Annotated in this window: 109 protein-coding genes (2 of these 109 cut by a window edge); 52 read left to right on the top strand and 57 right to left on the bottom strand. The window is 58.5% G+C overall.

Annotation, left to right across the window (positions count from 1 at the left end; translation table 11 throughout):
* From E7738_RS19975 to E7738_RS19960, 4 genes are all read left to right on the top strand, one after another.
* Positions 1 to 621, top strand: the 3' portion of a protein-coding gene (locus E7738_RS19975) for an ABC transporter substrate-binding protein (RefSeq protein WP_141495874.1). The gene continues 408 nt to the left of window position 1, outside the view; only the last 621 of its 1029 coding nucleotides appear in the window; the start codon falls outside the window, past its left edge; its stop codon occupies positions 619 to 621.
* Positions 622 to 710: 89 nt separating this feature from the next.
* Positions 711 to 2933 (top strand): ABC transporter permease, encoded by a 2223-nt coding sequence (locus E7738_RS19970; protein WP_058770306.1) that lies wholly within the window; start codon positions 711 to 713, stop codon positions 2931 to 2933.
* Entirely contained in the window at positions 2930 to 3991 is a 1062-nt protein-coding gene (locus E7738_RS19965; protein WP_021508950.1) for an ABC transporter ATP-binding protein, read from the top strand. Before E7738_RS19970 ends, E7738_RS19965 begins: the two co-directional genes overlap by 4 nt.
* Before the next feature lie 13 nt (positions 3992 to 4004).
* Positions 4005 to 4805 (top strand): inositol monophosphatase family protein, encoded by an 801-nt coding sequence (locus E7738_RS19960; protein ID WP_325968199.1) that lies wholly within the window; start codon positions 4005 to 4007, stop codon positions 4803 to 4805.
* A 113-nt stretch (positions 4806 to 4918) separates the two neighbouring features.
* Here E7738_RS19960 and E7738_RS19955 read toward each other — a convergent pair whose 3' ends face one another.
* A complete protein-coding gene (locus tag E7738_RS19955; protein WP_150058915.1) occupies positions 4919 to 5557 on the bottom strand; it encodes a LysE family translocator in 639 nt (212 codons plus the stop codon).
* 279 nt (positions 5558 to 5836) lie between these two features.
* On the opposite strand from E7738_RS19955, the gene E7738_RS19950 reads away from it, so the two are divergent.
* A complete protein-coding gene (locus E7738_RS19950) occupies positions 5837 to 7039 on the top strand; it encodes a lactonase family protein (protein WP_394516546.1) in 1203 nt (400 codons plus the stop codon).
* An 8-nt stretch (positions 7040 to 7047) separates the two neighbouring features.
* On the opposite strand, the gene E7738_RS19945 is transcribed toward E7738_RS19950, so the two are convergent.
* Positions 7048 to 7935, bottom strand: a complete 888-nt coding sequence (locus tag E7738_RS19945) for an alpha/beta hydrolase (RefSeq protein ID WP_190286087.1) — start codon at positions 7933 to 7935, stop codon at positions 7048 to 7050.
* 184 nt (positions 7936 to 8119) lie between these two features.
* On the opposite strand from E7738_RS19945, the gene E7738_RS19940 reads away from it, so the two are divergent.
* From E7738_RS19940 to E7738_RS19910, 7 genes are all read left to right on the top strand, one after another.
* The gene (locus tag E7738_RS19940; RefSeq protein ID WP_394516545.1) at positions 8120 to 9544 is read left to right on the top strand and encodes a hypothetical protein; all 1425 of its coding nucleotides are present in this window, start codon (positions 8120 to 8122) and stop codon (positions 9542 to 9544) included.
* A 324-nt stretch (positions 9545 to 9868) separates the two neighbouring features.
* Positions 9869 to 11074 (top strand): SfnB family sulfur acquisition oxidoreductase, encoded by a 1206-nt coding sequence (locus E7738_RS19935; RefSeq protein WP_058759041.1) that lies wholly within the window; start codon positions 9869 to 9871, stop codon positions 11072 to 11074.
* 9 nt (positions 11075 to 11083) lie between these two features.
* Positions 11084 to 12286 (top strand): SfnB family sulfur acquisition oxidoreductase, encoded by a 1203-nt coding sequence (locus tag E7738_RS19930; RefSeq protein ID WP_141495881.1) that lies wholly within the window; start codon positions 11084 to 11086, stop codon positions 12284 to 12286.
* Entirely contained in the window at positions 12283 to 13644 is a 1362-nt protein-coding gene (locus tag E7738_RS19925; RefSeq protein ID WP_394516544.1) for an LLM class flavin-dependent oxidoreductase, read from the top strand. Before E7738_RS19930 ends, E7738_RS19925 begins: the two co-directional genes overlap by 4 nt.
* Positions 13645 to 13664: 20 nt before the next feature.
* Positions 13665 to 14465, top strand: a complete 801-nt coding sequence (locus E7738_RS19920; protein WP_394516543.1) for a MetQ/NlpA family ABC transporter substrate-binding protein — start codon at positions 13665 to 13667, stop codon at positions 14463 to 14465.
* 2 nt (positions 14466 to 14467) lie between these two features.
* On the top strand, positions 14468 to 15565 hold the full coding sequence (locus tag E7738_RS19915; protein WP_394516542.1) for a methionine ABC transporter ATP-binding protein: 1098 nt from the start codon (positions 14468 to 14470) through the stop codon (positions 15563 to 15565).
* Entirely contained in the window at positions 15549 to 16199 is a 651-nt protein-coding gene (locus E7738_RS19910; protein ID WP_021508962.1) for a methionine ABC transporter permease, read from the top strand. The genes E7738_RS19915 and E7738_RS19910 overlap by 17 nt, the downstream gene beginning before the upstream one ends.
* A 7-nt stretch (positions 16200 to 16206) precedes the next feature.
* On the opposite strand, the gene E7738_RS19905 is transcribed toward E7738_RS19910, so the two are convergent.
* Entirely contained in the window at positions 16207 to 17109 is a 903-nt protein-coding gene (locus E7738_RS19905; protein WP_394516541.1) for a LysR family transcriptional regulator, read from the bottom strand.
* A 100-nt stretch (positions 17110 to 17209) separates the two neighbouring features.
* Between E7738_RS19905 and E7738_RS19900 the strand changes: the two genes are divergently transcribed.
* Positions 17210 to 18274: an SDR family oxidoreductase gene (locus E7738_RS19900; protein WP_058759046.1), complete on the top strand. Its 1065-nt coding sequence runs from the start codon at positions 17210 to 17212 to the stop codon at positions 18272 to 18274.
* A 21-nt stretch (positions 18275 to 18295) separates the two neighbouring features.
* On the opposite strand, the gene E7738_RS19895 is transcribed toward E7738_RS19900, so the two are convergent.
* From E7738_RS19895 to E7738_RS19880, 4 genes are read right to left on the bottom strand one after another with little or no spacing between them, the layout of a single operon-like run.
* The gene (locus tag E7738_RS19895; RefSeq protein WP_260640959.1) at positions 18296 to 18925 is read right to left on the bottom strand and encodes a DUF1109 domain-containing protein; all 630 of its coding nucleotides are present in this window, start codon (positions 18923 to 18925) and stop codon (positions 18296 to 18298) included.
* Positions 18918 to 19469, bottom strand: coding sequence for a sigma-70 family RNA polymerase sigma factor (locus E7738_RS19890; RefSeq protein ID WP_394516540.1), 552 nt, complete (start codon positions 19467 to 19469; stop codon positions 18918 to 18920). The genes E7738_RS19895 and E7738_RS19890 overlap by 8 nt, the downstream gene beginning before the upstream one ends.
* Positions 19470 to 19486: 17 nt before the next feature.
* Positions 19487 to 20716, bottom strand: a complete 1230-nt coding sequence (locus E7738_RS19885) for a protein-disulfide reductase DsbD family protein (RefSeq protein WP_058776050.1) — start codon at positions 20714 to 20716, stop codon at positions 19487 to 19489.
* 14 nt (positions 20717 to 20730) lie between these two features.
* Positions 20731 to 21297 (bottom strand): peroxiredoxin, encoded by a 567-nt coding sequence (locus E7738_RS19880; protein ID WP_394516539.1) that lies wholly within the window; start codon positions 21295 to 21297, stop codon positions 20731 to 20733.
* Positions 21298 to 21481: 184 nt separating this feature from the next.
* Here E7738_RS19880 and E7738_RS19875 point away from each other — a divergent pair, with 184 nt between their 5' ends.
* Positions 21482 to 21637, top strand: a complete 156-nt coding sequence (locus E7738_RS19875; RefSeq protein WP_264251833.1) for a hypothetical protein — start codon at positions 21482 to 21484, stop codon at positions 21635 to 21637.
* A 1-nt stretch (position 21638) separates the two neighbouring features.
* Here the strand turns inward: E7738_RS19875 and E7738_RS19870 are convergent, their stop codons facing one another.
* The gene (locus tag E7738_RS19870; protein ID WP_058770292.1) at positions 21639 to 22301 is read right to left on the bottom strand and encodes a TetR/AcrR family transcriptional regulator; all 663 of its coding nucleotides are present in this window, start codon (positions 22299 to 22301) and stop codon (positions 21639 to 21641) included.
* Positions 22302 to 22379: 78 nt separating this feature from the next.
* Here E7738_RS19870 and E7738_RS19865 point away from each other — a divergent pair, with 78 nt between their 5' ends.
* From E7738_RS19865 to E7738_RS19845, 5 genes are all read left to right on the top strand, one after another.
* Entirely contained in the window at positions 22380 to 23894 is a 1515-nt protein-coding gene (locus E7738_RS19865; protein WP_394516538.1) for an MDR family MFS transporter, read from the top strand.
* 262 nt (positions 23895 to 24156) lie between these two features.
* Positions 24157 to 24708 (top strand): C40 family peptidase, encoded by a 552-nt coding sequence (locus tag E7738_RS19860; protein ID WP_021508972.1) that lies wholly within the window; start codon positions 24157 to 24159, stop codon positions 24706 to 24708.
* Positions 24709 to 25028: 320 nt separating this feature from the next.
* Positions 25029 to 25244, top strand: coding sequence for a YdgH/BhsA/McbA-like domain containing protein (locus E7738_RS19855; RefSeq protein WP_021508973.1), 216 nt, complete (start codon positions 25029 to 25031; stop codon positions 25242 to 25244).
* Positions 25245 to 25385: 141 nt separating this feature from the next.
* Positions 25386 to 25544, top strand: coding sequence for a hypothetical protein (locus E7738_RS19850; protein ID WP_164861079.1), 159 nt, complete (start codon positions 25386 to 25388; stop codon positions 25542 to 25544).
* A 114-nt stretch (positions 25545 to 25658) separates the two neighbouring features.
* A complete protein-coding gene (locus E7738_RS19845; protein WP_394516537.1) occupies positions 25659 to 25874 on the top strand; it encodes a YdgH/BhsA/McbA-like domain containing protein in 216 nt (71 codons plus the stop codon).
* 351 nt (positions 25875 to 26225) lie between these two features.
* Here E7738_RS19845 and E7738_RS19840 read toward each other — a convergent pair whose 3' ends face one another.
* The 4 genes from E7738_RS19840 to E7738_RS19825 all read right to left on the bottom strand — a co-directional run bounded on the left by E7738_RS19840 (position 26226) and on the right by E7738_RS19825 (position 31646).
* A complete protein-coding gene (locus E7738_RS19840; protein WP_058770289.1) occupies positions 26226 to 26504 on the bottom strand; it encodes a hypothetical protein in 279 nt (92 codons plus the stop codon).
* A 176-nt stretch (positions 26505 to 26680) separates the two neighbouring features.
* A complete protein-coding gene (locus E7738_RS19835; protein WP_058776045.1) occupies positions 26681 to 28618 on the bottom strand; it encodes a MacB family efflux pump subunit in 1938 nt (645 codons plus the stop codon).
* The gene (locus E7738_RS19830; protein WP_058781100.1) at positions 28615 to 29790 is read right to left on the bottom strand and encodes an efflux RND transporter periplasmic adaptor subunit; all 1176 of its coding nucleotides are present in this window, start codon (positions 29788 to 29790) and stop codon (positions 28615 to 28617) included. The genes E7738_RS19835 and E7738_RS19830 overlap by 4 nt, the downstream gene beginning before the upstream one ends.
* A 143-nt stretch (positions 29791 to 29933) precedes the next feature.
* A complete protein-coding gene (locus E7738_RS19825; RefSeq protein ID WP_394516536.1) occupies positions 29934 to 31646 on the bottom strand; it encodes an ABC-F family ATP-binding cassette domain-containing protein in 1713 nt (570 codons plus the stop codon).
* A 331-nt stretch (positions 31647 to 31977) separates the two neighbouring features.
* Between E7738_RS19825 and E7738_RS19820 the strand changes: the two genes are divergently transcribed.
* Positions 31978 to 32196 (top strand): DUF7661 family protein, encoded by a 219-nt coding sequence (locus tag E7738_RS19820; RefSeq protein ID WP_058781102.1) that lies wholly within the window; start codon positions 31978 to 31980, stop codon positions 32194 to 32196.
* Positions 32197 to 32291: 95 nt separating this feature from the next.
* Here E7738_RS19820 and E7738_RS19815 read toward each other — a convergent pair whose 3' ends face one another.
* The 3 genes from E7738_RS19815 to E7738_RS19805 all read right to left on the bottom strand — a co-directional run bounded on the left by E7738_RS19815 (position 32292) and on the right by E7738_RS19805 (position 34273).
* Complete coding sequence (locus E7738_RS19815; protein ID WP_394516576.1) at positions 32292 to 32837, bottom strand: GNAT family N-acetyltransferase; 546 nt, start codon at positions 32835 to 32837, stop codon at positions 32292 to 32294.
* A 111-nt stretch (positions 32838 to 32948) separates the two neighbouring features.
* Entirely contained in the window at positions 32949 to 33479 is a 531-nt protein-coding gene (blc, locus tag E7738_RS19810) for an outer membrane lipoprotein Blc (RefSeq protein WP_394516535.1), read from the bottom strand.
* A 98-nt stretch (positions 33480 to 33577) separates the two neighbouring features.
* Positions 33578 to 34273, bottom strand: a complete 696-nt coding sequence (locus E7738_RS19805; protein WP_136547308.1) for a RipA family octameric membrane protein — start codon at positions 34271 to 34273, stop codon at positions 33578 to 33580.
* A gap of 234 nt (positions 34274 to 34507) precedes the next feature.
* Here E7738_RS19805 and E7738_RS19800 point away from each other — a divergent pair, with 234 nt between their 5' ends.
* Positions 34508 to 35371 carry a substrate-binding domain-containing protein gene (locus tag E7738_RS19800; RefSeq protein WP_394516534.1) on the top strand — a complete coding sequence of 288 codons (864 nt, stop codon included), beginning with the start codon at positions 34508 to 34510 and terminating at the stop codon, positions 35369 to 35371.
* A gap of 172 nt (positions 35372 to 35543) precedes the next feature.
* Complete coding sequence (locus tag E7738_RS19795) at positions 35544 to 36971, top strand: alpha,alpha-trehalose-phosphate synthase (UDP-forming) (RefSeq protein ID WP_394516533.1); 1428 nt, start codon at positions 35544 to 35546, stop codon at positions 36969 to 36971.
* A gap of 24 nt (positions 36972 to 36995) precedes the next feature.
* Here the strand turns inward: E7738_RS19795 and E7738_RS19790 are convergent, their stop codons facing one another.
* Complete coding sequence (locus E7738_RS19790) at positions 36996 to 37286, bottom strand: hypothetical protein (protein ID WP_021508990.1); 291 nt, start codon at positions 37284 to 37286, stop codon at positions 36996 to 36998.
* A 305-nt stretch (positions 37287 to 37591) separates the two neighbouring features.
* Here E7738_RS19790 and E7738_RS19785 point away from each other — a divergent pair, with 305 nt between their 5' ends.
* A complete protein-coding gene (locus tag E7738_RS19785) occupies positions 37592 to 37975 on the top strand; it encodes a type II toxin-antitoxin system RelE/ParE family toxin (RefSeq protein ID WP_021508991.1) in 384 nt (127 codons plus the stop codon).
* Entirely contained in the window at positions 37968 to 38294 is a 327-nt protein-coding gene (locus tag E7738_RS19780; protein WP_021508992.1) for a helix-turn-helix domain-containing protein, read from the top strand. Before E7738_RS19785 ends, E7738_RS19780 begins: the two co-directional genes overlap by 8 nt.
* Positions 38295 to 38458: 164 nt before the next feature.
* Here E7738_RS19780 and E7738_RS19775 read toward each other — a convergent pair whose 3' ends face one another.
* A complete protein-coding gene (locus tag E7738_RS19775) occupies positions 38459 to 39358 on the bottom strand; it encodes a LysR family transcriptional regulator (RefSeq protein ID WP_141495895.1) in 900 nt (299 codons plus the stop codon).
* A 168-nt stretch (positions 39359 to 39526) separates the two neighbouring features.
* Here E7738_RS19775 and mgrA point away from each other — a divergent pair, with 168 nt between their 5' ends.
* The gene (gene mgrA, locus E7738_RS19770) at positions 39527 to 40561 is read left to right on the top strand and encodes an L-glyceraldehyde 3-phosphate reductase (protein ID WP_211726864.1); all 1035 of its coding nucleotides are present in this window, start codon (positions 39527 to 39529) and stop codon (positions 40559 to 40561) included.
* 27 nt (positions 40562 to 40588) lie between these two features.
* On the opposite strand, the gene E7738_RS19765 is transcribed toward mgrA, so the two are convergent.
* Positions 40589 to 41431 (bottom strand): AraC family transcriptional regulator, encoded by an 843-nt coding sequence (locus E7738_RS19765; RefSeq protein ID WP_394516575.1) that lies wholly within the window; start codon positions 41429 to 41431, stop codon positions 40589 to 40591.
* Positions 41432 to 41629: 198 nt separating this feature from the next.
* Between E7738_RS19765 and E7738_RS19760 the strand changes: the two genes are divergently transcribed.
* The 3 genes from E7738_RS19760 (at position 41630) to E7738_RS19750 (ending at position 45495) form a co-directional block, all read left to right on the top strand.
* Positions 41630 to 42664 (top strand): SDR family oxidoreductase, encoded by a 1035-nt coding sequence (locus tag E7738_RS19760; RefSeq protein WP_394516532.1) that lies wholly within the window; start codon positions 41630 to 41632, stop codon positions 42662 to 42664.
* 90 nt (positions 42665 to 42754) lie between these two features.
* Positions 42755 to 43954: an FAD-dependent oxidoreductase gene (locus E7738_RS19755; protein WP_394516531.1), complete on the top strand. Its 1200-nt coding sequence runs from the start codon at positions 42755 to 42757 to the stop codon at positions 43952 to 43954.
* 344 nt (positions 43955 to 44298) lie between these two features.
* Entirely contained in the window at positions 44299 to 45495 is a 1197-nt protein-coding gene (locus tag E7738_RS19750) for a cupin domain-containing protein (RefSeq protein WP_222952400.1), read from the top strand.
* A gap of 131 nt (positions 45496 to 45626) precedes the next feature.
* Here the strand turns inward: E7738_RS19750 and E7738_RS19745 are convergent, their stop codons facing one another.
* From E7738_RS19745 to E7738_RS19730, 4 genes are all read right to left on the bottom strand, one after another.
* Positions 45627 to 48707 (bottom strand): efflux RND transporter permease subunit, encoded by a 3081-nt coding sequence (locus E7738_RS19745; RefSeq protein WP_394516530.1) that lies wholly within the window; start codon positions 48705 to 48707, stop codon positions 45627 to 45629.
* Positions 48691 to 49860 carry an efflux RND transporter periplasmic adaptor subunit gene (locus E7738_RS19740; RefSeq protein WP_394516529.1) on the bottom strand — a complete coding sequence of 390 codons (1170 nt, stop codon included), beginning with the start codon at positions 49858 to 49860 and terminating at the stop codon, positions 48691 to 48693. The genes E7738_RS19745 and E7738_RS19740 overlap by 17 nt, the downstream gene beginning before the upstream one ends.
* Positions 49861 to 49957: 97 nt before the next feature.
* The gene (locus E7738_RS19735; RefSeq protein WP_238562107.1) at positions 49958 to 51130 is read right to left on the bottom strand and encodes a sensor histidine kinase; all 1173 of its coding nucleotides are present in this window, start codon (positions 51128 to 51130) and stop codon (positions 49958 to 49960) included.
* The gene (locus E7738_RS19730; protein ID WP_058781553.1) at positions 51127 to 51822 is read right to left on the bottom strand and encodes a response regulator transcription factor; all 696 of its coding nucleotides are present in this window, start codon (positions 51820 to 51822) and stop codon (positions 51127 to 51129) included. The genes E7738_RS19735 and E7738_RS19730 overlap by 4 nt, the downstream gene beginning before the upstream one ends.
* Positions 51823 to 51947: 125 nt before the next feature.
* On the opposite strand from E7738_RS19730, the gene E7738_RS19725 reads away from it, so the two are divergent.
* On the top strand, positions 51948 to 52727 hold the full coding sequence (locus tag E7738_RS19725; RefSeq protein ID WP_058775957.1) for a MipA/OmpV family protein: 780 nt from the start codon (positions 51948 to 51950) through the stop codon (positions 52725 to 52727).
* Positions 52728 to 52785: 58 nt separating this feature from the next.
* Here E7738_RS19725 and E7738_RS19720 read toward each other — a convergent pair whose 3' ends face one another.
* A complete protein-coding gene (locus tag E7738_RS19720) occupies positions 52786 to 53514 on the bottom strand; it encodes an SDR family NAD(P)-dependent oxidoreductase (RefSeq protein WP_058775974.1) in 729 nt (242 codons plus the stop codon).
* Positions 53515 to 53615: 101 nt separating this feature from the next.
* Between E7738_RS19720 and E7738_RS19715 the strand changes: the two genes are divergently transcribed.
* The 3 genes from E7738_RS19715 to E7738_RS19705 all read left to right on the top strand — a co-directional run bounded on the left by E7738_RS19715 (position 53616) and on the right by E7738_RS19705 (position 56338).
* Positions 53616 to 53993, top strand: a complete 378-nt coding sequence (locus E7738_RS19715; RefSeq protein WP_394516528.1) for a winged helix-turn-helix transcriptional regulator — start codon at positions 53616 to 53618, stop codon at positions 53991 to 53993.
* Between the two features lie 281 nt (positions 53994 to 54274).
* Positions 54275 to 54853: a YceI family protein gene (locus E7738_RS19710; RefSeq protein ID WP_058759072.1), complete on the top strand. Its 579-nt coding sequence runs from the start codon at positions 54275 to 54277 to the stop codon at positions 54851 to 54853.
* 417 nt (positions 54854 to 55270) lie between these two features.
* Entirely contained in the window at positions 55271 to 56338 is a 1068-nt protein-coding gene (locus tag E7738_RS19705) for a mechanosensitive ion channel family protein (protein ID WP_104187471.1), read from the top strand.
* Positions 56339 to 56645: 307 nt separating this feature from the next.
* On the opposite strand, the gene E7738_RS19700 is transcribed toward E7738_RS19705, so the two are convergent.
* Both E7738_RS19700 and E7738_RS19695 read right to left on the bottom strand, forming a co-directional pair.
* The gene (locus tag E7738_RS19700) at positions 56646 to 58322 is read right to left on the bottom strand and encodes a DUF4041 domain-containing protein (protein ID WP_104187470.1); all 1677 of its coding nucleotides are present in this window, start codon (positions 58320 to 58322) and stop codon (positions 56646 to 56648) included.
* Positions 58323 to 58878: 556 nt separating this feature from the next.
* Positions 58879 to 59520 (bottom strand): HD domain-containing protein, encoded by a 642-nt coding sequence (locus tag E7738_RS19695; protein ID WP_088517339.1) that lies wholly within the window; start codon positions 59518 to 59520, stop codon positions 58879 to 58881.
* 112 nt (positions 59521 to 59632) lie between these two features.
* Between E7738_RS19695 and E7738_RS19690 the strand changes: the two genes are divergently transcribed.
* Entirely contained in the window at positions 59633 to 60601 is a 969-nt protein-coding gene (locus E7738_RS19690; RefSeq protein WP_394516527.1) for a GlxA family transcriptional regulator, read from the top strand.
* A 47-nt stretch (positions 60602 to 60648) separates the two neighbouring features.
* Here the strand turns inward: E7738_RS19690 and yddG are convergent, their stop codons facing one another.
* Positions 60649 to 61557: an aromatic amino acid DMT transporter YddG gene (gene yddG, locus E7738_RS19685; protein ID WP_394516526.1), complete on the bottom strand. Its 909-nt coding sequence runs from the start codon at positions 61555 to 61557 to the stop codon at positions 60649 to 60651.
* A gap of 342 nt (positions 61558 to 61899) precedes the next feature.
* Here yddG and E7738_RS19680 point away from each other — a divergent pair, with 342 nt between their 5' ends.
* A complete protein-coding gene (locus E7738_RS19680) occupies positions 61900 to 62880 on the top strand; it encodes an alpha/beta hydrolase (RefSeq protein ID WP_369974302.1) in 981 nt (326 codons plus the stop codon).
* Positions 62881 to 62928: 48 nt separating this feature from the next.
* Here E7738_RS19680 and E7738_RS19675 read toward each other — a convergent pair whose 3' ends face one another.
* Positions 62929 to 63783, bottom strand: coding sequence for a Vmh family MBL fold metallo-hydrolase (locus E7738_RS19675; RefSeq protein ID WP_394516525.1), 855 nt, complete (start codon positions 63781 to 63783; stop codon positions 62929 to 62931).
* Between the two features lie 123 nt (positions 63784 to 63906).
* Here E7738_RS19675 and E7738_RS19670 point away from each other — a divergent pair, with 123 nt between their 5' ends.
* Positions 63907 to 64788, top strand: coding sequence for a LysR family transcriptional regulator (locus E7738_RS19670; protein WP_127834954.1), 882 nt, complete (start codon positions 63907 to 63909; stop codon positions 64786 to 64788).
* 31 nt (positions 64789 to 64819) lie between these two features.
* Here the strand turns inward: E7738_RS19670 and E7738_RS19665 are convergent, their stop codons facing one another.
* A complete protein-coding gene (locus E7738_RS19665; protein ID WP_260467644.1) occupies positions 64820 to 64951 on the bottom strand; it encodes a hypothetical protein in 132 nt (43 codons plus the stop codon).
* Positions 64952 to 64989: 38 nt separating this feature from the next.
* Here E7738_RS19665 and leuE point away from each other — a divergent pair, with 38 nt between their 5' ends.
* From leuE to E7738_RS19645, 4 genes are all read left to right on the top strand, one after another.
* Positions 64990 to 65628 (top strand): leucine efflux protein LeuE, encoded by a 639-nt coding sequence (leuE, locus tag E7738_RS19660; protein ID WP_058770263.1) that lies wholly within the window; start codon positions 64990 to 64992, stop codon positions 65626 to 65628.
* Between the two features lie 253 nt (positions 65629 to 65881).
* Positions 65882 to 67330 (top strand): amidase, encoded by a 1449-nt coding sequence (locus E7738_RS19655; RefSeq protein ID WP_211724594.1) that lies wholly within the window; start codon positions 65882 to 65884, stop codon positions 67328 to 67330.
* A complete protein-coding gene (locus E7738_RS19650) occupies positions 67323 to 68633 on the top strand; it encodes a purine-cytosine permease family protein (RefSeq protein WP_394516524.1) in 1311 nt (436 codons plus the stop codon). Before E7738_RS19655 ends, E7738_RS19650 begins: the two co-directional genes overlap by 8 nt.
* Complete coding sequence (locus E7738_RS19645) at positions 68626 to 69333, top strand: biuret amidohydrolase (protein ID WP_127834952.1); 708 nt, start codon at positions 68626 to 68628, stop codon at positions 69331 to 69333. Before E7738_RS19650 ends, E7738_RS19645 begins: the two co-directional genes overlap by 8 nt.
* Positions 69334 to 69458: 125 nt before the next feature.
* Here the strand turns inward: E7738_RS19645 and E7738_RS19640 are convergent, their stop codons facing one another.
* The 9 genes from E7738_RS19640 to E7738_RS19600 all read right to left on the bottom strand — a co-directional run bounded on the left by E7738_RS19640 (position 69459) and on the right by E7738_RS19600 (position 76813).
* The gene (locus E7738_RS19640) at positions 69459 to 70253 is read right to left on the bottom strand and encodes a hypothetical protein (RefSeq protein WP_058770261.1); all 795 of its coding nucleotides are present in this window, start codon (positions 70251 to 70253) and stop codon (positions 69459 to 69461) included.
* Between the two features lie 34 nt (positions 70254 to 70287).
* Positions 70288 to 71442 (bottom strand): MFS transporter, encoded by a 1155-nt coding sequence (locus E7738_RS19635; RefSeq protein WP_104093351.1) that lies wholly within the window; start codon positions 71440 to 71442, stop codon positions 70288 to 70290.
* Positions 71443 to 71941: 499 nt separating this feature from the next.
* Entirely contained in the window at positions 71942 to 72325 is a 384-nt protein-coding gene (locus tag E7738_RS19630) for a VOC family protein (protein WP_104093350.1), read from the bottom strand.
* Positions 72326 to 72397: 72 nt separating this feature from the next.
* On the bottom strand, positions 72398 to 72739 hold the full coding sequence (locus E7738_RS19625; protein WP_127834950.1) for a type II toxin-antitoxin system RelE/ParE family toxin: 342 nt from the start codon (positions 72737 to 72739) through the stop codon (positions 72398 to 72400).
* On the bottom strand, positions 72702 to 72944 hold the full coding sequence (locus E7738_RS19620) for a ParD-like family protein (RefSeq protein ID WP_071813632.1): 243 nt from the start codon (positions 72942 to 72944) through the stop codon (positions 72702 to 72704). The genes E7738_RS19625 and E7738_RS19620 overlap by 38 nt, the downstream gene beginning before the upstream one ends.
* A gap of 117 nt (positions 72945 to 73061) precedes the next feature.
* On the bottom strand, positions 73062 to 73766 hold the full coding sequence (locus E7738_RS19615) for a helix-turn-helix transcriptional regulator (RefSeq protein ID WP_394516523.1): 705 nt from the start codon (positions 73764 to 73766) through the stop codon (positions 73062 to 73064).
* A 40-nt stretch (positions 73767 to 73806) separates the two neighbouring features.
* Positions 73807 to 75123 (bottom strand): MmgE/PrpD family protein, encoded by a 1317-nt coding sequence (locus tag E7738_RS19610; protein WP_394516522.1) that lies wholly within the window; start codon positions 75121 to 75123, stop codon positions 73807 to 73809.
* Positions 75120 to 76271, bottom strand: coding sequence for an amidohydrolase (locus tag E7738_RS19605; RefSeq protein WP_394516521.1), 1152 nt, complete (start codon positions 76269 to 76271; stop codon positions 75120 to 75122). Before E7738_RS19605 ends, E7738_RS19610 begins: the two co-directional genes overlap by 4 nt.
* Positions 76268 to 76813, bottom strand: a complete 546-nt coding sequence (locus tag E7738_RS19600) for a GNAT family N-acetyltransferase (RefSeq protein WP_215481259.1) — start codon at positions 76811 to 76813, stop codon at positions 76268 to 76270. The genes E7738_RS19605 and E7738_RS19600 overlap by 4 nt, the downstream gene beginning before the upstream one ends.
* Before the next feature lie 252 nt (positions 76814 to 77065).
* Between E7738_RS19600 and E7738_RS19595 the strand changes: the two genes are divergently transcribed.
* Genes E7738_RS19595 through E7738_RS19585 form a run of 3 tightly spaced genes read left to right on the top strand, consistent with a single transcriptional unit; the run spans position 77066 to position 80685 of the window.
* On the top strand, positions 77066 to 78136 hold the full coding sequence (locus E7738_RS19595) for an iron-containing alcohol dehydrogenase family protein (protein ID WP_394516520.1): 1071 nt from the start codon (positions 77066 to 77068) through the stop codon (positions 78134 to 78136).
* A 34-nt stretch (positions 78137 to 78170) separates the two neighbouring features.
* On the top strand, positions 78171 to 79469 hold the full coding sequence (locus E7738_RS19590) for an LLM class flavin-dependent oxidoreductase (RefSeq protein WP_058770255.1): 1299 nt from the start codon (positions 78171 to 78173) through the stop codon (positions 79467 to 79469).
* A gap of 16 nt (positions 79470 to 79485) precedes the next feature.
* A complete protein-coding gene (locus E7738_RS19585; RefSeq protein WP_394516519.1) occupies positions 79486 to 80685 on the top strand; it encodes an aminotransferase class I/II-fold pyridoxal phosphate-dependent enzyme in 1200 nt (399 codons plus the stop codon).
* A 169-nt stretch (positions 80686 to 80854) separates the two neighbouring features.
* On the opposite strand, the gene E7738_RS19580 is transcribed toward E7738_RS19585, so the two are convergent.
* Positions 80855 to 81256 carry an H-NS family histone-like protein gene (locus tag E7738_RS19580; protein ID WP_021509031.1) on the bottom strand — a complete coding sequence of 134 codons (402 nt, stop codon included), beginning with the start codon at positions 81254 to 81256 and terminating at the stop codon, positions 80855 to 80857.
* 712 nt (positions 81257 to 81968) lie between these two features.
* On the opposite strand from E7738_RS19580, the gene fhuE reads away from it, so the two are divergent.
* The gene (gene fhuE, locus E7738_RS19575; RefSeq protein WP_394516518.1) at positions 81969 to 84167 is read left to right on the top strand and encodes a ferric-rhodotorulic acid/ferric-coprogen receptor FhuE; all 2199 of its coding nucleotides are present in this window, start codon (positions 81969 to 81971) and stop codon (positions 84165 to 84167) included.
* Positions 84168 to 84301: 134 nt separating this feature from the next.
* Here the strand turns inward: fhuE and E7738_RS19570 are convergent, their stop codons facing one another.
* Positions 84302 to 85237 carry a nickel/cobalt transporter gene (locus E7738_RS19570; protein ID WP_394516517.1) on the bottom strand — a complete coding sequence of 312 codons (936 nt, stop codon included), beginning with the start codon at positions 85235 to 85237 and terminating at the stop codon, positions 84302 to 84304.
* A 124-nt stretch (positions 85238 to 85361) separates the two neighbouring features.
* Between E7738_RS19570 and fetA the strand changes: the two genes are divergently transcribed.
* Together fetA and fetB are read left to right on the top strand one after the other, a co-directional pair.
* Positions 85362 to 86030: an iron efflux ABC transporter ATP-binding subunit FetA gene (gene fetA / locus E7738_RS19565; protein WP_058775937.1), complete on the top strand. Its 669-nt coding sequence runs from the start codon at positions 85362 to 85364 to the stop codon at positions 86028 to 86030.
* Positions 86017 to 86778, top strand: a complete 762-nt coding sequence (fetB, locus tag E7738_RS19560) for an iron efflux ABC transporter permease subunit FetB (protein ID WP_394516516.1) — start codon at positions 86017 to 86019, stop codon at positions 86776 to 86778. Before fetA ends, fetB begins: the two co-directional genes overlap by 14 nt.
* Before the next feature lie 83 nt (positions 86779 to 86861).
* Here the strand turns inward: fetB and E7738_RS19555 are convergent, their stop codons facing one another.
* Genes E7738_RS19555 through E7738_RS19510 form a run of 10 tightly spaced genes read right to left on the bottom strand, consistent with a single transcriptional unit; the run spans position 86862 to position 96889 of the window.
* The gene (locus tag E7738_RS19555; RefSeq protein ID WP_394516515.1) at positions 86862 to 87161 is read right to left on the bottom strand and encodes a YicS family protein; all 300 of its coding nucleotides are present in this window, start codon (positions 87159 to 87161) and stop codon (positions 86862 to 86864) included.
* The gene (locus E7738_RS19550; protein WP_394516514.1) at positions 87158 to 88180 is read right to left on the bottom strand and encodes an HAD family hydrolase; all 1023 of its coding nucleotides are present in this window, start codon (positions 88178 to 88180) and stop codon (positions 87158 to 87160) included. Before E7738_RS19550 ends, E7738_RS19555 begins: the two co-directional genes overlap by 4 nt.
* Positions 88177 to 89193, bottom strand: coding sequence for an oxygen tolerance domain protein (locus tag E7738_RS19545; RefSeq protein ID WP_394516513.1), 1017 nt, complete (start codon positions 89191 to 89193; stop codon positions 88177 to 88179). Before E7738_RS19545 ends, E7738_RS19550 begins: the two co-directional genes overlap by 4 nt.
* Positions 89190 to 90692 carry a VWA domain-containing protein gene (locus E7738_RS19540; protein ID WP_394516512.1) on the bottom strand — a complete coding sequence of 501 codons (1503 nt, stop codon included), beginning with the start codon at positions 90690 to 90692 and terminating at the stop codon, positions 89190 to 89192. Before E7738_RS19540 ends, E7738_RS19545 begins: the two co-directional genes overlap by 4 nt.
* Positions 90689 to 91666: a VWA domain-containing protein gene (locus E7738_RS19535; RefSeq protein WP_394516511.1), complete on the bottom strand. Its 978-nt coding sequence runs from the start codon at positions 91664 to 91666 to the stop codon at positions 90689 to 90691. Before E7738_RS19535 ends, E7738_RS19540 begins: the two co-directional genes overlap by 4 nt.
* Positions 91659 to 92096 (bottom strand): DUF4381 family protein, encoded by a 438-nt coding sequence (locus E7738_RS19530; RefSeq protein ID WP_394516510.1) that lies wholly within the window; start codon positions 92094 to 92096, stop codon positions 91659 to 91661. Before E7738_RS19530 ends, E7738_RS19535 begins: the two co-directional genes overlap by 8 nt.
* Positions 92077 to 93006, bottom strand: a complete 930-nt coding sequence (locus E7738_RS19525; RefSeq protein ID WP_021509042.1) for a DUF58 domain-containing protein — start codon at positions 93004 to 93006, stop codon at positions 92077 to 92079. The genes E7738_RS19530 and E7738_RS19525 overlap by 20 nt, the downstream gene beginning before the upstream one ends.
* Positions 93003 to 94004, bottom strand: coding sequence for an AAA family ATPase (locus tag E7738_RS19520; protein ID WP_159377679.1), 1002 nt, complete (start codon positions 94002 to 94004; stop codon positions 93003 to 93005). The genes E7738_RS19525 and E7738_RS19520 overlap by 4 nt, the downstream gene beginning before the upstream one ends.
* Positions 94001 to 95296: an anaerobic sulfatase maturase gene (locus tag E7738_RS19515; RefSeq protein WP_394516509.1), complete on the bottom strand. Its 1296-nt coding sequence runs from the start codon at positions 95294 to 95296 to the stop codon at positions 94001 to 94003. Before E7738_RS19515 ends, E7738_RS19520 begins: the two co-directional genes overlap by 4 nt.
* A gap of 48 nt (positions 95297 to 95344) precedes the next feature.
* Complete coding sequence (locus tag E7738_RS19510) at positions 95345 to 96889, bottom strand: arylsulfatase (protein WP_394516574.1); 1545 nt, start codon at positions 96887 to 96889, stop codon at positions 95345 to 95347.
* A 660-nt stretch (positions 96890 to 97549) separates the two neighbouring features.
* On the opposite strand from E7738_RS19510, the gene E7738_RS19505 reads away from it, so the two are divergent.
* Positions 97550 to 97816 (top strand): YdgH/BhsA/McbA-like domain containing protein, encoded by a 267-nt coding sequence (locus E7738_RS19505; RefSeq protein ID WP_058770242.1) that lies wholly within the window; start codon positions 97550 to 97552, stop codon positions 97814 to 97816.
* A 154-nt stretch (positions 97817 to 97970) separates the two neighbouring features.
* On the opposite strand, the gene E7738_RS19500 is transcribed toward E7738_RS19505, so the two are convergent.
* The 8 genes from E7738_RS19500 to E7738_RS19465 are packed head-to-tail and all read right to left on the bottom strand — an operon-like array spanning position 97971 to position 106378.
* A complete protein-coding gene (locus E7738_RS19500; protein WP_394516508.1) occupies positions 97971 to 98819 on the bottom strand; it encodes a VOC family protein in 849 nt (282 codons plus the stop codon).
* Between the two features lie 23 nt (positions 98820 to 98842).
* Positions 98843 to 99220 (bottom strand): peptidase dimerization domain-containing protein, encoded by a 378-nt coding sequence (locus E7738_RS19495; RefSeq protein ID WP_031280000.1) that lies wholly within the window; start codon positions 99218 to 99220, stop codon positions 98843 to 98845.
* 2 nt (positions 99221 to 99222) lie between these two features.
* Complete coding sequence (locus tag E7738_RS19490; protein ID WP_260640924.1) at positions 99223 to 100326, bottom strand: alkylhydroperoxidase domain protein; 1104 nt, start codon at positions 100324 to 100326, stop codon at positions 99223 to 99225.
* 12 nt (positions 100327 to 100338) lie between these two features.
* Positions 100339 to 101343, bottom strand: a complete 1005-nt coding sequence (locus E7738_RS19485) for a putative FMN-dependent luciferase-like monooxygenase (protein ID WP_059012114.1) — start codon at positions 101341 to 101343, stop codon at positions 100339 to 100341.
* A complete protein-coding gene (locus E7738_RS19480; RefSeq protein ID WP_394516507.1) occupies positions 101340 to 102950 on the bottom strand; it encodes a dipeptide ABC transporter ATP-binding protein in 1611 nt (536 codons plus the stop codon). The genes E7738_RS19485 and E7738_RS19480 overlap by 4 nt, the downstream gene beginning before the upstream one ends.
* A complete protein-coding gene (locus tag E7738_RS19475; protein ID WP_058770236.1) occupies positions 102947 to 103804 on the bottom strand; it encodes an ABC transporter permease in 858 nt (285 codons plus the stop codon). Before E7738_RS19475 ends, E7738_RS19480 begins: the two co-directional genes overlap by 4 nt.
* Positions 103801 to 104745: an ABC transporter permease gene (locus E7738_RS19470; RefSeq protein ID WP_176428151.1), complete on the bottom strand. Its 945-nt coding sequence runs from the start codon at positions 104743 to 104745 to the stop codon at positions 103801 to 103803. The genes E7738_RS19475 and E7738_RS19470 overlap by 4 nt, the downstream gene beginning before the upstream one ends.
* A 10-nt stretch (positions 104746 to 104755) precedes the next feature.
* Positions 104756 to 106378, bottom strand: a complete 1623-nt coding sequence (locus E7738_RS19465) for a TIGR04028 family ABC transporter substrate-binding protein (RefSeq protein WP_394516506.1) — start codon at positions 106376 to 106378, stop codon at positions 104756 to 104758.
* A 419-nt stretch (positions 106379 to 106797) separates the two neighbouring features.
* Between E7738_RS19465 and E7738_RS19460 the strand changes: the two genes are divergently transcribed.
* The 6 genes from E7738_RS19460 to E7738_RS19435 all read left to right on the top strand — a co-directional run.
* A complete protein-coding gene (locus tag E7738_RS19460; RefSeq protein WP_394516505.1) occupies positions 106798 to 107793 on the top strand; it encodes an MsnO8 family LLM class oxidoreductase in 996 nt (331 codons plus the stop codon).
* Between the two features lie 12 nt (positions 107794 to 107805).
* Complete coding sequence (locus E7738_RS19455) at positions 107806 to 108942, top strand: amidohydrolase (RefSeq protein WP_394516504.1); 1137 nt, start codon at positions 107806 to 107808, stop codon at positions 108940 to 108942.
* Between the two features lie 79 nt (positions 108943 to 109021).
* Positions 109022 to 110335, top strand: a complete 1314-nt coding sequence (locus tag E7738_RS19450) for an LLM class flavin-dependent oxidoreductase (RefSeq protein WP_104187426.1) — start codon at positions 109022 to 109024, stop codon at positions 110333 to 110335.
* 17 nt (positions 110336 to 110352) lie between these two features.
* Positions 110353 to 111285: an ABC transporter substrate-binding protein gene (locus tag E7738_RS19445; RefSeq protein WP_058759106.1), complete on the top strand. Its 933-nt coding sequence runs from the start codon at positions 110353 to 110355 to the stop codon at positions 111283 to 111285.
* Positions 111286 to 111294: 9 nt separating this feature from the next.
* Positions 111295 to 111807 carry a GNAT family N-acetyltransferase gene (locus E7738_RS19440; RefSeq protein ID WP_021509059.1) on the top strand — a complete coding sequence of 171 codons (513 nt, stop codon included), beginning with the start codon at positions 111295 to 111297 and terminating at the stop codon, positions 111805 to 111807.
* 11 nt (positions 111808 to 111818) lie between these two features.
* Positions 111819 to 112217 carry the beginning of an amino acid ABC transporter permease gene (locus E7738_RS19435; protein ID WP_021509060.1) on the top strand. The gene runs 528 nt beyond the window's last position, so only the first 399 of its 927 coding nucleotides appear in the window; its start codon is at positions 111819 to 111821; the stop codon falls past the right edge of the window.

Raw genomic sequence — 112217 nt, 5'->3', positions numbered from 1 at the left:
ACCAAATTGTTGGCGGATAAAAAGCTTAAAGCGCCAGCCTGCTGGGCTGATTTGCTCGATCCGGCCTTCAAAGGCGAAATTCAGATTGCCAATCCGAACTCGTCCGGCACCGCCTATAACACCCTGGCGACGCTGGTACAGATCATGGGCGAGGACAAAGCGTTTGATTACCTGAAAAAGCTCAACGCCAACATTTCCCAGTACACCAAATCCGGCTCGGCGCCGGTGAAGGCGGCGGCGCGCGGCGAAACCACCGTGGGCATCGTGTTTATGCACGACGCGGTGGCGATGGAAGTCGACGGCTTCCCGATCAAAACCGTGGCGCCCTGTGAAGGTACCGGCTATGAGATTGGCTCAATGTCGATCGTCAAAGGGGCACGCAATCTGGCCAATGCCAAAGTGTGGTACGACTGGGCGCTTAGCGCCGAAGCGCAGTCGCACATGAAAGAGGCCAAATCCTTCCAGCTGCCGTCAAACCGCAGTGCAGAGATCTCCGAATACGCGCCGCGCTTCGAGAACATCAAGCTGATCGATTATGACTTCAAAACCTACGGCGATTCCGCCAAACGTAAAGCGCTGCTGAGCCGCTGGGATAAAGAGATCGGCGCCAGCGCGCAGTAATGCCGCATCGCCGGACGCTGCCGCTGACGGCGGCTTGCCGGTTCCGACAGCGCTAAGGATGGCGCGATGATCCCGCATTGAGGTAACACATGAACGCAAATAATCGCCGTCTGACAGGCGCGCTGTTGCTGGGCGCCGTCGCGCTGTTGCTGCTGCCGTGGTACAGCCTGGAAGCAGGCTTTTTCGATAGCGGCTGGCTGCTTAACCTGTGGCGTGATGAAGCCAGCGCGCCGGCATTGTGGCAGATCGGCAGCCATCCATGGCTGGCGCTCGCCGTGGCGCTGCTGGCGCTGTGCGCCGCCTGCGGTTTACTGCCCGGCAGCGCACGCAGCCGGTTGCTGCTGCTGTTCAGCGCGCTGGGCGTGATCTTCCTGATTGTGGAAGGGCACGCGATTGGTTACAGCGGCTGGAGCTGGCTGTGGCTGGAAAATCGCTACGGCGCGCTGCCGCAGGGACAGCCAGCGATGGGCGCTGGCGCGCTCCTGCTGCTGACCGTGTTTTTGCTGCTGTTCTCGTTTGCGCTGGCCGAACGCGGCGTGCTGAAAGGCGATGCCTTTGTGGTGGCGTCGCTGGTGCTGCTGACTGCGCTGGTCAGCATCTTCGTACTCTATCCGGTGCTCAGCATGTTTGTGGTGTCGGTGCAGGACGTTGACGGCAGTTTCAAACCGGACGGTTTGATCAGCAATTTACAGGATCCGTCGATCTGGAGCCTTGCCTGTCTGAAAGGCGGCACCTGCGGCACCGCGTGGCGCACGCTGTGGCTGGCGCTGATGACTGCCAGCGGTTCGACGCTGCTGGGTCTGGCCTTTGCCCTGGCGGCAACGCGCACGCCGCTGCCCTGCAAGAAAGCGCTGCGCATGCTGACCATTCTGCCAATCATCACGCCACCGTTCGTGATTGGTCTGGCGCTGATTTTGCTGTTCGGTCGCTCGGGCGTAGTGACGGAGCATCTGGCGGCGCTGTTTGGCATCGAGCCCGGCCGCTGGCTGTATGGCCTGACCGGTATCTGGATTGCTCAGGTGCTGTCGTTCACGCCGATTGCCTTTCTGGTGCTGATTGGCGTGGTGGAGGGCGTCAGTCCGTCGCTGGAAGAGGCGTCGCAAACGCTGCGCGCCAACCGCTGGCGCACCTTCAGCCGCGTTTCGCTGCCGCTGATGGCGCCGGGTCTGGCTAATGCCTTTTTGATCAGCTTCATTGAAAGCATGGCCGATTTTGGTAATCCGATGGTACTGGGCGGCAGTCACGGCGTGCTCTCTACCGAAATTTTCTTCTCGGTGGTAGGCGCGCAAAACGATCCGAGTCGCGCCGCGGTGCTGGCGATGATCCTGCTGTGCTTCACGCTGGCCGCCTTTGTGCTGCAGCGGCTGTGGCTGGGTGGCAAAAACTTCGCCACGGTGACCGGCAAGGGCGACGGCGGCAAACATGGTCAACTGCCGCGTCTGCTGCGCTACGGCGTATACGGCATGGTGATTCCATGGGGTCTGTTTACCCTGGTGATCTACGGCATGATTGTGGTGGGCGGCTTTGTGCAGTCGTGGGGCCTGAACGATGCGCTGACCATCGAACACTACGTGCGCGCTTTCCGCGTCAGCGTCAGTGACGGTCATCTGCTGTGGAGCGGCGTGGCGTGGAACTCGTTCTGGACCACGCTGGAAATAGCCCTGATTGCCGCACCGCTCACCGCCGTGGTGGGCCTGCTGACCGCCTGGCTTATCGTGCGGCAGAAATTTGCCGGTCGCCAGACGTTTGAGTTTCTGCTGATGCTGAGCTTTGCCATTCCCGGCACGGTGATCGGCGTCAGTTATGTGATGGCCTATAACCTGCCGCCGCTGGAGATTACCGGCACGGCAATGATCCTGATTGCCTGCTTTGTGTTCCGCAATATGCCAGTCGGCGTGCGCGGCGGTATCGCGGCGATGAGCCAGCTGGATAAAAGCCTTGATGAAGCGTCACTGACGCTGGGCGCCAGCAGTTTCCGCACGCTGCGCAAAGTGGTGCTGCCACTGCTGAAACCGGCGATCAGCGCGGCGCTGGTGTATGCCTTTGTCCGTGCCATTACCTCGATCAGCGCGGTGATCTTCCTTGTCAGCGCCCAGTACAACATGGCGACGTCCTACATCGTCGGGCTGGTTGAGAATGGCGAATACGGCGTCGCCATTGCTTATTCGACAGTACTGATTGTGGTGATGCTGCTGATCATTGGCGTGTTCCAGTGGCTGGTGGGCGAACGTCGCCTGCGCCGCGTGGCGCGCCCGGTGGACGTCGCCGCGCCACCTGCTTCCCCTTCGTTAACTCAGGAGAGTGCCGTATGACCGCGATTACTGCTGGTTCCGTGGTGTTTGAACACGTCGAAAAACGCTTTGCCGGTTTTACCGCGCTGCCGGATTTATCGCTGACGGTGGAGCCGGGTACGCTGGTGACGCTACTGGGGCCTTCCGGCTGCGGCAAAACCACCACGCTGCGCCTGCTGGCCGGCCTGGAGCATCCGACTTCGGGGCGCATTTTGATTGGTGGTAAAGACGTGACGCATCTGCCAGCCAACGAGCGCGACGTGGCGATGGTGTTTCAATCCTACGCGCTGTTTCCGCACATGAGTGCGCTCGACAACATCATGTACGGCCTGCAATCGTCCGGCATGAGCAAAAAGGAAGCGCAGGATCGTGCGCGCGAAGGGCTGAAACTGGTCGGGCTGGAGAGTCAGGGGCAGCGGCTGCCGTCCGAACTCTCCGGCGGGCAGCAGCAGCGCATTGCGGTGGCGCGCGCGCTGGTGCTGGAGCCGCAGGTACTGCTGCTGGATGAGCCGCTCTCCAATCTCGACGAGCGCCTGCGCCGCCGGGTGCGCACGGATATTCGTGATTTGCAGCAGCGGCTGGGCTTCACGGCGGTGTATGTCACGCACGACCAGGAAGAGGCGCTGGCGGTGTCGGATAAAATTATTGTCATGAAAGAGGGCGATATTGCTCAGCAGGGCGCGCCGGAAAGCCTGTATCACGCGCCCAATTCGGTATTCATCGCTGACTTTATGGGCGAAGCAAACATTCTGCCGTGCGAAGTGGAACAGGTAGAAGGCAGCGAAGCGCTGGTGCGACTGGGCAGGCAGCGCTATCGCGTGCGCGGTAACGGCGTTGCGACCGGTTCCGCGCAGCTGTCGGTCAGACCGCAGTTTATTACCCTGCACAGTGGTGCTGAAGGCGCGCTGCGCGGCGAGGTAACGCACGCCACCTGGCTGGGCGATCACATTGAATATGAGGTCAACACCGAACTGGGCTCGCTGTTTATCGTCGATGCGCAGATGGAGCAGCAGCTGCCGCTGGCCGCACGGGTGGCGATTGATTTTAAACCTCAGGGTCTGGCCCTGATTGCCGGTTAATTAAGGATAACGCATGAGTGATACGAAAAATGACGCGCTGCAGTCGCGTCTGCTGCTTGCCGAGCGCGTCGCACGGGCGGGCGGTGAAAAGGCGCTGGCCTACTTCAATCAGCGTGACACGCTGGTGGTGGAGACCAAACACGACCTGCAGGATGTGGTCTCACGCGCTGATCGCGAAGTGGAACAGATGATCGACCAGCAAATTCGCGCCAGCTTTGCCGATGACGGTTTTCTTGGTGAAGAATACGGCCTGCAGCCGGGTACGTCGGGCTATACGTGGGTGGTCGACCCGATTGATGGCACCAGCCCGTTCCTCAACGGTATGCCAAACTGGTGTGTTTCTGTTGCGGTACTGCATGATGGCGTGCCGGTGATTGGCGTGATTTATGCGCCAACTTACCAGGAGTGCTACGTCGCCGCGCTCGGCCAGGGCGCAACGCTGAATGGCCGCCGTTTACAGGTCGATCCCTCACGTACGCTGCAAAATCACGTGACCGGCTTTGGTGCCAATAGCTACGTCAGCCCGGAAGAGGTGGGCCGGCTGCTGGCGTCGCTGCTGGCAGCGGGGGGCAACTTTATTCGTATCGGATCTGGTGCGCTGATGCTGGCGTGGGTGGCGGCCGGACGCGTGGTGGGCTATTTCGAACCTTATATGCACGCGTGGGATTGCCTGGCCGGTTACTGTCTGGTGAAAGAGGCCGGCGGCTGGTATCACCCGTTTAATACTGAGGGCGACCGGCTATTGAAAGGCGCGCAGGTGCTGGCGGTGGCGCCGGGTGCGCAGGCAGAGCTGAGGCGGATTGCCGGCGTTTAAGTGGTGCATTTCACGGCCGCGCGGCGTTTTCCGGGTCGCCATCCATGGCGACCTTACAACGCTTGCGCTGTCGTTACTGGATAATCGCTGATTTTTAACGATTACGTGGTGACTTAAACCGCCACGAACTCGCGGTATCCCGACCAAATCACATACACCGCGAAATAACAGAAAATCAGCGCTGAGGCGAGATACGAATACTTCAGCAGGCGCTCGCCTAACAGCTTTCCGCCCATGCTGCCGATCAGGCAGATCACACAGGTCCACACCACCCCGGCGAGGAAAAATCCGCTGAGAAACCATGAGGTTGCACCGGCATCGCTGTGGCCGATGCGGGCTATCAGCGCGCCGCCCACGCTGGCGAACCACAGAATCGCCGTCGGTGACGACATCGCCAGCACAATGCCGCGCCGAAATTCGCGCAGCAGTGAACGATAAGGCTGGGTTTCAGCCGCGGGAATGTCGATTTTTTTGGCCAGCGCGGCGTAAAGCATTTTAGCGGCAAACCACAGCAGCAAGATGCCGCCGCCAATCCATAGCAACCAGCGCACCGGCGTAAACTGCAGTATCACCGCCATGCCAGCCATCGCCAGCAAGGCGTAAATTAAATCGCCCACGCAGGTGCCCATGCCCAGCCAGAAACCGTGCAGATAACCGCGCTGCATCGCCAGCGTCAGCATGGCGATGTTGGCGAGTCCGATATCCAGACACAGCGATAAACTCAATAAAAAACCATTAGAAAACGGCAGCATAACGTCGTGACCATCCCTGAGTTCGGTAAAGGAAAGATTAAAGCACGCGTGCCGGGGCTTTTTACACTGCTTCCTGCCAGCCATAACCAAACGCTATGACCCATTAGCAAAGGCACAATTAAATAAACCGATTTGTGAAGCCGATCGGCCTGCGCAGCTTTGCGCGCAGGGAATGCCACTATAGTCGTTAACGAGACGTTAACAACGTCCGTTTCAATACAAAAAATCAACCTGGTTTGGGCGCAGGCCCGTGAAAATTCCGATTATGGTGGAAAGACAATGAGTGGATACCCAAAACCGGCAACTGGCGGTTTAGCAACAAACTTAACCGTGGCAATATCACTGGCTCTATTGACGCTGGCGGGGAGTGCTATGGCGCAGAACACGGAACATCATCAAACAGCATTAGTCGGCACCTGGACCAGTATTCCGGATGCCCCTGCGGTACAAAAGCCGGATCGACCCAGTGAAGGTTTGTATCGCATGCAGGTCAACAGCGACGGGACGCTCAAGCCGCTGGAGGTGATCAGGATGAAAAGCCCGTCGTGGATCGTTAAATCACGCGACGGGCGGTTTGCTTATACCACCAATGAGGAAAATGCCGGTGCCGTTACCGCGCTGGCGATCGATAAACAGGGCGCAGTGCGGGTGCTGAATCAGGTCGACAGCCACGGCGAGCAGCCGACGCACGCCACTCTCAGCCCGGACGGCAAATTCCTGTTTGTCGCCAACTATTCGGTGGCGAAAGGCGGAGCAGGGGTGACGGTGTTCCCGATTGCGTCGGACGGCAAGCTGGGCGAACAGGTCCAGCATTTCGCGTTCAGCGAAGGCAGCGGCGTGGTAAAAGATCGGCAGGATGGCGGCCATGCGCACTCCACTACCTTTACCCATGATGGCCGCTATCTGTATGCGGCCGATCTCGGTGACGACAAACTGCACGCCTATCGCTACCACGCGGATCGGCGAGAGCCGCTGCAGGCGGATACCAGCCGTGATGTAAGCTTTGCGCCAGGTGCGGGTCCGCGCCACATGGTGTTCTCCGCCGACGGTAAACACGCTTATGTGATTACTGAAATGGCGGGCGAAATCGTGGTGTTCCGCGTCACTGATGACCGGCTGGAACGGCAGGCACAGGTGGCGCTGAATACGCAAAACAGCAGCGCCGCCTATAAAAGCGGTGGCGGCATCATTCTCAGCCCGCAGGGTAAATTCCTGCTTGCCGCTAACCGCGGATCTGACAATCATCTGCTGGTGTTTAAGATTGCCGCCGATGGCAGCCTGACAGATCCACAGCGCTATGCCGCCGACGGTATTGAGCCGCGCGCGCTGGCGTTTGATAACAGCGGTAAACACCTCTATGTCACCAACGTGTTTACCAACACCATTACGCTGTTTGATTTTGATGCGCACAGCGGCAAGCTGAGCGCGCGCGGTGTGGCGGCGAAGCTGGCAACGCCAACCGACATCAAATTCTTTAACTAACTGCCCTTTCACTCATCCGGTGCGCGTGACGGCGCACCGTCTTCCGCCATGGCCGACAGCGCGCTTTCCAGCGAAGCCGGAAACATCTGGCCGTGACTGAGCCCGGGAAACAGCTGGAAGCGAGCCGCCAGGCCGTTCTCCTGCATGCCGTCGAGGGTGGTGCGAATCCGGCTCAGCACATCGCTGACGCCAGAACGGGATTCGCCGTTGCCTTCCATCAGCACCAGCTGCTTCTGCTTGAACGATGCGGGCGTCACCGCCGCCATCTGCTGCAACAGCGTTGCGTCGCCGCGCAGGGAAGGACTGGCGGCAAAATAGCGCTGGAAAAATCCGGAGGTTAAATAGCTGTCCAGCACAAACAGCCCGCCATAAGAGTGGCCCCACAGCGCACGCTGCTGCGCATTGATCGACAGATTCCGTTCGGCACGCGGCGCGATAGTCTGTTCCAGCAGCTGGCGGAATGCGGCGCTGCCGCCGGCTGGCCGGCCGCGACGATCCTGCACCTGCTGCGGCGGGGTGTAATCCAGCGTGCGCGCAGCGAGATCAAACGGCAGCGGGGTCTGATAGCCTACCGCCACCAGCACCGACGGGTTGCCTGCCGCCAGCTTCTGCAACAGTGCTTCGCTAAGATGGTTCATCACGGCGTTGCCATCCAGCATATACAGCACCGCGTAACCGTTGGCCGGTGCGGGTTTACGTGGCACCGCCGTCCACACCTTGTAGTGGCGCTGGCCGTCAGCGGAATCAAACGTGTTAACAGTGAAGCGATACCAGGCAGAGCCTTTGTCGGCAATATTGGGTCCGAGCGGCGTCATATCAGGCCGGGCGAAACCGACAGCGGGGCTGAGCAGCAGGCTCAGCAGGGTGAACAGCGGAATGATAAAGCGATAAATCATGGCGCTTCCTTACTAGCTGGCGAGTCAATTACTTCCGTGTCACAGCGAAAGCGCCAGACAGATTAGTGATAATGATTATTAATTTCAACAACCATTTTGCACCGTCATGCGCCGCGCGGAAGTGTAAAGATTTCGTCAGGATCGCCGATAACGTAGCGGTATAATACCAGCGAGGATAGTCAGGATGATTAACGGTATCGGACCGGGTAGTTTCTCACCGCTCCATCTCAGCAGCGCCAGCGCACGCGTGACCAACAGCACGGCAAGCAATGCGACCCGGCAAAATAGTCTGACGGCAGACGCCTCAGCGAAAGTCACCTTTAGCGAAGCCACCGACGCCATCTCTGCGGTGTACCAGATGACGCCGGCGCGCGTCACCGCCAGCACGCCTCTTTCGCCTGATATGCAGACGCAGGCGATGGGTGCGCTGCGCAGCTCGGGCGTCAGCATGAACGGCATTGGCAGCGCGTTGCTGAGCGCACTGACGCAGCAGCGTGACGATGTCACCATCAGCGTACCGGCCAGCGGCGGCGCGCAAACTGACTCGCAGAGCGCGGTGGCGCTGGAGATTACCACTCAGTCCGGCGTGAGCCTGACTCTGCAGATGACGCGGCAGCAGGATGGCGTAGCGGTGGCACTGAAAACCACTCACGGTAAGCTGAGCGATGACGAAGCTGCGGCAATCGCCAAACTTTCCGGCGCGCTGGAGAAAACCCTGAGCGGGCTGGATAACGGCAACGGTAAACTGGATGTCGGTGACCTGCTCAGTTTTGACAGTAACCAGCTGGCCAGCATTGATCTGAAAACCGACCTGCGTCGCAGCGGCGAAGTGATGCAGTCGCTGAATCTGCATGCCGACCCGGGCTCACGCTGGCTGGGTTTCCATAATGCTGACGCCAGTTTCAAACTGACGACGGACATGCGCAGCCTGGCGCAGGCCAGCAACGCCGGTCAGCAGCAGAGCGCCCTGGCGCAGTGGAGCGCGAAATTTGATCAGGCCGCTTCGCGCGGTCACGGCGATCGCGCGGCGCTGGCACTGTTTAAGCAGGGTTTCGAGACCTTAAACAGCACCAGCGCGGCGGCCGGCGTGGCGATGCGCACCCCGCAGGCGATCACCGTAGGCGAGCATGCGGCGCAGGCCGGTGCCATCAGCGGCCTGGCGGATTTCTCGGCCAGCTATCACCAGACGGCGCGCTCCAGCAATCCGCTGAAGCCGGAAGAAGAAGATACTTTCGCTCTGGATGTGGCGCAGCGCAGCAGCCAGCAGAAGAACGGCGATACGCAGCGCATGACGCAGGAAACCCTGTTTAAGCTGAACGCCAGTTTTCATACCGCGCTAAGCGCCAGTTCGCCGCTGGCGCTCAATGAAACCAAAGAATCACAAAACTATCACTACCACCAGATTCACGATGAAACGCGCAGCACTACTGAGGTGACGCAGGATGCGCAGGGCAATCTCACCGCCCGTTTCGCCCAGCAGCTGACGCAGCAGGAAACGGTGAAGACCTATCAGCTGGCGAAGCTGATCGACAGTACCAGCACACCGCACAGTGAGAAGAGTGAATCGACGCGCCATTATTCCCCGGCGATGTATCTGGCGCAGGCGTAATGCCCACTTTATTGCGCCAGCCCATGGCGCAATAAAGCAATAATGTCATTTATCACTATCGATAGCGGAATTAATACTTAAGATAATTCACCCGTATCACTCAGCGTGATAACCCTGCATCTCCGCGCCCGCTAACGCCTTCTTATCCCTGAAAAATTCTTTATTCTCTTTCTGCATGCCGTTTGCCGGATATAGCATAACCGCGCTCTTTACCGCTGTTATTCCCGCTGATTATCATCGCGCTCAATCTGTTATTAAATTACGGCTCTCTGCCCTGGCAGAATGAGCCTGTGAATCACAGCAAAATAAAAAGTGAATCCAGCGATGACGCAAATCAGGGCTCAACAACTTCAGCGCGCGGCGGTGATCACGTCTGACGCGGCGGCAATCGACGCCGCCCGCCACCTGGCGGAACAGGCGAAAGCCGGGGCAGCCGAACGCGACCAACAGCGTATCTATCCGCGTGAACTGCTCGATCAGTTCACCCAGCTGGGGCTGGGCAGTATCAGCGTACCGCGCCAGTTTGGCGGCGGCGGTTTGTCGTTTGGTACTGTGGCGGAGGTGTTCCGCCTGATCTCCGCCAGCGATCCGTCGCTTGGCCAGGTTCCGCAAAACCACTTCGGGCTGATTCAGTTCATCCTGGGTGAAGGCAGCGCGCAACAGCAGCAGCGCCTGCTCAGCGCGGTGGTACAGGGCCAGCGGCTGGGCAACGGTGGTCCGGAAAAGAACAGCAAGCACACGCGTGATGTGCAGGCGCAGCTGGTGTCAGGCCCGGAGGGGTTACGGCTCAGCGGTGAAAAGTTTTATTCAACCGGTGCACTGTTTGCCGACATTCTGGTGACCACCGCGCAGCAGGAGGGCCAGCCGGTGATGGCGTTCATTCCGCTGCCGGCGGCAGGGGTGGAGATTATCGATGACTGGTCGGGTATCGGTCAGCGCACCACCGCCAGCGGCACGGTGAAGCTCCAGCAGGTGGCGGTCGATGCCGGTTTGACCATCGCGCTACCGTCCCCCGATAAGCCAACGCTGCGCGGTGCCGTATCGCAGCTGATCCAGGCCGCGATTGACGCCGGGATCGCCCAGGGCGCGCTGGATGAGGCGCTGGCGTTTATTCACAGCAGCTCGCGTCCGTGGGTGGACGCGGGCGTGAGCCGCAACGCAGACGATCCTTACATTCTCGCCGATGTCGGGCGTATCAGCACCGAACTGAGCGCCGCCAACGCGCTGCTGGTGCGGGCGGCGCGCGTACTGGACAGCATTGACCCGCACGCGCTTACCGCTGCGCACTGCGCGCGCGCCTCCATCGCGGTTGCAGAAGCCAAAGTGCTGACCACCGAAATTGCGCTGAAAGCCAGCGAAAAGCTGCTGGAGTGGAGCGGCAGCCGCGGCACATTGCTGAAGCATGGGCTGGATCGCCACTGGCGCAACGCGCGCACCCATACGCTGCACGATCCGGTGCGCTGGAAAACGCACGCCATCGGCAACTATTACCTCAATGATGTTCTGCCCGCGCGTCATGCGTGGATTTAAGGAGCGATAATGACGCAGGTTTTCGCTAAAAAGCCGGCAGCACGCATCCGCAGTGCGCAGCAGGCCCTGCAGGTGGCAGAAGAGCTGGCTGAACGCTTTCGCAGCGGCGCAGCGCAGCGCGATCGGCAGCGCGAGCTGCCACATGCTGAACTTCAGCACTATTTCCAGTCTGGCCTGGGCGCCATTACCGTGCCGCGTGCGTGGGGCGGTATTGAGATTTCCAGCGCAGAACTGGCGCAGATTTTTGTCATGCTCAGCGCTGCCGATGCATCGATCGGTCAGGTGCCACAAAACCACTTCTACGCGCTGGAAGTGCTGCGCGTTAACGGCAGCGATGCCCAGCAACAGCGGCTGTACAACGAAGTGCTGGCGGGCGTTCACTATGGCAACGCGCTGGCGGAGTTCGGCTCTGCGGCGGCCCATCAGCGCACCACCGCCTTCAGCCAGACCGCCAGCGGGCTGCGCCTCAACGGCGACAAATTTTACTGCACCGGGGCGCTGTTTGCCGACCGCATCCCGACGCTGGCCATCGCCGATGACGGCAAAGAACAGCTGGTGTTTGTGCCGCGCCATCAGCCGGGCGTGACGGTGATTGATGACTGGAGCGGTTTCGGCCAGCGCACCACCGGCAGCGGCAGCGTGCAGTTTCGTGATGTGGCGATCGCGCCGGACGATGTGGTGCCGTTTCACAGCGCGTTTGAGCGGCCGACCACCGTCGGACCGTTTGCCCAGATTATGCATGCGGCCATCGACCAGGGCATTGCCCGCGCGGCCTTCAACGACATGCTGGCCTTTGTGCAGCAGCGCGCGCGGCCGTGGCCGGACAGCGGCGTTGAGCGAGCCTGTGACGATCCGCTGACGCTGGATCGCACCGGGCGGCTCGCCGCACGACTCAGCGCCGGTGATGCGTTGCTGGATGTCGCCGGGGAGGCGGTCGATGTCGCCCAACGCAACCCGAGTGCTGAGCACGTCGCGCTGGCATCGGTTGAAGTGGCGAAAGCGCGTGCCTGGACCACTGAGGTGGCGCTGGAAGCCGGCAACCTGCTGTTTGAGCTGGGCGGATCGCGCGCCAGCCTGCGCGAGCACAACCTCGATCGCCACTGGCGCAACGCGCGTACCCACACGCTGCATGACCCGGTACGCTGGAAATATCCGGTCATCGGCAACTATTTGCTTAACGGCGTGCTGCCGCCGCGACGGGGAACGCTATGAGCCGCAAACAGATTCTGCTCAATGCTTTTAACATGAACTGCGTGGGGCATATTCACCATGGCATGTGGACCCATCCGCAGGACCGCTCGGTAGAGTTCAATTCGCTGGCGTACTGGCTGGATTTAGCGCGTCTGCTGGAGCGTGGCCTGTTCGACGGACTGTTCATTGCCGATATTCTCGGCGTTTACGATGTGTATCAGCAGGGTATCGGCCTGACGGCGCGCGAGTCCATTCAGCTGCCGGTGAACGATCCGCTGATGCTGATTTCCGGCATGGCAAGTGTGACGCAGCATCTGGGCTTTGGCGTGACCGCCAATCTCAGCTACGAAGCCCCTTATCCTTTTGCCCGCCGCCTGTCGACGCTCGACCATCTGACCAATGGCCGCATCGGCTGGAACATCGTGACCGGCTATCTCGACAGCGCGGCGCGCGCCATGGGGCAGCAGCAACTGCTGGCGCACGATCGGCGCTACGACCAGGCCGATGAATTTCTCGATGTCACTTATCAGCTGTGGGAAGGCAGTTGGCAGGACGATGCGTTGCTGGCCGACAAACAGCGCCGGCTGTATGCCGACGCGCAGAAGATTCACGCGATCAATCATCAGGGTGAATTTTATCAGGTGCAGGGCTATCACCTGAGCAGCCCCTCGCCGCAGCGCACGCCGCTGCTGTTCCAGGCAGGCTCATCCGCACGCGGCGTGGCGTTTGCTGCGCGGCACGCCGAGTGCAGTTTCGTGAATGCCAGCTCGCCGGCGGCGCTGCGCGAGCAGGCGCAGCGTCTGCGCCACGCGGCGGTGGCGGCGGGTCGTCAGGCGGACGACTTACGCATCTTTATGGGCGTCAGCGTGATCGTCGCCGTCAGCGAACGCGAAGCGCAGGAGAAGCACCGCAGCTATCTGGAATACGCCAGTGCCGAAGCCGGCATTGCGCACTTCTCCAGCTCAATTGGCGTCGATCTCGCCGCGTTTGGCCTCGATGAACCGATTCACAGCGGCGACACGCGCGCCATTGAATCGGTGAGCAAAGCCTATAACGGCTGGACGCGTCGCCAGCTGCTGGAGCAGCACGCGCTTGGCAGCCGCTACCCGGTGATTGTCGGCAACCCGTCCCAGGTCGCCGACCAGTTGATCCGCTGGATTGATGAAGGTGACATCGACGGCTTCAATCTGACGCGCATCCTGAATCCGCAAAGCTACCGCGATTTTATTGAGCTGGTGGTGCCGGAACTTCAGCAGCGCGGCCGCTTTAAAACCGCTTATCAGCCGGGATCGCTCCGGCAAAAAATTTTTCAACAGCAGGATCGTCTGCCCGCGCGCCACCCGGCCGCGCGCTGGCGGCCTGCGGCTGACGTTCGTTAATTTAACCTCAGGGAATCAGGATGAAATTTGCCTCATTAGTGGCGCTGAGCGCCGCAATATTAACCGCCAGCGCGTTTGCCGCCGGTGACTACAGCGGCGCCCTCAAAGTCGGTACCACGGCGGCTTTCGCGCCGCCGCTGGAAACCGCCGTGGCTGAAGCGAAAAAGCAGGGACTGCAGGTGGAGCTGGTGGAATTTACCGACTGGACTGCGCCGAACGTGAGTGTGGAAAATGGCGACATTGACGTCAACCTGTTCCAGCACAAGCCGTTTCTTGACAATGCCAACCGCGAGGGCGGTTTCCATCTGGTGCCGTATGCGCCCGCCATCATCAATAACATCGGGCTCTATTCGAAGAAGCACACGGCAATCGATCAGATTCCGGACGGCGGCACGGTGGCGATTGCCAATGACCCAATTAACGGTGCGCGCGGACTGCTGCTGTTGCAAAAAGCGCAGCTGATTACGTTAAAACCGGGCAGCGGGCTGAAATCCACCGTGGATGATATCGCCAGCAATCCCAAACACCTGAAAATCATCGAAGTGGAGGCAGTGCAGCTGTCGCGCTCGCTGGATGAAGTCGACCTGGCGCAGGGGTATCCGCACTATCTGCGTTTGTCGAAGACCATCGACCCCAACAAGGCCCTGTTATTTGATGGCCTTGAGCATCCGGAATATGTGATTCAGTTCGTGATTCGCGACGGACATCAGGGCGATCCGCGACTGAAACAGTTTGTTGATATCTATCAGCACTCGCCGGTGGTGCGCGCGAAGCTGGATGAGTTCTACGGCAAGCTGTATCAGCCGGGCTGGAGCCAGTAATCATGGTCAGCCTGACTCTTCCTGGCGAGCAGGCGGCGCTGCACACCACGACGCCGGTCGCGGGCCGTGCGCATGTGCAGATCCGCGGGCTGAGCAAACGCTATGACGGCCAGTCGCAGGATGCGCTGAAGCACATCGACCTGCAGGTTAAACGCGGCGAGATTTTTGGCATCATTGGCCGCAGCGGCGCGGGCAAATCGACGCTGATCCGCTGTCTGAACCGGCTGGAAAATCCGACGCAGGGTGCGGTGGTGATTGACGGTATCGATCTCAGTTCACTGAGCGCCAGCCAGCTGGTGCAGTGGCGGCGCCGCACCGGCATGATTTTTCAGCACTTCAATTTATTGTCCGCTAAAACGGTGCGGCAAAACATTGAGCTGCCGATGAAGGTGGCCGGCATACCGGCGGCGCAACGGCGGCAAAAAGTGGATGAGCTGCTGGCGCTGGTTGGGCTGGAGGCGCGCCAGCATGCCTGGCCGGCGCAACTCTCTGGCGGGCAGAAGCAGCGCGTCGGCATTGCGCGCGCGCTGGTGCACGATCCGGAACTGCTGCTGTGCGACGAGGCAACCTCGGCGCTGGATCCGGAAACCACGCGCGCCATCCTCGCGCTGCTGAAAAAAATCAATCAGCAGCGTCATATCACTATTGTGCTGATCACCCATGAGATGGACGTGGTGCACGACCTGTGTCACCAGGTGGCGGTGATCGATCAGGGTGAAATCATTGAGCGCGGTCCGGTGTGGCAGGTGTACAGCGATCCGCAGCATGAGACGACGCGGCAGTTGCTTAATCCGCAATTCGGCGCGCTGCCGGAGGCCATCCAGCCGCTGCTGACGCCACAACGTCAGGACGTGGACTCGCGTTTGCTGGTGCGGCTGCGCTACAGCGGGCAGGGTGCGCAGCCGGATCTGGCGGCGATCAGCGCACAGGTCAGCGGCGAGCTGACGCTACTGTATAGCGCGGTTGAATGGGTCGATCGCAAACCCACCGGCCAGCTGTTACTGCTGCTGAATGCCCGGCACGACGCGCCGGCAGCCCTTGCCGCGCTTCATCCGCTGGCGGACCAACTGGAGGTTGCAGGTTATGTCACTGGCTATTGATCGTTTATGGCAGGGATTGCTGGATACGCTGCTGATGGTCGGCGTGTCGTCGCTGCTGGCACTGCTGATCGGTTTACCGATGGCGGTGATTCTGGTGGTGACCGGGCGCGGCGATCTGTTCCCCAATCCGCTGCTCAACCGGCTGCTGGGCTGGCTGGTGAACCTGTTCCGCTCGATTCCGTTTTTGATTCTGATGGTGGCGCTGATCCCGTTTACCCGCTGGATTGTCGGCACTACCTACGGCGTCTGGGCGGCCGTGGTGCCGCTGACGCTGGCGGCGACGCCGTTTTTTGCCCGCATCGCGGAGGTGAGTCTGCGCGAAGTGGATAAAGGGCTGACGGAAGCGGCGCAGGCGATGGGCTTTCAGCGCTGGCATATTGTCTGGCACGTGCTGCTGCCAGAAGCGCGGCCTGGCATCGTCAGCGGTTTTACCATTACGCTGGTGACGATGATTAATGCCTCGGCGATGGCCGGTGCGATCGGCGCCGGCGGGCTGGGCGATCTGGCTTATCGTTACGGCTACCAGCGTTTCGATATGCAGGTCATGCTCACGGTGATCGTGGTGCTGGTGGCACTGGTCACGCTGCTGCAGCTGTGTGGCGACCGGCTGTCGCGCCGGCTGAACCATCGCTAAAGGCGTTTCACCTGATCTGCAGGCCGTCAAGCGCCGCCAGCAGCGCGTCGACCTTCGGCAGCAGCTGTTTGCGCCGCGGCCAAATCACCGACAGCGGCAGACCGTCCGGCTGCTGCTGCGGCACAATCACTTCCAGCGCGCCGCTCGCCAGCGCGTCACGCACCAGCCATGAAGGCATCTGCGCCACCCCGAGTCCAGCGCATAGCGCCTGCATTTGTGCATCCACGTCGCCCAGCGCCATGCGAGACGGCACCTGACGCCAGTGCGGATGTCCATCCTCCGTGGTGAACAGCCACGGCTTGGTGCTGCCGTCAACGCGCTCGTACAGAATCGCCCGATGCTGCAGCAACTCGCTGTCGCTGGTCGGTCTGCCTGCGCGCGCCAGGTAGTCCGGCGCGGCGCAAAACACCATACGCTCGCGGCCCATCGGCCGGCAGCCGAGCGAGGCGGGCAGATCCGGCGAACCGCCGATGCGCACCGCGACATCAATGCCCTCATCAAACAGATCAATAAAGCGATCCGAGAAGGTCAGGCTGAGTTCCACATCCGGATGCTGCTGACAGAACGGAATCAGCAGCGGCATCACGCCGAGCCGGCCATAGGTATTCGGCACCGCCAGCCGCAACCGCCCGGAAGGAATGGTGCGCTGCGCCGCCACTACCGCTTCGGCTTCCGCCAGCTCCTCCATAATGCGCAGGCAGGTCTGATAATAGGCGCTGCCGGCGTCGGTGAGCGTCAGGCTGCGGGTGGTGCGCTCCAGCAGGCGAGAGCCGAGCCGCGCTTCCAGCCGCGTCACGCTTTTGCTGATGGCGGAACCGGTCAGGTGCAGGCGCTCAGCGGCAGCGGCAAAACTGCCGCATTCGACACTGGCGACAAAAGGAACGATGTCTTTCAGACGCTGATCGTGCATGTATTAGTGAATCCAGTTCAGGAATGATGTGAATTAATGCCACGGCTAAGAATTTAATTCTCTATTACGCTAAGGATAACTGCAACAGAGGAGATTCGACATGCAAAAACAGGCGTTAATCGTGGGGATCAGCGGGGTTATCGGTCGTGCGCTGGCGGAAAGGCTGCAAAGTGAGGGCTGGCAGGTAACCGGCTTGTCGCGCGGACGCGGTGCTATTCCGGAAGGTTGCCGCAGTCTGACGGCCGATCTGACCGATGCAGAAGCGGTGCGCAATGCGCTGGCGCAGGAAAAACCGGATGCGCTGTTCTTTAGCGTCTGGTCACGCCAGGCGAATGAAAAAGAGAACATTCGCGTCAACGGCGGCATGGTGCATAACGTCATTGCCGCGCTCGGCGAGCGGCTGAACGGTGCGCATGTGGCACTGGTGACCGGGCTGAAGCACTACCTCGGTCCGTTCGAAGCGTATGGCAAGGGCGCGGTGCCGGTGACGCCGTTCCGCGAAGAGCAGGGACGTCAGCCAGTCGATAACTTTTACTATGCGCAGGAAGATGAAGTGTTTGCAGGCGCAGAGCAATATGGCTACAGCTGGAGCGTGCACCGTCCGCACACCATCATTGGTTATGCATTGGGTAACGCCATGAACATGGGGCAGACGCTGGCCGTTTACGCCACGCTGTGCCGTGAAAAAGGCTGGCCGTTCATCTTTCCCGGCTCGCCGCAACAGTGGAACGGTCTGGCCGATGTCACCGAAGCCGGTTTACTGGCGGAACAGCTGCTGTGGGCGACCCGTGCTGAAGGGGCTGCCAATCAGGATTTCAACGCGGTGAACGGCGATGTGTTTCGCTGGAACTGGCTGTGGCCGCGTCTGGCAGACTATTTCGGTATTGAAGCTGCAGACTATCCGGCGCAGATGATGCCGCTGGAAGGACGCATGCAGGAAGCCGCAGCGGCCTGGCGTGAGATCGCTGCGCGCTATCAGCTGCGTGAAGCGGACATCGATAAACTGGCGTCGTGGTGGCACACCGATGCGGATTTGGGTCGGCCGATGGAGGCGTTTACCGATATGAGCAAGAGCCGTAAAGCCGGCTTTACCGGCTATCGCGCCACGCTGGATTCCTTCACCCAGCTGTTCGACCGGCTGCGTGCGGAGCGCATCATTCCCTGATAGCGTTACTGGCCGGCGTTGTCAGGCGATCTGCACCCAGCGCCGGCCAAGCAATACGGTCAGCACGATGATGCTCACGATGGCCGCCAGGTGCTGCAGCAAATCCAGCGCATGCAGGTGCACCGGATGACAGAACGCCAGCAGGCTTACCGCCATGCAGGCGACGCCCAGGCCCGCCATGGCCAGACTGCGGGCCGGATAGAGTGTTCGCGTCCGGCGCAGACTGATGATGGTCAGCAGCAGCATCGGCAGACTCACCACCAGCAGGAAAACAAAGCACGGCAGCGTGTCGTGCTGCTGCAGCGGCGTGGCTGTTTGCAGCAGACTACTGGCGCTCAATCCCAGCCACAGCAGGCCCGGCGGCAACAGCAGCTTTGCGCTGATGCCGCGCCGCCCTGCAATGCTGAGTTCAAAGGCGCTGCGCATCGCCAGTAATCCTAGGATAAAGGCCAGCATCAGTTGCAGCGCGGCCTGCATCGCGCCGGCCTGCGACCAGTCGGTCAGAGTGCGCGGCACCAGCAAACTGGCCGCGATGCCCGCCGGTAGCGCCAGTGCCAGCCAGCCCAGCACGCGTTTTCCGGTCGCCGGCGGGCGTTTCACCGGGCGCAGATCGCGCCCCAGTTTTTCAATCAGCAAATGATGATCAGTCATGGTTTGCTCCAAAGCGGCGCAGATTGGTGAGCGCGCGGTGCAACAGCGATTTCACCGCCGACACGCTCAGATTATGGTGTGCCGCCGCCTCGTTCAGGCTCATTTCATGCAAATGAACATGCTCAACGATTTCACGCTGACGCAGCGGCAGCTGGCTGAGATAGCCCGCCAGCTCCTGCCGGGTGTCCAGCTGCTGCTGTTCTGCCGTGCTGGCGGGATCGGCGGCCTGGGCGTCGTCAAGCGCGCAGTGCTGCTGGCGGCCGCGGCGGCGCAGGGCATCAATCGCGCGCGCCGAGACTATCGCCGTCAGCCAGGGCAGAAAAGGGTAAGCGGGATCGTAGGTATGGCGCACGCGATGCAGCGTGAGCAGCACATCCTGAATCACATCTTCCGTTAAGGCTTCATCGCTCAGCCTGCGCCGCACCTGCGCGCGTATCACCGGCACCAGCGCCCGCAGCAGCCGGGTATAGGCACACTGATCCCCGGCCTGCGCGCGTTCCATCAGTCCGGGCCAGTTTTCACGTGCGCTATCGCCTGTGTGCATACGCTGCCTTGTTGCCGTTACGTCTTCTTCGCTGCCGCCTGGTTTAACGCATCCACTACGATGCCGGGTGTCAGCACCTGCGGCAGTACTTTCGGTGGTCCGCCATCAGCCGGATACACCAGGTACATTGGTAAACCGCCCTGACCAAACTCACTCATCACGTCATCAACGTCCGGGTTAAATTTAGTCGAGTCTGCCACCATGTACAGCGTACCGGTTTTCGCCAGTGCGGTTTTCACCGCCTGGGTCGACAGCGAGGTCTTCTCGTTCACCTGACAGGTGATGCACCATGATGCGGTAAAATCGACAAAAATCGCTTTGCCATGCCCGCGCTGAGCGGCCACCGCCTGCGGCGTCCACGTCTGTTTGCTGACCTGCGCCTGTATATCGCCTTGCAGCGCCGCGCCTGGCTTGATCAGCCCCGGCAGCGGCGCGATCACCGCAATCAGCAATATCGCCGTGACGCTGAACAGCGCTTTGTGCCCTTTTCCGGCAAAGCGGCGCTGCTGCGCCATGCCATACAGCCAGCCGGCAAACGCCAGTACCACCGAGGCGGCCAGCACAACAGCCAGCGCGCTGCTGCCCGCCTGCTGGGCCAGAATCCACACCAGCCAGGCCCAGGCACCGAGCATGGGAAAGGCCAGCCCGCGCTTAAGGATATCCATCCAGACGCCAGGACGCGGTAAAAATCGTGCCAGCGGCGGGAACAGCGACAGCAGGGTAAACGGCGCGGCAAAGCCGAGCGCCAGCGCAAAGAAAATAACCAGCGCAACCGCAGGGGGCTGCACCAGCGCGTAGCCGATGGCGCTGGCCATAAAGGGCGCGGCGCAGGGTGTGGCTACGATGATCGCCAGTGCCCCGGTCAGCGCGGAACGCAAAAAAGCGCCGCGCTGGATGTCGATGGCCCCGACGCGCTGCACCGTCAGCCCCACCTCAAAGACGCCAAGCAGGTTAAGCGCGGCAGCCAGGATTACCAGCGACAGCAGGGCGATCACCAGCGGTGACTGCAGCTGAAAGCCCCAGCCGACCGCGGCGCCACCCGCGCGTGCGGCCAGCAGAATGCCAGCCAGCGCCATCATGGTCACCAGCACGCCGAGCAGGAATCCGAGGCCTTCCCGACGCGCGCTGGCAGCCTGGCTTTGATGGCGCAGCAGGCCAAGCGCTTTCAGCGAAATCACCGGAAAGACGCACGGCATGAGGTTGAGGATGATGCCGCCCAAAAAGGCGGCCAGCATCGCGGTTAACATGGCTGGCCTCTCACTTACTGCGCTTGCGGATGCGCAGCGTCATACTCTTTCACCGCCGCCAGCGCTTTTTCGATGTGGGTATCCGGGTTTCTGTCGGTATAGCTCAGCAGAATATTGCCGTTGGGGGCAATCACATAAGAGGTGCGGTCAGACAGCGTTTTGCCTTTTATCTGCATCAGCGTTTTATATTCGGCGGCCACTTTGGCACCCGGATCGGCAGCCACGGCGAATTTGTCACGACACTCCAGCTTAGAAAAATCGCTGATTTGCTCGGTGTTACCGGCAGTGACGCCAATCACCGTGGCGCCCATTTTTTTGAAATCATCCGTGGCTTCGGCGAAGTCGTGCGCCTCAATGGTACAACCCGCGCTGAAGGCCGCCGGGAAGAAGTAGAGCACCACCGGCCCTTTTTGCAGCGCCTGCTGCAGCGAGAAGGTGATCGGCTTGCCGCCAAGCGCACCCTGTAGCGTAAAGTCAGGTGCTTTTTCTCCGATCGGCAGCGCCGCGCTGGCGCTAAACACGGCGAGACTCAGCGTGGTGCCAAGGGTGAGGGTAGCGATAAGATGCCTGATAGTTGTCATGATCTGCTCCTGCGGTGAAAGAGGTCCGGTTAGGGTGATGCTTTCAGACAGTTCGCCGCAGTGAGTAAAAAGTTGCGCAGGTGGCAAAAAAAAGTGAGGACAGATCCCTTTTTACCGTTTGGTTTATTTATTCCTGGCGTTAAATCCTTACAATAATCATCTGATGTTTTTACAGGTTTTAGATATGTCTTCCATACCGTGCGATAAACAAAACAGTGAAACCCATGAGCTGCTGGCTGCTCTGGAACAGCAAATAGCCGAGCCTGCGCCCCGCGTGCAGCCAGTGCCGGAAGATTTCTGGCAGCAACTGGAGACGCTGACCCACGGCGACGACGCCTGACTCAGTTGCGCGGCTGTATACCGTGGCACACCATGCTCAGGGTGTGCTGCAGAATCATTTCGGTATCAAAGCCCGGCTCGTGGGCAAAGCGGGTAAAGGGCACCAGTACCATGCTGAGAATTGAGGTCATCAGCACATCGACATTCAGCTGGTTGTTCAGTAATCCCTGCTGCTGCCATTGAATCAGCAACGCGCGAATCCGTTCGCGTCCGGCATGACCGTGACGCTGTTTCAGCGTGCCGCCCAGCCCCTGACCACTGGCGACTTCCTGCAGCCACAGCGGTGCGAACCAGTCATGACTCAGCACGATATCCGCGAACTCTTTAATAAACCCGCTGATCGCAGCGACAGGGTCACTACTCTCTTCGACAAAATGCGCTTCCAGCCGTTGCCGTAACGGCACAAAGCGTTCCGCGACCACGGTATCCAGCAGTGACTCGCGCGACTGAAAATAGTAATTCAGCATGGCCGGGCTGACGCCGGCTTTACGGGCTATGGCGTTGAGCGAGGTTTCCGCGATGCCGTTTTGCGCATACAGCGCGAGCGTGATGTCCAGCAGATGCTCGCGCTGCTGGGCATTTATTGCGCCGCCGCGTGGACGGCCCGGCCGGCGGGGTTTATCAGAAGGCGCTGTCTCGCTCTCCATCACTTTTTGGGCGGTCATCTTTACGTACTCACGGGTTTCGTGTCAGACTTCGGTTAATATTAATTGTGCATTTAATTAATTTCAAACGGTGTCGTTATGAAACCTCAATCTATCACATCGCAGCGCGACAGCGGGGCAACCAGCCCGCCTTCCATTCGCCTGCTGATGGGCGCGCTGATGCTGGTGATGCTGCTTTCCGCGCTTGATCAGACTATCGTCTCGACCGCGCTGCCGACTATCGTCGGCGAACTGGGTGGGCTGGATCGCCTGTCGTGGATCGTCACTGCTTACATGCTGGCCTCAACCCTGGTTGTGCCGCTGTACGGCAAATTTGGCGATCTGTTTGGGCGTAAGACGGTTCTGCAGATCGCGGTGGTGCTGTTTTTGCTGGGCTCGGCGCTGTGCGGGCTGGCGCAAAACATGCCGCAGCTGATTTTTACCCGCGCGCTGCAGGGACTGGGCGGCGGCGGATTAATGGTGGTGAGCATGGCGGCGGTCGCGGATGTCATTCCGCCCGCCGAACGCGGCCGGTACCAGGGCCTGTTTGGCGGCGTGTTTGGTCTGGCGACGGTGATTGGGCCGCTGCTGGGCGGTTTTATTGTGCAGCACATGTCCTGGCGCTGGATTTTCTACATTAACCTGCCGCTCGGCCTGCTGGCGCTGCTGATCATTAATGCGGTGTTTAAAGCGGATAGCCGACGCAAACCCCATGAAATCGATTATCCGGGTGCGGTGTTTCTCAGCCTGGCGCTGGTGGGCGTGACGCTGTTTACCAGTGAAGGCGGCACGCTGCGCGAATGGTCAGATCCCCAGCTATGGTGCATTCTGGCCATGGGGTTGGTTGGCGTGTTGGGGTTTGTCTATGAGGAGAGACGCGCGTGGGAACCGATCATTCCACTCGATCTGTTCCGCAATCGCAGTTTTTCCCTCGCCAGTCTGATGGCGTTTATTATCGGCATGGCGCTGTTTGGCAGCGTGACGTTTTTGCCGCTTTATTTGCAGGTAGTAAAAAACGCCACGCCCACCGAGGCCGGACTACAGCTGTTACCGCTGATGGGCGGGCTGCTGGTCACCTCGATCATTAGTGGTCGCATGATTAGCCGCAGCGGGAAATACCGTTTATTCCCCATCGCCGGGACGCTACTGGCCACAACCGGGATGGCGCTGATGACCACGCTGACGCTGGATGCGCCGCTCTGGCACATTTATCTGTTCTCCAGCGTGCTCGGCATGGGAATGGGCATGACTATGCAGGTGCTGGTGCTGGCGGTGCAAAATGCGGTGACGCCCGATCGCATCGGCGTAGCGACCTCATCGGTTACGCTGTTTCGCTCGGTGGGCGGTTCGATCGGCGTTGCGCTGTTTGGCGCTGTGTTCAGTCACGTGCTGAAATCCGGAGCGACCCGACTGATAGAGCAGGGTAACGTGCTGCCGCCTTCGCTGGATCCGGTCGCCGTGAACCATTTGCCTGCAGCGCTGCGTCAGGCTTATTTGCTGGTGTTCAGTGATGCGGTGCATGCCGCATTTCAGATGGCCGCCGGCGTTATGCTGCTGGCTTTTATACTGTCGCTGCTGCTGCCGGAGTCGCCGCTGCGCGATAACGTGCGCTAATAAGCTTTCCCGTTATTTCGCAGCAGGTCCGTCGGTCAGGCTGCGGAATAAAATTTAAACGCAATTTGCCGGATAAATATGCGCTGTCGGCGCAAAGCAGCAAAAGATATAGATTTTTATCCTAAATACATAGCGTTACCTTTCTGTAAACTTAGGTAAAATTAGTGAAGACAGCGAGAATTCGGGCGGAGACGCTTTATTTCTGCAACTTCTTTACGGTATAAATCTGCTATCCCTGTTATCCACTGTGAAACGTCACCCTATGATTGCTACTGCGGCCCGCAACCTGATTGCCTGCCTGATGTTATTAACCCTGGCTGGCTGCTCGTCTCACTCCTCACCAGCACCGGAGCAGGAAAGTGTAGATACCTCGCAGGACGGTGGTAAACAGCCCGATTTAATTCCGGTAATAGCCGCTTTGCACGATCAAATGCATTCGTGGGAAGGCACCAAATATCAGTGGGGCGGAACGCAATTATCCGGCGTTGACTGTTCCGGATTTGTCTGGCGCACCTTAAAAGATCGTTTCAATATTCCCATGGATCGCGTCACAACGCGTGAACTGATTGCCATGGGTAAGCCGGTCGATCAGGCGCATTTACAGCCTGGCGACTTAGTGTTCTTCCGCATTAAGCATGAGCTGCACGTCGGCTTTTACGACACCGATCGCCAGTTCCTGCATGCATCAGTCAGCCAGGGTGTGATGCGCTCGTCACTGAATAATCCGTACTGGAAATCGGTATATTTAGAAGCCAGACGACTTCCGCGCGAGCAAAATTCGCAGATCAGTTTCAATTATAAAAATAAAGTCTGAAGTCAGACATCCTTCCACAAAGCCGCGGCGCGACGTTTTCGCGCCCGTGCTCAGACCCATCCCGCCGTCAACCATTCGTCTCCTGTTTCAGTGGCAATTCGCATCCAACATGATGGCTGCTTTAACGCTCTGTGCCGCTTTATGGGCATTGAAATACATTCAACCTGTTGATTATAAATAAATAATTTAAATATCACGCGTTAACAATTAGTGCGATCATAGTATTCGCACTAATTATCAATTTTGTAATAGTAAACATGGTTATTATTATCCCCATTGAAGGCGCAGCGCCTTCTCATCAAACGCTAAGGAATATGACCATGAAAGCTATCAAAACACTGACCATTGCCGCCACCGCCGCGCTTTCCCTGATGTCTGCTGCCAGCTTCGCGCAAACCGTTTCAGCCACCTCCACCACACTGGATGGTGCCGAAGCGAAAATTGCCGCTCAGGCTCAGCAGCAGGGTGCGCAATATAAAATTCTGGAAGCCAGCACCAACAACCTGGTGCACATGACCGCTGAACTCTACAAATAACGGATGGTTGCACAGGGATGTGCCAGAACGGGTCGCCTGACGGGCGGCCTTTTTTGTCGTGCAGTCAGGCTCGCGGCGTAACAATCATTCTGGCGATGTTGCTGAATTTGCAGCGCAGACCGTCTGGCAGGAGAACGCAATATGCTGAACAACGTGGATATCAACCGGCAGGCGCTGGCTTTTGCAGATGCATTACGCACGCAACGCCATGCTCACGTTCCGGTGATTCGTTTTGCCCACTGGCCGCAATTTATCGCGACGGTGCGCGCTGAGCTGGCGCAACCGGGCAACCAGAAATAATTAGCACGATCACGATAACCGCACTAATTATCAATTTCAGTATAGTAACCTGAGTTATCATTAGTTCCATCGAAGGCACACAGCCTTCAGCCATAACCATTAAGGAATAAGACCATGAAAACCATTAGAGCTATGTCAATCGCCGCTGTTGCCGCTCTTTCACTGATGTCAGCTGCCAGCTTTGCCCAGAGCGTAACCGTGACTTCCTCTACGCTGGACGGTGCAGAAGCTAAAATCGCCGCGCAGGCGCAACAGCAGGGCGCTCAGTATAAAATTACTGAAGCCAACACCAACAACCGCGTGCACATGACGGCTGAACTGTATAACTAAGTTCAGACTGGTTCACTGTGTTAAGGCCGCCTTCGGGCGGCTTTGCTTTTTCCGGAATGCTGAAAACGAACAAAAGCAGCAGGCTGGCGTTCGAAATTTGACCAAGCCTGCTCAGCGGGCGCAACAGGCGGAGTCCAGGCGTTTATCCACAGGATAAGCCTGCTTCTTTGCACGCCAGTTGTGGATAACTGCTTTAATATCAAACCGTCAGGCGATAAACGCTGAGTGGATGTCCCGAGATATCCGTCGGTTATTTTGTCAGAAATAAATCCGGTTGCGGCTAAATAAACGCGAAGCGGGTGAGTTTATTTCACCATTTCAAAACACATTACGTTTGCGTAATCTGCACCGTTATTTTTTCGCGTCGTCGTCAAAATGGCGAGAGGGAATCAGATTTTTCTCTTTATTAACCGGCGTTCTTTTCGACCGGCCTTTGTCCAGCAGGCAGTCGCGGCAACAGGCTATTTGCGGATGGTGGATACGCGCTACCGTCAGCGCCTGATGCACGGTATACAAAGAGCCGATAAAGCGCTTCTCTTCCTCAAATTCCAGTACGTAACAGCCTTTTTTATGCAATACCCAGCCGGCGTCCGGATCGTGACATAAATAAAAATAGTGCGGTTCTAACATAACTTACTCTCGGGCGAGTGATAGCCATCGAATAGATAATCGGTGATGTGTCTAAATTAGAGACGCATTCAGTCTACGCCGATGATGACCTGCGGGGCTAATTGATTTAATGACTTTCGGATTAGACCTGAAATGACCGGACCAGCATGAATAATGTGCCGGTCCGGTTGCTGATTTTATTCGCTGGCGAGCGCGGCGACCGGATCCATTCGTGCGGCTTTGCGCGCGGGCAGATAACCAAATATCATGCCGATAATGGTTGAGCAGGCAAACGCTGCGCCAGCCGATTGCCATGAGTAGATGGCGGTCAGCACGCCGCCAGCCAGCAGTGAAATGACCGGACCTATCACCAGAGACAGCGCCACGCCGAGCGATCCGCCCACCAGGCACACCAGCACCGCTTCAATCATAAACTGCTGCATAATGTCGCCGCGTCGCGCACCTACCGCCATGCGCACACCAATCTCGTGGGTGCGTTCGGTCACCGACACCAGCATGATGTTCATTACGCCAATACTGCCGATCATGAGCGCAATCGAAGCCACCAGTAAAATCAGCAGCGTCAGCGTGGCCGCCGCACCTTCTATCGCTTTACGATACTTGTCCCGGTTGAACATCAGGAAATCTTTGGTGCCGTGGCGCGCCGTCAGCAGCTGGGTGAGCGATTCCACCGCCGCACCGCTCACCACATCATCTTTAAGTTTAATACTGATACTGGTGAGCGCGGTCTGGCCGCTGATGCGGTACATCACCGTGCTCCACGGTAGCCAGACGCTGAGACGGTTGGGCGACAGACCGTCTTCATTATTGGCCACGCCAATAACCCGCACCGGCACCGATCCCAGCACAATCATTTTGCCAATCGGGCTCGGGCCCTGTTCGCCAAACAATTTATTGCGCGTGTTGATATCAATAATGACTTCCTGGCGCGCGTGCCGCTCATCGCTGAAGTTGCTGCCTTCCACCAGCTTAATGCCCTGAATGCGAAAATAGTCGACGCCCACGCCGGAAACTGAAGTTTTGGAGGCGTTGGCCAGGTAGCGAATGGGCTGCGTGGCGATGATTTCCGGACTGACGGCGGCGACAAACTGCTGGCGCGCAATCACATCGGCATCGGCCATCACCAGGGTTTGTACCGGATGCGCATCGTCCTCGACATAATCGCCCCCGGCATAGATAGAAACCACATTGGTACCAAGTCCGGAAATGCTCTCCAGCGTTTTTTCCCGCGCGCCCTGGCCCAGCGCCACCACGGTGACAACGGCGGCAATGCCAAAGATAATGCCGGTCATAGTCAGTGCGGTGCGCAGGCGGTGGGCGTTCATGGCATTCAGCGCCATGCGCAATGATTCGCGCAGCCGGTCAAGCAGGCCGCGGAATCTGCTCTGCCGCTTGCGTGGCGCTGGCGTAAAGCGCGTTTTTGCGGCCGTGGCAGCGCTGCCGCTGTCGGCAAAAATCTCGCCGTCCTGAATTTCAATGATGCGTTCCGCGTGCTGCGCCACTTTCATATCGTGGGTAACGATAATCACCGTGTGACCTTCGCGGTTCAGTTCGCTGAGGATGCGCAGCACTTCTTCACCGGAGTGCGAATCGAGCGCGCCGGTGGGCTCATCGGCGAGGATAATTTCGGCACCGTTGATCAGTGCACGCGCAATACTGACACGCTGCTGCTGGCCGCCTGACAGCTCGCCCGGCTTATGCTGTTCGCGCCCCTGTAATCCGAGCCGTGCCAGCAGCTGTGCGGCGCGCTGACGGCGTGCGGTGCCGGATAAGTTGGCATAAATCGCCGGTATTTCAACATTGCTCAGCGCGCTGAGATCCGGCATCAGGTGATAGCGCTGAAAGATGAAGCCGATGTGCTCGCGCCGCACTTGCGCCAGCGCATCGGGCGAGAGCGTGGCGGTATTTTTGCCGCCAATCAGGTAATCACCGCTGTCCGGCGCATCAAGGCAGCCAAGAATGTTCAGCAGCGTGGATTTGCCTGAGCCCGAGGGCCCGATGATCGCCACCATTTCGCCGCTGGCAATCTGCAGATTAATGTTTTTCAGCACCTGCAGGGATTGGGAACCATTGACGTAGCTGCGCTGAATGTTGTGCAGTTCGATGATATTCACATCACCACCTTGTCCGCGCCCGGCTGCTGCGTGGCAAGGATCACTTTTTCCCCTAAGCGCAGCCCGCTCAGCACCTGAATGTCAACGCTGTCGCTGATGCCGGTGGTGATGTAGCGCTTCTCTGGCTGATTATTTTGATCCGCGATTTCGACGTAAGTACGACCATCGCTGGCCTTTTTCGTGGCCTGTACCGGCACCAGCAGCGCGTTTTTCGCCTGGTCACGCAGCAGATTAACCTGCGCCGTCATGGAGATGCGCAGCGCATTATCCGGGTTCGGCACATCAAGCAGGGCGTTGTAATACACCGCCGCGTTCGTGCTGCTCACGGTATTGCTTTCGCTGTTGCCCATCAGCGCATCATCTTTCATCACCGACTCAGGGGCCAGTTCGATGCTGCGCAGCGTGGCGTTGTAGCGTTTATCCGGGTTGGCGAAGGTGGTAAACCACGCCTGCTGGCCGGGCTGAATATTGGTAATGTCCGCCTCGGAGATTTGCACTTTGATGGTCATGGTGCCGAGCTGCGCCAGTTTGGCGATGGTCGGGGCGCTCTGTACGGCGTTTACGGTCTGGCCCTGCTTCGTGACGATCGCCACCACCGTGCCGTCAATCGGTGCCATGATGCGCGTGTAGCCGAGATCGAGCTGCTTTTTATCCACTTCGATCTGCGCCTGAATCACCCGCGCCTGCTGCGCCGTCAGCTCTGCCTGGGCGATGCGCCACGCTTCGGCGGCGGTATCATAATCCTGACGGGAAACGGCATTGGTTTTAACCATCTGCTGCAGGCGCTGAAACTGTGCCTGCTGGCGTACCAGCGTAGCCTGACGGGTCTGTAAATCCGCCTGCGCCACGCTCAGCGCCGCCTGCGCATTACGCAGATCGCTGCGCTGCGGCTGATCATCGATTTCTGCGATCAGCTGGCCCTTACGTACGTTGTCGCCAGCTTTGATATACAGCTTTTTCACCTGACCGGAGACCTGCGCACCGACGTTAACGCGCTCAATCGCGTCCATTTTGCCGGTGGCGGCAATCACGTTTTCGATGTCGCCCTGGCGCACCGCGGCGGTCATCAGCGGATTGGGTTTACTGCGTGACGCCGAATACCCCCAGAGAACCAGAATCATCACCAGCGCAGTTAGCGCGGCAAACAGCCATTTTTTCGTCATTGTGTGCATCATCGTCCCTTAAATTTAGCGAGAATAATAATCACTAAGCGGGACAAACTGGAGAAAAATTCTGCGGAATTTTGTCAGCCGCAGGGGAGTGCGCCATCCCTGGCGCAGGTTGTGGGTTAGCGATACCCCGTCAGTCAATCCGTTCAGAGCAGATTCAGCTGTTGTTTCAGCTGCGCAATCTCCCTGCGCCACTGCTGCTGTTGCGCCGGTTTCTGATGCTTTGCCTTACGCGCTTCGTCCTGCTGCAGCTTTTCTTCCAGCACTAGCAGCGCCTGCAACAGCGCATCTTCATCGCCCGGGCGGTCATCGACGGCGGCAGCGGCAAGCGGGTAATCGACTGGCACATGGGCGGTGGCCAGCCTGGCGGTCACCTGCGGCCAGTCGTGCCACTCGCTCAGCTGCTGCTGTTCAATCAGCCAGAAGCGATTGCAGCTGCTGGCGATCAGGCTGCGGTCGTGAGACACCAGCAGCACCGCGCCGGCGAACTGCTGCAGCGCCTGCGCCAGCTCCTCTTTGCCTGCCATATCCAGATGGTTGGTCGGTTCATCCAGCAGCAGCAGCGAGTAGCGTGCCAGCGTCAGGCCGACAAACAGCAGGCGCGAGCGCTCACCACCGCTGAGTGAGGCAACCTTCTGCTGATGGCGCAGCCAGGGAAAGCCTGCGCTAATCAGCGCCATTTTGCACTGCTCATCGCTCAGCGCAGCGAAACCGTGTAGCGCTGCGCTTAACGTCTGGTCGTCACGCAACTGTTGCAGGCTCTGGTCGTAATAGCCGACGCGGGCGCGCGGATGAAACAGCGGGTTGTCGCCTTGCTGCCAGCTGTGCCACAGCTGGCGCAGCAGTGAGGATTTGCCGCAGCCGTTGTGGCCGACAATCGCGATGCGATCGCCACTTTTCACCTGCAGCGCGGGCAGGGAAAAAAGGGTCGGCGCCCCGGCAGCAGGCTGAATCGACATCGGCGGCAGCGCCAGCACGCGATCCGCCTGCAGCGCTTCGCCCTGTAACTGCAGCTGCCACGGACTGCCGGCGCTGAGCGTGGTCTGCGCGGCTTTCAGCCAGTCGATGCGCTTCTCCATCTGTTTCGCTTTACGCGCCAGACCTTCGTTGTCATAGGTCCGACCCCAGATCGCCAGCCGTTTTGCGCTGCTCTCAACCCGGGCAATCTCCTGCTGCTGTGCCTGGTGGCGCTGCGCATCGGCTTCATCCTGCTGCGCCAGCGCCTCGCGGGCGGCCGTGCAGGGCAGACGGAAAACATGCAGCGTGCGATCGCGCAGGATTGCGCTGCAGTTGGTGACGCGGTCCAGCAGCGCGCTGTCGTGGGACACCAGCACAAAGCTGCCCTGCCAGCCGATCAGAAAATTCTCCAGCCACAGCAGGGTCGGCAGATCGAGATGGTTACCCGGTTCGTCCAGCAACAGTAAATCGGGCTGCAGAATCAGCGCGCGCGCCAGCAATAGTCGCATATGCTGTCCGCCGCTCAGCGTCGCCGCGGTTTGTGACTGCTGCGCTGTGCTGAAACCCAGCGTATGCAGCAGCGCCTCGGCACGCCAGCGCTCGCTGCTGCGCTGTGCTGCGGGCAGCCGGGCGATAACGCCATCCAGCAATGAGGCCTCAAGTAACATTTCCGGCAGGTGTTGTTCGATGCGCGCCAGCAGACAGTGGCTCGCTGGCGTGACGCTGCCGTGACTGGCGGCCAGTTCACCGCTGAGAATTTTCAGCAGGGTACTTTTACCGCTGCCGTTGTCGCCAATCAGACCGATGCGGTCGCCTTTTTTCAGGCTGAAATCCAGGGAATGGAAAAGCGGGCCAAAGGCATTGTCGAAGCCGACGGCGTGTGCGGAAAGGAGTGTGCTCATCTACTTACTCTCAAGTTGCAGGCGCAAAAAAGCCTGACGTCAGAATTTCGCTGACGACAACCCGGTAAGCCGGAGAGAAGGGATTAGATTGTAAGAACTTCGCTCAGGCGGATTATCGCAGCACGAGTGCGGTAAAACCTGAGCGGGTCCAGTCACCATAGAAGTGTGAGTAAACAAACAGTTCACACGACGGCATTGAGATCCTCCTTAGTTATCAGCAGGTGAATAAGTCAGCCGATAATAGTGGCGGTGTGCGGCTTTTTCCAGCGATTTGTATCGGCGCTGGTATAGTATGGCGTCAGAGCCTGATAGATATCACAGGAGATTGAATATGTTGATTTATGACGTTTTTGGCCGGCACATTGGCGTTCTGCGCAAGGAGGATGCCTGGCAGGTATTTCGCGCCGACGTGACAGAAAGAAAATTCTCACGAATGTTTGATATCGCTATTCCAGACGATATGCCAGAAGACGAAATTGCAGGCTGGCTGGGTGATATCTTTCATGAAGCTGCAACTGAGCATCATCCCGATGTGAAACGCATCGAATAAAAAAACGTGGTTAAATTATTGAAGTTTGCCTAAGGCACAAAGCGGACTATGCCCAGGCCCATGTCCGCTATGAGCGAGGAGCTGACGTAAAGTGTTTATGCAATCAACGGCTTCCACTCTCTTTTGAGCAGTGCAAAAATCAAGGTATCGTCATATTGCTTTTTATCATCATCCCGTGCGAAAGCGACAAATTCTTTGAAACAGCCCTCCTGACGCATACCAAGGCGAGCACAAAGCTTCTGAGAAGCTAAATTGTAGTCTTCCACGTAGGCATAAAGACGTCTGGCTTCTTTGTCAGAAAATAGGTACTGAAATAGTGCCGCGACGGATTCTGTCGCATAACCTTTGCCTTCGTACCGCTTGTTAAAATGCCATCCTACTGACCAGGTGTTAGTGTCAATCTCTTCACTATTATCGGCAAAAAGATGACCAATCAATTCATCAGTTTCTTTCAGGCAGACAGCAAACTGGCTTGTATCACTCGATCGTCTATTAACCTCTTCTGATGCCTCTGCGAGAGAGTCAAGTTTCTCCTCCTGAAAACAAGGTGTGCGAGGTAAAGACAGGTAATCAAAAAGTGCAGGCGCATCTTTGTCTTCGAATGTACGGATAATGAGTCGCGGTGTCGTCGTGAAAATCATGAAAACCTTTTTATCATTAGATGTTAAATGGATTGGTGGAGGAGGCAGACCTTCGTTTACCGCCAGCATGATAGCTGTCGCCCCGGAGGCATCACCCAGCGTTGCACCCTCTTATCGTGACTGATTCACCCAAATCAGTTGATCGATTGCGAAGCCCAGTTGCTGGGCATAGGCGAGATAACGCTGTTTGACTTCAGCCGGAATGGTGGGCTGACGCGACAGAATCCACAGATACCCCCGGTTCGGCCCGGCGACCAGTGCATACTGATAATCTTCATCCAGCGCGATCACGTTATAACCACCGTAAAAAGGTCCGAAGAACGAGACCTTTAGCGCGGCGACGTCAGGTTTGCCGGTGAAGTAAGCTTTGCCTTCGCTCTCGCTCCACGCTTTTTTCTCCGGATCGTAACCGCGATTCAGCACGCTGATACCGCCGTCGCTGCGTTTGCCGTAGGTGGCGGTCACATGATCTTTACCGCGTTCGAAACGGTGATCGAGGCGGGCAATTTCATACCAGGTACCGAGATAGCGATCGGCATTGAAGTGAGTGATGGGCTGCACCCCTTTAGGTGGCGTCGGGGATTTACAGGCGACCAGAGTAACAGACAGCGCCGTAATGGCGACTAACGGCCAGATTTTCATCGCAACTCCTTTATATCTCTCAAAATCCTGTCTGAAGTATAGATAAGGATAGCGAAACCGGCGCGGCGCAAAACCTTACGCCGCTGCCGGTCTGTCGATTAACGGCGTTTCTCAACCTCATCTTCTGGCGGAATCAGCGGCTCATCGATAGCGATCGATTTGCCGGATTTCAGCAGCTGAATATCCAGAATCACGTAGGTCATGGTGGTGATAAACAGTGAGATCACACTGCCAATCACGCCGCTGGTGGTGAAGGTGAAGTAGTTGTACATCACCACCCAGGTGAGGCAGATAAACATCGCCAGCGCCACGGTAATCGCCGACTGCGAGTAATGCGTGGTGCGCGCCCCCATTTCATTAATCTGCAGACTCAGGTTGCAGCCGCTGTATTTTTCCAGCAGCACGATAGTGTGATCCCAGTTGTGCAGGCGGCGTGCGCTGCCGCGCGCGGCGAACAGAAACAGCAGCGACAGGAACAGACCAGAGAAGGCGATCAGGACCGGTACCGCTTCCAGCGCATAGGCAATGCTTTTATGGCTCGACGCTTGTGCGACCGCGCTCAAATCCAGCGTCAGCGAGCAGCCCAGTGCGCCATACAGGAACACAAACAGCAGCAGATAGAGCGCGTTGCGTTTCCAGTCGAGCTCTGCTTCATGATTTCTCTGTAACCGCGCATCCTGCAACGCCTGTTGCAGGCGCAGTTGTTCGTCAGACGTGGAATCGATACTGGCGATCTCCTCGCCCAGTAAGCGGTGAATAAAAGGCTGATCGGCCTGATCGAGGGTGATGCGCATAAATTTTCCGCTAGCAAAATATTCGTGGCGTCAGTGTAACGTAAAACGAAGCTCACCGGGCGTCCGGTGCAGCGGCTGCGCATTTTGCCGCCGTCAACACGCACCGGGTGAAGGGGGAGCGCAGCAATCCTTCGCATCCACCGATTGGCGATATCTGATTATTCGGGTAACGTGGAATTTCATACTAATACGTCAAAATTTTTCCCGTACCCTACGTAACAGGAGAGGTCAGTTATGTCCGTCCATTCGCCGCTCATCGGCATTGTCAGCGATGATGTCAGTCATCCGCACAGTATGCACATGCACAAAGAAGTCACGCGTCAGCTCAGTGCGCGTGATCGGCTGCCGGTGCTGCTGTGCGCCGCTACGCGCGAGGATTTTCAGGCCGCGCTGCGGAACGCGGCGTCGCTGCCACTGGGCGGACTGCTGTTCCTGAGCTCGCCGTTTCAGGATGCGCAGGAGATCGCCGCGCACCTGCTGCCGTCGCTGCGCGCGGTGCATTTGTGCCCGAACGACAGCGCGGGCGCTGATGTGGTGGTTGCCGATGCGTATCACGCCGGGCAGCAGCTTGGCGCACTGCTGCTGTCGCAGGGACACCAGCGTTTGGGCGCTATGCAGGTGCAGGCAAGTGACACGCCGCCGCGCCAGGTGCAGGGGTTTATTGCCAGCCTGCAGGCGGAAGATAAGACGCTGCACGCAGCACTGCACGCCGGTGCCCTTCACCGTGAGCAGGCTTATCAGGCGATGATGGCTTATCTGAAGAAAACCCGTGCGGCAGAACGCATCAATGCATTGATGTGCGAATACGACGAGCTGGCCTTTGGCGCACTGCAGGCCGTGCGCGACTTCGGTCAGGGCGCGCATATCGCCGTAGTGGGCTTTGATGATGCTGACGAGGCGCGCGGCTCCACATGGCACCTGAGCAGCTGGGCACCGCGCCGTGATTTACTGGTGACGGAAGCCCTGAACCGGCTGCTGGATCAGCGTCCGGACCACAGCCGCGCCTGGCAGCAGGGTGAGTTGCAGGTGCGCCATTCGCATCACGGCAAATATGTGCCTGGCGAAATGTCGCAGTGCGGCTGCGCCATCCGTCACTGATCGCTGCAAGCCTTTCCCCTTTGGCGCCGGGCTGATTTCCACACACTGGCGCTGATCTTTGCCGGATTTTTATATCCGCGCAGGTTTTCTTTACGCCTTTTTTATATTGCCGGCGGTTAAATCAGCGCAGCAGGCGGCACTGTGGCGCGCCTTAACCTCAAAGGGAAATATCATGCCCGGCACTATTCTGGTCACACATAATCAGCATCAGTCTTCCACGCTGGCAGCCATTTACGATCGCCTGATGGCGCGACGCGGTGGCCTCTGGGTCTGCTGGGATGGACAACGTACCGTCGCTGCGCAGGAAGCGGCGCGCACGCTTAGCTTTCAGCAGGGTAATGAATACGACAGGCTGCAGTTTGCGCTGACGCGCGCAGAATACGAAGAGGGCTATCACGGCTACGTACATCAGGGGTTGTGGCCGGTGTTTCACCAGCGTCCGGACCTGGCACGTTTCACCAGCGCCAGCTTCCAGGCCTATCGCCAGCTGAATGCGGCTTATGCTCACGCCATCGCTGAATATGCCATGCCGGACGATGTGATCTGGCTGCAGGATTATCACTTCATCCCAACGGTGAAAATGCTGCGTGATACCGGCTTAACTAACCGCATCGGTTTGTTTTTACATCAGCCGTTTCCGTCCGGTCAGCTGTTCGAAGCGATCCCTGACTGGCGCAGCCTGGCAGAATCGCTGCTGTGCTGTGACCTGATTGGCTTCCAGACCGCGCAGGATATGAATAACTTTCTGCTGTGGCTGGAGAGCGAGTTTCGCGCTGAACGCTTAGGCAGGAACCGTCTGCGCGTGCACGGTCACATTATCACCACTGGCGTGTTTCCGGTCGGGATCGATCTGGCTGAGGTTCAGGCATTACTCGAGAGTAACAGCTGCCAGTATATGGAGCAGCAGAGCCGCGAACATTTGCCGGCCAACACGGTGCTGAGCGGCGGTCATCTCGACGACAGCGCAGGTCTGCCGTATCGCATCAGCGCGCTGGAAGTGCTGCTACGCCATCACCCCGACTATGCGGGCAACATGATGTTATTGCAGCTGGCTTCTGCTGCCAGCGGTCACCCGCACCGGCAGCAGGCAATCAGCCACAATCTGGAAAATCTGTGCGGTGAGGTTAATGGCGTGCACGGTATGCTCAACTGGTATCCGGTCAGCTATCTCAACCACGATTATCGCCGTGAGGAGCTGGCCGGGCTGTATCGCGCGTCGCGGGTGGCGCTGGTGACGCCACTGATGGCGGGCATGAGCCTGATGGCGAAAATGTATGCTGCGCTGCAGGATCCGGCGAATCCCGGCGTGCTGATTCTGTCGCAGTTCGCGGGTGCGGCCGAACAGATGGATGGCGCGCTGATCGTTAATCCTTACGATCCGGATGCAATGGCGGATGCCATCCATACGGCGTTGCGGCTGCCGCTCAGCGACCGTCAGAACCGTCATGCGCGCTTGCTGAATAATCTGCACCGCTATGATTGTCACTGGTGGGCCGACAGCTTCCTCGCCCTGTTAATGGATGAGCCGCAGCCGGAGAGTGTGCAGCTGTCTAGCCGTCACCTGTCGGGCGCAGGCATAAGCGGGCGGTTACGTTATTGATAAGCAGACTGGGGCAGAGCGGGGCTAATGTCGGGTGTTTTTGCCCGTATTATCACGGTTGCGAAAAATATGGGTCACGTTATCGCTACCTTTTAACGCCACCGCTTCGCCCTGAGGCGCACTTTTGCTGTTCTGCACTTCAGCAATCGCATAGCGAAACGCCCGCTGGCGTGCTGGATCGGTTTCTGAGGCCGCCATCGCGCGCAGTTTTTCCAGCAGTGCGAGGGTGGTTACCGGTCCGGCTTGTTTTAACAATTGCAGCACGGCATCGCCCATGACAATGTCGGCCAGTTTTTCATCTTCACTTCTATACATAAAAGCTCTCAGTATCCGCGTTGCGTTTAGCATTGCCTGGTGCAGGTAAACCAAAGCCTAATCAACGACTGATAGTGTCGCTCTTCCTCTGTCGGAAATGTGTGACCTGCTGAGCGAAATTTTTCCCCGACAGCACCCTTAAACTTATACAACAAAAGCGCTTCTGTACAGGCGGGAGTGTCATCCCTTTCACTATTTAGCGCTTTAATGCGCGCTGGCGTTGCAGGTTGCTATTGTACTTAGTAGCATAGGTGGTTCAGGCAAGGACAAGGACAGTCCTCTTCTTCATAAAGCAGGGAAACAGCATGGCCATTTATGTATTGAAGCCCTTCGACCGAAATTTCAAAGGTGACATGATTGCGGACATCAAGCTCTGTCTGGCTGCCCGCGAATTGATTGCCGGACAGTATGAGGCCAGCCTGGGGGGTGGTGTTTATAAAAAACGTATTCCGCTCGGCGCCGGCAAAAGCGGCGGAGCCAGAGCGATTGTCGCGTTCAAATCGCAAAAACACCTGTTTTTTGTGAACGGTTACGCTAAATCGACCACGAAGAGTGGCATTCGTGAGATTAAAGAGGATGAGCTTAATCTCTACAGGCAGGTAGCCAGTCAACTGTTTGCCATGACGACTGAGCAGGAAAGAGCAGCGATAAAGGCGAGAAAAATGCGAGAGGTAATATGCGATGGTTGATCATCTAAAAGATCTGCAGGAAATCGCGCATGATTTTAACCCGCTGGGGGTGATTAGCGATGAGCTTACCGAAAAAATCGATTCACGTGTCAGATTACGTGAGCTGCGTACTTCTCTGCCGGTTTTACAACTGATGTCAGGCGAGGCTATCCGTCAGTTACGTGAGCGTCATGGTCTGAGTCAGGCCATGTTAGCCGCCTATATTGGCCTGTCTCCGGCCACCGTGGTGAAATGGGAGCGCGAGGAGAAAAAGCCAAATGGCGCTGCGCTGCGCCTGCTTAACCTCATTGATAGAAAGGGTCTTGAGGTATTGCGTTAATCATTTTTTGCGGCCACAGCATAACGTGGCCTGACATTGCGTGACACAACGAATTTGTCGTGACGCCGCAGCCAAAATCACGCTGTGACGCCGGGCTGAAGTGATGAAAAACAGGCATAGATCTTTGCCTGTTAGTATCTATCCCGCCGTTACCCGCCCCGGCGCTAATCGCTGCTGCCCAGAATATCCATAAACTCCTGCACTGGCCGGTCGTAGACGTTCATACTGCCGGGACGATCGCTGAGCCAGGCCACAGCCAATTCCCAGCACATATCAACGTCGCTGATGCGGCAATAATGCAGCGTCGTGCTGCGCGCTTTCACTACCTGTTCGGGCAGCAGGGCAATCCCCATATTGCGCTCCACCAGACTCAGTAAAGTTTCCAGATCGCTCACTTCAAACGTCACTTTGCGGCTCAGCCCCTGCAGGGCAAAACTATTGTCATTCACCTTGCGCGTGCCCTGGCCGGCTTCGAAATCGATAAACGACTGCTGCGCCAGGTGTGCCATGGTGACGTCCGGCTGCATCGCGGTGAACCCGGCATAATCGGCGGCAAACGCTACCACGATTTCATCGCAGGCGATGATGCGCGACGACAGCCGGTCGGAGACTTCCTCCACCGGCATAATCGCCAGATCGATCTGCTGATCGTGCACTTTTGCGTTGAGCTTCGCCGATGATCCCTGACACAGCTTGACGTCAAAATCCGGAAAGCGACGAATAAAGGTTTCCAGTAATTGCGGCAGATCGATAAATGGCGGCACGCTTTGCACCGTGCCAATCGACAGGGTTCCGGTCTTAAGCGCCACGATCGCCGCCACTTCCTGCGACGCTTTTTCGACAAAGGCGCCGATGGTTCTGGCGTAATCAAGAAACACTTTCCCGGCCATGGTCAGGCGCACCTGGCGAGTGGAGCGGATAAAAAGCGGCGTGCCCAGTTCTTCCTCCAGCTGTTTGATCGAGGTGGACAAGGCCGATTGCACAATATGCATACTCTGTGCGGCGCGGGTGAAATTTTCATGTTCCGCCACGGCGATGAAGTGCCGCATCTGGCGCAATTCCATCAGTTATCTCCATAAAAGATGAATTTAATCACAATAATGAATTTTACAGATTAACGATACGCGGTAAAAATTTGTCCGGCAATCGCCTGTTCGCCGCACGGTTTTGCAGGAAATCAGGGTACGTCTTCTGCCCACCAGCACGGCGGCATTTAATGAGAGGAATCTGTTATGAGTTATGTTGCATCGCCAGCGCGTTATCAGACCAACATGCAGTACCGTAAAACCGGCAAAAGTGGCCTGGTGCTGCCGCTGATCTCGCTGGGGCTATGGCAGAATTTTGGCGGCGTTGACGTGTTTGAGACCGGCAGAGCGATCCTGCGCCACGCGTTTGATAACGGCATTACCCATTTCGACCTGGCGAATAACTACGGGCCGCCAGCGGGATCGGCTGAAGAGAACTTTGGTCGCTGGCTGGCGCAGGATTTTGCCCCATATCGTGATGAACTGATTATCTCCAGCAAAGCGGGCTGGGATATGTGGCCGGGTCCGTATGGTGGCCCGACCGGCACCCGTAAGCATCTGATTGCCAGCTGTGATAACAGCCTGCGCCGCATGGGGCTGGATTATGTCGATATCTTCTACAGCCATCGCGTCGATCCGAATACACCGCTGGAAGAAACCATGGGCGCGTTGGTACAGCTGCATCGTCAGGGCAAGGCGCTGTATGTCGGCATCTCTTCCCATTCGCCAGAGCTGACGCGTCAGGCCGCTGCGATTCTGGCCGATGAGAAAGTGCCGCTGTTTATTCATCAGCCCAATTATTCGATGCTAAACCGCACTATTGAGCACGGGCTGCTCGATACGCTGGCGGAGCTCGGCAGCGGTTGCATTGCTTTTTCACCGCTGGCACAGGGCATGCTAACCAATAAATATCTCAACGGCGTACCGCAGGGCGCGCGCGCCGGCGGCAGCGATCCGCGTCTTTCTGCCATGCTCAGCGAAGAGAACCTGGCAAAAATTCGTGCGCTTAACGCGATTGCTGAAGCGCGCGGTCAGACGCTGGCGCAGATGGCGATCGCCTGGGCGCTGCGTGATGAGCGGGTCACTTCTGCGCTGATTGGTGCCCGCACGGTTGATCAGTTAAGCGATTCCCTGCGCGCGCTGGACAACCTGACCTTTACGGCACAGGAGCTGGCGGAGATTGATCGCTACGCCACCGAAGGCGGGGTGGATATGTGGCGCGTCTCTTCTCAACTTAAATAATGCCGGCGCCGCGCAACGCGGCGCGCTTTATCGCTGCGCCTGCTGTAACCGCACGGCGCGGCGAAATGCATTGGGTGACTGACCCGTTTCACGCTTAAAAGCATGGCTGAAGGCGCTCTCTGAGGCGTAACCCAGCGTCTGCGCTACCACGGCCACCGCCTCATTTTCCTCCTGCAACGCACGCTCCGCCAGCCGCATGCGCCACGCCGTCAGATAGGCTATCGGCGTGATGCCGACCACCTGGCGAAAATATTGGGCAAAACGGGTGCGCGACATGGCACAGGCACGCGCCAGCTCGTCCAGATGCCAGTTGCGCGCCGGATCGCCATGCAGCCGCTGTAACGCCGGTGCCAATCGCGCATCGTTCAGCGCCCGCAGCCAGCTGGCGGGCAGTGCGCTGCTGGTTTGCAAATGCGCCCGCAGAATCTGGATGAACAGCAGTTGTGCCAGCTGGGCCGTTGCCAGCTGCGATCCCGGCTGGACATGCTGGCCTTCCTGCACCAGTTGATCCAGCACCCAGCGGAATGACGCCGCCTGCGGTGACGCTGCCGGCACCTGAATCCAGGGAGGTAATACGTGGGTCAGTAAACGACCACTGGCAGGATCAAGCAGTACATGGCCACCGATATGGACAAAATCATCACCGCTGCCAATCGGCGCATGGCCTTTTCCTGCGCCATAAAACACGCTCATGGCGTCAACCGGCGGCTCGTCCGGATGGCTGGTCAGCACGAAGGCGCGTTTAGCGCTCAGCAAGCCGACGTCGCCGGTGGCAAAATGAAACGGTTCAGGTTCGCCCTCCAGTATGACCCAGCAACTGCCTTTGATAATGGCGAAGAATTTAATTTTATCGGGCGCAGGGAAACGCAGCGCCTAGCGTCCGCCTGCGGTAAAACCGCCGGTCAGCAATGATTCAGCGCGAACGAATCGCAGAATGTCGGAAAAGGGATCAAGGCTCATTTCTGTACTATCACGCAAGTAAAGTGCATTTAAAAGCATTCAAAATCCGCCCTCCGCCGCTTAACGTAGAGCGCGTCGAATGAACGATGCTTGTGATGAGGAAGAAAAATGAGTAATGAAAAGGTTCTGGTTACCGGCGGCAGCGGGTTTATCGCTCAGTACTGCATTATTGCGCTGCTGCAGCAGGGCTATCAGGTGCGAACCACCTTACGTGATGCCGAACGTGAAGCTGAAGTCAGGGCGCATCTGTTGCAGGCCGGGGTGGACGCAGGCGAGGCGCTGCAATTCGTCGTTGCCGATTTAACGGCAGACGCGGGCTGGGAAGACGCGGTGGCAGGCTGTCGCTTCGTGCTGCATGGCGCTTCTCCCACCCCGACCGGCAACCAGGTAAGCGAAGCTAACTGGGTGAATCCGGCGATTGAAGGAAATCTGCGCGTATTGCGCGCCGCGCGCGATGCAGGCGTTAAACGTGTGGTGCTGACCTCGGCGTTTGGCGCGGTCGGTATCGGACATCCAGCGGACTATCCGCGCCCCTTTACCGAGCGCGACTGGAGCGATGTCAGCGGCGATGTGTGGCCGTATCAGAAATCGAAAACCCTGGCGGAACGCGCCGCCTGGCAGTTTATCGCTGAGCAGGGTAACGGTCTGGAACTGGCCACGGTGAACCCGGTGTCGGTGCTGGGGCCGGTGCTGGGTGCCGACTATTCACATTCGATTCGCATTGTGAAGGAGCTACTGGAGGGGCAGCCAGGCTGTCCTGACATCAATTCATGTTTTGTTGATGTGCGTGACGTGGCCAGTCTGCACGTGCTGGCGATGACCCACGCCGCCGCGCAGGGGCAGCGCTTCCTTGCCAGTTCGGGGCACAGCCTGCCGCTTATTGAGGTGGCGCGCACGCTCAAAACCCATCTGGCAGCAGAAGCAGAGAAGGTTTCGCTGCAGCCAATGAGTGACGCCATGGTGCGGGCGGCGGCAGCGCAAAATCCGCTGATGACGGGAATGGTAAAACTGCTGGGCGTTGATATGAACGTCAGCGCCGCTAAAGCTGGCTGGCTGCTGAACTGGCATCCGCGCAGTCCGCAGGAGGCCATTCTTGCCACCGCGCGCAGCCTGATTGCGCTGGGGCTGGTAGCAAACCACTAGTCTGACTGCGGCATTTATCATCACCCTGGTGACGCGCAGATGCTATATAAATGATAACAATTATCATATATAGCGATTGATGAGGATATCATGCCGTCTCCACAGGTGATAAACGCCGACTGCTGTATCGTCGGCGGCGGTCCGGCCGGCTTAATGCTGGCCTATTTACTGACGCGCGCCGGCCTGCGCGCGGTCGTGATTGAGAAGCACGCCGATTTTCTGCGCGATTTTCGCGGCGACACCATTCATCCCTCAACCCTGGAGATCATGCACCAGCTGGGTCTGCTCGACGCGCTGCTGGCGCTGCCGCATCAGCGCGCGGAGAAGTTACAGGCGGAAGTAGGCGGGCAGGAGATCACCATGGCCGATTTCTCCCGTCTGCCGTTGCGCTGCCGTTTTATCGCCTTCATGCCGCAGTGGGACTTCCTCACTTTCCTCGCCGCCCAGGCGGCGCACTATCCCGGTTTCACGCTGCTGCAATCCACCGGTTTTGACGATTTTCACTATCAGGACGGCGTAATCGCAGGCGTGAAAACGTTACAAGGTCACGCAATTCACGCGCCGCTGGTAATAGGCGCTGATGGCCGTTGCTCGGCGGTGCGGCAGAAAGCCGGGCTGGTGGGTAAAAGCTTCGGTGCTCCACGCGATGTGGTGTGGTTCCGGCTGGATAAACAGCCGGACGACCCTGAGCTGGGGATGGGCCACAAGGGGCCGAAGCAAAACTTCATTGTCATTGACCGCGGCGAATACTGGCAGTGTGGATTCACCATTCAGAAAGGCGAATTCGAGGCGCTGAAGCAGGCCGGGCTCGACGCGCTGAAAAACCGCATGGCAGAGGTTGCGCCGTTCAGCGTGGCGCGCATGGCGCAGCTGCAGGAGTGGCAGCAGCTGAGTCTGTTATCCATCCGTATCGATCGGCTGGACAAATGGATGAAGCCCGGCGTGCTGTGCATTGGCGATGCCGCACATGCGATGTCACCGATTGGCGGCGTGGGCGTGAACCTGGCGATTCAGGACGCGGTGGCCGCCGCCAATTATCTGACGCGGCCGTTGCAAAACGGCACGCTCACGCTGCGCGATTTGGAGAACGTGCAGCGGCGGCGGCAGTTTCCGACCGTGGCGACGCAATTCCTGCAGATCAAAATGAGCAGCGGCAAGCGCCCGCGCACCACGCCCAGTAAGGTTCCGCAGCTCATCAGCCGCTATCCGTTTTTACGTCATCTGTTTGGCCGATTGATTGGTATGGGCTTCCGCCCGGAACGGCCACGTCTCGCCGGAGAAAAAACGTAGCCGGGTAATTATTGCAATTGCGATGCTTTTGTAACATTAAATTAACTTTTGCGGCGAGCTATCATTAAAAAAATTGCTTAATCAGGGAGGTGATTTAATCACTTTGTGCCTTATTTGTCGGCTGATATAACCTGAACGTCAACGCGATCTCAACGAAGCGCAAATGGCGTGAGGCGGGTGAATAGCGGTATTACGCGATGATAAAGGTTTTCTATTGATTTCAGCGGTGACACAAGGTTGGCGAAATCCACAGTTTGATTATGGTTAAGGGGCGTGACACAAACCATAAGAAACTGAGGAAGACGGCAGGTATGAAACTGGAAAACTTATCTCGCAGAAGCTTTATGGCCTTCGCGGCTGGTGGCACCGTGGCGCTGGCGGCCGGCAAGGTCCATGCCCACGACGGCAAGGTGGCGACTTATCCGGCGAATGATCCCAACCATCCGCGCGACCCTGGCCCGCACGATCCGGTGCGCGAAGCGCTGAATCCGGATCTGGTCGATCCGCCAGCAACCGACAGCGGCACATTACCCAACCTGCGCTTTTCGTTTAGCGATGCGCACGTGCGCAAGGGCAGCGGCGGCTGGACGCGCCAGGTGACGCAGCGCGAACTGGGCATTTCCACCACCATTGCTGGCGTCGATATGCGGCTGGATAAGGGGGGCATCCGCGAACTGCACTGGCACAAAGAGGGCGAGTGGGCCTACATGCTGTACGGCAATGCGCGCATCACCGCGCTGGATACCGCAGGTGGCTGGTTTGTCGATGACGTCGGCGTGGGCGATTTATGGTATTTCCCGCCGGGCGTGCCGCACTCAATTCAGGGCCTCGGGCCGGACGGCTGCGAATTCCTGCTGGCCTTCGACAATGGCAATTTCGATGAAGACAGTACCTTTCTGCTCAGCGACTGGTTCAAACATATCCCGCCCGAAGTGCTGGCAAAAAACTTTGGCGTGCCGGCTGAGGTGTTTAACACGCTGCCCTCGCCGGAAGAGGAGTACATCTTTGCCGGGCAGGCACCGGACGGCGCGGCGGCTTCGGCGGTGAGCGGCGGGGTGAAATCGAAGCAGGTCTTCTCGCATAAAATGCTGGCGCAGAAGCCGTTGACGCTGCCGGGCGGCACGGTACGCATTACTGATTCCAGTAATTTTACGGTATCGAAAACCATCGCCGCCGCGCTGGTGGAACTGGCCCCCGGCGCGATGCGCGAACTGCACTGGCATCCCAATAACGACGAATGGCAATACTATCTGGAAGGTCAGGGGCGGATGGGCGTGTTTGCCTCGTCGGGTCAGGCGCGTACGTTTGACTTCCGCGCCGGTGATGTCGGCTATGTGCCCTTTGCCATGGGTCACTATATCGAAAACACGGGTGACAAGCCGCTGCGCTTTCTGGAACTGTTTAAAAGCGATTATTACGCGGATATTTCGCTTAACCAGTGGCTGGCCAGCACGCCGCCAGCGCTGGTGCGCCAGCATCTGCATCTCAGCGACACCTTTATGAATGCGCTGCAGCAGGAGAAGCATCCGGTAGTGAAATAGCCCGTGGCCACGCGCAGCCGGTGCTGCGCGTTCTCTCCTGATACTGTCCACATCTGGCGTGCATATCCCGCCCGGAACCCTGTGGATAAACCTTTCGTTGCCCCATGCCAGCAGGGCTGACCAGCAGGCGGTTATTTTCTGAACGGCCGCCAGCGCAGCGATTTTAGTTTGTCCCGACGGGCTGCTGCCTGCATCACCAGACTCATCGCCGCGGGTAAAACCGTGAGCGTCACCAGCGTCGCCACTAACAGCCCACCGATAATCGCCAGCGCCATCGGTCCCCAGAAAACCTGACGCGAGATGGGGATCATACCGAGAATCGCGGCGCTGGCGGTGAGCACGATCGGCCGGGCGCGGTGTTCTGCCGCAGCCGCAATGGCGGCATCCGGCGGCATACCTGCATCAACGTTGTTATCTGCCTCGCTGATCAGGATCACCGCGTTGCGGATGATCATGCCAGCCAGGGCAATAACACCCAGCAGCGCCACAAAGCCCATCGGTGTGCCGGTCGGCAGCATGGCCAGCACAATGCCCGGCAGACCAAAGGGCGCCATCAGCAGGGCCAGCAGCAGGCGGGAAATCCGCCGCAGTTGTAACATCAGCAATACCAGCATGCAGAGCAGCGTGACCGGCAGGATAGCGATCACCGACTGGTTGCCCTTGTCAGATTCCGCTACCGCCCCGTCCTCGCTCAGGCGGTAACCGGCCGGCAAGCTGGCCCTGAATGCGGCAATCAGCGGCGTGAGGGCGGCGGAGACGGCTTCCGCGCGCAAACCCGGCGCCGTATCGGTCTGAACGGTGATAAACGGCAGGCGCTGGCGTCGCCAGATAACGGGATCCTCCAGCCCCCACTGCGGTGTTGCGACCTGCGTCAGCGGAATTTTTGCGCCCGACGGCGCGGTTAGCAGCAATCCGGACAGGCTGCTCAGGTCATGGCGCGCCGCAGCGTTGCCCTGTAGCACCACATCAATCAGCCGGTTGCGATCGCGTACCGTGGTGATCAGCGTTCCTGACCAGAGCGTATGCAGATACTGAGCAATCAGGTCAGAAGAGAGGCCGGCTGCGCGCGCTGCCGTCTGATTCACCTGCAAAGTGATTACGCGTTCGGGCTCACCGGCGGTTTGATTGACGTCACGCGTCAGCGCTGAGCTGCCGAGCGCGGCGGCCAGCCGCTCTGCCAGCTGCTGCACCTGGCGATAATCCGGACCGCTGATGCGATAACGAATCGGCCAGCCTACCGGCGGACCGAGCTCGAGCGGCGCAACGCGCGTGGTGATGTCGCTGAAATCCCGGGCAAGCACCGCATCCAGCGAGCGCTGCAATCGTTCACGGGCGGCCAGGCTTTTGGCCACCACCACCAGCTGAGCGCTGTTTTCATCGTCCAGCAGCACATCCATGGGCAGGTAGAAGCGTATCGCACCGGTGCCGACGTAAGACGAATAGTGGTCAACATCCCGGCTGGCGGAGACAATCCGCTCAAGGCGTTGCACCTGACGCAGGGTGGCCTGCTGCGACGCACTGGCCGGCAGCGCCAGGCTCACCAGCAGTTCAGGCCGATCGGAGGCCGGGAAAAACTCGCCCTGCATATAAGTGATGCCGACGCCGGCCAGCAACAGCGCCAGCATCGCCATCGCCAGTGTCAGCATGCGGTGGCGCAGCACGCTGCTCAGCAGGCGGCGATAGAGCTGGCTGAGGCGCCCGTTTCCGGCGCGGTGCTGCTTTAGCGTGGCCGGCAACAGCCAGCTGCCGGTCAGCGGTGAAAACAGCACCGCCACCAGCCATGAGCTGATGAGCGCCATCAGCACCACCGCAAACAGGGTATAGCAATATTCTCCCGCGCTGGAGGCGGCAAAGCCGACCGGAATAAAACCGGCAATCATCACCAGCGTACCGGTCAGCATCGGGAAGGCGGTGGTACTGAACGCCCAGGTCGCTGCGCCGGTGCGGGAATCGCCGGCCTCCAGCCGCGCCACCATGGTTTCCACCGTGATCATTGCATCGTCCACCAGCAGGCCCAGCGCCACGATCAGTGCGCCCAGCGAGATGCGCTGCAGGCCGATACCGGCCAGATGCATGCCGATAAACGTCATGGCGAGTACCAGCGGGATCGCCGCCGCGACCACCAGGCCGGCGCGCAGTCCGAGCGAGACAAACGAAACCGCCAGCACGATGATTACCGCCTCGCCCAGCACATCGACAAATCCGCTGACCGCCTGTTGTACTACCGCTGACTGATCGGCGATGCGCGTCATCTCAATGCCGTGCGGCAACTGGCTGGCTTCGCTCTCCATGCGCGCCCGCAGTGCCTGGCCAAAATCCAGCATGTTGCCGGTGGCGGCCATCGACACGGCCAGTCCGATGGCCGGCTGGCCATTAACGCGGAAAAGCGGGGCAGGCGGCTCGGCGGGGCGGCGCGTGATGGTGGCGATCGCCGTCAGCGGAACATAGCGATCGTTAACGTGCAGCGTAACCGCCCGCAGGCTCGCCTCGCTGTTGAACGCGCCGCTCACGCGCAGGGCGATGTTATCGGTGGCGGTGCGCACGCTGCCCGCCGGCTCGACGACATTCTGCGCCCGTAGCGCCTCTGCTACCTGCTGCAAATCCAGTCCCATAGCGGACAGCTGGCGCGGGGAAAAGGCCACCACCAGTTGCTCTTCCTGCTCGCCCAGTAGCTGGATCTTGCCCACATCCGGCAGACTCATCAGATCGCGGCGAATATCGTCCACCCGGTCCCGCAGCTCGCGCGGAGAAAAACCGTCAGCGGTGAAGCCGTAAATCGTGCCAAAGGTATCGTCAAACTCATCGTTGACCGCCGGGCCCTGCACGCCCTGCGGCAAAGCTGGGGTCACATCCTGCATTTTTTTACGCACCTGGTACCAGATCCCGGCCACCTGTGCGGGCGGAGTGTCGTCACGCAGATTGACGAAAATGACCGTGCGGCCAGCGTGCGTTTCACTCTGTACATAATCCAGCCAGGGAATTTCCTGCAGCTTTTTCTCCAGCGGATCGGTGACCAGTCTGACCGTATCGTTGATGTCGGCACCTGGCCACTGCGCAGACACCACCGCAGTTTTGATGGTGAACGCCGGATCTTCGTTGCGCGAGAGCTTTTCATAGCTGACGATGCCTGCTGCCACGATCAGCAACATAAGAAAGGCCATCAGCTGCTGCTGCTTCAGCGCCCAGGCAGAAAGATTAAACGCCGGTTTCATGCTGATCCTCCTGGCTGCCGGCAACGCGTTCACCGTCACGCAGGCTTCTGACGCCCGCCGTGATCACCCGATCGCCCGGCATGATGCCGGCGCGAATCCATATCGCATCTGCCGTGTAGCCGGCAATCGCGACCGTGCGCCGGATAACGCAGTTTTTCACCGGGTCGAGAATAAATACCGCCGGCTGGCCGGCCTGGCGGGTGAGCGCGGTGGCCGGAATCGCCATCACCGCATCCGCCGTCGTGTCGGCCAGCGGCAGGGTGACGGCGACGCTGGCACCCAGCACCATCTCTGCGGGAGGATTGTCCAGTGTGATGCGCACCCGCCAGCTGCGTGTCTGGGCGTCGGCCTGCGGACTGACGTCACGCAGGTGCGCTTCGGCCATCACGGACGGATTCTGCAATAGCGCAACGCGAAAACGGGCACTGGCCCGGCGATCGAGGGTTTCAGGTGTGGCAACATCAAATACCACGTCACGGCCTGTGCCGGTCGCAACGGTAAACACCGTCTGCCCGGCGCTGACCACCTGACCGGCTGCGGCGCTGACGCCCGTCACCACGCCATCGTCAGGCGCGGTAAGGTGGGTCCAGCGCAGGCTATCCTGCGCATTTTTCAATGCCGCTTCACTGCTCTGCCGCCGCGCCAGCGCAGCCTGCCAGTCGGCGCTGGCGCTATCGAGCTGAGCACGGGCAATAGCCCCGGACGGCATCAGCAGGCGCATGCGGTGCAGATTGAGGGCCGCCACCTTTTCGGCCGCGCGGCTGCTGTTCAGCTCCGCCTGTGCGCTCGCCAGCTGATTCAGCGCGCCGGGACTGTCAAGCACGGCGAGCGTCTCTCCCTGCCTGAAGCGGCTGCCGACATCGGCGCTGCGCGTCAGAATCCGCCCCTCCAGCCTGAAACTGAGCGAGGTTTCATCATGCGCGCGGATCTCGCCGGTCAGAGTTTGCTGCCCGGCGGGCGCGGGCGGGCCAACCGTGATGAACTTTACCGGACGCGGTGGCGGCGGCATGGGCGAACGCTTGCGGTCACAGCCGGTCAGCAGCAGGGCCGTCAGCAGCAGACAGGGCAGCAGCGGCAGCAGGGAAACCAGGTGGCGCGGGTTAAGCAAATGGCGCACACCCTGTTTGATCAGGCAGGGAAGCTCGTCGGTCATGGCGCAATTCCTTTATCGGTATTTGCGCCATTACACCGTGCGATTATCAAGAATCCGGCGATGTTCCATCAAGAGCGTGTCAAGAAGGGCAACAACGTCAGGCGTTGCGCGGCAACAAAATCTGTACCTGCAAGCCTCCCGTTGCCGGCAGCGTGGCATTAATCGTGCCGCCGTGCGCCTGGCAAATCGCCCGCGCAATCGACAGGCCCAGCCCGCTGCCGCCCGAGTGGCGGGCGCGTGACGCCTCACCGCGCGCAAAGCGCTCAAACATCAACGCCAGAAACGCCGCAGGAACGCCCGGGCCGTTGTCCTGCACGATGATTTCGTAATGATCAACGGTGTTGCGCGTGCGCAGCTGCAGCTGGCTGCCGCTTCCGGCGTAGCGCAGGGCGTTTTCCAGCAGGATGGTGAAAACCTGTCCGAGTCGGAACGGATCGACCGGCAGTAATGTCTCCTCAGCCAGCGCTACCCCGGTGCTGATGCGCGCTTCATCCAGCTGCGGTTTGATCCACTGCAGGCGCTCGCGCAGGATATCGGCCGGGTTGCAGCGGACTTTCTCCAGCGTGAGCTGGCCGGCATCCGCCAGTGACAGCAGATGCAGCTCATCGATCAGCCGGTGCAGACAACTGAGCTGCGCCATGATCAGGGCGAGCTGACGTGAGTCAGCGCTGAACACGCCATCAAGCAGCGCCTGCAGACGCACCATGGCGGCGTTGAGCGGCGACCGCAGCTCATGCGCCATGGCGACATGCGACGTACGCAGCTCTTTGTCGTAACGCGCCAGCTGGCGCGTCATCGCGTTGAAGTTGTGCGCGAACTGCGCCAGTTCGGCGGGCGCTGCCGGTGTTAACGCCGCCTGCGCACCGAAATCGCCTGCGGTCACCTGGTCTGCCGCTCGTCTGAGCTGGCTGAACTGTGCAGAAAGCGGGCGCGCGTGGCGCAGCCCGAAATAGGCAATAAACGGAATGGTCACCAGCACCAGGATGCCGACGGTGATCCAGTCCGAGGAAGCAATGGACGGATCGGAGTAGCGTATGCCCCACCAGCTATCGATGATCTGGTGAAAGCGCGCGGGATCGCGTTCCGGATGCGCACGCAGGGCGAGAAATTCACGCAGAACCGCCGGCGGCATATGGTGCGTGATCCACAGGTATTGCACCGTGAAGCGCAGCCACATGCACAAAGCAATCAGTACCACGGTACCGATAGCCAGCGTCAGAATGCGCAGACAAAGCCAGCGCCAGAGCGTTTGTGGAGATTTTTCTGTCATGGCTGGCGGAACCGGTAGCCTACGCCGCGCACGTTGAGCAGCACGCCCGCCATACCGGCCGCCTCCAGCTTTTTGCGCAGGTTATACACGTGGGTATCAATCACCCGCTCCAGCGCGTCGCTGTCCGGCATACACTGCTCCAGCAAAAACGGGCGGCTCAGCGCACGCACCGGTGCGCGCATCAGCGTGACCAGCAGCGTGAATTCGGTTGGCGTGGTATCAACGCAAAGCACGTTACCCGAGGCCTGCGTGACGGTAACCGTCATCGCGCCGCTGTTCACCTCCAGCCCCTGCCAGCGCAACACTTCCTCCGTTGGCGTTTTTACCGCGCTGCGCCGCAGCACTGCCTGCACGCGTGCCACCACTTCGCCGGGATGATAAGGCTTGACCACATAATCATCCGCGCCGTAGCGCAGCGCACCGATGCGATCGGGCGTATCGCCCATGGCCGTGACCATAATCACCGGCACCTCGCTGCTGCGCCGGAGTTTTGCCAGCACCTCGGTGCCGTTCAGGCCGGGCAGCATTACATCAAGCAAAATCAGATCGGGCTGCCAGCGCAGGGCCAGCTCAAGTCCGTTCAGGCCATCAGCGGCAACACGCACCGCATAATTTTCCCGTAGCAGATACGCCTCCAGCACCTCAGCCGCGTCAGCGTCGTCCTCAATAATCAGGATATTTTTGGTCTGCATAACTCACCTTGACAGTTTCTTCATAAATCCCTGGCTGTTTGTTGACACAGCCCCGGGATACTTCGGCTGCGCGCTGCGGCTGCCCGGGCAAGGGGCGGTAAACGGACCGATAAAGAGGTGACACGATGATAACCAGAAAAACGCTGATGTACATGACCCATCTGCTACTCATGATTTCCGCTGCCGCCAGGGCGGATGGTGACGCACAGACCAGCCTGACGCTCGGCGCGGGGGCGCAATTCGCGCCACGCTACAGCGGATCGAATAAAACACGGGTGCAGCCGGTACCGATTTTCCAGGCCAGAGATGGCGCATTTTTTGCTGATGCCCAGAAAGGCATCGGGTACGACCTGCAGAGCGACAGCGGGTTTTATCTGGAACACACGCTGGGTTATGGCCTGGGCCGAAGCGATAAAGATTCAACGTGGCGGGACGGCGCCAGCCGGCTGCAAGGTATGGGAAACATCAATGCGACGGTGAACACTGCACTGGCGCTGGGCTGGCAGCTTACGCCGTGGCTGAGTGCAGAGGGCAAAGCGGTGCTGCCGCTCAGCGATGATCAGGGCGTGAACTATCAGGCATCCGTTACGCTGGTGCCTCTCCAGCGCGACAGCGATACCATTGCACTGCAGACGGCGGCGCTGTTTGGCGATGCGCGTTATATGAATACCTGGTATGGCGTGAGCGATGTCCAGAGCAGCCGCAGCCGGTTTTCACGCTACGATGCCGGCGGCGGCTTTTATGGTGTTGCGACTACGCTCACCTGGAGCCACCAGTTTGATGCCCACTGGGGCACGCTGGTCAGCGCCGGTTACAGCTGGCTGGGCGATCGCGCCGCGGACAGCCCGATCGTGTCCCGGCGCGATCAGGTCACCGGCACGGTCGGCTTTAGCTACACCTTTTGAGAAACGTTTTCGGTGGCTGCACAACGCCCGGCCGGCGCGCTGTGCAGCACGACAACCATTACGCGGACATACCGCCATCAATCACCAGTTCGCTGCCGGTGACATAAACGCTTTCGTCCGATGCGAGGAACAGGGAGGCCGCCGCAACTTCGTCAGGATGGCCGAGGCGTTTGGCCGGTATCTGCGCGCTGAATGTCTGTCGTACCTCGTCGCTGACCTGGTCAAACATCGGCGTGTCCGTCGGGCCAGGACTGAGCGTGTTGACGCGAATGCCGCGCGGTGCCAGTTCGCTGCTCCAGGTGCGGGCATAGGCGCGCACCGCGGCTTTGCTGGCCGAATAAGCGCCATAGCCAGGATTGGCCATGCTGCCCGCAATCGAGCCCACCAGCACGATGGCACCGCCTTCCGTCATGTGCTTCACCGCATGCTGTACGGTGAATACCATGGCACGCACGTTGAGGCCGAACGTGCGGTCAAAGTGCTCTGCGCTGGTCTCTTCGAGGCTGGCGGGTTCAGCCACGCCAGAGGAGTTCACCAGAATATCGAGACGTCCGGCGCGGGCCTGCACGGTGTCAAACAGACGGGCAACATCGTCTGCGCTGGTGAGGTCGCCTGCTATCGCCTCAATGCGGCCGCCAGTCAGCGTGACGGCTTCGGCCAGCAGCGCTTCGCGTCGCCCGGTGATGAAAACGTGGGCACCTTCCTGCACAAAACGGCGCGCGATGGCGAGGCCGATACCACTGCCGCCGCCGGTCACCAGCGCGACTTTTCCTTCGAGTTTCATGATGGCTGCTCCAGAATGAGAGGGGTGGACGGCTGATGATACATTTCGTATATTTAGTGTCAATTACGCACCTTATCTACATTAGATATACATAAGGAAACCCCATGCCGACTGATATCGCGGCGCTGCTGGCAGAGGTCAACAGCACCCGTCCAATCCTGGAACAGGTCGCCAATAAGTGGTCGGTATTAATTCTGACCGTGCTGTGCACTGAACCCGCGCGCTTTAACGCGATCAAGCGCCGTCTTGATCCGATTACCCACAAGGCACTGACGGAGGCGTTGCGCCGGCTGGAGCGTAACGGCCTGATCAGCCGCCGCGTGATCGCCTCGTCCCCGGTGGCGGTGGAATATGCCATTACGCCGCTGGGCCAGACGTTGCAGGATCCGTTTGTTGCGCTGATGAAGTGGGCCAGAGAGCAGGGCGACGCGATTGAAAAGGCACAGGTTGTCTATGATCAACGTCGTGCCAGCGAAGAATAAAGCGTGGCGGCCGCCGGCTATTCAGGCGGTCTGTTAATCGCATGCTCAACATGGTTTGCCGTTCTTCTCCTCGCCGCTAAATTAGTCCACATAAAAATGAACTTATTAAATTCGACTCGCCGGAATTTAATTACGTCATTTCAGTAAATTTCACGCTGCGTTATTATTTGCTTGCGGGAAAAAACGGTTAAAAATTTTGAATGGGTAAAACAAATGATTTCAATAACACCTTAGCAGGTTTGCGCTACAGTATTAGCACTTGATTATTTGAGGATGTTTCCATGAAATTTTTGAAAAAAACGGCGCTGCTTTCTCTGGTGGCATTATATGTTCCCCTGTCACATGCCGCAGCGACGGAATATAACCTTGACCCGCAACATACTTCCGTGGTGATCGCATGGAATCACTTTGGTTTCTCTCATCCGACTGCTGATATTTCTGATGTTTCCGGTCAGCTGGCTTTTGATAAAGAAAACCCGGAAAAGTCACAGGTTAATGTGACCCTGCCGTTAAAAACGATTGACACGCATGTGCCAGCGCTGACCAAAGAGTTTTTGGGTAATGAGTATTTTGACGTTAAAAAATATCCTCAGGCCACCTTCCACAGCACCCATGTGGAAAGTAAAGGCGATAATAAATATGATGTGCAGGGTAATTTAACCATCAAAGGGATCACTAAGCCGGTTGTGCTGCATGCCACGCTGAACAAGCAGGATATGCATCCTATGGTTAAAAAGCAGGCGATCGGTTTTGATGCCACCGGCGTCATCAAACGCTCGGATTTTAAAATCGATAAATATGTTCCGGCCGTGGGCGACGAAGTGACGATTACGCTCTCTACCGAGGCGTACGCCAAATAAGGCATTGCGCGCTTAATCGCGCGCTTTTTCTCTGCATCAAACTGCTGCGCTATGCGCGTGGTCAGCGCGAGCTGGCGCAACAGGTTGTCTGTACTTCTTCCCCGGACGCAGCATCACTGCCTGTCAGCGCATTTCTCGTCAGCACCCTCTGACGCTTTGCCTCATCACCTGCCTGAAATTTCAGACCTTTAGCAATAAAGCCGAAAAAAACCACCAATTCATAACCTTGCGATGATCGCCAGCAGAGCACCCGATGACCTGAAGGGTTTTTCCCCTGCTAACAGCGGCCAGTGAACTATATTTTTACCCACTGAAGTGCGAAATCATGGGTTTAGCAGATAACCGGCACGATAACGGTTACTGATTTTGGTGACTTATCTGACAACCACGGTTGTTAGCTGAACAGAAGGGAATATCATGCCATTACTTCTAGGTGAGTTATCTGGTGCGCCGACATGGGTACCTGCTGTATTGCTCGTCACACTCTCGCTACTGCTGGGTTTTCTGGCCCGCTTTATTCTTCTCAGGTTTATTCGCTACTGGCAAAGCCGCGATCGCAAGCTGTTTAAATCGCTGGAAAAGCATCTGCGGGGATCGTTATTTTTATTCATTCCATTACTGCTGATCAATATGGGGATGAATTATGTGCATCTTGATCCTGGCTCACTGAGCTTTATCGCCACCACGCTTAATATCTTTATCATCTTATCGTTCTGTTCCATTTTGATTCGCCTGATTAACGTAGCGCAGGATATGTTATTTATTCGCTATGATATCAACCTGTCGAACAACCTGCGCGCGCGTAAAATTCGTACGCAATTAATCTATGTTAAAAAAGTGGCTATCGTCATCCTGGTACTGTTTTGCCTGAGTTTAATTCTGCTCAACTTCCCCGGTGTACGTAAATTCGGCACCACCATCCTCGCGGGTGCCGGTGTCGCCGGTATTATTATTGGTTTCGCTTTGCAAAAGTCGCTGGTGAATCTGTTTGCCGGCATTCAGATTGCTTTCACCCAACCGATAAAAATTGACGATGCGGTGGTGGTCGAAAAGGAGTGGGGCTGGATTGAGGAAATCAATCTGACCTATGTTGTGGTGCGCATCTGGGATTTACGCCGTCTGGTGCTGCCCATCACCTATTTTACCGAGAATGCATTTCAGAACTGGACGCGAAATAATGCGCAAATATTGGGGTCTGTGTTTCTCTATGTTGATTACTCGATGCCGCTGGCGCCGCTGCGTGAGCATTTTGAAAAAATCCTCAATGAGACGCGGCTCTGGGATCGCGAAACTCAGGTACTGCAGGTGACCGATACCACGGAAAAAACCATGACCATCCGTTTACTGATGACCGCGCAGAACTCACCGACGGCATGGGATTTACGCTGCTACGTCCGCGAGAAAATGATTGAATTCATTCAGCAGAATTACCCGCAGAGTTTGCCGCAGGTGAGAGCCACCCTGACCGAAGCCGACAAAACATAGTTAAGGCTGGCGATGGGGTATTGCACGGTAATTGCTCAGGTTGCCATTGCTATCCGGCGTCATTATCAGGGCCCTTATCGGGGCCCTGAACAGGGCGTTTTCTCCGTCAGTTTTTACTGACTCTTTTCCTTATCTGCCTCCGCTGCCTTTGGCAGATCTTTACGCAGTTTTGCCACCTGATCCGCGCTTACCGCAGGTGCCTGATTGCCCCAGCCGTTACGAATGAATGTCACCAGATCCGCCACTTATTCTTACATTCACAATGACCTGACGTATCATCATCAGGTCATATCATGGCTACAAAACGTTATGCAACGATCAACTCTTCGCTTTCTTTTAACGCTGTGTTGCGTTCATTTTCGATGGCTAAAGACTCTCTGTACTCTTTAGCTTCTGCAGAAATTGTCCAATGCACATCAATGCTCATTTCCTGAATCGTGGATTTGATGTCTTTAATACCGACATTAAAGAACTCTTTGCGCGAGTTAACTTTGTTTACCTGTTTATCGTTAAACACTTTGTGAAGGTGGTTTTCAAGCGAAGGAGCATCATCACTGTAGATCATTGCATGTACATCGAATGAAAACGGGACGCTGGCATCGCCAAGTTCACGAACCCGGTCGAGCGGTTCGAGTCTGCGTGTCATCCCAATTTTATAAACGTTTTCTCCAAACGAGCCGATATTACTGATCACATACACATGACCTGAACGTGTTTGCTGTGCCATCGAAATGGCTCGTTGGTTTTTGGCTTCAGCTTCTTCGTATTTAATTTGTAGCTCAGCCAGTCTTTGTTCGAGGGCTATACGTTGTTCTTCGCCTGCGAGCATCAGTTCTTTAGTCGCTTTATCAATCGCCTGCTGAATTGTTTTTTCTTCTTTTTCAGCTTCTTTTATCGCTTTTTCATACTCGCGACGCGCCTTTTCTTCTTCACGCAACTGTTCTTTGATTCGTCTTTGCTCTTCTCTTTCTTCAAGCATAATTTCATTTACAGCTACTCCCCATTTAAGCTCGTTGAGTCGGGCTTGCAAGCAGATATCAGTGATCCTGGCTGACCTAAAGGCTGAACCGTTAAAATTAACAAGCTCAAAGGCATCTTTTATTTCCTGGGATAATTTGCCGTAATTGTTGTGTTTAATTTTTGAGAGGGTACTGTCGACTTTTCCATTGAAAGCATCCAGTACAAATTTGATGGCGGTGTTTCTTCTGTTTGGTTCGACGTAATCACAGCTTGCCGCTTTGTTCGTTTTGATAAGAGACTTAGTTAACTCTCTGGCTTTTTGCAGTTCTTTTCCTGCATCCGTAAATTCATAATTCTCTGCCAGTTCGTCCAAAACGCTTCGGTTTGGCACTATCCATTCATCGCCGTACCCTTCAATTTTATTTTTCATTGACCTGGCGACAGCCTGATAGGTCTCTGCAAACTCTTTCGCTTCATATGCGGAGCCAGCTATTTCCATTGCACGTATCTCTGCATCCGCGATTATTTTCATCGCATTATCATTTGCGTTGGAGATCAGCTCATCCGCTTTACTATTCGCGTTATCGAGTCGTTCTTTGGCTTTCAGGCGAGCATCACGCGCATCCTGGGTGATAGCGACAGCTTCGCTATTGGCGTTGCTTATTGTTAATGCAGCCTGATCGTGAGCTTCGTTTACCGCTCTTGCCGCTTGTTTTTGCGCGTCATCCAGCTTTTCTCTGGCAATAGCGTCAGCGGTTTTAATCTTTTTTTCCGCATCTAATACTGCATCGTGTAATTCCTGATACTGCCACAAAGGAGTGGCTTTTCCTTCAAGTTCTGCGTGGTCACGTACAGCCTGAGCTAATTTTTTCTGCGTTTCACCTAATTCTTCGCCAAGCGTATTTTTGCCGGAGATTAAAAGAGCTATTTCCTCTCGGTATTTTTTGCTTTTTTTGAAAAGTACGACAGATAAAACCGGAGCCAGAAGTGCTAATAAGAGTACTACTACTAAAAATAATTCCATTTCAAAGTCCTTTTACTCTATCAATTTGTAACAGCTGTGCTTCCTAACTATGTTATCACTTCTATATCTGAAAAAGCACATTCAAAAATATCATTTACAGTGGAAAGTTTGAACCTGCCTCTGGGCGACCGGGGGATGAGTCTAATGAAATTGTAATGAAGAAATACCTATAGCATGGTCGAATTGTTATGAATTGATTGCTTTGGTTAACACCGTGTCCGTGCATGACCCTCTGTTAACTGAACGTACAAGGACGACCGCAAAGGCATTGCTGGAAGCAGGGGAATCAAGCCGTTTGAAACCTGCGGCGTAAGAGGTTTGGCAGCAGCGCGATGGTGCATTTTTCGGAAAAAAATGCCCGCAGAGCGGGCATAACAAAAAACTACAGGAAAAATTCTCGTCGCAACGCTTGAGCTGTGTGTTGCGTCACTATAGTAGCAACGAAAATTCTCTCCTGCTGACAATGTTCGATGAGTTAATTTTGTTGCCGGGATTCACAGCGCACGCTTCCGTCGCCATTTCTCCCGTTCGCGATGAGCTATCTCCGCTGTCCATGTTAACCCGCCCAGCGCGACTGACGGATAATCCGGCAAAAATTCATCGGGCGAAATGCCGGTTGCTTATCAGCGATGACATCAGCTTTCACGTTGCCGAATGTCGTCGCCGGTTTATGTTGAATGCCTTCATAAAATGCCTGGATAATTTCTTCTTTAAACTGTGCCGGACGGGGATGCTGCTGCACCACGGCTTCACGTTGCTCATCGCTGAAGTGGTCATAGTCAATACCCAGCACATCCATCTCAACGCCGGCCGTCACCAGGGCGATTTCCCCGGCCATAAATTGCGGAATGCCGGGCGTCGTGTGCAGGGCAATCGCCGTCCACACTTTATCAATATCCGCCTGGGCAACCCCATAATGTTGCAGGAAATCGCGCGCCGCATTGGCGCCATCGACTTCAAAGCGCTTATCGCAACTGCAATGCTGTTGCGTCAAACCCACATCATGAAACATGCAGCCAACGTAAAGCAGCTCAGCATCCACTTTGACCCCCAGTCGCTGACCTGCCAAAGCGCCCCAGTAAAAAACGCGGCTGGAGTGATGAAATAACAGATCCGATTCGATGTCACGTACCAGCGCGGTAGCATCGCGCGCCATTTTGCTGTCCGGAATACGAATGCCGTTAATAGTAAAACTCATGGTGATGTCTCCGCTTAGTGAAGTTGCGTTCAGCATAAAGCCGCGCGACAATGTCATGAATCTCTGTTTAACGATGATTTCTGACATTGCGATTTAAGCGGATAGCCAGACAATGACTCACCATCACATTACCCTTTTGGCCGTTCCCGGCGCCCAACTGCTGGATATTTCCGGGCCGCTGGATGTGTTTGCCGAGGCAAATCGGCTGCTGCATCGTCAGGTGTATCAGCTCAGCGTGATGTCGCTGCAGCACACCAGCATCCGCTGCTCGTCTGGTGTCCGGCTGGAAGCCGACGTTGCGCTAACTGTGTCGACACAGCATCGCGCCGATACCTTTCTGGTCGCCGGAGCACCTGACGCCAGCCAGATGCAGCTTTCCGCCAGTGAGCGCCAGCAGATTATCGCGCTCTGTCAGCGCAGCCAGCGTTACGGCTCGGTGTGTACCGGGGCGCTGCTGCTGGCGCAAACGGGTTTGCTGAACGGCAGGAAAGTCACTACTCACTGGGCGTGTGCGGAACGGCTGGCATTACTGCTACCCGATGCGCAGGTCGAAGCCGATGCGCTATATGTGGCGGATGGTGCATTACGCACGGCAGCGGGGGTGACGTCCGGACTGGATCTGGCGCTGCGGCTGGTGGAAGAGGATCTCGGGCGCGAGCTGGCGCAGGAGGTGGCCGCCAGCCTGGTGATGTTCTTCCAGCGCCCGGTCACACAGGGACATTTCGTGCGTAAACAACAGATGTCCCTGGCCGGACGCAGCGCCTTTCAGGAGATGCAGCGCTGGGCAATCGCGCATCTGGCACAGATTCGTGGGCTGGAAGACCTGGCAGCGCACATGCACCTCAGTACGCGGCATTTAGCGCGTCTGTTTCAGCAGGAGATGCAGATCCAGCCTGGCGCATGGCTTGAGCAGGCACGCATCAGCCACGCGCGGGCTTTGCTGGATGCCGGTGAGCTGCCGCTCAAAGCGATCCCGGCGGCCTGTGGTTATCACAGTGCCGATGTGATGCGCCGCGCGTTTGTCAAAGTGACCGGCATGACGCCGTCGCTGTATCGCAAAATGTTCCCGCCGCCGCGCTGAGTCTGCACCACTGTCCGTATTCTCGTCCGGCTGCGCCATCCAGCCGGTTATTCCAGCGTGTTGCTTTCCAGCTTATGCGTTGTAGCCCCGCGCGTTGACCACCAGCAGAGCAGCGAACCGAGGCAAACCATCGCCGTGCCTTGCCAGAAGGAGAAGGTCAGGCTGGAGTTAAGGATAAAAGCGGCTATCAGCGATGAAATGATAGGGATAAAGTAGGATGCTGCGGCTAACAGCGTGACATTGCCGTGCAAAATGCCGACGTTCCACGCCGCATAGCCAAGCCCCATCGCCATCGCTGCCAGCGCCAGGCTGATGCACGCCTGCAGCGAAAACACCACGGGTGGCTGCGGTGATAGCAGCGATTTCAGCCACAGCGTCAGCGCAGTTAACATGAAAAACAGCGTAATGCCGTTACTGCCTTTCGCGCTTTTTTTTGTCACGACACAATAAACCGCCCAAATCATCGCACCGCCAAATGCCAGACCATAACTGAGCGGATTATCCATCACGTTGTCGATCATTTCGCCCAGTGAAAATCCCCGATCGCCGCTGAGTACCCGACAAATACCGGCGACGGCCAGCAGGAGGCCGGGAATAATCAACGGGCTGGTCTTTTGCCGGTTAACCATCACCGTTAAAACGATGGTCATCGCCGGCCACAGGTAATTAACCATGCCGACTTCAATCGCCTGATGGCCGCTATGAGTAAAACCCAGCGACAGGCAGAGCTCATAGCAGACAAACAGCAGGCTGCCGATCAGCAAATAGCGGCGGGGAAACTGGCGCAGGTCAGGAAAACCCACGGTGAGCAGCAACAGCAGGGCGCTGGCGCTGTAAATCAGCGCGGCACCGGTTACCGGACCAAAACTTTCACTGACGCTTTTTATTAATCCTACAATCGTGCTCCACAGCAGAATGGCCAGCAGACCAGTCAGGGTAGCTTTACTCTGCGGCATTACCCGTTACCTCAATGTGTGAAAAATCGCGGCGTGCTCGCCAGTGTGGCGGCTGGCGGGGACGCAGACAAGATGAATCTGCAGGTTGCCGATGTGACTGGCCGGAAAGCGCACCCGCCTGCAGGCAAAAATCTGAAAAAATATCCTGATTAAAATCAGTGTAATAGAGTAGTGATGTAAATCTTCGCTAAAAAATATCTTGCTATTAAATAGCGCGCTATATAAATTCAGTCTCAGTTCAGAACACGACCATCAAGTCATTATCATTTAAATAGCGTGCGATATAATCGCAAAAAACATTAAAGGAGTAACACCATGAAATTACAACACTCTCTGCTTGCCATGGCGATGGCTACTGCGTCGGTAAATAGCTTTGCTGACGCACCACAACCTGAACGTCACGTGCAACAGTTTTTACAGGCGCTGAACAGCAGCGGCGGCAAACCGATTGAGCAACTGTCACCGCAGGCGGCGCGTCAGGTCCTGATTGATGCGCAGAAGGGCGTAACGCTGCCGCCGGCCGATGTCACTGAAAAAACCATTCAGGTAAACGGCCAGCCCATTAAGCTGAATATCGTAAAACCGCAGGGCGCACAGGGTACGCTGCCGGTATTTATGTTCTTCCACGGCGGCGGCTGGATCCTCGGTGATTTCCCGACCCACGAACGTCTGGTGCGCGATCTGGTGGTGGAATCTGGCGCTGCGGCCGTGTTTGTGAACTATACGCCGTCACCCGAAGCGCATTATCCGCTGGCCATTAATCAGGCTTATGCGGCGACACGCTGGGTGGCGGAACACGGTAGTGAAATTGGTGTTGATGGCAAGCGCCTGGCGCTGGTTGGTAACAGCGTCGGCGGTAACATGGTGGCGGCGGTCGCGCTGCAGGCTAAACAGCAGCAAACGCCAGCAATTCGTTATGACATCATGCTGTGGCCGGTAACCGATGCGCGCTTTGATACCGCTTCGTATCACCAGTTTGCTAACGGATATTTCCTGTCGCGGAACATGATGAAATGGTTCTGGGACGCCTACACCACCAAACAGAGCGAGCGCGACAATATTCTCGCTTCGCCGCTGCGCGCCACAAAAGAGCAGCTGCAGGGCTTACCGCCAACGCTGATTCAGACGGCAGAACTGGATGTGCTGCGTGATGAGGGTGAAGCCTTTGGTCGCAAACTGGATGCCGCCGGTGTGGATGTCACCGTGACGCGCTATAACGGTCTGATTCATGACTACGGCCTGCTCAATCCGCTGAGCGAGGTGCCGGCAGTCCGCACTGCGATTCGCCAGGCGGCGGAAGAGCTGAAAACCCATCTGCAGTAAGCTTCAGGCCAGGCGCGGTGGCGTCTGGCCCGTTCATTTATTCTCGCGTCACTTCCACTTCATCTCACCGGTATTCACCTTCGCGCTCAGCTCCAGCGAGCTGACATCCGCTAAGGTTGGCCATGCCTGTTTCATCGCCTGAATCACCGCCGCGGAGCCTTTGTGCTGTTGCAGCGCCCGCTCAAAACTTTGCAGATAATCCAGGGTAAAGGTGACCGCCTTATCGCCTGCCGGACGCGCACCCAGATAGTGGCCGGGGATCACCACCTGCGGCTTCAACTGCTGCATTTCTCGCAATACCTGACGCCACTCTGCGCGGCTGGGTGCGGTCTGGGTGTCCGCGGTCCAGACGTGAATGCCGGAATCCACCACTGTGCCACCGAGTATTGCCTTACTGGAGGGAATCCACACGTAGGCTGATTTTTCTGCCGCGTGGCGCAGTTCGATGCGCTCACCATCGACGCTAAACCGCGTCTGGTGGGTAATCTGCGGCACATACAGCTGGTGCGGCGCAGCGCCGTTCATCTGCGGTCCCCAGTACTGCAGCTTGGCATCTTTGGTCGCTTCGATATGTTCCACTACCAGCGGCGAGGCGACAATTTTGGCCTGCGGGAACGCCTGCACCAGCGGCTCAAGACCGAAGTAGAAATCCGGATCGCCCGAGGTGATCACGATGTGGGTCAGCTGCTTGCCGCGCGCTTTAATCAGTTCCACCAGCTTCTCGCCATCCTTGGGGCTGAACTGCGCATCAAACAGAATCGCTTCATGCGGACCGGAGACCAGCGTCGACGAGACCGGAAAAACTCCCTGTTCCTGTGGGTTATACACGTCTAACTGCAACGGAGCGGCAAAAGCCGGCGCGGCGGCTAAGGTGACCAGCAGCGCGAGTGATTTCATCTTCATGGCATCTTCCTTTTTACGGCAACGTGCCGTCACTGAAAGACGCTATTGTAAGCAAATCGCCAGCTGGCAGAATTCCCGCAATCAGATATGATCAGTTGCATAAAACGATCAGATGGAGCCTGCATGGACAGAGTGACGGCAGCGCGGGTGTTTAACCGGATTTGTGAACTGGGAAGCCTGAGCGCGGCGGCGCGCGCGCTGGATATTTCGCGCCCGATGGTCAGTCGCTATCTTGATGAAATGGAGAAGTGGGCGGGCGCACGCCTGCTGCACCGTTCTTCACGGCGGCTGACCATTACTCCGGCGGGTGAGCAGATTTTGCATAAGACACGCGCGCTGGCCCGGCTGGCCGACGAGATCGAACAGCAGGGCGATGAGGGCAAACCGCAGGGCACGTTGCGCGTAGCCTGTGCACATTCAACCGCCACACACATTCTTGGACCGATGATTCCGGCGTTCCTTGCGCGTTACCCGGCGGTGCGTATTGAGCTGGAGATCAATAATCAGCCGGTTAGCCTGGTGGGTGAGCGCATCGATGTGGCTATTCGCATTACCGACGATCCGGAGCCCGGCGCGATTGCCCGCAGGCTGGGTGAATGTGCTTCGGTAGTCTGCGCTGCGCCGGCCTATTTAACGCAGCGGGGCGAACCGCAGACGCCAGCGGATCTGGCACAACATAATTGCCTGCACTACAGCCGCTTTGCCGGGCAGCGCTGGCAGTTTCACGATGCGCAAGGCGAGGCGGTTTCCGTGGTGGTGAGCGGCAATTTTAGCGCTGGTATTTCATCCGTGTTATGTGATGCCGCTATCGCCGGATGTGGGGTTGCCATGGTGCCGGCAATGGAGGCACAGGCTGCGCTTGCCAGCGGTCAGTTACGTTGCGTACTGCCCGGCTTTCAACCGCGCACCTTAGGCATTTATGGCCTGTATATGTCGCGCGAACGCCAGCCTGCGGTATTACGGGTATTTCTGGATGCGGTGATGCAGCAGTTGCAAAACCTCTGAATCATCACTGTGACAACGTCACTGGTGCCTGTCACGCGCTGTATGCGTTACGTAACACCGTTTCGACATACTGAACCGTGGCGTTAAGCGACAAATCCACCGCACAACTGCTACTATGCGCCGCGCCGCGGCAGTTGAGCAGCGCGCCGGGTTCCACTTTCACTCATTTTTACCTGCTTAACGGCATGGGGTAGCACCGTAATGTTTCACGATTTAGGCATCATCAATCTCTGGACTTTCCTGGCGGGCGCGCTGGTGATCATTCTATTACCCGGACCCAACAGCCTGTATGTGCTGCGCACCGGGATGAGTCGTGGGGCAAAGCCGGCCTGTCAGGCGATAGCCGGGGTGATGGCGGGCGATTTAATTTTGATTTTCCTCGCCTGGGCGGGCGTCGCGACGCTGATCCGTACCAGTCCGCATATTTTTATGGTGGTGCGTTATCTTGGTGCCATGTTCCTGCTGTATCTCGGCGTGAAGATTATCATCGGCGCGCTGCGCAAACGCAGCGGCGATCAACCGGCTGAAGCGGTAAAACAGGAAAACTATTTCCTGCGTGCGCTGCTGCTTGGCGTAACCAATCCCAAGGCGATTCTGTTTTACGTTTCGTTCTTCATTCAGTTTATCGATCCGCGCGTAACCCATACCGCGCCGGCGTTTGCCACCCTGGGTGCGCTGATTCAGGTGATCAGTTTCAGCTACTATTCACTGTTGCTGGTGGCTGGCGCGGTGATGGTGCGCTATCTGCGCAGCCGCACCCGCCTGGTCAAGCTGGCGAACATGCTGACCGGCATGCTGTTTTTTGGCTTCGCCGTGCGGTTAGTCAGCGCGCAAAGCTAACCCTTCTGACGCACGCCACGGCAGCAACTCCGCCTCCGCTGGCTGCACCCTAAAATGGCAACGCGATGATGCAGCGATGTGCACAGCTTGTGCGCATTGCCTGCATCGGTATGACTGCCGCATCCATAAGTATTCCATCTTGTATCCCAGACCGTATCCTATCTGGCCCGGCGCATAACGGCCGCGCACTTCACGCTATTCTGGCACGCAAACTGCACTCCTCCCGGTAGCCAATTAACCCGGGAGAACGATCATGTTTGATGCACTGCTGGATGAAGATGCCACCCAGCTGGCGGCGCGGGTGCGCGACGGCGAGGTTTCCGCGCGCGAGTTAACCCAGGCGACGCTGGATCGCCTGGAACAGCGGGAGCCGCTGATTCAGGCGTTTTGTACCCTGACGCCGGAGCGGGCGCTGGCACAGGCAGAGCAGATCGACCGCCGTCGTGCGCGCGGCGAGCCGCTGGGCGCACTGGCGGGTGTGCCGCTGGCGGTAAAAGATTTGATCTGTACCGCCGGTGTGCGAACCACGTCAGGATCGGCCGCCTACGCCGATTTTATTCCCGAAGAAGATGACATCACCGTTGAGCGCCTGCTGGCGGCGGATGCCATCCTGCTGGGCAAGACCACCGCGCCGGAATTTGGCTACAGCGGTGTCGGCCATAATCCCCTGTTTCCCTCACCGCGTAATCCCTGGGATGTGAGCAAAACGCCGGGCGGATCGAGCGCGGGATCCGGCGCGGCGCTGGCGGCGCGGCTGTGTCCGATTGCGCTCGGCAGTGATGGCGGAGGATCGGTACGTATCCCGGCGGCCCACTGCGGTGTCTATGGACTCAAGGCCTCGATGGGGCGGGTACCGCTCTGGCCGGGCTGCCGCGATGAGCGTTATCCTGGCGTTTCCAGCTGGGAATCGCTTGAACATATCGGTCCGATGACGCGTAGCGTGCGCGACAGCGCGCTGATGATGTCGGTGATGGCCGGTCCGGACATGCGCGATCGGCACTCCATCCCATGCAGCGATGTTGACTGGCTCGCCAGTCTGGATCGGCCACTGCAGGGGTTGCGCATCGCTTTCAGCGCCGACTTTGGCTATATCGCCGTCGATGCGGAAGTGCGCGCCGTGGTCACCGCGGCCGCGCGTCGTTTCGCTGCGGCGCTGGGCGCAGAGCTGGAAGAGGTGGATCCCGGCATCGCTGACGAAAGCGCCAGCTTTGCTGCGCTGGTGGCGTTTGAAAGCGATCTGAGCGGCATGCGCCAGATGCAGAGCGAGCTGGGTGCTGCGATGTCACCGCACCTGAGTGCCATGCTGCAGCGCGACTGGCGCGCGGAGCATTTCACCGACGCCAACACCACGCGCAAAAAGCTCTGCAACCAGCTGTGGCGCTTTATGCAGCGCTACGACCTGCTGCTGTCACCTACGCTGGCGGTGCCGCCGTTTGCGCTGCACATGCAGGGCCCGGAAGTCATTGATGGCCGCATGGTGCGCAGCGATCACTGGCTGTCGTTCTGCTTCCCGTTCAATTTTACCGGTCAGCCTGCCGCCTCGGTGCCTGCCGGCTTCACGGCCAGTGGTCTGCCGATCGGTATGCAAATTGTGGGTCGTCATCTGGACGATGGCCTGGTGCTGGCGGCCAGTGCCGCTTTTGAGCGCATCCAACCATGGAATCATCACTATCCTGCTGCTATTGGAGTTCTCCATGAGTAACAAATCTTCCCCTGCGCTGGAGCAGGAGTTCGAGCATGAGCCGGTGCCGCTTAGTCATCGCCACTCGACGGGTTCGGTGTCGGCGGTGTGGTTCGGCTTTCCGATGATCCTCACCAATGCGCTGTTTGGCGGCATTATCACCTGGCATCTTGGCTTCTGGCCGGCACTGCTGGCGATTTTGCTGGGTAACCTGGTGCTGTTTGCCTATGTCGGCGCACTTAGCTGGTTCGCCGGGCATACCGGTATGAACTTCGCGCTGCAGGCGAAGCGGACCTTTGGCATCAAAGGCTATATCCTGGTGTCCGGCTTTCTTTCTACCGTGGTGATAGGCTGGTACGCCTTTCAGACCGGCCTGACCGGGACGGTGATCAACCAGACTTTTGGCTGGAACGCGCTGGCGGTCACCGCGTTTGCCATGGTGCTGTATACCGGCGTCACCTTTCTCGGGGTGCGGGCGCTGTCGGTGCTGGGGATGATTGCCGCACCGCTGTTTGTGGTGCTGGGGCTGGTTGCGCTGTGGCTGGTGAGCAAGGATCATGATTTCACCACGCTGACCCAGTGGCAGGGCAGTCCGGCAGCCGCTGGCGCCATGAGCATGGGCACGGCGGTCACCATGGTGATTGCCGGCTTTGCGGATTCCGGCACCATGACAGCGGATTTCACCCGCTGGTCGAAGGACGGCAAATCAGCGGTGATCGCCGCGTTTTCCGCGTTCCCGCTGGCGAATGTGATTTCCTATCTGTTTGGCGTGGTGATTGTCGCCGTCGGCGCGGCGGTCGATCCGCTCAGCAACGGCGGTAACTTCCTGCCGCTGCTGATGGGGCACGGCATGCTGCTCTCCGTCATTGCCTTTCTGTTTGTGTTTATCAACCTCGGTTCGGTGTGCACGCACTGCCTGTATAACGGCGCGGTCGGTTTCAGCCATCTGTTCAGCAGCAAAATGCGCCTGTGGACGCTGATCCTCGGGGCCATCGGTGGCGTGCTGGCGCTGGCCGGCGTGTGGTCCTGGTTCCTTGAATGGCTCAGCCTGCTCGGCATGGTGGTGCCGCCGTTTGGCGCAGTGATGATTGTTGACCTGATCTTTATGGCGAAAATCAGCGAACAGCGTCAAACACGGCGCCTGCGCGGCAGCGCGTTCGCCGCCTGGGCCATCGGCAGCCTGTGTGCGGTGATGGCCCACCTCGAATTCCCGCAGTTTGGTGAAGCGGTTATCGGGCTGGTCACCGCGGCACTGAGCTATACGCTGATCGTGAAATGGAAACCGGAAAGCAGCACGGCGGTAATGGAGAAAAGCAATGCCTGATTATATCGTTAATTCAACCCCCTATCCGTGGCCGTTTGACGGCAACTGCACGGTGCAAAACACCGCGCTGCTGGTGATTGATATGCAAACCGACTTCTGCGGCAAGGGCGGCTATGTTGACACTATGGGTTACGACATCGCCCTGACGCGTGCCCCCATCAAACCGCTGCAGCAGGTGTTAGCGCGCATGCGCGAATCCGGCTTCCCGATCATCCATACCCGTGAAGGCCATCGTCCGGACCTGAGCGATCTGCCGGCCAACAAGCGCTGGCGATCGCGGCGGATGCAGGCGGAGATTGGTGCACCAGGGCCCTGTGGCCGCATTCTGGTGCGCGGTGAGCCAGGCTGGGAAATCATCCCCGAGCTGGCGCCGCTACCGGATGAAGTGATTATTGATAAACCCGGCAAAGGCTCTTTTTACGCCACCGACCTTGAGCTGATTCTGCACAGTCGCGGTATCCGCAACTTAATCATCAGCGGCATCACCACCGACGTTTGCGTGCATACCACACTGCGCGAAGCCAACGATCGCGGTTTTGAATGTCTGGTGCTGAGCGACTGCTGCGCGGCGACGGAGTTGAAGCATCATCAGGCGGCGCTCAGCATGATTCATATGCAGGGCGGTATATTCGGCGCAGTGGCGGACTCGGCAACGCTGCTGGCCGCGCTGAACAGCCCGGCAGCGGCGCGGGTGAGCTAATCCGGCAACGGACGCGAACGGCGGGCTGGCCTGGCGTTGAGGTGCCGGGCCAGCCAGAACCGAACACCAACCCTGAACGGGCGTGATAATGCAGTCTGACCGGCCTCCGCCGGTCGTGGCCAACCTCAGCCGACGTTGCCGGCAATCGTCAGATAGTCGGTATACATTTGCGGTGCGCCGGAGAACGAGGCCATGGTGCGCCATTCATCATACATACGCTCGCTCTCCTGATGGTTTTTCACAAACGTCAGCGATTTTTCGGTTGAGACGTCCATCGCCGGATGGAAGCTGTTGAGCGAGTCGAGACTTTCGATCACCAGCATCACTGCATATTGCTCACTTCGATTGCCGCCGGTGCCCTTCAGCATGTGAAACTTCCAGCCGGGATAGTCATCAATGCGCGCGACGTTCTCAATCATAAAGCGATCAAAGTCGGCAGCCGTCACGCCAGCGCGTAGTGCCAGATGATGAAAACCGACCACGCGTGCCACCGCAGGTTGAGCATCGGGCTGAAAGTTCGGGCCGGGCGGCAGTGAACTGTGGCGGTTTTCTGCCAGCAGCGAGAAGGTGGAGAACAGCGTTGGTAACTCCCCATAGGTGGCAAAGTTTTTCCACTCCTCAAGCAGCGCGCACGCCTCGGGCCGTTGTTGCCAGAAGGCGATGGCCTCAGCCGTGAGTTCGCCAGCCGGTGTGATATAGCGGTCATAGTCTGCCTGGCTGGGAGCCTGATACAGCATCAGGTATTGTTCCTGGCGTTCGCCACGCAGGCCTTTTAACAGCGACCATTGCCAGCCCGGATAAGCAGGAATCTGCGTGCCGCGCGCCTTGAGAAAGGCTTCGAAGGTCGCGGCATTAACGCCTTTCTTCAGATTGAGCCCGACGTAGTGCAGGCTGAACACCGGTTGCGTTGAGGTTGTCATAGAAACTCCTTGTGAATATGACAGGGCAGAGGCGCTACTTCGCTGTCAGAGCGAAACGCGCCGCGAAAGTCACCAGCAGCAACATCACGATGCCGGCGCTGAGCGTGGTGGTCAGCGACGTAAGCTGGGCGCTAAAGCCAATCAGCGCCGGGCCCAGCAGTAGCCCGGAGTAACCGCACAGCGTGACGGCCGGTATGGCGTAATGCGCGGCGACGTTGCGCTGGTTACCCGCCGCGTTGAACAAAATCGGCACGATATTGGCCAGACCGATACCCACCAGCACAAAGCCGAGCAGGGCGCTCCACAGCCAGACGGAGAAAATCGCTAAAGCCAGCCCTCCGCTGGCGACGAGACCGCCCCAGGTGAGCACGCGGCGACTGCCATAGTGATTAATCAGCCGATCGCCAAACAGGCGCAGCGTGGCGACAGCCGTGGCGTACAGCGTGAAGCTGAAACCGGCCAGCTGCATCGACATGGCGCGTTCACTGTTCATAAACACCGCTGACCAGTCGAGCATGGCGCCTTCGGTGAGGAACAGCAGGAAACACAGCAGGGCAATCAGCACCACGTTACGGTGCGTCAGGGCGCGCAGCGTACCGCGCGTTGGTTTTGCATCCGTGCAACGACGGGGCAACAGGGCGCTATGGCTCATCAGCAGCAGCAATAAAATCAACACACACAGCGGCAGCAGCGCCAGCAGAGGCGCAACCTGTAGCCACAGCAGCAGACTCACCGCGCCGGCACCAGCAATGCTGCCAAGACTGTAAAAGCCGTGAAAGCCCGACATCTTGCTGACCCCGGCCTCGCGCTCCACGATCACCGCCTGATAATTCATGCTGACATCCATCAGTCCGTTGATCGCGCCGAAGAGCAACAGCGCGCCCGCCATCGGCAGTGGTGAGGACAGCAGCATCAGCAGCGGCAGATCCAGGGCCAGTCCGGCACCGCACAGCAGCAGCAGCGTGCGACAGCCAAAATGGGCTATCAGCGCGCCGGTAAAAGGCATAACTGACATGGAGCCTGCGGCGATACAGAACAGCAGCAGCCCCAGCATGCCGTCATTGATCGCTAGTTGCGCTTTGGCGAAGGGAATAAGCGGCGCCCAGGCGGCCATGCCCAGTCCGGCGATAAAAAATAGCGTGCGCGTCGCGCGCTGCTGGCGCAGGTTAAGCAGATTACTGTTCATCATCACATCCCGGTGTAGTACGGCGTTTAATCGCCTGGCCTTATCCATGGTCGGGCTACAGGTACACTGCAGCCTGTGCAGAGGCCCATAAAAACGTAATTAATATTTAACAGTAACAAGACTTGTCCTGGAAATGACGTAGCGTGTTCAGGTGGCTGTATTCAGTAGATTTTATTTATGGCATACACGGAAGGCATTTTAAAAAAGCGCGATGTGGGATGGGAACGTTATGACGGATAAAGTCGATAATGACGAAAAATATTATAATTAACTGAAATGCATGGTAATTAACCTGTGGTGATACAAACATCTCGCGCACTGTGTAGCGGTGCAACTTATTGCGCGATAAATCGCACCGCTATCCACCAGGTTGAATTACCTGCACGTTGCTTAACTGAACAGCAGCGTTGATGTCATTAATCGGCAATTAAAAATATAAATATAATTAATGATTACTCAGTGCATTTAACAACCTGCAACCGTAAGCGCCAGGCCTCTTCACTTACTCATCCAGCTGTAAATAGCAGACACGCAGGCGGTGCCCGTCCGGGTCCAGCGCGGTAAAGGTGTAGCCAAAGTCCATGCGCACCGGCGACTGAATAATGGTGATTTCACGCAGCACGCCCCATTCGTGATAAAGAAAATCGACATCGTCTTTGCGCGCGGTTTTAAACACAATTTCGCTACGCGCTGCACTGGCAGGCAGGGAGAGTGCGGGTTCAACGATATACTGCGACCAGATACCCAGTTTAAAGCCGCTCTCAAACACAAACATGGCAAAGGTCGGGCTGAGTTCTGCGGGTTTGATGTCGAACAGCGCGGCATAAAAGTCAGCACTTTTCACGACGTTGGGCACATAAATAATGGTCATATTAGCGGTAAGCATGGTGATCTCCTTGTGTGTTTACCGCTGCATAGTAGGGGGAGGCTGTGACAGATTTTGTCAGGAGTCGATGGGTTAACTGATAATTTTCAGATCGGCTTTACGGTGCTTTTTCTGTTCCTGATAGAAATTTTCATGGGGTCCGATATCCAGCAGATACAGTTCCAGTTTATTTTCCACCCAGCTATAGCCCAACAGCGTCAGGCGGTTATTCAGCTGAAATTTGTGCACGCGTAAAAAGTTTAAGTCACCTTTTTTAAGCTCACCGATCTCAGGCGCGTCAACAATCCTGTCGATCTCATCCTCGACGATGGCACGCTGTGTATCGGGCAATTTATCGAGCGTTTTTTCAAAGCGGCGTGTTTGAAAAACCTCGATGCTATTTTGTGGTTTTGGATCGGGGTGTTCGGCGGACATACGGCGAAACCTTCTGATTATCGACTTCAGCCTGGGCGATCAATACTTCAGCGATGAAGCTATACGGTAAGTCCGGATTATCCTCAGCAATCCGGCCGATCTTCGCCCAATGCTCAATCTGCTTTGGAATGCTGCGGCTGGCGGCTTCAGCGTGAATTTTTACGTCGCTCACGAAGTCATCGTCTAAACGAATACTTGTGGCCATGAATATTACCTCGCGGATGAAAGCGGTGATGGACTGACTGTTGTAATGTTGAGTTGCGATTACTGCTACACGCGGCTAAGTATGCGACATTTTGTCGCTTATGGCAACTTTATGTCGCTAGCGTGTCGCGCTGTCCACCGGGTGACGCAAATGGTGATAATCCCGCCAGCGCTTCAGCAACTGATGACGCGTGCCGGGATAGAGTTCGCTGGTGACGCTGATCGCTTCAATGCGGTCGACGCGGAAATTGCGGAACTCCTGGCGCAGTTCGCACCAGCCGCACAGCAGGCGCACGCGTTCAAAGTAGCCAATCACCACCGGCCAGATGGTGCGCGTGGAGAGGTTATCCTGCAGATCTTTGTAGCGCAGGCTGATCTTGCTGCGCTGATGGATTGCCTGGCGAATCTGCGGCAAATGGGTTTCGAACAACGCTTCGCCCTGGGAGGCGATCAGCAGCGACTGGTGATCGATACTCTGCGTAGGATGGGACGGAATCACAGCCTGGACTTTGGCCAGCGCATGGCGCGCGGCGGACTTAAGCTCATCGTCGGTGTGTCGGGTGACCCAGTTGAGCCCGAGCACCAGCGCATCAATCTCCTGCCGGGAAAACATCAGCGGCGGCAAATGGCCGTCGGATTTGAGTAAATAACCAACGCCCGCGCTGCCCTCAATCTCCACGCCCTGCTGCTGCAAACTAAGAATGTCACGATAGACGGTGCGCACGCTGATGTGCAGCTGTTCGGCGATACGCTGCGCGGTCAGCGGATAGCGATGACAGCGCAGCAATTGCAGCAGTTCGGGAAGCCGCTGAGTTTTAGACATGATACGCCAGCCTTAAGCGAAGAACGCGCGCCGCCAGGAATCAGGCACGCAACAGTTGGCTTAATGTAGCCAAATCCGCCGTGCTTTGCAGCTCGCTGATAGCCAGTAACTGCTGCTGGCGCGCCGGCACTTCATGGCGCAGCGCCTGACGCAGTTTGGCCGCCACATCTACGCCATCCGCCAGCGACTGCTGCCGCGTGCGGCGCTGCTGCAGCTGCCGACCCTCTTTCAGCGTCAGCGTGACGAGATGAAAACGCCGCGCCGGGTTGAGCGCGTCAGGCGGCGCGGACGCATCCGGCGTGCGACGCACTTTGGCCGCCAGCGGCATCACCGCCGGATTAAGCGCACCTTCGGCAAAATCTTCCAGCCGTAAATCGTCATACATCAGCATGGCGGCAATCACGTATTCCAGGCTAAAGCGTGCTTCGATGCCGTTAGCCGGCACGCGAACTGCCGCCGCGATATCGCCACCCGGCGGGAAGGCGACCGTGATGTCATCAATATTTTCCAGCAGCGAGTCCAGCGAGTGACCTTCCGCCAGCCAGGCGCGCCGCAGCAGACGTGCCGCTTCGGCAGCGCTGTGAGTTCCGGCGCAGGTGGGGAAGGGTTTGAACTCCAGACCGGGGGTACTGATGCGCCATGGCACGCCCCAGTTTTCTACCAGCCGTTGCGGCTGCGCCTCGCCGTTACTGCTGGCGGCGAAAAACGCGTCGATCACGCCTTCATGCCGGCCATCGAATTTCGCCAGCGTCAGCTGCGCCGCCATCACCGCACGCTCTGCCGCCAGTCCGGCGTGCAGCGGCTTCACCGCTGAACCAAACTGAGCGCGCAGTCCGCTGGCCTGGGTCGCCGCGATGCCGATCAGCGTGGCGCAGTCGGTTGCATTAAGCCGCAGCAGACGTGCCAGCGCGGCCGCCGCCGCCAGCGTACCCAGCGTGGCCGTGTTGTGATAACCCAGCGCATAGTGTTGCTGGCTGGCGGCCAGTCCCAGCCGACCAGCCACTTCCACGCCGATGATATAGGCATCAAGGAACGCTTCGGCAGTGGCGGGCTGCTGCTGCTGCCAGGCAAACAGCGCGGGCAGAATCGCCACGCTGGGATGGCCGCGAAAATCGGCATGGAAATCATCGTAATCCAGCGCATGGCCGGCATAGCCCAGCAGTAACGCCTGTGAGCGTACGCTGCCGTCGTCATAAACCTGTCGCAGCGCCGGTAAGCCGCTGTCCGGCACCTGCTGCTGTAACACCGGCCAGCTCACAGCGAGAAAATCCTGCACGCCAGTGCAAGCGGCATCACGTGCCGCCGCATCCGGCTGGCTTTGCAGGATGCGCTCAGCCAGCGCGAGGCTCAGGTTCATGCCTGCTCCAGACTGCGCAGCGCCGCCACGGCAAGCTGCGCGAGGTAGCGTGAGGTGGGCAGTAACACCGCATCATTGATGCGAAAAGCCGGATGGTGCAGCGCAAAAGGTTCGCCAGTGCCGATCATCACAAAGGCGCCGGGCAGCTGTTGCTGATAAAAAGCAAAATCTTCGCCGATCGGGCTGGCTTCCACCACGCGCGCTTCAAGTCCGCTGGCGGTGGCCTGTTGCAGGGCAAAATCCGCCCAGTGCGCATCATTCACCACCGCAGGCGGACCGGCGTGCCAGTTAAACTCAACCTCTGCGGCAAAAGCCGCACCGAGGCCGAGCACGATTTCGCGGAAGCGCTGCTCCAGTCGCTCACGCGTGGACTGAGAGAAGGTGCGCACCGTGCCTTCCAGCCAGGCGCTGTCCGGAATGACGTTCCAGGTGCTGCCGCTGTGCAGCTGGGTGATCGACACCACCGCGTTGTCAGCGGAGGGGGCGTTACGGCTAATCAGCGTTTGCGCCGCGGAGACAATCTGCGCCGCGATAACGATCGGATCGTTGCCCTGATGCGGTTTGGCGGCATGGCTGCCGGTGCCGGTGATGCGGATATCGAAGCGATCCACCGCCGCGGTCAGCGCGCCGGCTTTGCTGCCCGCCACGCCAGGCGGCAGCGACGGATCGTTGTGAATGCCGAAAATCGCCACCGCCTCCTGCAGCGCGCCGGTAGCGATGACATCTGGCGCGCCCTGGCCGGTCTCTTCGGCGGCCTGGAACAGAATCCGCACGCGGCCGGGCAGCGTTGCCTCATGCTGCTTAAGCAGAATCGCCGCGCCAAGTGCAGCGGAAGCGTGAAAATCGTGGCCGCAGGCGTGCATCACGCCAGGACGCTCCGAGCGAAAAGCGACGTCCGACTGCTCCTCAATCGGCAGCGCATCAATATCCGAACGCAGCACAATCAGCGGCCCCTGTGCCGGGCCGACCTCCGCCACCAGACCGGTTTTCAGTGGCAAATCAACGATGCGAATCTGGTGCTGTTCCAGCTGCTGGCGCAGGCGGGCGGTGGTTTCGAACTCCTGATTAGAGAGTTCCGGAAAACGGTGCAGTTCGTGGCGAAAGGCGATCAGCTGCTCGCCCAGCGCTGTTTCATTCAGTTGGCTCATGCCTGGCTTCCTTGTGATGCCGCCTGGCGCGTCAGCCAGGCATCGTGCGCGGTTTCATCCAGCACTTTTTTCATATATTGCGTGATGTGGCCTTTGCCGAGATCGGTGGTGTGCATGAGCACAAATCCGCGCTTGCGATACATATCAATCAGCCACGGATGGCTGATGGCGGTACCGAGCGAAACCGCCGGAGCGCGTAACTGGCCGCGTAAAATTTCCTGCTCCAGGTGAGCCTGAACCTGGCGGCCAAACTGCTGCCCCGCGTAGTCCGGGTGAGCGCCAAACCAGCCGATGTGCGGCAGGCCGAACGGACCCGGCAGCGGGCCCCATGGATAACGCACGGTGACCGAGGAGACCATCACGCCCTGGGCATACAGCGCATACACGCCGTGGCTTTGCAGATGCCGCAGCGTTTTCTCGCGGTCAGCGGTGGCCGCATCAAATTTGATCCCCAGCGCCAGCGTGGGCGCATAGGCGGCATGCATCAGCGCCTGATAAGTGTCCACTTCGTCTTCTGTGACCTGACGAAACTCAAGTGTCATAGCTATCCCCGGAAAACCGCCCGGCGGGCGATAAAAAAAGAAGGCTCAGAGTAGCAGTAAAGCGCTGACAGGCTATATGTGAAATCCGGATAAGCTAATGCAAATTTGTGAAAATGAAATAACGGCTTTTTCATTGCACTAATCGCCATTTACCGTAGTATGCATAAAATACATAGCGCTATAACTATTTCGCATTAATCCTCTGAAATATAACAATTTTGTTATGGCGTTTTTCCTAATCAGGGTGACAACGTGTTAGCGATTAAATCTCCGCGTGCCTACGCACACGAACCGGGACTGCGTGCGCGCACCGGCGAATTCATTAAACCTTATGCTACGCATATCCGTATTTTCACCTCTCCGCGCGCCTGGCAGGCGGTTAATCCGCAATTAACGCAAAGTCTGGAAACCTGTGGTATTCGCTGGGAAATCGAGTATTTACACGGCGAATGCACCGACGCGGCCATTGATACGCTGAAAAGCAATCTGCAACAGCAGCAGGCTGAACTGCTGCTGGCAATTGGCGGCGGGCGCGTACTGGATGCGGCTAAAGCGGTCGGCAGCCAGTTACCGGAAATCACCGTCGTCAATTTCGCCACCGTCGCGGCGACCTGTGCCGCCTGGTCGCCGGTGGCGATTATTTATGACGCGCAGGGCGGCCACGTGCGCAGCCAGCCGCTGGGCAAAATGCCTGAACTGGTACTGGTAGACAGCGAAGTGATTGCGCAAAGTGATGTGCGTTACCTCAAAGCGGGCATTGTTGACGCGCTGGCTAAATACTACGAGTTCTCTCCTTATCTGCGGCACAACCCCCACGATCTCGCCCTCGATCTTAAAGTGATGACCGCGCAGCGCGCGCTGGATGTCTATCGCCAGCACGGTGCCGCCGCCGTGCTGGCCAACGAGCAACAGCAGGTAACGCCGGAACTGGTGAAGGTGATCGATGCCAGCATTGTGCTGGCCGGCCTGGCCAACAGCGTGCGTGACGTGCTGCCAACGCCAGGCTTTGCCCACGCCATTCATAACCGTCTGACCCATCAGCCGGAGCTGCACCACTGGCTGCACGGTGAAAAAGTCGGTTACAGCCTGCTGGTGCAGTCGCTGATTGAGCACGACGGTGAGCCGGACGCCGCGCTGCTGGCGCTGCTGCGGCAGTATGATATGCCGCTGACCTTAGCGCCGCTGCACGGCGATCGTCGCGCAGCCATCAGAAGCATTGCTGAACAGATCAAATTCCCGGCGGCCAGCGCCGAACGTTTGCCGTTCCGCATCAGCGCGGATGCCTTAGAGCAGGCGCTGCTGGCGACCGAGAACGCCTTTTAATTGTTATCGACCCTTTTATTGACCAGGAAAAAATATGGCTACTTCATCTTCACGCCGCATCCGTTTAGGGCTGTTTGTGCAACCGGTTGGACAGCACGTGAGCGGCTGGCGGCTGACGGAAAATCTGGGCGATCCGACGGATATTGACTGGCTGATCACCATCGCGAAAAAAGCCGAAGCCGGTAAGTTTGATCTGTTCTTCGTGGGTGATGCACTGGCGACCAGCATGTATCGTCTGCCTTCCACCATGGCGCGTCTGGAGCCGTTAACGCTGCTGTCGGCGCTGGCGGTCAACACCAAACGCATTGGCCTGGCGGCGACCGCCTCGACCACCTTCAGCGACCCGTTCACCATGGCACGCAGCTTCTCGTCGCTGGACCACATTAGCCGCGGCCGCGCCGCCTGGAACGTGGTGACGTCGTTCTCTACCGATGTGGCGCGTAACTTCAGCCGCAGCGATATGCCTAATCATGCGGAGCGCTACGCTCGCGCGCGTGAATTCCTTGATGTCACCTATAAGCTGTGGGACGGCTGGCAGGCGGGGGCGGTGCAGCCCAACAAAGAGACCGGTCAGTACTTCATTGATGACAAAATTCAGCCGATTAACCACGTCGGCGAGCACTTCCAGGTGCAGGGCCCGCTGAACATTACCCGCTCACCGCAGGGGCGTCCGGTGATTATCGAAGCCGGTTCTTCCAGCGATGGGCAGAAGCTGGCGGCAGAGACCGCCGAGGTGATTTTCACCGCCTCGGCCAGCCTGGAAGAAGCACAAAGCTTCTACCGTTCGCAGAAAGATCAGGTGATTGCCGCAGGACGCAATCCGGATCACGTGGTGATCATGCCTGGCGTGATGCCGATTGTTGGCCGCACGCGCGAAGAGGCCAAAGCGCTGTGGAAAGAGCTCAACACGCTGGTTGATATCGACAACGGTCTGCGTCAGCTCTCGCTGCGCTTCAATATGGATCTGAGCCAGTATCCGCTCGACGGTCCGGTGCCGGAAGTGCCGCTGGGTGAAGGCAACCAGAGCCGCGTGAAACTGATGACCGACATGGCGAAACGTGAAAATCTGACGCTGCGCGAACTGGCCGCGGTAGCCGCCGGATCGCGTGGTCACCGGGTAATCGTCGGTACCGCGCAGGATATTGCCGATGACTTTGAGCTGTGGCTCAACGAGGGCGGCGCCGATGGTTTCAACATCATGCCGGCGATCATGTCCGAGCAGCTGGATTTGTTTGTGGAGCTGGTGATTCCGGAACTGCGCCGTCGCGGTCTGTTCCGCGAAGAGTACGAGTTCGCCACGCTGCGTGAAAACCTCGGCCTGCCGGTGGTGTGAGAGACAGGAGCGAAACATGATCACCCTATCGAAGCGCGTACAGTCTGTGTCGCTCTCGGCTAATGCGGCGGCACGTCAGCTGACGCGCCAGCTAAAAGAGCAGGGCGTGGATATTCTTGACCTCACCACCGGTGAGCCGGATTTTAATACGCCCGCGCACATCCGTGCCGCCGCCAGCGCCGCGATGGATGGCGGTGAAACCCGTTATACGCCGACCAATGGCACCACCGCGCTGCGTAAAGCGGTGCAGGCCAAACTGGCGCGCGAGAACCAGCTGCAGTACGCGCTGGGTCAAATCTGTATCGCCAACGGCGCAAAGCAAATCATCTTCAACGCGTTTGCCGCGACGCTAAACGACGGCGACGAGGTGATTGTGCCCACGCCATACTGGCCAACTTTCCCGGACAGTGTGCGTTTCAACGGTGGCGAGGCGGTGCTGCTGCCTTGTCCGCTTGAGCAGCAGTACAAGCTGCAGCCGGCGCAGCTGGCGCAGGCGATCACTGAGAAAACCCGCTGGCTGGTGCTGAACAATCCCGGCAATCCCTCTGGCATGGTGTACAGCGCACAGGAGTTGCAGGCCCTGGCGACGGTGCTGCGCGATCATCCCCATGTGCTGATCATGCTGGATGAGCTGTACGAACATATCCTGTTTGACGATCGTCAGCACGTTAGTCTGCTGCAGGTGGCGCCGGAGCTGGCTGAACGCGTTTTGCTGGTGGGAGGCGTGTCAAAAACCTATGCCATGACCGGCTGGCGCATTGGCTTTGCTGCCGGGCCGCAACCGCTGATTGATGCCATGGTGGTGGTGCAGTCGCAGAACAGTTCTGGTGCCAGCGCCATCAGCCAGGCGGCGGCGGTTGCGGCCTTTGACGGTGGGCTCGATTTTCTGCCACCGCAGCGCGCCGCGTATCAGGCGCGACGCGATGTCATTGTGCAGCAGTTGCAGCAGGTGGCCGGCATTGAAGTGCTGCAACCTCAGGGCGCATTTTTTGTCTTTTGTCGCTGTGCTGGTCTGCTGGGCAAAACCCGGCCTGACGGCGCCGTACTGCATGACGAACAGGATGTGCTGAATTATCTGCTGGAGAGCGGTGTGTCCGGCGTGGCGGGCAGTGCTTACGGCCTGTCGCCGTATTTCCGTTTATCGATCGCCACGGATATCGATAGCGTTGAGGAGGCGGGTAAACGCATTGCGCGCGCCTGTGCAGCGTTAATCTGACGGGCGGGTGTGGGAAGGCGTAATAGCCTGATCACCTCGCGGCACACTGTATGAAAGGAATGCATGAAAGGAATGCATGAAAGGATTGCATGAAAGCATTTCGGGTGCCGCGACACAGGGGCGGTGATGCGGCAATTAGCCGGTTCCGCCCCGATTTACTGCGACTGGATTAAATCAGAAAATCATCCAGCGAACCGCCAGCGTCAATCGCTGACTTTATCGGCGAGGGAGTACGACCCTGACCGGTCCAGAATTTCTCATTACCCTGTTCGTCGGTAAATTTATACTTCGCCGGACGCGGTGCACGTTTTGCTTTGCTCTTCGTTTCACCCTGGTTTAATTGCGCCAGTTCATTAATTGTAATGCCGTCTTTGCGCAGCATCTCTTTATATAACGCCAGCTTCTCTTCTTTTTCGCGCTGTGCAGCACTCTCTGCCGCCGTCTCTTCGCGGCGTTCGGCGACCACCACGGCAAACTTCTCCAGCATTTCGTTTAATACCGCAACCTCAATATTACGTGCTTCAGCACGCAGCGTACGAAGATTGTTCAATGCCTTGAGTGCATCGCTCATGTATAAACCCTTATTACTGATATCACTGATTTGAAAGCGTGCATTCTACGGCAATTTTATTCAAATGAAAATATTCACCCGCCGACAGATTTGTCCGGAAATATGCCCCGGCCTGTACAGTTTTTGATTGGGCGTAAAGATTTTTGTCTCTTCATTGATTACGCATAAACATGTTAGCGGCGGATTTAATATTACCAGCCACCTACGTTAAACCGTTCATTTAACATCGCAGCATCTCACGCAATATACGTCACGGCGATTTACAGCTTAATAAATGGCGTCATGTTAACAACGCAGCGATTGCTGCAGGGATTAAAAGCATAACTGGTCAACCTTAGCGCAGAAAAGGAAATTTTATAAACACCTTCCCATCGGCAGCGTAATTATAAATCAATGGCGGTGACCGGGTACCAGGCTGGTACATGCGTGGTGTTCAGATGCCATAGCAGGATGCAGGCACAGCCGTTCAGGCGGGGAGGCCGTAGGTCACGCACCGGTTGACTCAGATTAAGGATGATTTCAGGCGTGATAGTTTCCTGTAAAGCAGCCTCAGGGCCGTTACTCCCTGAAGCATAAGATTTTTTCGCAGTGTAAAGGCGTCAGAAAGGTCGTAACAATTTCTTGCAATGTTAATCTTAATGCGTATATTTCTCATTTGCTTTCTTAACCAAATGCTCGCCACAAAATAACGATAAGCCGATTGAGGAATATTATGTCTTGCAAAGAGATGCGCGTCAGGGACGCAGGTCTTGCGCCGCAGCGCGCTCTGCGCCTGTCACTGCTGGCAGTGCTGGTTGTCTCGGGTGTCGCTCAGGCGGCCGATACGCAAAACAGTGAGGCCACCCTGACCGTTGATGCCAGCGCCAGCGCGGAAGCGCAGCAGACGCAGGCCGCAGCGGATTACAGCGTACCGGTGACGCGGGCCGGCACTAAAATGGCGCTGACCGCACGTGATATTCCCCAGTCGGTCACTATCGTCAGCAAGCAGCGCATGCAGGATCAGCAGCTGCAGTCGCTGAACGACGTACTGAGCAACACCACCGGCATCCACGGTGTGGCCGCCGATATGGACCGCATCAATTACTATTCGCGCGGTTTTCTGATTGATAACTATATGACCGACGGCATTCCGACCGCGTTTGCCCAGCGCTGGAACCTCGGTGATGCGCAGACCGATACCGCGCTGTACGAACGCGTCGAAGTAGTGCGTGGCGCAACGGGCCTGCTGACCGGACCGGGCAATCCTTCCGCTGCCATCAACATGGTGCGTAAACATGCCGATAGCAAAGAGTTTACCGGTAGCCTTGAAGCTGGCTATGGCAGCTGGAATAAGCAGCGTTACGTCGCCGATCTTTCTGCACCGCTGTCATCGGAAGGCAACGTACGCGGTCGCCTGGTTGCCGGCTATGAAGACAAAAACAGCTTCATTGAACGTTACGGTGCCGATAAGAAGTTTATTTACGGCGTGGTCGACGCTGATGTGACGGACGCCACCAGACTGTCTGTTGGTTATGAATTCAGCCAGGTAAATACCGATTCACCGATGTGGGGCGGTGCGCCGCGCTGGTACACCGACGGCACGCAGATCCACTCCCGTCGCGGCTATAACACCGCACCTGAATGGGCTTACAACAACAAAGAAAATAAAAAGGTCTTTGTTAACCTGCAGCAGAATTTCGATAACGGCTGGAACATCACCCTTAACGGCACGCATAACGAGATGTTCCTCGACAGCAAGCAGCTGTATCTCGACGGTTACTTCGATAAAACCACTGGCGCAGGCGTCTCTGGCTATGCCGGCTATCCGGTGGTGGGCGGAACCGGCTACAACACCGGCAAACGTAAGGTGGATGCGGTCGATGCCTTCGCCAGCGGTCCTTATGAACTGCTGGGCCGCCAGCATGAGCTGATGGTCGGGGTGAACTACAGCCGTCAGGACAACAAATATTACAGCGCCTGGGCCAACATTTCGTCAGCCGAGCTGGGCAACTTTAATCAGTTCAACGGTGATTTCCCGGAAACCGACTGGAATCCGCGTGAACCCGCGGCCGATACCCAACTGGTGCGGCAGAAGTCAGCGTATCTTGCGACGCGCATCAATCTGGCCGATCCGCTGCACCTGATTGTCGGGGCGCGCTACACCAACTGGAACCGCCAGACGCTGACGGCAGAGATGGAGAAAAACAACATCACACCGTACGGTGGGGTGATTTGGGACTTCTACGATAACTGGTCTGCCTACGCCAGCTACACCTCAGTGTTCCAGCCGCAGGATTATCAGGATGCGTCAGGCGCGTATCTCTCGCCGGTGATTGGCAAAAACTACGAAGCCGGCGTGAAGTCTGACTGGTTCAACAGCCGTCTGACCACCTCGGTATCGATCTTCCGCACCGAACTGGATAACGTCGGTCAGAGCACCGGTCAGACCAATGCGCAGACCGGTAACACCATTTACGTGGCGAAGAAGGGTGTGGTAAGTCGTGGCGTCGAGTTTGAGGTGAATGGGGCGCTGACCGATAACTGGCAGATGACCTTTGGCGGGACTTCGTATGTGGCGGAAGACGCCAACGGCGATCGCTACAATTCACAGCTGCCGCGCACGTCGTTTAACCTGTTCACCAGCTATCGCCTGCCGATGCTGGACCAGCTGACGCTGGGCGGCGGGGTGAACTGGCAGGCGAGAACTTACGCGGATATCAGTGGCCCGGATGGCAATGGCACCTGGCGCACCCGTCAGGGCAGCTATGCGCTGGTGGATCTGTTCGCGCGCTACGACGTGACCAAAAACCTCAGCCTGCAGGCCAACCTGAATAACCTGTTCGACAAAGAGAACGACGAAAACGTCGACAGCACCGGCATCGTCTACGGCGAACCGCGCAATTTTATGCTGTCCGCGAAATACCGTTTCTGATCATTAAGCCCGTGCCCAAAGCGGCACTTAACGTTCCCTCTCCCGGGGAACAGGCCGCACCTGACATTCCCTCTCCCGCGTGCGGGAGAGGGTTAGGGTGAGGGGAAACCCGCACCCACCCCAACCCATGCACCTCAGCATCCCGCCGCAATATAATCCCCGCTGGCACTCACCGGCACCACGGTAAAAAACAGCACCAGCGCAAACATCACCAGCAAGATCCCACCAGCGATCCGTACCGCTCTCAGCAGCGATGCCGCCTGCGGCGAGCGTTCTGCCAGCCACAGCTGCCCGGCGCGCTGACGGTAATGCTGCACAAACAGTGCCAGCGCCACCAGCGCCATGCCGGTACCGAGCGCCATACTCATCACCGCCAGCATACCCCAGCGCGTAATCCCGATGACGCTGGCGAACAGCAGCACCGTCAGCGCACCGCTGCACGGCCGCACGCCGGTGGCAATGATAATACCCGCCCAGCTTTTCCAGTCGCTGCGGTGCCCAGCCGCGACGCCATGCGCGTGGCCGCAATGATCATGATGATGCTCCTCTGGCGGCTTGCGCCAGGCTTGCAGCAGCAGCATCACGCCTAACCCGGCAATGAACACAGCGCTGGCTTTCTCCAGATACCAGCGGCTCAGGCTGAGATCGCCGGTGGTCAGGTTAAAACCAACCGCCAGAATAAAGACAAAGGCAATCGCGCTCAGCCCTTGCACCAGGCTGCCCAGCAGCGGCACGCTCAGCGCCACGCCGCGCGGGGGCTGATGAGTGGTCAGCCAGGTGGTAACGATAAATTTACCGTGCCCGGGACCCACCGCGTGCAGAATGCCGTAAATGAAGGTCACAGCCAGCAGCCACAGTCCGGCACTGTACTGGCCGCTATTGATTTGCAGTAAATGGGTAACCAGCAGCCGGTGCAGCTGAATCTGACTTTGCAGCGCCCATGCCTGAAACGCGCTCCAGTGCAACGACAGCAGCGTCAGCGCGCTCAGCAGCAGCACGCTCGCGCAGAGAAATCCGGTTTTGGTGGCGGTCATAGTAATGAAGAAAGTGGTCCTGAATGTCACCAGCATGCGGATTTCTGCCGCGTTGTAAAGCCACGGCGGTTAAACGGCAGCCGCTCTCCGCATCGTGACGCATTCCCCTGCCTTGTGCAGCTGACTATAATCTGCCGACAATTTCTCACGGATGCCTTTTATGTCTGCTGATTCTCCTTTGCTGGCGGTACAAGACGTCACGCTGGCCGTGCAGGGGCGCACCTTGCTGGCGCCGGTATCACTGCAGCTGTACGCAGGTGAAACGCTGTTGCTCACCGGCCCGTCCGGCAGCGGCAAAAGCACGTTGCTGAAAATTATTGCCTCACTGCTGGAGCCCGATAGCGGCCAGATCCTGTTTCAGCAGCGGGATATTCACTCGCTGAAAGTCGAACACTATCGCCAGCAGGTCTCCTACTGTTTCCAGACACCGCAACTGTTTGGTGACACGGTCTACGATAACCTGGCGCTGCCGTGGCAGCTGCGTCAGCAACAACCGTCACGCGAGCAGCTGGAGGCGGCGTTGCGCAGTCTGCATTTATCCGGAGACCTGCTGGACAAAAACGTTGCCGGACTCTCTGGTGGTGAAAAGCAGCGGGTGGCTTTGCTGCGCAATCTGCAGTTTCTGCCACAGATATTGTTGCTGGACGAAGTGACCAGCGCACTGGACGAGTCTAATAAACAACGGGTTAACCAGCTGATTGCCGCGCTGGTGGCGGAAAAAGGGCTGGCGGTGATCCGTATCAGCCATGACGTACAGGAGATTGATGCCGCTGAGCGTATTCTGCGGCTGACCCCACCCGCAGCGGGAGAACAGCATGAGTCAGCATAATATCAGCGACAGCTCGCTGCTGCTTTCACTCATGCTGGTGCTGGTGGCGCTGCTGATTAGCCAGAAAGAGAAGCTGGGGATGAGCAAAGACATTCTGTGGAGTGTCACACGCGCCATTATCCAGCTGGTGATCGTCGGTTACGTGCTGAAGTCAATTTTCGATGTCAATAATGACTGGCTGACGCTACTGATGGTGCTGTTTATCTGCGTCAATGCAGCGCTGAACGCGCGCAAACGAAGCCGGCGGATCGATCATGGTTTTATCATCGCGCTGGTGGCGATTACCAGCGGTACGGCACTGACGCTAACGGTGCTGCTGCTGAGCGGCGCCATTGCCTTTGTTCCCATGCAGGTGATCCCCATTTCCGGCATGATTGCCGGTAACGCCATGGTGGCGGTCGGGCTGTGTTTCACCAATCTCAATCAGCGCTTTAGCGACAACCAGCAAAAAATCATGGAGATGCTCAGCCTGGGGGCACCAATCAAACGCGCATCCGCCGGGCTGATGCGTGACAGTATTCGTGCCGCGATGATCCCCACCGTTGACGGCGCGAAAACGGTGGGGCTGGTGAGTCTGCCAGGCATGATGTCCGGGTTGATTTTCGCCGGGATCGATCCGGTAAAGGCCATCAAGTACCAGATCATGGTGACGTTTATGCTGATTGCCACCGCCAGCCTGTCGACCATCATCGCGGCGTATCTGTCCTACCGTCGCTTTTACACCGCGCGGGCGCAGCTCAAACAGTAGATTACGCCTGAAACCGCAGCGCCACGCCGCTGGCCTGTTCCGCGCTGACCATGATGGCGTCTGGCATTTCCTGTCAGCGACGATCAGCTAAAATCCGGGCAGGTTATATGCGACATCAGCTGCTGATAATGCTGATGCTTGCCCATCTTCAGCGCATCAGCAGCCTGCAACAGCGCGTTGTGATTGCTCTTATCCGCCAGAAAGGTCTGCTTGATTTTTTCGTCGTCGATGGAGACCGGCACGCGGCAGTGAGTGCGCAGATCGTTGATCATGGTCTGCTGCCGCAGCGCCAGCGCCAGATTCTCATACGGCGATACCGCCAGCGCAGACGTGGCACTCAGGGTGAGCAGGGCGATCATGGCAGTGAAAGGTAATGTTTTCATTTTGCTTCTCCTTGATGAACGGAAACGGCGGCCGGGCACTGGGCGGGATCGAACACCGTACCCCAGTCCTGTTTCATATCGACAACGGTCCAGCCATAGTGCGCGGCCAGCCTGAGACCGTTAACCAGTTTGCCGCTGGCCGGCGGATGCGCATCGTAGGCGTATTCCCGCTGCGCATCGGTGTGATGCACCAGCAGGCCGAAGGTGCTGGCGGCAGGGTTGCCCGAGGTGTATTGCAGCATCGGCACATCGCCGTCGCTGTTGCCGAACGCTGCTACTGGCCGATGACCCATGAACAGATGGATGGCCACCGGTTTGGCCGCTTCATCATCATAAAATGCACCATTCATGGTTTTCCGCAACTGCGTGCCGTTGTCGCTGAGTGAAAATTCCGCAAGGGAAAACGAGCCAACCACCTGCTCAGGTGGAATGCCGTACATCTGTTCCGCCAGCACGCGCATAAAATCGATGCCGCCGCCGGAGATAATCCAGGTGCGGAAACCGTGAGCGCGCAGATAATCCAGCAACTGGCGCATCGGCAGATAGCCCATGCGATCGTAGCGGCAGCCAAAACGCGTATCCCGCTGCGTCGCCACCCAGTTCTGCACGCGCCGGGCAAACTCATCGGTGGTGATACCGCTGTGAGTCAGCGTCAGCAAATGCATCAGCCCCTTTTTCCCGCTGGCGGCAATAGCGGCCGTGTTGTTGCTGAGCACTGCCTGTACCAGCGCATCCTGCTGCCACTGCGGATGCTGCGGCGCCAGCCGTTTCACTTCATCGAGCGCAAACTGCAGCTGAAAGGTGAGCGGTGCTTCCGGCCATAGCGTGCCGTCATTATCGAACACCACGTAGCGCTGGTTAAGAGGAATAAAGTCAGCGCTGCCGGCGCGGGTGGTGTCATCCACCCACTGTGTAATGGCACGCTTTGCCGCACCGTCACGCCAGGCGGAGAGATCGTCAGCCTGACTGACGCTAGCGAGGCACAGCGTGAGGCCCGCCAGTATAGAAACAGTTTTCATCGGCGACTCCTGTGATGTGGAACGAGATCGGGCAGCGTATGAATACGCCACAGGCGGCTCCACGCATGGCCGGCAAAGATCAGCGCCTGACGCAGTAAACGGCGGCCAGGCCACAGCACCGCGACGAGAAGAACCACGGTTGCGGCGAGCAGCAGCCACTGCCACCAGGGGCGTTCAGGCCCGGCACGCAGCACCTGTTCGCTGCCGGCCGTGCGCGCAGGCAGAATGTCATAATGATGGGCGGGCAGCGTGGCGAGCTGCCATGTCTGTTGTCGGGTATCCCACCAGCGCAGCTGCACCGGCGGCAGCGTCAGGCTGCCGGCGCTGTCCGGCAGATAGCGCAGCCGCTCGCGTCGCTGGCTGCGAGTGATTTCACCGCGTCCGCTGGTCAGGACGCTAACCTCGGGCGTCAGCAGCTGGGTACTGGCACCGGGCAAATCGATCAGCACCGGTGGAATCTGTCCGGCGACCACACCACTGGCCTGCAGCGTTATCTGCCGTTCCACCACGTCGCCGACATGCAGCGCGTCGCCCTGCGCGGCACGATACAGCGTCACTTTTTCCTGCAGATGCAGCGTGGCGGCGGGCAGGAAGCGATCCGGCTGCTGCACACCCGGCGGCCAGCGCACATTTTTTTCCAGCGCTGGCAGCGTAACGGTCTGCGGCGGCTGGCCCGCGGATTGCAGGGTGATGTCCAGCGCCGGCAGCTGCAGTTTGCCCTGATCCCAGGCCATCAGCTGGCGCTCCATGCGGATGCCGCTCCAGCTGACACCGTCACGCTGACGCGATACCAGCTGATTGGGAATGGCCGCCGGCAACAGCGTGCCGTTGCTGACCGGGAAGTCAGGCCACTGTGGCGGCGGGTTAAACCAGCTATCGGTCCAGTAGGTTACCGCGACGCGCAGCGGCTGACCCGGCACCAAACGGTCATCGCCAACCAGCTCGCGCGTGATGTCCATTGCGGCGCGCGCGGGCCCGGTCAGCAGCAGCAGGCAAATCAGCAGCGTTCTCATGGTGACTCCTGACGATAGAGATATTCCAGCAGGCCACCGGGCGACAGGCTGAGATTGTCGTACCACTGACTGACCTGCGGTGCCGCGTGACCTGCAGGCTGCATGACCTGCTGCGCGACGCCTTGCTGTTTGTGCAGGTCTTTTTTGCTGCCGTCAGGATCGTAATCCTGCTCTTTTCCCTGTGCCGCCTGGCGATCGCGCTCCTGCTGACGAAGCTGCATCACAATGCGCGCGATACTGGCGCGATTTTGCTGTGCCATTCGCCAGTCGGGACGCAGGCTCAGCGCCTGATCGTAATGCTGCAGCGCCTGCTGCCACTGTTTCTGCTGCGCCAGGCTGTTGCCCAGCCACAACAGCGATTCAGGCGTCACGGGTGCCTGACGAAAAGCGCCGCTGGCGGCGGAAAAATCACCGGCATAGTAGAGCGCAATGCCGCGGCGCAGCGGATCGACATAGTGCTGCGCCGCGCGCGCGTAATCCTGCCGTTGAAAGGCATGTTGCCCTTGCAGGTCGGGCGGGATAAACGCATCCAGCAGCGCGGCGGCGGCCGGCGGCGTTATCCCACCGAGCGGCAACACAATCAGCACGATCAGTATCTGACGACGCCACCACAGCAGCAGCAACAACATCGGCGCAATCAGCCAGTAGCCGCTGTTGTGCCACGGCAGATCCTCGCGACTGTTTTGCTGGGCGCTGAGGCTTTGCTGAATATGGCGTCTGATGGCAGGCAGATCGCTGTCATCGGGGGTGGCGAGCGTAACCGCCACGCCGTTGGCGCGTAGCTGCTGGAAGCGCGCCACGTTGAGGCGGGTATCAATAGCCTGACTGGCGAAAGCGGGCGGCAAGGGGCCGCCTGGCGCAGTGCCGGGCACCCACAGCTGCAGCGGCAGCGAGGTCTGGCCGAGCAACCGGGCATCATCCTGGCGCAACGTATCGGCCACCAGCACAATGCTGCGTGGCGTGTCCGGCAGATTATCATCGGCCAGCCTGAGAGCGGCCGCCAGGCCATTGCCCTGACCGTCCGGCAGTAACGTTGGCTGCTGCGCCTGCAGGAACAGCGAGTAAAAGGCCGGATCGTTGGTCAGCGGCGTGGTCAGCCAGGCACCGCCGCGATACACCACCAGGCCAAAGTGGCTGCCCGGCATCTGCTGCATCAGCTGGGCGATCTTATGTTGCATGCGCTGATGCCGGTCGGGCGGGAGATCCTGCGTCAGCATGGTGAGATCCTGTTGCAGAATCACCATCACGTTACTTTGCGGCGTAACGCCGCCCGGTAACGCCTTCTGCCATGACGGCCCTGCCAGCGCCAGCACGCCGAGCGCCAGCAGCCACGGTACGGGTGACAGCCGCTGCAGTTGCTTACCGGTAATCAGGGCGTGAAACGGCGCTGTCATAATGCGCTGCCAGGCGCTGCGCGGCGCGCGCAACAGCCACGCCAGTGCCAGACAAACCAGCAGCCCGGACAGCCACCACGGGTGCATAAAATGAAAGCCATTCATGCTGCACGCTCCCGCAGGCGCGCCAGCAACAACGTCGCGGTTAACAGCGCCAGCGCCGCGCCGAGCGGCCAGGCAAACAGCGGGCGCGTAAACGACAGACCGAGCGTCGCCACCTGCGCGGGCGTCTGGGCGTCAATGGTTTGCCAGACACGTTGCAGTGCGCTGCCTGAGGTAGCCGCCTGAAACGCGCTGCCGCCGGTGATGCGGGCAATATCCTGCATCAGCGCGCTATCGACTTTGTCCTCGCCGCTGGCGTTGAGATCGCCAAAGGCAATGGTATCAACCTGCACCTGATGCTCTGCTGCCAGCTGCGCAGCGAGGGCGGGCGGCAGCTGTGAAGCGGTATCGTTGCCGTCGGTAAGTAAAATCACCATGCGGCTGGCGTCCTGTTCCAGGCTGCTGTCCAGCAGTTTGACCGCTACCCCCAGCGCATCGCCGATGGCGGTTTGCTGGCCCACCATGCCGGGTGCCAGCTGGTTGATGCGCGCTAGCAGTGCCTGCTTATCGGCGCTGATCGGCGCAAACGGCCACGCCTGACTGGCAAAAATCACCAGCCCGATGCGATCGCGGGTTCGCTGGAGCACAAAATTGTGCACCGAGCGCTGCACCGCCTGCAGGCGAGTGGTGCCCGCGCCGGCGTCGTTTTTCGCCATCGAACCGGAAACATCCAGCACCAGCACCACATTGCGCATCGGCTTATGCTGTAGCTGCGGTGGCAACAGCAGCTCAGGGCGCGCCAGCGCGGCCAGTAACAGCAGCCACACCAGCCAGAACAGCAGCGTCTGAGGCCAGCGGCTGGCCGGAGGGGCATTCTCCAGACGCAACTCCCTCACCAGTTCCGGCAGGAACGGCACGCGCACCTCTTCGCTGACCGGCTGGCGTTGCGGTAGCAGAAAGCGCATCAGCAGCGGCAGCGGCAACAGGAGCCAGATCCACGGCCAGGCAAAATCGAAGCGGGTAAGCAGTTCAGACATCGGGCAGTGCCTCCAGCCAGCGCCGCAGCTGTCTGCGCAGGCGCTGCATTTCATCAGGCGACAGGCTATTGTCCGGCTGGCAGTAGCCGTAAAGCAGCCGCTGATAGGTCGCGGCATCCAGCGGTAGCTCCTGCAGTAACTGGCTGAGGCTCAGTTCACTGACCTGAGCACGCGGCTGGTGCACCAGCCGCACACGCTTAATCAGCCGCAGCCAGCTATCAATGCTGTTGTCGTGACGTAAAACCTGACGCGCTTCACGCCGCCAGCGGTTGCGCCGCCAGCGCGCTGTGCGCCACAGCGCCAGCAGCACAAGCAGGGCCGCTAACGCGCCTGCCAGCCACCACCAGCCCGCAGGCAGCGGCAGCCAGGAGACCGCGGGCGGCAGGTCAGGCTGCAGCAGTGGCGGAACGCTAAAGCCTTTTTCCAGCATGCTCGTCTCCCTGCGTCAGCTGACGCAATAACGGTTCACTCACCACAATGTGCTGCACGCGGATGCCGAGCCGCAGCAGTCGCGTCTGCTGCTGTGCCAGCCGGGCGGTGACCCGCTCGCTAATCTGCTGACGCAACGCGGGCGAAAGCGGCAGCGTAACGTGCTGATGCTGGTAATGCGCGGCGAGATAGCCCTGATGCGGAAGCCGCAGATGCAGATCGTCGAGCAGCACAAAGGCGGTGATATCACACCGGCGCGCCAGCGCCGCCAGCAGCGCGTCACTCTGAGCGTCAAGATCGTGGAAATCGCTGATCAGTGCCAGCCAGCTTCCGGCAGGCACCTGAGCGCGGATACGTTGCAGCACCTGATGGAGTGGCAGACTGCTGGCGGGCTCCTGCGGATAGCGCGCCGGCAGCTGATTATTCATTTGATGCAGGTCGTTCAGGCACGGCGCCAGGGCGAGTTTCGGCGAGCGGCAGCGCTGCAATCTCAGGGAATCATCGCTGAACACGGCGGCCCCGAGACGATCGCCATCGTGCCAGCTACGCCACGCCAGCAGCGCTGCCAGATGGGCGGCGGCGACCGATTTGGTGTGCCCGCGTGTGGCGAAATACATATCCAGGCGCTGATCAACCAGCAGAAATACCGGCCGCTCGCGCTCTTCGTTATACAACCGCACCCAGGGTGTGCGCAGACGCGCGGTGGCCTGCCAGTCGATCAGCCGCACATCATCGCCCGGCTGATAGCGGCGCAGGCTGTCAAAATTGAGTCCGCGTCCCTGCTGACGCGACACGCGCTCGCCGGCCATCGCGCCGGGTGGCAGCTGAGCCGGCGGATTGCGCAGCTGCTGCGCTGCACCCGCCAGCGCCAGCAGGCCGGGCAGGGTGACGGCCAGTGCGGTATCCGTCATGCGACCACCGCATCCAGCAGCATGCGCACCACGTCATCGGCGGTCACCTGGTCGGCGCTGGCCTGATAACTCAGCAGCAGACGATGCCGCAGCACGGCCGGGGCAATGCGCTGAATATCGTCCGGCAACACCGCATCACGCCCTTCGAGCCACGCCTGCGCGCGCCCGGCGCGGTCCAGTGCCAGCGTGCCGCGCGGGCTGATACCCAGCGCCACATAACTGGCAAAGGTGTCGCTGACCTGCTGCGGCTGGCGCGTCATTTCCACCAGCGAGACGATGTAATCTTCCACCGTGGGCGCGACGTAAATGTCGGAGATGGCCTGCCAGCAGCGACCCATATCCGCCTGGCTGATCCTCACTGGCGGCGGCGTAGCGGCGCTGACGGCAGGGGTGTCCTGTTCGCGATATTTTGCCTGCTGTTCGGCGCGCACCAGTTGCATCACGCGCTGTTCATTCTCTTTCGAGGGATAGTGCACCAGCACTTTCATCAGGAAGCGATCCAGCTGCGCTTCCGGCAGAGGCCAGGTGCCTTCCTGATCAACCGGGTTCTGCGTCGCCAGCACCATAAACACGCCGGGCAGCGGCCAGCTGTTGCCCGCCACCGTGACATGACGCTCCTCCATGGCTTCCAGCAACGCCGACTGCACGCGGGCCGAGGCGCGGTTGATCTCATCGGCCAGAATAAGGTTGCCGAACACCGGGCCTGGCCGGAAACGAAACTGCTCCTCTTCACGCGTGGCGTGTTGCTGATAAATTTCGCTGCCGGTGATATCCGAGGGCAGCAGATCCGGTGTGAACTGAATACGGCTGAAGTCGCCTTCAATGTGGCGCGCCAGCTCACGCACCGCACGGGTTTTGGCCAGTCCGGGCAGTCCTTCCAGCAGAACGTGGCCGTCGCACAGCAGCGCGATAATCAGCATGCGCACCAGCTCTGGCTGACCCAGCACCTGCTGGTTTATGCTCGCTTCCAGGTCGAGAAACCGTTGCCGCAGGGTCATTGCGTCACTCCCTGTTTTTCCCGCTCAAGCAGCGTGGCGATACCTACCAGGATCGGCTGAGCATAGGAAAAAAACGCTTTGATGCCGGGACAGAGATAGTTAAGGCCGGGTTCACCCTCTGCGCTGCGCACGATGCGGTTTTTCGGGCATTCGCCCCAGCATAATTTGAGGTAAGGACAGCGTTTGCAGACGGCGGGCAGGGTGTCGCGTTTCCCGAGGCCAAACGCTTTTTGCCGTTCGGAAAACGCCAGGTGCGCCAGTTTAGTGTTGGCAATATTGCCCAACTGATACTCCGGATAGACGTAGTGATCGCAGGCATAGACATCACCGTTTTTTTCAATGGCGAGGCCCTTGCCGCAGAACTCTGAAGTCACGCAGATCTGGCCCGGCAGGCCCAGGGTTTGCGCCACTGCCGTTTCAAACAGGTTAACCTGCACGCGCCCTAAATCGTTGTTGACCCACTCCTCAAACACGGCGATGAGAAAGCGTCCCCAGTCATCGGGATCGACCGACCAGTCGGTCACCACCGAGTCGAGATCGCCCGGCCGCGCGCGGCGGGAACCGCTCACCGGGATGCTGTCATCGCGCCAGAACTGCGGCGCGGTTTGAGTAAAATCGACCGGCTCAACGCAGGGATTGAATTGCAGATAGGTCGCGCCCAGTTCGCGCGTGAGAAAGCGGTACACCTGCAGCGGAAAGCGTGCATTGGTCCGGTTGACCGTGACCAGCGCGTTGAACGGCACGCCGTGGCGTTGCAGCGCCGCCACACCCGCCATCACTTTGTCGAAAGTCGGTTTACCGCTGCGTGTTACGCGATAGCGATCGTGCAACTCGCGCGGGCCATCAATCGACAGCCCGACCAGAAAGTGATGCTGCTTCAGAAAGCGCGCCCAGCTATCGTTCAGCAGGATGCCATTGGTTTGCAGATCATTCTCGATGCGTTGTCCTGGCTTCTGATACTTTTGCTGCAGCGCCACCACCTTTTCGAACCACGGCAACCCCATCAGCGTCGGTTCACCGCCTTGCCACGAGAACACCACCTGATCGCCATCCTGACTATCAATGTACTGGCGAATATAGTTCTCCAGCACTTCATCGGACATGCCGCTGTGATGATCCTGCTGCAGCAGCTGCTCTTTATGCAGGTAAAAACAGTAGTTGCAGTCAATATTGCAGCGCGAGCCGGTGGGTTTGGCCATTACGTGAAAGCGGCGTTTATACGCCGGGCCGATGCCGTTGTATTTTTCCGCCGAGGGCAACGGGCGAACCGGCAGTGTGGTGCTGTATTTCATCAATGCCTCCGAATACCGGGCACGGCGTGCCCGGCTGTGAGTGATAACTCAGTTGGTGGCCGGGCTGCCTTCGTCAATCAGTTTCTGCACATCCGAAACGGTGAAAGAGCCGGGTTTCTGACGAGGCGGGAACTCTTTGAAGCTTTGCAGCATTTCTGCGGCATATTTCTGCGCGCCACCCAGCAGGAACAGACGGTCATAGAACCAGTGGTTGTAATCCATACCGCTGTCACCGCGCTCCAGCGGGTCGATCTCCAGGTCGAAGATCAGTGGCGTGCGCAGTTTAACGAACGGATATTTCCACAGGTCGAGGCCGGTGTGTTCCTGAATCATGAAATGCGCTTTCCAGCGACCGTAGCGCATCGCTAACAGATCGCCGTCATCGCTCCAGTAGAAGAACTCATTACGCTGGTCGGGCCCTTTGCCCTGCAGGAAATCCAGCTGGTTGTAACCGTCCAGATGCACTTTGTAGGTCATGGCGCTGGTCTTATAGCCTTTCAGCAGCTGCTGTTTGATATCCGGCACGCCCGCTGCGGCAACCAGCGTCGGGAACCAGTCGTTGCTGCCGAAAATATCGTTGATCATCGTGCCAGGCTTAATATGCCCCGGCCATTTGATCATCGCGGGTACGCGGAACCCGCCCTCCCAGCCGGTATTTTTCTCGCCGCGGAATGGCGTCATGCCGGAATCAGGCCAGGTGGCGATCATCGGACCATTGTCGGTGGTGTAAATCACGATGGTGTTATCTTCGATACCCAGATCTTTGATTTTCTTCAGCACCTCGCCGATCATTTTATCGTGCTCAACCATGCCGTCTGCGTAGTCGCCGAGGCCGGTCACGCCCTGATCCTGCGGTTTAATGTGCGTTTTGTTGTGCATGCGCGTGGTGTTGAACCAGGTAAAAAACGGTTTGCCCGCTTTGACCTGACGCTCCATGAAATCGTTGTTGGCGGCGAGGAACTCTTCATCCACCGTGCCCATACGTTTCACGTTCAGTGGCCCGGTATCTTCAACCTTGCCATCCGCGCTGGCTTTAATGACGCCGCGCGGACCGAACTGTTTACGGTACTCAGGATCTTTCGGATAGTCCGGGTTCTCGGGTTCTTCTTCGGCGTTCAGGTGATACAGATTGCCAAAGAACTCGTCGAAACCGTGTGCGGTAGGCAGGAATTCATTGCGATCGCCCAGATGGTTTTTACCAAACTGACCGGTGGCATAGCCGAGCTGTTTCAGGATTGAGGCAATGGTCGGATCTTCTTTCTGCAGGCCCTGCGGCGCACCTGGCATACCGACTTTACTCATGCCGGTGCGGAACGGCATCTGCCCGGTGATAAACGACGAGCGTCCGGCGGTGGAGCTTTGCTCGGCGTAATACGAGGTGAATTTGGCGCCCTCGGCGGCAATACTGTCGATGTTGGGCGTTTTGTATCCCATGGTGCCCTGGTTATAGGAACTGATGTTCCAGTAGCCAATGTCATCGCCAAAAATCACCACGATGTTAGGCTTGCCCGAATTTTGCTCGGGCGCGGTAGAGGGCGTCGGGGATTGAGGAGCCGCATGGGCGCTCCAGGAACAGCAGGCCACAGATAGCATGGACGCTAATAGTGACTTGCTAAAAGGTAATCTGGACATTTCTGCACTCCGATAATTGTATTCCGACCAGGTCAGAATTTTTCCGACCGAATAAGTGCTGCGCAGACGGTTATTTCCTCCTTATCCTGAAAGGACGACAGATGAATAAACGCATCTTTTTGATAGCTATTTCCCGGTGCGGAATGGCGGTGCTCAGTCAGTCTGATTATCTGTGATTTTAAATAGTTTTTATTAAAGCGTGGCCCGCTGCACGCAGGCTGCGTGCAGGCGAAAAATATGCGGTGTGCGAGAGGGTATAAGTAACCAAGGTATAAAAATGCAAAAAATGAGCAGGCTGTGTATCTGGTTATGTAGCAACCATAGCGGCTCATAACTGGAATGCCAAGTGCTATTTTAAAAATGTGAGCGGCAGAGTGATTTTTTTCTGCTGTATCGCACTGCTCCGCATTTCGTCTAGGGAATTTCTTATTTTGAATAAGCTTAAAATAACTTAATATATTGTAATATATAAATAAATTTTCTGTGGGCTGAAAGTGGCTGGTTATTTTTTACGAGGCGGGTCATATTTTTCAGCGTTCAGGTTTGCGTTATTATTATGGCTCACCTAAGCCTTAAAAGGCCATCCGGAACGGGATGGAATCAATTAATCTGGGGTGATTTATGAAAAAAATTACGGTAGCAATAATGTCATTGCTGGTGGCGTCAACTTTCTCTTTATCGGCTCTGGCAGCGCAGGAGATTACTAAAGAAGAGGCTAAGCAGTATCAGGAAGTTGGTAAGGTTAGTACCAATAATGAATACAGTTCACCGGCAGAGGCCATGGCTGAAATCTCGAAAAAGGCCGATGAGATGGGGGGTAAATATTTTGTGATCACCTCCGGCAAAGAAGGCAAGAAAATACAGGGTACGGCAACAGTGTATAAATAATAAATTATACGCTGCAAATCAGGCGTCATAGTCATTGCAACAGGCCGTTTTAATAACGGCCTGTTGTCGTGTTTCTATTTCTACAGTAAGCGATGAGATTAAGATCTGGTTCGCTTGCCAGGTCGTCAGCAGGCAATCTACTCCGACAATGCTTTCATAGCTGAAACCGCAGCGCCACGCCGCTGGCCTGTTCCGCGCTGACCACGATGGCGTCTGGCTCTTCGCGGAAAGGCACATCGCCCAGCAGCAGGCTGGCTTTCACCCTGCGTAAGTCGCTGCTGCGCAGCGTCAGCGCGGCCATACGCGCACTGCCGTCATAATCTGGCGGCAGGCCGGTAAAGCGCTGCGTCACATAGTGCGCAGCGGCAAAGCGCACGGTGGCAACGCCCGCTTTCAGCACAAACGCGCCCTGCTGGCAGGCGGTGAGCTTATCGGCACCAAATAAACGACTGTAGGGCAGCGCGGCGGCTGCCGGATCCTGGGCCACCACCACAAACTCAATAATATCGGTCACCGCGTTGGGATGCTGCTGCCACACTGGCTGCCAGACCGCTTGCGGTGTCTCATGCTGGCAGAAAAAACTGCGTCCGTTTGGCACCAGTGCGGGGCGCAGGCGAACGGTGCGAAAACGCGCCTGCTGTGCGCTGCCATCCGGCAACTGCACCGGCCGGTAAAAACTGGCGGCGGGATCGCCATCAATATCCTGACTTTCCAGATAGCGCCACACTGCATCGGCATCGTCGGTTTTCCATACCAGACCGCTCAGGCCCGCCGGTGCCTGCCAGATATCCTGACGCCGGTGCGCACGCCCGGCTTCATAGCCCAGCAGTTCCAGATAATTATCACCAAACACCGCCAGATGATTACTGGAGCCCAGCGAATGATGGCCGCGTGGCGTGAGCTGGAAACCGAGCCGGCGATACAACGCGCTGGCGTCATCCAGCCGATCGGCAACATTGATCACTGCATGATCGAGCTGTGGAATGGGTACCGGTATCGCCATTATCTGCCTCCTGGTTCGCATCATTACGATGACCGCGGTGTCGCGCTGCGTTCGGCTTCGCGTTGCGGTTGCCAGGCGAGCTGCGCTTCGGCGCCGAACGCCCGGGCAATATGGCTGACCAGCGTCGCGGCCTGCGCCGATGATCGCTGGCGCGCGCTGGCATCCTCGCTGTGCAGCACGCCTTCCACGACGACCTCTGGCGGCAGCACGTTCCAGCTGTTGCCGCCCTGAAAGCGGGTGACATCCAGGCCGGCGGCCGCCAGCGCGCTGACGATGTGGCTGCCGGTAACGATACTGTCGATGCCCTCATGCGGACGTGCAGCGTGAGCGCCTTTGCCGTGAATGGTGATATGAAAATGGTCAGTAAACGCTGCCGGTGTGGCAGATAACGTGTGTGTCATGGTCATCCCTGCGGCTGTTCGGGTAAGAAAGGTTCGCCCAGCGTTAGCATCAGGCGGTTGGCCCAGGCAAAAAACGCGGCGGACTGGATCAGGTCCAGCAGCTGCAGCGTATCCAGTCCGTGCTCGCGCAGCGCCTGCAGTTGGGTCTGGCTGCTGGCGACCGGGGTTAGCGATAAGGTGGCGACAAAATCGATAATCGCCGCCCAGCGCGCGGACTGGCCGTGTGCCAGCTCGGCACCCGGCGCGACATTCAGGAGTTTCTGCACCGCAGTCTCATCTTTTGACAGCTGACTGGCTTTGCGGGCATGCACGGACGCGCAGTAAATGCAGCCGTTGACTTTACTCACCACCGTGGCCGCCAGTTCGCGCTCGGCGCGAGGCAAACCGCCCGGCGTATAAAAAATGCCTTTATCCGTCAGCGTGCGTTGTTCCAGCAGCGGCAGATTGCGCGCCAGCAGACGGAAATAGTCGGACTCGCTATGACCGTTTTTTGCCAGTGTCGCCTGTTCTTCCGCCGTAAACTCGCTGAGCGGTTTGGCTGCCAGCCACGGCTCCCAGCCCAGCTCCTGCTGGGTAAACGCAGTGAGCGCAGTCTGACCGCTGGCCGTAAGCGGGGCGCTATGCCATTTGCCGGCCACCGCATGCGGCTGCGCGCGCGATGTTTCACCGCTCAGCAGGCGCAGGCCGGTCAGCAGGCGACTCTGAAAGCTGACAAATCCCACCAGCTGCGCCAGCGTGACGATGCCGCGCGGCGTCCAGCCGGCATGGCGCAGCGTGGTCAGTTGTTGCGGTGTGGCGTCGACCGGATGCAGGCTCAGCAGCTCAGCAAAGGCGCGACCGGCGGCAAAGCGCGTATCTGTCGGGGTTTCGCTGGATTGCTGCTGATAGTGTGCCTGCAATGATGTGACGCCGTGCCAGCCCGCGACCTGCCCGGCGAGCGCGTAACGCTGCGCCAGCGGGAAATCGTCGTCATCCTGGCCAAACAGCACCTCATAGCTGCCCTGGGCGTGTCGGGTCGCGGCCTGACGCACGCTGCGCGCCTCTGCCAGTTGCGCCGCCGGGTCGATATCGGCCAGCGCCGCCAGTAAATCTGTAGCCTGAGACATGATTTTCTCCTGTTAAGCGGTCCCCAGCGCACGCAGCGTGGGGGCAATATGTTCAGCAATTAACGCCACCGAACGCAGCGTATCGGCGTGCGGCGGATCGATAGAGTGCACCTGGAAGGTGATGTCGGTGGCGCGCGTCAGCGTGCTGTCGGCCAGCAGCGAAGCCAGCACCGCGTCCGCATCGCCGATATGCGCATCGAGCTGGCGCGCGTGGCTCTCCAGCGTGCTGCCGGTGATGTCGTGGCCCGCCTTGCGAAACTGCTCTGCCTGGCGCTGCAGACCGGGCGCGGCAAGGCGGCGCGCGTAGTCGTTTGAGTCGGCAACAAACGCGGTGCGTGAAGCCAGGATGCGGGGCGCAACGCCCGACGGCAGCGCCGCGAGATAAGCATCGATCATCGGGTTTTGCAGCTGCTGCAGCGACAGGTCCGGCTGGCCCGCCGGCCGCGGCTGGGTGCGCGATAACATCAGCCCGTGACCGGCCTGGCCGGCACGCGTCGCGCCTGCAACGGAAAAGGTGGCGATCCACACACGCTGCGCCAGCGTGGGAGCCGGCGGATAGAGATGATTGTCCGGATGGGCCAGCGTGTCGCCGCGCCACGCGCTGAGCAGCGTATGCAACTGGTCGGCAAACACGCCGGCGCGCTGTTCGCTGGTCAGGCCAAACGGCAAAAATGAGGTTGGCGTGCCGCCGGAGCCGAGCCCCACCTCCAGTCGTCCGTCGCTCAGCAGGTCCAGCACCGCCGCGTCTTCGGCCACGCGCAGGGCATTTTCCAGCGGCAGGGTGATGATGCCGGTGCCGAGGCGGATACGACGGGTGTGCGCGGCCACGTGAGCAAGAAACACCAGCGGTGAGGGCAGCCCGCCTTCCTTTTCATGAAAGTGATGCTGCGCGATCCAGGCACTGTCAAATCCGCAGCGTTCAGCGTGCTGAATTTGTTCCGTCGCCAGCCGGTAGCGCTGTTGCGCTGTGGTATCGTCGAGCAGGCGGGTAAAAAAACCGATGCGTTTGCGCGTCATGCAGACTCCTTAATCAGCGGACGGAAAACCGGAATGGCGTCAATCAACGCGCGGGTGTAAGGGTGCTGCGGCGCATTGAACAGTGTGACGGTGTCACCTTGTTCAACCACTTCGCCTGCGCGTAGCACGGTAACGCTGTGTGCCAGTCGTCGTACGGTGGCCAAATCGTGGGTGATAAACAGATAGGTGAGGCCCAGCTCGCGCTGTAACTGTTGCAGCAATTGCAGAATCTGCGCCTGCACCGTGACGTCCAGCGCCGACGTTGCCTCATCCAGCACCAGGATCGCCGGTTGCGGGATCAACGCCCGTGCGATGGCGACGCGCTGACGCTGGCCGCCAGACAGCTCGCGCGGCTTGCGCGTCAGCAGTTCCAGCGGCAGTGCCACCCGCTGCGCCACTTCGTGCACCCGCTGCTGGCGTGCGGCGGCGCTGAGCGAGCCAAAGTTGCGCAGCGGTTCTTCAATGATGTTAAACAGCGTCTGGCGCGGATCGAGCGAGGAGAACGGATTCTGGTATACAAACAGGATTTTGCGCCGCAGCTGACGCAGCGCTTCGCCGCGCAGGCTGCTGGCATCAATGCCGTCGATCATCACTTTGCCGCGATCGGCGCGTTCAAAGCCAAGCAGAATGCGCGCCAGCGTGGTTTTGCCGGAGCCGGATTCACCCACCAGCGCGTGCGTCGTACCGCGTGGCACCGTCAGGCTGACCGCTTTCGCCACCGTCAGCGTCTGCTGCCTGCCAAGCGCAAACTGTTTATCGATGGCGTTGAGCTGAATCGCCGGTGTGGAAAAACGGGCTGCGGACGGATAAGGCAGAGCAGTAGCGTCGGGCACCGCGTCCTGTAACAGCTGGCGGGTATAAGGATGCTGTGGCGCGCTGACCAGCGTCGCTGCGCTTCCCTGTTCCTGGATCTCGCCGTGACGAAACACCAGCAGACGGTCAGCGCGTTCCGCGGCCAGCGCCAGGTCGTGGGTGACAAACAGCACGGCGGTGGCGAACTCACGGCGTAGCTGGTCGAGCAGATCGAGAATGCGCTTTTGCACCGTAACATCGAGCGCGCTGGTCGGCTCATCGGCGATGATCAACTGTGGTTGCAGGGCGAGGGCGATGGCAATCAGCACGCGCTGCTTCATTCCGCCAGAAAGCTGATGCGGATATTGATGCAGGCGCTGCTCAGGATGGCTCAGCCCAACTTTTTGCAGCAGTTCCAGCACGCGCTGCTGGCGCGCGGTCCGGCTAAGCTTCTGATGCAGCTGCAGGATCTCGCCAACCTGATCGCCAATGGTCTTCACCGGATTAAGCGAATTACCGGGATCCTGCGGCACCAGGCTGATATGCACGCCGCGCACGCTGTCCATGCGCCGGGATGACCAGCCGGCGATATCGGTGCCGTTCAGCAAAATTTTACCGCTATCGCGCCGGGCATTGTCCGCCAGCAGACCGATAATCGCCTGGGCCGTGGTGGTTTTGCCTGAGCCGGATTCACCGACCAGCGCCACCATTTCGCCCGGCTGCAGGGAAAAGCTCACGTTGTGTACCACTTCGTGCCACTCGCCGCGCTGGCGATAGCTGAGGCTGAGGTTTTCCACATTCAATAGCGCTGTCATGCGTCACCTCCTGCCAGCTGACGGCTGACGCGATTTGCCGCCAGCACCACGGCGACCACCACCACGCCGGGAAAGGTAGTCAGCCACCACGCGGTAGCCAGATAGTTGCGGCCTTCGGCGATCAGCAAACCCCATTCGGGGGTCGGTGGCGGCGTGCCATAGCCGAGAAAGCTGAGGGTTGAGAGCGCCAGAATGGCCTGACCGAACTGCAGCGCGGCGAAGGCAATCACCGCGGTCAGCGAGTTCGGGACAATGTGGCGCCACAGTACCTGCCAGAAACGGCCGCCACTGCCGAAAGCCGCTTCCACATATTCACTGCGGCGTACCCGCACCACTTCGCCGCGTGCCAGCCGGGCAAAACTGGCAATCGAGGCGATGCCCACCGCCAGCGCAGCGTGCACGGTGCCAAAACCCAGCAGGATCAGCAGGCTTAATGACAGCAGCAGCGCCGGGATTGAAAGCAGCACATCAACCAGTCGCATCAGTGCCTGTTCAGTGCGGCCGCCCACGGCCCCGGCCAGGACGCCCAGCGCGGTTCCGCCAGTGAGCCCCATCGCCACCGCTGCGACCGCCGCAGAGAGCGACTGCGAGGCGCCATAGACGATGCGCGCCAGCAGGTCGCGTCCGAGTTGATCGGTGCCGAGCCAGTGCGCACTGTGCGGCGCTAAGCGCTGCGCGCCGGCAATGCCTTCGGTCGGGCTATAGTGGGTGAACAGTTGCGGTGCCACGGCCGCCACGAATGCCAGCGCCAGCACCGTCCATGCCAGCCACAAGCCAGGCTGCAGGCGACGGGCACGATCGCGCCGCAAGGCCGGCTGTCCCTGACGCGCGGTAGAGTAATCGACCAGACTCATGAATTTCCTCCGGCTACGGTTTGCAGACGTGGGTCGAACAGCGGCATCAGCAGATCGACCAGCAGGTTGATCAGTACAAACGCCAGTGCGGAGATCATTACTACCGCCTGTAACACCGCCACATCCTGATTGTTGACCGCCTGCTGGGTCAGCTGACCGATGCCGCTTAAGCCGAACACGGTTTCGGTAATCAGCGCGCCCGCGATCAATTCCCCCAGCAGCAAACCGGCCACATTGAGCACCGGCAGCAGCGCGTTGCGCATGATATGGCGCCACAGCACGTGTTGTGCGCTGGCACCTTTGGCGCGGGCCACGGCGACAAACGGCTGGGTAGCAACCTGATCGATGCTGCGTAGCAGAATCTGGGCCAGCGGGGCGGAGATGGGCACGGCGACGGTCAGCACCGGCAGAATCAGCCCCTGCAGGGGCGATGGGTTGATCACCGGGATCCAGCGCAGTTGAAAGGAGAACAGCTGAATCAGCGCGATGCCAAGCCAGAACGTCGGCAGCGAAATAAACAGTGCCGGCAGCGACTGCAATAGCGTACGCAGCAGGCGCAGCGCAGGCAGTCGCGCCAGCGCCGCCAGTGCGAAGGCGACCACGCAGGCAACGGCAAATCCCGCCAGCGCCAGCTGCAGCGTGGCGGGCAGATTGCTGCGCAGCAGATCGCTGACCGGCACACCTGCCTGCACCGAGTAGCCAAAGTCACCGCGCAGCATCGCCAGCAGCGTATGCAGATACTGCTGCCAGATCGGGCTATCGGCACCGTAGGCCTGCCGCATCTCTGCAATTTGCTGCGGGCTGAGACCCAGATCCGGATTCTGGAACTTGATCAGCACCGCATCGCCCGGCAGCACCTGCAGCAGCAGAAACGACAGGGTAAACGCCGCCCATAACACCAGCAGGCTTTGTCCCGCTCTATGCAGCAGTGCGTGTCGCATCATCATCCTCTCAATGTTTTTCCAGCCATGCGCCGTAGAACGACGGCCGGCCTACGGCTTCAAAACTCACGCCCTTCAGCCACGGCGCGCCGGCAAACACCTGCGGCTCTTCAAAGATCGGGATCACATAAGCCTGATCCAGCAGATAACGCTGGGCGTCTCCGGTGAGCGCCAGACGTTTCGCCGGATCGACTTCGGCCGAGATTGCCACCAAAAGCTTGTTGAGTTGGTCGTCACGGAAATGCTGGACTTTGTCGCTGGAGCCGCCTTTTTGCAGCAGCGCATCGCGGTTGGCGGGATAAAACATGCTCTTCACCACGTCCGGGTCGGCGCGGCCCACTTCCGAGACCGTGAGCGGCGTTTTTAGCGGATCGAGGTTGTCCAGCGTGCGGCTGCCAGCGTCACCGGCTTTCACCGTGAGCTGGACGCCAACCTGACGCCACTGCTGGGCCACCAGCTGCAGCACTTCTTTGTTCTGCGGCTGCGGCAGCGATTCATACACGGTCAGAGCCAGCTTTTGCCCCGCCTTAGCGCGGATGCCGTCGCTGCCGGGCTGCCAGCCAGCCTCATCAAGCAGTTGCCTGGCGCGGGCGGGATCGTATTTCAGTTTGTCCGCGAGGTTGACATACCCGGCGGCCGAGGCGGCGAGTACCGAGGTGGCCTGCGGATAGTTAGGTGAAAACAGGGTTTGCACCACCTGCTGCGCGTTGGTCGCGTGCAACAGCGCCTGACGTACACGCAGATCGCTGACCAGCGGGTTGTCCGGGCGGAAGCTGATGCTGTCGTTGACGCCACGCGTCGGCGCTGCGTAAACCGGGAACGCCTGCTGCTGTGCCTGTTTTTCGTCATACGCCTGCACCTGGCGAATAAAATCGGCCTGGCCGGCCAGCAGCGCGCCGATGCGCACGCTATCTTCCGGTGTGACGATAAATTTGATGCCAGCCAGATTCGCCGGTCCCTGCTGGGTGCTGTTTTTCGGTCCCCACTGGTAATCTTTGCGCGCGGTTAAATCCACTTCCCGCCCAAGCTTTTCATCGCTGACCACAAATGGCCCGGAGCCAATAATATGGCGGGCATCGCCGAGCTGGTCGAAGCTGCGCTGCAGCGTGCTAAGAGAAACCAGCCCGGAGCCAATGGTGGCCGTGCCCTGTAAAAATCCAGGTGAGGGCTGTTTGAAATAAAACTTCACCGTCTGGGGATCAATCACTTCGCTGCGTTCGTAATTATTAATCACTTCAGATACCGGCAGGCGCTGGGCTTTATTACCGAGTCCGTAAGTATCAAAGTTTTTCGCTACGGCATTCGCATCCAGCGGCGTGCCATCGGAAAAGGTGACGCCAGGACGAATTTTAAAAGTGTATTCCGTTTTATCCGCGTTGCTGCTCCAGCTTTCGGCAATCCACGGTTCCACCTGCAGCGTTTTCGGATTTTGCCACGTCAGTTTGTCGGTGATCTGATTGAGAATGCCGCCGTTGGGATAAAAACCCCCGGCCGGCGGATAAAGATTGGTATGTGCCTGCTGTTCCAGATAAATCAGCGTGCCGCCTTTGACCGGCGTCTCCGCCGCCTGGGCGCTAAATATCCCTGTCAGCAGGGCTAAGCTCAGCGCCCGCAAGTGAAAATGCGTCTTCATGATGATTTCCTTTGTTATCAAGTGCCCGGTGGGCTGAAATCATCATCAAATGTGCAACCCGTGAGTTGAACCAATGAATTGCACTAAGCTTTTGCGAAAATAACAAAAGCGGAGAATTAATTTTATGACGCAATTACCGGGTTGTTTTTCCTGGCCCGATAAAATTGTTTTTTTCTCAACCTGAAAACCTGCACTGAGGTTATTGCTGCTGCGGATCATTACCGGCTCGCGTAATGTTAACCCGACAGAAAGCGAAATCCGCTTTATGAAAAATCAGGCTTTCATCCACCAGTATTATGACTATTTCTCATTTCCTGAATCGCTTTGCCGATTTAGTTGTTTTACGAAATATAAATCTCCCCGCCACACTAAGCGCCATATTCATCGCAACCCTATTCATCGAAATAAGGAACAGGCGCATGTCATACCGACTGAGTTTGCTCGACAAATCACCGATTGCAGCAGGTGAGAGCGCCATGCAGGCCCTGCATCGCACACTGCAGCTGGCTCAGCGCGCGGAAGCCTGGGGTTATCACCGCTTCTGGCTGGCGGAACACCACAACAGCGACCAGCTGGCGAGTCCTTCGCCGGAATTGTTGATTGCCTGGATCATTGGCCAGACCCGGCATATCCGCGTGGGTTCCGGCGGCGTGATGTTGCAGCACTACAGCCCTTATAAAGTGGCGGAAAACTTCAACCTGCTGGCTGCGCTGGCACCTGGACGTATCGACCTGGGCGTGGGGAAAGCGCCCGGCGGACTGCCGCTTTCCACCCGCGCGCTGCAATTGGGGGTGCGCCAGCAGGAGAAAGGCAGCTTTGCCGAACAGCTGGCGCTGCTGGATAGCTGGCTCAGTGTGCCGCCGGTGGGGGATGAGGAGATCCTGCGCGCCACGCCGCAGCCGCCGCGTCCGGCCAATCGCTTTCTGCTCGGGGCCAGCGAAGCGAGCGCCCGACTGGCGGCAGAGCTCGGCTGGCAGCTGGTGTTCGCCGCACACCACAACGGCGATCCGCAACTGATGGCGCAGGTGCTGAACAGCTATCGCCAGCACAGTCAGGGTCAGCGTGCGCTGGTGGCGGTGCAGGTGGTGGTGGCGGATTCGCCGGCAGAAGCTGACCTGCTGGTCGACACACTGCGCATTTATCACGTCAGCGTGACGGGTGGACAGAGCGTTAACGTCGGCAGCATTGAACAGGCTGAGCGCTATGTGCGTCAGGGCGGGTTCAGTGACTACGTGATTGAGCCACGCACGCCGTCGCTCCTGAAAGGGACTGCGGCACAGGTGCACGCGCAGCTTGATGCGCTGCACCAGCGTTACGGCATTGAAGAGTTTGTTATTGATACGCCGGTGGCGGAGGAGCAGGCGCGGGTGAAATCCCTCGAACTGCTGGCGACGCATCGTCTGGTTAGCGCCTGACCGGGAGGTCCTGTGACGATAGTAAGCGAACAGCAGCTGATTGACTGGCGGCGCGAGCTGCACAGCTGGCCGGAACTCTCCGGTCATGAAGTGGAAACCAGCGCGCGGCTGCGCCGCTGGCTGCAGCAGGCTGACGTGCGCCTGCTGGATTATCCGCTGCACACCGGCGTGGTGGCGGAAGTGGGTCAGGGCGCGCCCCTGATCGCCCTGCGTGCCGATATCGATGCATTACCGATCCATGAAGCCACCGGGCTGCCTTTTCGTTCACGGCAAGCCGGCGTCATGCACGCCTGCGGTCACGATGTGCACAGTGCGGTGATACTGGGTGCCACGCTGCAGCTGAAAGCACGGGAAGCTCAGCTACCGGGGCGGGTGCGCATCCTGTTCCAGCCGGCGGAAGAGATTGCCCAGGGCGCGCGCCAGTTCATCGACGCGGGTGTGCTGGATCAGGTACAGGCGATTTTTGGCATGCACAACGAACCGGGTTTACCCACGGGCACCTTTGCCACGCGCAGCGGTGCGTTTTATGCCAACGCCGATAAATTTGTGGTGCGTGTGCACAGCACCCGCGCGGACGTGAACAGCATCCTGGTCGCCAGCCAGATTATTCAGGCGCTGCAATCCCTCACCAGCCGCAGCTTTAATACGCTGGACAGTCTGGTGCTGAGCGTCACGCGGATTGATGCACACAGGCACGACGGTCAGCAGACGGCTGAAGCGGAATTTGGCGGCACGGTGCGTACGCACGATAAACAGGTGCGCGCGCAGCTGGAGCAGCGTGCGCGCGAGGTGGTGGTCAATATCGCCGCCGCCAGCGGTGCCACGGCCACCTTTAGCTGGCATCCGGGGCCGCCGGTGCTGGAGAACGACGCCCACTGGGCACAGTTTGCCAGTCAGGTGGCGCAGCAGGTGGGTTATCAGGTGCAACCGGCTGAGCTGCACCTGGGCGGCGAAGATTTCGCTTATTACCTGCAGCAGCTCCCGGGCGCATTTGTCAGCATTGGCAGCGCCAGTGAATTTGGCCTGCATCACGGTGGCTTCAACCCCGATGAAGCGCTGATCGCCCCGGCGGCACACTACTTTAGTCAGCTGGCGCAACAGGCATTGCAGCAGCTAAACGCGCGATGTCGCGACGCCATCCTTAACTGATTTCCTTCCATTTCTGGCAGCGCTGTACGGCGATAAGGCTATCGCCGGCAGGCTGCGCCATGAGCAAAGAGAGACGATTATGACTGCAAGACAACTGCGCCTCGGCACCATTCTGCACGGCGCATCCGGCAACATGTCCGCCTGGCGTCATCCGGCGGCGCAGGCGGATGCCAGCATCAGTTTTGATTACGCCCGCCGTATCGCCCGTAAAGCCGAGGCTGGCAAACTGGATTTCCTGTTTGTCGCCGATGGCCTGTTCATTAATGAGAAATCGATCCCGCACTTTCTTAACCGCTTTGAACCGCTGACGCTGCTGTCGGCGCTGGCCGGCGTCACCGAGCATCTCGGTCTGGTCGGTACGGTGTCCACCTCCTACAGTGAGCCGTTCACCGTCGCCCGCCAGTTCGCCAGTCTCGACCATCTCAGCGGCGGGCGCGCGGGATGGAATGTGGTGACATCGCCGCTGGAGGGCTCGGCAAAAAACTTTTCGCGTCAGCAGCATCCCGAGCATGCGCTGCGCTACCGCATCGCCGACGAATACCTGCAGGTAGTGAAAGGGTTGTGGGATTCCTGGGAAGAGGGCGCGTTTGTGCGCAACAAAGCCAGCGGTCAGTTCTATGCGCCTGACAAACTGCACACGCTGAATCATCACGGTGATTTTTTCCAGGTACAGGGGCCGCTGAACATTGAGCGCACGCCGCAGGGCCGGCCGATTATCTTTCAGGCGGGCGCCTCGGAAGATGGCCGCAAGCTGGCGGCGCGTCATGCTGACGCCATCTTCACCCATCAGCCAACGCGCGAAGAAGCGCAGGCGTTCTACCGGGATGTGAAGCAGCAGCTGGTGGCGAACGGGCGTGAACCGGGCGATCTGCACATTTTCCAGGGCGTCAGTGTGATCGTGGGGGAGGATGACGCAGACGTCGAGCGCCAGTACCAGACCACCGCGGCGCTGGTCTCAATTGAGGATGCACTCAACTACCTTGGTCGCTTCTTTGACCATCACGACTTCTCGCAGTATCCGCTCGACCAGCCGTTCCCGGACATTGGCGATATTGGCCAGAACAGTTTCCGTAGCACCACCGACGAAATCAAACGCAAAGCGCGTGAACACGGCCATACGCTGCGCCAGGCGGCGCTGGAAGCCACGACGCCGCGTCCGCTGTTTCACGGCACGCCACAGCAGGTAGCGGATGGTCTGCAGCTGTGGTTCGAAACCGAAGCCACTGACGGTTTCATTATTCAGGGCGGCACGCCGGACACCTTCGAGCGTTTTGTTGATCAGGTGATTCCGGTTCTCCAGGCGCGCGGCCTGACGCGTCGCGAATACCCGGGCAGCACGCTGCGCGCCAGCTTTGGTCTGAAACAACCGCTCAACCAGTTCACACCACAATAACGATGAGAAAACACGCTATGCAGAAAAAATCCCTGATTGCGCTGCTGTTACTGGGCCTGAGCAGTGCGGCACTGGCCGAGGACGTGGCCGTCAATGGTCAGCAGGTGAGCCTTGCCGCCAATAAAACGCCCATCAACACGCCAGAGAATCCTGCCGCCGTGGCGCAAATTCCGGCGGGCCACAAATTTGCCGTGCCGGGATCGTTCACCGTGGCGGTGGCGGCACTCAACTCGCCGCCGCTCACGGTATTCAGCGACGACAATAAAACGCTGCTGGGCAGTGAGGTGGATATCGCGCGTCTGGTGGCCGACAGCCTCGGGCTGAAGCTCAACATCGTGCCCACCTCGTGGGAAGACTGGCCGCTGGGCGTGGCATCGGGCAAATATGACGCGGCGATCACCAACGTGACGGTGACCAAAGATCGTAAACAGCGTTTTGATTTTGCCACCTACCGCAAAGATTCGCTGGGCTTCTATGTGAAAACCAGCAGCCCGATTACCTCGCTGAGCAAGGCAGAAGATATCGCCGGCCTGCGCATCATCGTCGGCTCCGGCACCAATCAGGAGGCCATCCTGCTGGCCTGGGATAAAGAGAATCAGGCTAAGGGACTGAAGCCTTTCACACCGGTTTATACCAAAGATGACGCTGCGCAGACGCTGGCGCTACAGGCCGGGCGCGCCGACGCTTACTTCGGCCCTAACGTGATTGGCGCATGGAAAGCGGCGCTGACCAAAAAGACCCGGCTGGTGGGTAGCGTGGACGGCGGCTGGCCGAAGGCGGCGCACATCGCGGTGACGGTGAAGAAAGACAACGGGCTGGTGCAGCCAATTAACACCGCACTCAATGGCGTGATCAAAAACGGTGACTACGACAAGGTGCTGAACCGCTGGGGTGAAGGCGTGGAGCGTCTGGATCGTTCCGAGATCAATCCGCCCGGACTGGGCGATTAAGGAGGAGGCATGAGCCAGCAATTTTTCCGCGAAGTGTCACCGGAAGCGCCGGAGCTGCAGCCGATTCTTGACGGTCTGTTTGGTGAATATGCAGCACGCTACGGCGATTTCTTCAGGAAACACAATGAAGTTGAGCTGACCGAGTGGTATCTGCCGCCGCGCGGGCTGTTCATCGTGCTGGAGCGCGACGGTGAGATCATCGCCATGGGCGCCTACAAACCGTGGGATGCTACCACCGCCGAACTGAAGCGCATCTGGACGCGGCGTGACCTGCGCCGTCAGGGACTGGCACTGCTGATTCTGCAGGAGCTGGAGCGCCGGGCGCTACGCGCAGGCTATCAGCGCGTGTTTCTCACCACCGGTTTCCGTCAGCCGGAAGCGGTGCAGCTGTATATCGGCCACGGCTATCAGCCGCAGTTTGAGCTGCGCGAAGATATGGAGATTTACGGCCAGCCGCCGCACGATGGCCGGCTGCGTTTTCTCAAAGTGATTGATGTGCACAACGTGGCGCAGGCCAGCTAAGGAGAGCCACCATGAGTAAGCAACAACCTTTGACCGTGGTGCCGGCACGCTATCCGGCGCGTACCGTCGGTGCCATCATCGCGCTGTTTATCCTTGCGGCGGTGATCGATTCCGTGGCTTTTAATCCGCGCTGGGAGTGGAGCGTGTTTGCCCGCTGGTTTTTCGATCCGGTGATTCTTAATGGCCTGGGACAAACGCTGCTGCTGACGCTGTGCGGCACGCTGCTGAGCCTGATATTCGGCGGCCTGCTGGCCCTGGCGCGGCTCTCGTCATCGTGGCTGCTGAGCACGCTGGCGTTTGGCTATATCTGGCTGTTTCGCTCGCTGCCGCTGATTGTGGTGCTGATCATTCTGTATAACTTCTCGTACCTGTACGACACGCTGTCGTTCGGTATTCCGTTCACCGCCCTG

Source organism: Pantoea sp. SGAir0430 (assembly GCF_043549295.1).
The sequence above is the reverse complement of the archived record's forward strand: the minus strand, read 5'-3'. Positions and strand labels throughout refer to the sequence as shown.

Bases quoted from the DNA above. Each gene is read 5' to 3' on its own strand.
- E7738_RS19970 (WP_058770306.1), top strand. From the start codon at position 711: ATGAACGCAAATAATCGCCGTCTGACAGGCGCGCTGTTGCTGGGCGCC.
- E7738_RS19965 (WP_021508950.1), top strand. From the start codon at position 2,930: ATGACCGCGATTACTGCTGGTTCCGTGGTGTTTGAACACGTCGAAAAA.
- E7738_RS19960 (WP_325968199.1), top strand. From the start codon at position 4,005: ATGAGTGATACGAAAAATGACGCGCTGCAGTCGCGTCTGCTGCTTGCC.
- E7738_RS19955 (WP_150058915.1), bottom strand. From the start codon at position 5,557: ATGCTGCCGTTTTCTAATGGTTTTTTATTGAGTTTATCGCTGTGTCTG.
- E7738_RS19950 (WP_394516546.1), top strand. From the start codon at position 5,837: ATGAGTGGATACCCAAAACCGGCAACTGGCGGTTTAGCAACAAACTTA.
- E7738_RS19945 (WP_190286087.1), bottom strand. From the start codon at position 7,935: ATGATTTATCGCTTTATCATTCCGCTGTTCACCCTGCTGAGCCTGCTG.
- E7738_RS19940 (WP_394516545.1), top strand. From the start codon at position 8,120: ATGATTAACGGTATCGGACCGGGTAGTTTCTCACCGCTCCATCTCAGC.
- E7738_RS19935 (WP_058759041.1), top strand. From the start codon at position 9,869: ATGACGCAAATCAGGGCTCAACAACTTCAGCGCGCGGCGGTGATCACG.
- E7738_RS19930 (WP_141495881.1), top strand. From the start codon at position 11,084: ATGACGCAGGTTTTCGCTAAAAAGCCGGCAGCACGCATCCGCAGTGCG.
- E7738_RS19925 (WP_394516544.1), top strand. From the start codon at position 12,283: ATGAGCCGCAAACAGATTCTGCTCAATGCTTTTAACATGAACTGCGTG.
- E7738_RS19920 (WP_394516543.1), top strand. From the start codon at position 13,665: ATGAAATTTGCCTCATTAGTGGCGCTGAGCGCCGCAATATTAACCGCC.
- E7738_RS19915 (WP_394516542.1), top strand. From the start codon at position 14,468: ATGGTCAGCCTGACTCTTCCTGGCGAGCAGGCGGCGCTGCACACCACG.
- E7738_RS19910 (WP_021508962.1), top strand. From the start codon at position 15,549: ATGTCACTGGCTATTGATCGTTTATGGCAGGGATTGCTGGATACGCTG.
- E7738_RS19905 (WP_394516541.1), bottom strand. From the start codon at position 17,109: ATGCACGATCAGCGTCTGAAAGACATCGTTCCTTTTGTCGCCAGTGTC.
- E7738_RS19900 (WP_058759046.1), top strand. From the start codon at position 17,210: ATGCAAAAACAGGCGTTAATCGTGGGGATCAGCGGGGTTATCGGTCGT.
- E7738_RS19895 (WP_260640959.1), bottom strand. From the start codon at position 18,925: ATGACTGATCATCATTTGCTGATTGAAAAACTGGGGCGCGATCTGCGC.
- E7738_RS19890 (WP_394516540.1), bottom strand. From the start codon at position 19,469: ATGCACACAGGCGATAGCGCACGTGAAAACTGGCCCGGACTGATGGAA.
- E7738_RS19885 (WP_058776050.1), bottom strand. From the start codon at position 20,716: ATGTTAACCGCGATGCTGGCCGCCTTTTTGGGCGGCATCATCCTCAAC.
- E7738_RS19880 (WP_394516539.1), bottom strand. From the start codon at position 21,297: ATGACAACTATCAGGCATCTTATCGCTACCCTCACCCTTGGCACCACG.
- E7738_RS19875 (WP_264251833.1), top strand. From the start codon at position 21,482: ATGTCTTCCATACCGTGCGATAAACAAAACAGTGAAACCCATGAGCTG.
- E7738_RS19870 (WP_058770292.1), bottom strand. From the start codon at position 22,301: ATGACCGCCCAAAAAGTGATGGAGAGCGAGACAGCGCCTTCTGATAAA.
- E7738_RS19865 (WP_394516538.1), top strand. From the start codon at position 22,380: ATGAAACCTCAATCTATCACATCGCAGCGCGACAGCGGGGCAACCAGC.
- E7738_RS19860 (WP_021508972.1), top strand. From the start codon at position 24,157: ATGATTGCTACTGCGGCCCGCAACCTGATTGCCTGCCTGATGTTATTA.
- E7738_RS19855 (WP_021508973.1), top strand. From the start codon at position 25,029: ATGAAAGCTATCAAAACACTGACCATTGCCGCCACCGCCGCGCTTTCC.
- E7738_RS19850 (WP_164861079.1), top strand. From the start codon at position 25,386: ATGCTGAACAACGTGGATATCAACCGGCAGGCGCTGGCTTTTGCAGAT.
- E7738_RS19845 (WP_394516537.1), top strand. From the start codon at position 25,659: ATGAAAACCATTAGAGCTATGTCAATCGCCGCTGTTGCCGCTCTTTCA.
- E7738_RS19840 (WP_058770289.1), bottom strand. From the start codon at position 26,504: ATGTTAGAACCGCACTATTTTTATTTATGTCACGATCCGGACGCCGGC.
- E7738_RS19830 (WP_058781100.1), bottom strand. From the start codon at position 29,790: ATGCACACAATGACGAAAAAATGGCTGTTTGCCGCGCTAACTGCGCTG.
- E7738_RS19825 (WP_394516536.1), bottom strand. From the start codon at position 31,646: ATGAGCACACTCCTTTCCGCACACGCCGTCGGCTTCGACAATGCCTTT.
- E7738_RS19820 (WP_058781102.1), top strand. From the start codon at position 31,978: ATGTTGATTTATGACGTTTTTGGCCGGCACATTGGCGTTCTGCGCAAG.
- E7738_RS19815 (WP_394516576.1), bottom strand. From the start codon at position 32,837: ATGATTTTCACGACGACACCGCGACTCATTATCCGTACATTCGAAGAC.
- blc (WP_394516535.1), bottom strand. From the start codon at position 33,479: ATGAAAATCTGGCCGTTAGTCGCCATTACGGCGCTGTCTGTTACTCTG.
- E7738_RS19805 (WP_136547308.1), bottom strand. From the start codon at position 34,273: ATGCGCATCACCCTCGATCAGGCCGATCAGCCTTTTATTCACCGCTTA.
- E7738_RS19800 (WP_394516534.1), top strand. From the start codon at position 34,508: ATGTCCGTCCATTCGCCGCTCATCGGCATTGTCAGCGATGATGTCAGT.
- E7738_RS19795 (WP_394516533.1), top strand. From the start codon at position 35,544: ATGCCCGGCACTATTCTGGTCACACATAATCAGCATCAGTCTTCCACG.
- E7738_RS19790 (WP_021508990.1), bottom strand. From the start codon at position 37,286: ATGTATAGAAGTGAAGATGAAAAACTGGCCGACATTGTCATGGGCGAT.
- E7738_RS19785 (WP_021508991.1), top strand. From the start codon at position 37,592: ATGGCCATTTATGTATTGAAGCCCTTCGACCGAAATTTCAAAGGTGAC.
- E7738_RS19780 (WP_021508992.1), top strand. From the start codon at position 37,968: ATGGTTGATCATCTAAAAGATCTGCAGGAAATCGCGCATGATTTTAAC.
- E7738_RS19775 (WP_141495895.1), bottom strand. From the start codon at position 39,358: ATGGAATTGCGCCAGATGCGGCACTTCATCGCCGTGGCGGAACATGAA.
- mgrA (WP_211726864.1), top strand. From the start codon at position 39,527: ATGAGTTATGTTGCATCGCCAGCGCGTTATCAGACCAACATGCAGTAC.
- E7738_RS19760 (WP_394516532.1), top strand. From the start codon at position 41,630: ATGAGTAATGAAAAGGTTCTGGTTACCGGCGGCAGCGGGTTTATCGCT.
- E7738_RS19755 (WP_394516531.1), top strand. From the start codon at position 42,755: ATGCCGTCTCCACAGGTGATAAACGCCGACTGCTGTATCGTCGGCGGC.
- E7738_RS19750 (WP_222952400.1), top strand. From the start codon at position 44,299: ATGGCCTTCGCGGCTGGTGGCACCGTGGCGCTGGCGGCCGGCAAGGTC.
- E7738_RS19745 (WP_394516530.1), bottom strand. From the start codon at position 48,707: ATGAAACCGGCGTTTAATCTTTCTGCCTGGGCGCTGAAGCAGCAGCAG.
- E7738_RS19740 (WP_394516529.1), bottom strand. From the start codon at position 49,860: ATGACCGACGAGCTTCCCTGCCTGATCAAACAGGGTGTGCGCCATTTG.
- E7738_RS19735 (WP_238562107.1), bottom strand. From the start codon at position 51,130: ATGACAGAAAAATCTCCACAAACGCTCTGGCGCTGGCTTTGTCTGCGC.
- E7738_RS19730 (WP_058781553.1), bottom strand. From the start codon at position 51,822: ATGCAGACCAAAAATATCCTGATTATTGAGGACGACGCTGACGCGGCT.
- E7738_RS19725 (WP_058775957.1), top strand. From the start codon at position 51,948: ATGATAACCAGAAAAACGCTGATGTACATGACCCATCTGCTACTCATG.
- E7738_RS19715 (WP_394516528.1), top strand. From the start codon at position 53,616: ATGCCGACTGATATCGCGGCGCTGCTGGCAGAGGTCAACAGCACCCGT.
- E7738_RS19710 (WP_058759072.1), top strand. From the start codon at position 54,275: ATGAAATTTTTGAAAAAAACGGCGCTGCTTTCTCTGGTGGCATTATAT.
- E7738_RS19705 (WP_104187471.1), top strand. From the start codon at position 55,271: ATGCCATTACTTCTAGGTGAGTTATCTGGTGCGCCGACATGGGTACCT.
- E7738_RS19700 (WP_104187470.1), bottom strand. From the start codon at position 58,322: ATGGAATTATTTTTAGTAGTAGTACTCTTATTAGCACTTCTGGCTCCG.
- E7738_RS19695 (WP_088517339.1), bottom strand. From the start codon at position 59,520: ATGAGTTTTACTATTAACGGCATTCGTATTCCGGACAGCAAAATGGCG.
- E7738_RS19690 (WP_394516527.1), top strand. From the start codon at position 59,633: ATGACTCACCATCACATTACCCTTTTGGCCGTTCCCGGCGCCCAACTG.
- yddG (WP_394516526.1), bottom strand. From the start codon at position 61,557: ATGCCGCAGAGTAAAGCTACCCTGACTGGTCTGCTGGCCATTCTGCTG.
- E7738_RS19680 (WP_369974302.1), top strand. From the start codon at position 61,900: ATGGCGATGGCTACTGCGTCGGTAAATAGCTTTGCTGACGCACCACAA.
- E7738_RS19675 (WP_394516525.1), bottom strand. From the start codon at position 63,783: ATGAAGATGAAATCACTCGCGCTGCTGGTCACCTTAGCCGCCGCGCCG.
- E7738_RS19670 (WP_127834954.1), top strand. From the start codon at position 63,907: ATGGACAGAGTGACGGCAGCGCGGGTGTTTAACCGGATTTGTGAACTG.
- leuE (WP_058770263.1), top strand. From the start codon at position 64,990: ATGTTTCACGATTTAGGCATCATCAATCTCTGGACTTTCCTGGCGGGC.
- E7738_RS19655 (WP_211724594.1), top strand. From the start codon at position 65,882: ATGTTTGATGCACTGCTGGATGAAGATGCCACCCAGCTGGCGGCGCGG.
- E7738_RS19650 (WP_394516524.1), top strand. From the start codon at position 67,323: ATGAGTAACAAATCTTCCCCTGCGCTGGAGCAGGAGTTCGAGCATGAG.
- E7738_RS19645 (WP_127834952.1), top strand. From the start codon at position 68,626: ATGCCTGATTATATCGTTAATTCAACCCCCTATCCGTGGCCGTTTGAC.
- E7738_RS19640 (WP_058770261.1), bottom strand. From the start codon at position 70,253: ATGACAACCTCAACGCAACCGGTGTTCAGCCTGCACTACGTCGGGCTC.
- E7738_RS19635 (WP_104093351.1), bottom strand. From the start codon at position 71,442: ATGATGAACAGTAATCTGCTTAACCTGCGCCAGCAGCGCGCGACGCGC.
- E7738_RS19630 (WP_104093350.1), bottom strand. From the start codon at position 72,325: ATGCTTACCGCTAATATGACCATTATTTATGTGCCCAACGTCGTGAAA.
- E7738_RS19625 (WP_127834950.1), bottom strand. From the start codon at position 72,739: ATGTCCGCCGAACACCCCGATCCAAAACCACAAAATAGCATCGAGGTT.
- E7738_RS19620 (WP_071813632.1), bottom strand. From the start codon at position 72,944: ATGGCCACAAGTATTCGTTTAGACGATGACTTCGTGAGCGACGTAAAA.
- E7738_RS19615 (WP_394516523.1), bottom strand. From the start codon at position 73,766: ATGTCTAAAACTCAGCGGCTTCCCGAACTGCTGCAATTGCTGCGCTGT.
- E7738_RS19610 (WP_394516522.1), bottom strand. From the start codon at position 75,123: ATGAACCTGAGCCTCGCGCTGGCTGAGCGCATCCTGCAAAGCCAGCCG.
- E7738_RS19605 (WP_394516521.1), bottom strand. From the start codon at position 76,271: ATGAGCCAACTGAATGAAACAGCGCTGGGCGAGCAGCTGATCGCCTTT.
- E7738_RS19600 (WP_215481259.1), bottom strand. From the start codon at position 76,813: ATGACACTTGAGTTTCGTCAGGTCACAGAAGACGAAGTGGACACTTAT.
- E7738_RS19590 (WP_058770255.1), top strand. From the start codon at position 78,171: ATGGCTACTTCATCTTCACGCCGCATCCGTTTAGGGCTGTTTGTGCAA.
- E7738_RS19585 (WP_394516519.1), top strand. From the start codon at position 79,486: ATGATCACCCTATCGAAGCGCGTACAGTCTGTGTCGCTCTCGGCTAAT.
- E7738_RS19580 (WP_021509031.1), bottom strand. From the start codon at position 81,256: ATGAGCGATGCACTCAAGGCATTGAACAATCTTCGTACGCTGCGTGCT.
- fhuE (WP_394516518.1), top strand. From the start codon at position 81,969: ATGTCTTGCAAAGAGATGCGCGTCAGGGACGCAGGTCTTGCGCCGCAG.
- E7738_RS19570 (WP_394516517.1), bottom strand. From the start codon at position 85,237: ATGCTGGTGACATTCAGGACCACTTTCTTCATTACTATGACCGCCACC.
- fetA (WP_058775937.1), top strand. From the start codon at position 85,362: ATGTCTGCTGATTCTCCTTTGCTGGCGGTACAAGACGTCACGCTGGCC.
- fetB (WP_394516516.1), top strand. From the start codon at position 86,017: ATGAGTCAGCATAATATCAGCGACAGCTCGCTGCTGCTTTCACTCATG.
- E7738_RS19555 (WP_394516515.1), bottom strand. From the start codon at position 87,161: ATGAAAACATTACCTTTCACTGCCATGATCGCCCTGCTCACCCTGAGT.
- E7738_RS19550 (WP_394516514.1), bottom strand. From the start codon at position 88,180: ATGAAAACTGTTTCTATACTGGCGGGCCTCACGCTGTGCCTCGCTAGC.
- E7738_RS19545 (WP_394516513.1), bottom strand. From the start codon at position 89,193: ATGAGAACGCTGCTGATTTGCCTGCTGCTGCTGACCGGGCCCGCGCGC.
- E7738_RS19540 (WP_394516512.1), bottom strand. From the start codon at position 90,692: ATGAATGGCTTTCATTTTATGCACCCGTGGTGGCTGTCCGGGCTGCTG.
- E7738_RS19535 (WP_394516511.1), bottom strand. From the start codon at position 91,666: ATGTCTGAACTGCTTACCCGCTTCGATTTTGCCTGGCCGTGGATCTGG.
- E7738_RS19530 (WP_394516510.1), bottom strand. From the start codon at position 92,096: ATGCTGGAAAAAGGCTTTAGCGTTCCGCCACTGCTGCAGCCTGACCTG.
- E7738_RS19525 (WP_021509042.1), bottom strand. From the start codon at position 93,006: ATGACGGATACCGCACTGGCCGTCACCCTGCCCGGCCTGCTGGCGCTG.
- E7738_RS19520 (WP_159377679.1), bottom strand. From the start codon at position 94,004: ATGACCCTGCGGCAACGGTTTCTCGACCTGGAAGCGAGCATAAACCAG.
- E7738_RS19515 (WP_394516509.1), bottom strand. From the start codon at position 95,296: ATGAAATACAGCACCACACTGCCGGTTCGCCCGTTGCCCTCGGCGGAA.
- E7738_RS19510 (WP_394516574.1), bottom strand. From the start codon at position 96,889: ATGCTATCTGTGGCCTGCTGTTCCTGGAGCGCCCATGCGGCTCCTCAA.
- E7738_RS19505 (WP_058770242.1), top strand. From the start codon at position 97,550: ATGAAAAAAATTACGGTAGCAATAATGTCATTGCTGGTGGCGTCAACT.
- E7738_RS19500 (WP_394516508.1), bottom strand. From the start codon at position 98,819: ATGGCGATACCGGTACCCATTCCACAGCTCGATCATGCAGTGATCAAT.
- E7738_RS19495 (WP_031280000.1), bottom strand. From the start codon at position 99,220: ATGACACACACGTTATCTGCCACACCGGCAGCGTTTACTGACCATTTT.
- E7738_RS19490 (WP_260640924.1), bottom strand. From the start codon at position 100,326: ATGTCTCAGGCTACAGATTTACTGGCGGCGCTGGCCGATATCGACCCG.
- E7738_RS19485 (WP_059012114.1), bottom strand. From the start codon at position 101,343: ATGACGCGCAAACGCATCGGTTTTTTTACCCGCCTGCTCGACGATACC.
- E7738_RS19480 (WP_394516507.1), bottom strand. From the start codon at position 102,950: ATGACAGCGCTATTGAATGTGGAAAACCTCAGCCTCAGCTATCGCCAG.
- E7738_RS19475 (WP_058770236.1), bottom strand. From the start codon at position 103,804: ATGAGTCTGGTCGATTACTCTACCGCGCGTCAGGGACAGCCGGCCTTG.
- E7738_RS19470 (WP_176428151.1), bottom strand. From the start codon at position 104,745: ATGCGACACGCACTGCTGCATAGAGCGGGACAAAGCCTGCTGGTGTTA.
- E7738_RS19465 (WP_394516506.1), bottom strand. From the start codon at position 106,378: ATGAAGACGCATTTTCACTTGCGGGCGCTGAGCTTAGCCCTGCTGACA.
- E7738_RS19460 (WP_394516505.1), top strand. From the start codon at position 106,798: ATGTCATACCGACTGAGTTTGCTCGACAAATCACCGATTGCAGCAGGT.
- E7738_RS19450 (WP_104187426.1), top strand. From the start codon at position 109,022: ATGACTGCAAGACAACTGCGCCTCGGCACCATTCTGCACGGCGCATCC.
- E7738_RS19445 (WP_058759106.1), top strand. From the start codon at position 110,353: ATGCAGAAAAAATCCCTGATTGCGCTGCTGTTACTGGGCCTGAGCAGT.
- E7738_RS19440 (WP_021509059.1), top strand. From the start codon at position 111,295: ATGAGCCAGCAATTTTTCCGCGAAGTGTCACCGGAAGCGCCGGAGCTG.